The organism is Fibrobacter sp. UWH6, assembly GCF_900142465.1.
In the GTDB taxonomy this organism is placed as follows: domain Bacteria; phylum Fibrobacterota; class Fibrobacteria; order Fibrobacterales; family Fibrobacteraceae; genus Fibrobacter.
Window position 1 is genome coordinate 1 of sequence record NZ_FRAX01000009.1, and the last position, 115,343, is coordinate 115,343.

Below are 115,343 nucleotides of genomic sequence, written 5' to 3' on the forward strand. Positions count from 1 at the left end.
CGCGGAAACGCAGCGGCAATATTTGGAGAGGCTTTCCAACTGCTGGACCGCATCAAGCCTGGCGACGCCGTTGATAATTCAACCGGAAACGAGTATGCTGAAGGTTGGAGCTCATACGGAATCGACAATATCGATGTCAATGGCTACATCCGTCAAAAAAGTACGAATAATCCTGAAATTGTGGAATATGATGAGAATGTTCCTTACGGCGAAAAAATCAAACTTGAAAATTATACTTCAATCCGTCTTCCGCCAAATTTGTCCATCTTTGCGACAATGAATACAAGCGACCAAAATGTGATTGCAACGGATAATGCTTTCCAGCGTAGATTCAAGTCCAGAATGATTCGTAATAAACTTTCCAACGAAGTATTTCCGGGTAGGGCTCAATACGATATTCAAATTGATGGCACTGGAGTTTGTTGGGGAAAATTCCGAGACTGGATTAATGGAAAGATTCTATCACCAGAAAATGGAATTTCAAAAGCCGACGACAAGTGCCTTGGCGGATGGTTTATAAGTACTTCCGTCAAAGAGAAAAATGCAGAAGGCGTTGCTACTAAATTTGAAGACATATCAAGGGAAGATTTCGCCGAAAAAGTTCTCAAGTATTTATGGGACGATGTTTTTAAGCGCAATGCTGCAAACAATATTTTCAACAAGGACGAGTTTAAGTCTCTCTCTGACTTGATTGACGCTTTTGAAGAAAAAGATGGAGAGTCATATAATCTTGAAGGTTTCAAAGCGTTTGATGAAATTTTCCGATTGAATGACAGCGATAAAAAAGCATTAACAAATGGATGATTTCATTCTTCACAAATCTGTTAAACGCCAGAAATCCTTCAAGGATTTTTGCGTTTATCTTGATTCGACGGTTTCTTCTTCTGACGAAGACGAAACATTTGTCGGCGTGAAGATAAAAAAAGCGAACGAACTGAATTCTTTTGAACCTAGAATTTATTTTCCTCGTGGATATCATCCCGATCATAATGATTCCGATGGCGTAAAACTGGATGCAGAACTCAAATCGGATTTTCTGCGATTAATCTCTATTATCAATGATGTTTCGTTGCAGAATCGTTTCCCCGATAACGAAAAAAGCGATTTGAAAACTGGTTTTCCGATTAACGCATTCTTTTCCGTTGTACAATATTATTTGGACTATGGTTATTTCGTAGAGTCAGAAACAATTTATAAAAAAGGCTGGTCTGGAAAAATAAGCTGGTCGCGAACGATAAAGCGAATCAAACCCCAGGTGGTAAAAGACAAAGATGACAACCACAGCGTCGTTTATCTCAAGTTGGTCACCCGTAGAACCAATTACAGGCAAGACAACCTGATTACGCTCATTCATAAATTCTGCGTTTATGAGGCTGCAAGAATGCTTGGTCCTCTTCTGGGCGTTACCGAAGATGAGTTTGATTTACCGGAACTGGATTTTGATTATGAACTTTTTGTCGAAGTTCTAAAAGATAAAGTTGCCTCAACATTCAACGACAAGTTCCTGGAACTGTTCCATTCGTTATTGTCAGTTGTAGATTTCTTGGGTAACAGGGAAACTTCCGTCAATGATGATTCTGATATCTGCTTTGGTTTCAAAAAATTTGACCATGCTTGGGAGGGGATGATTGATTGCATTTTCGGAAACGTTGTTGACAAGACGGAGTATAATCCACATCTAAAATTCATCGCGGTGAATTCCAAGGATGCGGAAGAGCAAACCGTTAACAGTGATGACGATGTAAAAGATAGTCTACGCTCCACTTTGCGTCCCGATACAATCATGAAACTTGGCGATTCCGTCTTCATTCTTGATTCCAAGTATTATAAGTTTGGAGTAAAGAATGAAACCCGTTACTTGCCTGGTGCAGAATCTGTCTGCAAGCAGATGGCATACGCAGAATATGTTGAAAACCACATGAACGAGAAGGCAGACAAAATCTTCAATGCATTTATCATTCCGTATCATGCAAAATCAGATGAGTTGCCATATGGCATAGAAAATAAAGGTTTTATCTATGGTGACTGGAAAGTGGTCTCCAAAAAAGGCGATGCCGAAAAGAAGGATGTTCGCGAGAAACGCCCTTACCTCTATATCGCTTGCGTTTGCCTTGACATGAAGTCCGTAATGCGAAACTACCATCGCAGCGAAATGGCTCAATTCAAGTTGGCGGAAGTTGTGAGATCCGGGGCAGAAGGCACCTTGGAATACGCAACAAACGAAATTAACGCATGATGGAAAGGCTCGCCGCGATAGTGAATGAAAAATACTCTGCGTTTTTAGTGTGATTTCGGAATAGAATACTTTGCGTTTTTTGCGGGGTTTTCCGCTGAATTTAACTAATGCGCTAAAAAAAAGACTCTAAACATCGTTATTTTACTGTATTAAATACAAAATTTTAATAAAATGTATTTAACTTATTGACGGAATAAACTTTTTGACGTATATTTAGGTTGGAGAAGGTGTTCTTCTCTCCAAGAAAAAAGGACCGGCCTGCAACTGGAATTGCAGGTCGGCCCCGTAAAGGACTTTGTAGCCCCTTTGAGTTTTGTAAAGCTACATAAATCCTTTGCTCTTGGCAATTTCATTTAACCGCCCGCAAGGGCAAAGGAGTCTGCAATGGCAGATTATGGACCTCTATTACCTGTAATCGGTTCTGGTGCACCGAGAGACACCATTTACACCCATGATTTCCGGCCTTCCCCTGGAGTTGGTGGGTTGGTTCCGTCCATTTCGTGGACTCGTAATTTGATGGAACAGGAAAAGCCGTCTTTTCAACAATACCTTCGCGCAATCAAGGATATCGACGCCGAGATCGTGCTACCTGGTTGGAAGAACTACATGGCGCGAGACAGAGCTTTGGAACAAATGCGTTTGTTGAGGTATTACGGCGGGTATCAAGGGATGAAGTGGGACCTGACCACCGGTTCTCCCAACAACCATTTGGATTCTTTAATACGAACGAAATACCCGCGCTATCCTAGGTATTTTTCTAAAGATGGTTTGTTTAGCAAACTTGAACTTCCAAAAGTCAATGCGCCCTTTGACGTCTCCCATTTTCATGCGACATTGAGCAAGTATCTTGACTGGCCTCAAAATCACCAATATATACGTCCTGATCTAGCTGGCTGGGCTGGTGACATGTTTACTTTTGCGCGAGATTTGAAGGACTTGCGTAGTAAGGGGTGGTTTAGCAATGACAGTTTATACAAACTGGCGGACCTTAGCATTGGTGAAAAGCTTGATGGTTTTAAGGCGAATTTAAGTCGCCAAGTAAATTTGTTTAACTTGCCTAGAAATATACTCTAATGGGGTGGTAGTGTCAAGGGTTTTTCGCAAAAATAGTTTGTTCCAACATCAGATTCTAGGCTAGGTTCTCGGCCGATTGTTCAATTTCCACTCAATCCACTTGACCTCATCTCTCGTCAGGTCCTCAAACGAGGTTCCCTTTGGCAGGTACTGGCGAATCAGACCGTTCATATTTTCGTTTGCACCTCGTTCCCACGAGTGGTAAGGGTGGGCAAAGTAATAACCGACATCCAACTTTTGGGCTATCCGAACATGATCGGCGAACTCCTTTCCGTTGTCGGAAGTGACCGTGTGTAGCAGCCTCTTGTAGGGCGAAAAGGCCGCTATCAGAGTATCTGCCAGGGCGGTTGCATCCTTTGTCGGTAGAGGCTCCAGGATGCAAAGCATGGACATTCTGTCGTTGGCGGTGAGCAGGTTCCCCTTATGAAGAGCTCCGTTGATCAAGTCTATTTCAAAATCGCCGAAGCGACTTTTCTCGTCGACTATCGCCGGACGCAGGTCTATGGGCACCTGTCCCGTAATGGAGCCTCTTCCATCCTTTGCAGGACCCCGCTCTCGATATTTCTTGTCCCCATGCCTAAGGTGTGGCTTGAATTCGTCTCTGCCTTTGATATGGCGGTATATCGTTGGAACGCTTGGAGTTTTCTTACCCTCCAACCCCCTGCGTCCAACAACTTGCTCCGGTGACAAGTCCTCCTTTATCAGGGCTTCAGTTTCCGCCCAAACTTCATCGCTATACTCATAGTGAATGTGCGCTTTGTGCTGGAGCTTTACGGCCCTCTTGTCAGCCTTGTCCGGATCGTACTTTTTACGACCTCCGTTTCTGGAAATCTCCTTGCTGAGTCCACCTTCGGAAATTCCGATTAGTTTTGCTATGACTTTTTGTTGATGTCCGGCAGCCAACAGTGCGCTAATTTGGTATCTTATGTCTCGGTTAAGTCTCATCGCTTGTCCTTTTCTTGGTCGAAAACGCAAGTTAGAAACCTAACCATCCCTAGAATTCTCTTTCTAGGGATTTTTTTGTTTTCAGCCTAGATCGGATTTACTTGACGATGAGAATCCGCGACTGAAAAAAATATGCTAACTGATAAATTCGCTATATCAAGTCTATCAACTCGTAAAAAACATATAAAGTATTACGTTTCTGATGATTGCTGAACACAAGGTTGAATTCAACGAGTTTATCTAACGCTCGATTGATGGCTGTGTTGGAAAGCCCAGTTTCTTTTGCAATCGACTTACTAGTATGTATAGGCATCTTGAAAAAGCACTCAAAAACCTGCTTTGCAATTTTCGAGGAGCACTTTTCGTCTATCACTTGAATACTGCGTGTGTACAACTTTTCAATCTTGACTATGTTCTCGCTATACTTGATACTTTGCTTATTGACAATGTCCAGAAAGAACTTCACCCATTCGTTCCAGGCGCCATTGCTACGAATATCGTTTAGCAACTTGTAGTATCTATACTTTTCTTTTTCAATAGCTTCGCTCAAGAACAGGTACAGTCTATCAATTTCGTGGGTGAAAAACAGATACAAGACTATAATCATTCTGCCAATACGTCCGTTGCCATCTTCAAAAGGATGAATCGTCTCGAATTGAGCGTGGATTAGCGCAGCATTTACGAGATTCCGCTGCGTTGGAGAAGAATTGTTCATGTAACTGATGAGATTGTCCATCAGTTTCTTGACATTTGACGGTGCTGGTGGCGTGAACGAAACATCCTTTGTAGCTTCGTCCTTGATATAATTTTGCTTTACTCGATACCTACCAGTGTTTTCCGAGGTTTTGTGCACGTTGCCACTAAGTAAAATCCGGTGCATTTCCAAAAGCATTTCTTCACTGAATCGTCCATCACGAATCAAATAAGAGAGGCCGCTATTCAAGGCATTAGTGTAATTGTCTAAATCCTTGTTACTTGTGCTCGTTTCATTTGTCGCCTTGTTTTCTAGGGATTCTTCAAGACTCGTGCAAGTTCCTTCCATGCTAGTTGAATGAAAATTTTCCTTCCAGAGCATGGATCGAGTACAAGATTCTTCGGCGATAGACCTTTTCAAAGCAGTTAGGTAAATGCCCATATGGGACGTGGCGTCAATAAGTTCGTCAAAATATTCACGCTTATCTAGCTTTTGTAGTGCAGATTCAATAAACTCAGCTTTAAAAGGTTCTTTCATAGTAAATACAAAAATACATAAAAATGTATTTTAAGAAAAGTGTACAAGTGTTCAGAAATTCACATAAAAAAAAGCGACCCTTTTCAGGATCGCTTTCACACTAACGGAAGACACATTTTTTCAGCTAATTACTACTCAGTTTCACCGTAAAGGCTTACCTTGTTATCTTCCTTGGTGGTGGTGTAACCCGCATCCACAGGGAGCTTTACGCCGGTGATGGCGCTGGCTTCGTCGCTTGCAAGGAAATAAGCGGCAGCAGCGATTTCGGAAGGTTCGATCCAGCGATTCAAAAGGCTCTTGTCTTCGGCAGCCTTGCGAAGCTTAGGATCGGAGTAGTCGTACTTGATGGCCATTTCTGTCTTGGTATAGCCAGGTGCCACCGAGTTCACGCGAATACCGTACTTGCCCAAATGGAAGGCTGCGGTACGAGTAAGCCCGTCAACAGAGGACTTGGAAATTCCATAACCGAACGGAGACCATTCTGCAAAGGATGCCACAAAGGAGGACACGTTTACGATGGCACCCTTAATCTTCTTTTCTACAAACACGCGGGAAACATGCTGAATCAAGTAGAGGCTTCCCCAGAGGTTCACATCTTCGGCCTGCTTGATCAGTTCCGGGTCAAAGTTCAGGATATTCTTGCGGTGGCCCGTGATGCCGGCGTCATTGAACAGGGCGTTAATGCGGCCATACTTCTTTACCACTTCGGCAATGACTTCCTGACCCTGCTTGTAGTTGGTCACGTCAAGCTCGTAGGCGGTAACGTCGTGACCTTCGGCAACAAGCTTTGCCACTTCTTCGTCAAGTTCCTTCTTCTTGATATCGGTGGCGGCAACGGCCCAGCCTTCCTTCAAGAACTTCTTGACACCTGCAAGACCAATACCCTGTGCAGCACCAGTAATAATGACAACTTTCTTTGTACTCATTTTTAAAATTCCTTTTTGATTTATTGTTAAACTCTTAATTTAAAAACCGTTTTTGTTAACGTGTTTTAATTCCCTATCATTTTTGTAGGGATAAAAATAGAAAACCCCTACCTACTGGCAAGGGATAGTTTTTATACTATTTATCTAGGGGTGGCTATAGATTTATTTTATAGTAATTCACTCTGACGAAATTATTCGTGCTTGTAGCCGCCATCGACTACAATGCGGGTGCCGGTCATGTAGGAGCTGCGATCCGATGCCAGGAATAGCACCGCATTGGCGATGTCACGAGGGCGGGCTACGCGGGCCATGGGAATGCGGGCATCGTAAATGTCCCCCACCTTCTTTCCAGGGAACCGCTCTTCTACATAGGTCGTCATCATGCTTGTATTTACAGGCCCCGGGCAAATCGTGTTGACGCGAATTCCCTTGGACGCCTCTTCAAGGGCCGCGCACTTGGAAATCGCAAGAACAGCATACTTGGAAGAAGCATACAACGAGTTGCCGGCATCAGCACCAAAACTATCGATGGAGCCAGTATCAATGATGGAACCGCCACCGGTCTTTTCCATGGAGCGGATAACATATTTTAATCCAAGGAAAACTCCCAGGACATTCACATCCCAGATTTTTTTCAGGTCGGCGATTTCCGTATCCTTAACATAGCCGGTCTTGAGAACACCAGCGTTGTTGAAGAACACATCAATCTTTCCGAAGGCTTTTTCTGCTTCGGAAACGTAGTTGGCCACCTGATCTTCCTGAGTTACGTCGGCGGCAACCAAGTGAATACGTTTGCTGTCGATGTTGATTTCGTCAGCGGCTTTCTGGAGCGCATCCTTATTCAAATCCACAAGAACAAGGTTCGCACCTTCTTCGGCAAAAGCCTTGGCGGTTTCCTTACCAATTCCGCCGACTGCGCCAGTGATTAAAACTGTTTTGTTCAAAAATTCATTCATACTTTCTCCTTCTGGATATTAGCCGCCAACAATTCTACAGATAATATTCAAAAAATTCTGCGATTTGTATATGCTTTTCTGCAGCAATGAGTTTAAGCAACGAACCCGCTACTCCCGCGGCACCGATATAAAAACCGGTATAGCTTACAACACGGCTGGGGTTCACGCGGTCCCAGGCTCCGTACCAGCTCAGGCCCGTTTTTTCTTCGAAAGATTCACCTAGCAAAACATCTGCAGAACGATGCGCTAACTTCAGGTATTGAGCGTCTCCATAGGTTTTGTAGAGTGTTGCAAAGTATTCCAATGCGCCGGGGCCACCGCAGCAAATGCACTTGCTTCCCCAATAGCCCCAGGACTTGATTTCTGGAACACCCGCCTTAACAAGGCCTGCATACAGGCGCTTCACCCACTGCAAATATTTTTCGTCATGAGTCAGTTCATACAATTTCTTGAAAGGCAAACTCGCTCCGATAGGACCGCCACACATACCTAAATAGAATTTGTCAAGCGGGCCCTTTTCTGGATGATCCTGGTACGGGAACAGCACAGAAGTTTTATCGCCAACGGCAATTCCTTCCAGATATTTAATCACATCGTCGGCTAGCTTCAAGTAACGCTTATCCTTGGTAGCTTCGTAAAGAGCTGCCCACAAGTAAGCCGTACCTGCCGAACCATGAGAGAAGTTTACATGCACGGCTCCCTTCTCGCCTTCTCCAACACTTTCAAGATCATAAAGGTTGTAATAGGTTCCACCGTTTTTTGCAGGGCGACCAAACTTTTCAATGTAGGCACCAGCCTTCTTAGCGGTTTCCAGATAAATTTTCTTGCGGGTATCCTTGTAGACTTGCAGCAAATAGACGATACCGCCAGCGTCACCTACGATGTCGCGGAAGTCGCTCCAGTGCAATCCATTTTCGTCTTCAATGGCAGCCTCTACAAATGTATTGGCGGTGCGGATTGCAAATTCGTAGTAGCGATTTTCATTGGTTTCGCGATAAAGTGCGTAAACAAACTGACCTTCGCTAATGGGGCCAACCTTGTAACTAAAAGACCAACCGTTTACAGGGCCAGCAGCATTGCATTCCGGAACAGAATTTTTCTTTGTTGTGGCTATACGCTTCTGAACCTTACGATAAAATTCAAGTCCACGGGGATTGGCAAGAATATATTCCGCTGCGGCCTTGGCTTCGTCAAGCCATTGCTCATCGCTAGTCACCTGGTACAAGCGCAAAAAGAAAAAGCCGATGCCGGCGGAACCCGCATAAAAACTGGTCTTGCCAACGAAAGGGTTGTCCTTATAGCCATTCTGACCATCTGGAAAAATTTTCCAGGTCTTGCCCACTTTTTCTTTCACTTCCAAGGATTGAATCCAACGGGCAGCACCGATGGCCGCATTCAGATAATCATCAAGAGTATTTTTCTTCAGCAGACTTGTGGTTTTAAGTTTCATTAAAGAGCCTCCAAAGCTTTTTTTATGCGGTTCAAGGCTTCTTCTAAAATGCGGCGGGGGCAAGCCAGGTTCACACGCTGGAAGCATTCTCCGGTTTTGCCAAAGAGGGTTCCGCTGTTGAGCCACAGGCGTGCCTTATTGCGAATCAAATCATCTACCTGCGTGGTGGAAAGCCCAGTGCCCTTGAAATCCAGCCATGCCAAGTAAGTTGCTTCCATAGGAACAAGCTTTACGCCGGGCAGATTTTCCTTGACAAACTTGTCCACAAAATCAATGTTTCCCTTCAGGTATTTTTTCAACGCTTCAAGCCATTCTTCGCCGTGTTCGTATGCGGCCTGGGCGGCAACCAGCCCAGGAATCGTGACTTGGCTGTAACCGATGCCATCGATTTCCTTGCGGATGGCCTTGCGGACTTCGGGATTCTTGATAAAGGCGTGGGCGATTTGGAGGCCAGCCAGATTGAATGTCTTTGTGGGAGACGTTACCGTAATGGAATTGTCCGCGAACTTTTCACCCAGGGAAGCGAACACGGTGTGGGTTCCTTCGAAAACGAAATCGTTATGGATTTCATCGGCGACAACGAACACATTATGCTTCAGGCAGATTTCACCAACGCGCAAAAGTTCTTCACGAGTCCATACGCGGCAAACCGGATTGTGGGGGCTGCAAAGCAAAAACAACTTCACATTATTTTCCACAATCTTTCTTTCAAAATCTTCGAAGTCAATGTGATAGCGTCCATCTTCGCCGTAAACGAGATCGTTGCTGACAAGCTTGCGATCGTTCTGCAGAATCACATCCGGGAAATGCATATAGACCGGCTGCTGAATCAGCACGGCATCGCCCACTTTCGTAAAGGCCTTGATTGCCAAGGCCAGCACAATCATGACGCCTGGAGTCTTGATTACCCATCTGGGATCAAATTCAAAATTGTGGCGACGACGGTAAAAATTCTGAAGCGCCCTGAAGTATTCGGCCTTGGGTTCGGTGTAGCCAAAAATGCCATGTTCCACAGAGCGGATCAGAGCATCCTGAACAAAGGAGGACGTTCTGAAATCCATATCCGCAATCCACAGCGGCAACAAACCGTTAGAATCTTCGCCCGGTCTCAATGCGCCGCGTTCCACTGCAAAATCATACTTCAGGCAGTTGGTACCGCGACGATCCACAATCTCGTCAAAATTTAAATTTCTCTCTTTCGTCATTTTTGAAATCCTCTTTTTTTCCGTACACATTTGTCATTGCGAGGAGCGCTAGCGACGTGGCAATCTAAGCTAGATTCTGCTCCTTCGAACCTAATTCAACTAAGGAACTAAAGTTCCTAGTTTCATATATCGCTTCGCTCAGAATGACACTGACAAGCACTTCATTACATATAAGTCACTCAAAGCGAAGCGCCCTCATACCTCAAAGGCCGCAGGCCGCCCTCACACCTCTTAAACATACGCTCCGTCGTTACCCGAGTGCAGTTCTATAATGGCATTCTCAAAATCCTTAATCAAATCCTGCACATTTTCAATGCCCACAGACAAGCGCAAAACGCTAGGCGTAATTCCATTCTTCTCCAAAATATCCTTGGGCACATCCGCGTGAGTCTGAGTAATCGGGTAAGTAATCAGCGATTCCACACCGCCAAGGCTTTCTGCAAACTGAATCAGTTTCACATTTTCCAAAATATACAAAGCCAATTCCCTGGATTCCACTTCAAAAGTTATCATGCTACCAAAACCAGTAGCTTCATCCTTCAAAATATCGTGACCTGGATAATCTTCAAAACCCGGATAATAAACCTTCTTCACATGCTTATTGTTGCGGAGCCACTGTGCAATTTCGCAGGCATTTTCTGCCTGGCGCTCCATGCGAATAGGCAAAGTCTTGATACCGCGAAGCAAAAGCCAGCTATCGAAAGGAGCAAGGCCCGATCCAACAGTCTTGATCAAGAAACGAAACTTGTCCGCAATATCCTGGCGGTTCGTAGCAAGGAAGCCCGCCAAGGTATCATTATGACCGCACAAAAACTTGGTTCCGCTTTCCACAACGATATCCGCTCCCAACTTCAGCGGCTGAGAAAAATAGGGAGAAAGGAAGGTGTTATCCACAATGCACAAAATGCCGTGAGTCTTGGCGATACCTGCAATGCGACGCACCGACACAATGTTCATCATGGGATTGGTGGGAGTTTCAAAATAAAGGGCCTTGGTATTGGGCTTAATAAAATTTTCAATATTGTCCTGAGCAAAATTTACACGGGTAATTTCTAGACCGTTTTTCTTGCTGACATTATCAAACAGACGAATGCTTCCGCCATATAGATCGGAGTCAATAATAATGTTGTCGCCCGGTTCAAAAATTTCAAAGAGGGCGGTAATGGCCGCCATGCCCGAAGAATAAGCAAGAGCATCTATACCACCTTCCAGCGAAGCTACAATCTTTTCAAGCTGTTCCCTGGTGGGATTTTGCAAGCGGCTATAATCAAAACCGGTAGACTTGCCAACGCCCCTGTGAGCGAAAGTTGCCGTCTGGTAAATGGGAAAACTGATGGATCCCGTAGAATCCTTGTCAAAACGTTTCAAATCACCGTGTATACATCGTGTTTCAATTCCTAAGCTCATGTTCGCGCACTCCTTTTTCGAATGGCCATTAACCTTTTATTTCCTAGCGTTTTAGTAGGATTATTCACGAGACCAAATATAGAAGGCAGTTTTCAATTTGTCCAATACTTAATTTTTAGCGGTTTATATAAGATTTTTTTATACCGCAATACAAGAACGCATACCATAAAAAACAACCGTCCCCCAAAGGGAACGGCCGCCTTTAACCAAATAGAAATTCTTGTCGGCTTTAACCCCAAACTTCTTCGGTAATCTCCTTCACCAAGGCAATCTTTGCCCACTGTTCTTCCACCGTCAACTTGTTGCCCACTTCGCAAGAGGCAAAACCGCACTGGGGGCTAAGAGACAGACGATCCAGCGGAATGTACTTTGCGGCTTCCTTGATGCGGGCGATAACAGCAGCCTTGTCTTCCAGCTGGGGGGTCTTGGAAGTAATCAAGCCAAGGACAACCTTCTTGTCGGCACTCACCTTTGCCAAAGGCTCAAAACCACCAGAGCGTTCGTCATCATATTCCAGGTAGAGGGTGTCCACATTTTCGTTGGCGAAAACGTAATCCGCAACGGAATCGTAGGGGCCGCTAGTAAAATAGGTGGAGTGATAGTTTCCGCGACAGATGTGGGTATTGATAATCAAGTCTTCCGGCGCACCTTCCACAGACAAATTATTCACCAAAAGCAACTGCTTTTTCACATCTTCAAGATCCAGGCCAAGAGCCTTGTAACGCTGGGCGGCAGCATCGCCAACAATGGCGCCCCAGGTACAGTCATCCAGCTGAATCACGCGACAGCCGGCATCATAGAACTGACGGATCACGGCACGGTAAGCGTAAGCGATGTCCTGAATCAGCTCTTCGTTGGTGAGGTAAAACTTGCGGGTAGTCTCGATGTTCTGCGGAACAATCAGCTGCTGGAACAGCTGGGCCGGAGCCGGGAAAGTCTGCTTTGCCACATGTCCTTCAGATTCCAGGGACTTTACAAACCTAAAGTTCTCCACAAAGGGATGCGGTTTCGCCTTGATTTTCCCAACCAAAAAAGTGGCATCCAAATCGGCCACTTCACCGGCAAACTGAACGCCGCCGCCCACACGTTCGTGAGCCACGCCTTCAAATCCCCAGAAGAAATCCAAATGCCAGAACCTACGGTTGTATTCGCCATCGGTAATGTAATGGAGGCCAGCCTTCTTCTGCTTTTCGACCAGCTTCACAATTTCGGGGTTGACAATTTCGTTAAACTGCGTAAGGGTAATCTTACCTTCGTTAAAATCTGCACGAGCCTGCTTTACGGCTGCCGGGCGGAGAAAACTACCAACCACATCAAAATGGGTAATAAGAGCATTGTTCTGAGTCATTTGTCTTTCCTTTTCATGTTTTCGCGGAATCGTACCCGCGCCGCCTTCAAAGGCGGAAGTTATTTATGAACGGCGACAAATATAAAACAGGCAATATTACTTTGTCCAATACTTAATTTTTAGCACTTATTATAGATTTTTCCTATAATAAGACATATCAAATCGAAAATTTTATGATATATTTCTCCAAATTGGAATATATTTTTCTTACATTAATCGGTAAAAGTCGGACATTTTATTCTACATAAGTAACGTGAAACAGTTTCAATTTGAGTTTTCAGGTGTCGGCAAGCTCAAAAGAGAGCTCGATAAAATCAATCAGTGGCGAAAGTCCAAGGTGACCTCCGCTGTCGTTTTTAGTATCTACGCAGAAAACATTGACCAGGAGCAAATCGATCTCGCCTGCGAAATCATCGAGAGCGAAATGCCGGACGCACAGTACCTCGGGTGTTCCACAAACGGAACCATCACCGAAGGCAGACTTTCGGACTCCCCCTTCGTAGTTGTCTGTACCATTTGCGAATACCCTTCTACCCAGGTACACCTACTGCAATATCCTCTATCGGAAGACAATGCACTGGATGCTATCGAGAACCTGAAAAAAGAATTGGAAAAACGTCCTTGGGTTAAAGCCATCGAATTACTAGCGACTATTCGCGGCATGTCCATGACTCCGTTCTGCGAGGCTTGCACCGAAATCAACCCAGACATTCAGATTTTTGGCGGTGGCGCATTCAACATAGACTTGAACAACGACAACGCCTGCGTATTCTCCAAGGCCAGGGGCTATTCAGAAAAAGGCGTCGTCTTCCTGCTTTGCGGAGGCGATGACTTAAACATTCACACCACACATATTACCGGCTGGAAACCCCTGGGTAGGGAATTCCTCGTGACCAAGGCAAACGGAAGCATCTTGCAGGAACTGGACGGCAAGCCGGCCTACGACGCCTACTACAAGTATCTGAACATTCCCAACAACGAGCATTTCTTCTACAACACCCTAGAATTTCCCTTCTTCTACAAACATCATGGAATCAACATCCTGAGAGCCCCCATCGCAAGTAACGCCGACGGGTCCCTCACCATGACTTCCAACATTGAAGAAAACGTCTACGCGAGAATTGCCTATGGCGATCCATGGACCATTCTTAACAGTATTGAAGAAGGTGGCCGCAAAATTGCGGAATTCCAACCTGAGATCCTAAAGGTTTTCTCTTGCGCCGCTCGCAGAACATTCTGGGGCAACGACGAAATCAGTAAAGAAACAGGTCCGTTCCAGAGCATCGCACCCACTTCGGGTTTCTACACTTCCGGCGAATTCCTTCGTACCGACAAGGATCTGATCCAGCATAACGTCACCCTAGTCATCGCCGCCATGCGCGAAGGACCCATCGATGACAAGGCCCATTTCGAAATGGATTCCGAAAATTTCTCGGGCAAGGTTTCAATGATCAGCCGACTGGCAAAATTCATCGAAGCCGCTACAGCGGAACTGGCCGAAGCCAACCAGAAACTGGCAAAGATGGCTATCGAAGACAGCTTAACCAATCTCTGCAACCGTGCCGAAACCCAACGCAGAATCAGGGAAGCTCTGGAAGATTACAACAACACTGGCAAAAAGGTCAGTCTCATTATGATGGACATCGACAACTTCAAGATGGTCAACGACACCTACGGCCATAAGGAAGGAGACAACGTCATCCTCGGCCTTACAAAGGTCATCAAGGAAACCGTCGAAAAGAGCAACCCCGACGCTTCTTGCGGTCGCTGGGGCGGCGAAGAATTCATGGTAGTTCTTCCCGGCATCGATTGCCATAAAGCGGCAGAAATCGCAAACGAAATCAGGACATCCTTTGCAGCAATCTTGTTCCCCAAGGCACGACGAAAAACAATCAGTGTCGGCGTCGTAGAAGCACTGCGAGGCGAGAACGCCGACATGGTCTGTGTACGAGTCGATAGCGCTCTATACGAAGCAAAGAACAATGGCAAGAATCAGGTTTTTATCGGGTAATGGAGACACAAAATGAATACGCAAAAATTAGACGCTCTTTTTGAAGCTTACTCCATCGCCGCAGACGGCGCATACGTTTATGTATGCGACATCAAGAACGATTACTCCAAATGGTCCAAGGCCGCAGTTGACTACTTCGGCCTTCCCGGAGAATACATGGAAAGCGCAGGTCACATCTGGCTTGGCCACATCAGCCCCGACGACCGTGAAGATTTCGAAACCAGCATTGCAGACGTCTTTGAGGGTAGAGAAAAAAGTCACAACATCCAGTACCGAGCAATGGCCAAAGACGGCAAATACGTTCTTTGCACCTGCAGCGGAGTATCCATTCCTGACGATGACGGAACCCCGGCGTACTTCTGCGGAATCATCAAGAATCACGATTGCCTGAACTACACGGATTCCATCACAAATCTCCGCAGCCTTTACGGTTTCCTGGAAGATATCAAAGGCTGCCTATGGAAAAAGCAGAAAATCAGCACCATCATAATCGGACTTGAGGATTTCTCCAGAGCAAACGACATCTACAACTACGCCTTCGGAAACAGAATCCTCCGCAAGTTCGGTTCTATCTTGCAGCAGGCATTCCGCGGTATGGGCACTACCTACCGTATGGACGGAACAAAGTTTGCCGTTATTTCCGAGAATTCCTCCATCGAGGAACTGAATACAGTCTACCGCGACGTGCAGGAATTGGTGGCACAGAACTTCTACGTGGCATCGGACCGTATCGCCCTTTCACTTTGCGCAGGGGCAGTTACTATTGCAGACTTTTCCGTTACCGCAGACACAGTCTATTCCTGCCTAAAATACGCCTTTGCGGAATCCAAGAACTCCCGCCATGGAGACCTGTATCTTTTCGAAGAAGCCCTGAACAACGATCAGAAGGACACTCTGAAAAGAATCAACTTCATTCGCAACTGCATCATCGACAACTGCAGCGGTTTCTACCTCTGTTACCAGCCCGTAGTTGACACAAAAACCGAAATATTGAAGGGAGCCGAAGCCCTGATCCGCTGGCGTAGCGACGTCTATGGCGTGGTTCCGCCGCTATCCTTCATTCCCGTTTTGGAACAGGACAGCCTCTTCCCAGAACTGGGCAAATGGATCCTGAGACAGGCCCTTATAGACTGCAAGAAAATTCTGATGGGCAATCCAGGTTTTATCATCAACGTGAACCTCTCTTACGCCCAGCTGGAAAAGGGTGATTTCGCCCAGGATGTCATAGACATTCTTGAAGAAACTCAGTTCCCTGCAGAAAACCTCTGCCTTGAAATTACAGAACGCTGCCGCCTGCTGAACATCAATCAGTTAAAGAAGATATTCAGCGCTCTCCGCAAAAAGGGCGTGCGCATCGCTTTGGACGATTTCGGCACAGGTTTCTCCTCGCTGGGAATTCTACGCGACCTTCCGGTGAACACCGTGAAAATCGACCGCGGCTACGTCATGAATATCGAAAATGACGCTAAGGATAGAAACACGGTAAAGTTCATCAGCGACCTTGCAAAATCCTTCTCTGCAGAAGTCTGCGCCGAGGGTATCGAAACCGAAGGTATGCGCAACGAACTTCGTGAACTCAACGTCACAAGCCTCCAGGGATACTACTATTCTAAGCCCATTGAAATCGGTGAATTCCTGAAAAAGTTTTGCAAGTAAGCACTTGTAAAAAACGAAGCAAAAAAAACGCTAGGAAGCCAGGGCTTTCTAGCGTTTTTTGAACTTGCGGGCAGCAAGAAGCCCTGCCTCAAAAAGTAGATAAGTAGGCACACCTAGAATCAGTTGGCTGACAATGTCCGGCGGCGTGAGTAGGGCGGCAAGGACCAGAATGCCCACCACCACATAGGGGCGCGCGTGGCATACAGTTTCGTAATAGACAATGTCAGCACGGATCAGGGCGTACGTTACCAAAGGAAACTGGAACATACATCCAAAGGCAAGGGAGAGCCAAAGAGCAAGCGTCACAATATTGGAAACGCCAAAGATAGGCTGCAAAGTTTTACTTTGGAAACTCATGCCGAACTTTACAAGCAGCGGAAAACAAATCCCCAGGCAGAAAACCACACCGGCAATAAACAGCCCGCAAGTCATCCACACAATAGAGCGCACGAACCGCCGTTCATTTTCATAAAGGCCCGACAGAACAAATTTCCAGAGGTTCCAGGCGATGCAGGGCGAACAGACAATATTCACAAATAACAAAAAAAGCACCGGGACGCTGATGTGGCATCCCGACGACTTTCACTTCTTTTTCAACTTTCGTTCGGTAGATCGGAGACGTTAAATTTGACAATTACGGAAGCTTATCATATTCCGCGTCAACGACAGGTTCCAACCATTCGTTACTCGCGCCTTCTTTCACATGAGTGTGGTAAGTCAAATGTTGGAACCAGGAATCCTTGGCAGCACCATGCCAGTGCTTCTTGCCTTCGGGAATAGCAACAACTGTACCCGGAGTCATTTCCAGAGGTTCCTTACCTTCTTCAACGTACCAACCACGGCCAGAGACAGCGATCAGAACCTGGACCTGGTTATGATGCACATGCCAGTTGTTGCGGCAACGGGGTTCAAAAGTCACGTTGATGGGGCCACCATTTTCCGCATCCATAGGAGCCAAATAGCTTTTGCCGATAAAGTACTTTGCAAAACCGTCGTTAGGAACACCGCGGGGCCACGGGGAATCACCGCCATACATTCCAGGAATCAGCTTGGCATCCTGCAATGTCATGGTAATGCTTTCCACCTGCTGTTCCGTAAGGCCCGCTTTAACAGCTCCAGCCTTGTGACTTGCCAACTGCGGATGAACACCGTCCATTCCGCTGAGAGCCGCCACAGTAACCAATTCTCGTTCCTGCATGGTCAAATTGTTGCGAGCAAAAATATCGCCGAACAAATGAGCCTTCAGGTAATAATCTGTTGCGGGGGCAAAGGCGTAATTGAATTTCCCGAAAAGTTTTGTCTGCACTTCAGTTCCCGCTTTCAATGCATTGAAATTCTTGGGAAGCGGAGAGGCATCCTTACCTTCAACAGTTTTCTTGCCCTGTTCCTTACGCTGATCCAGAACTTTCTGCAAAGTTCCCAAAGCGTTTAGAGAACGGGGGAATCCGGTATAGGCGTAAAGCTGAGAAAGAGCTTCCTTGACCTGATTTACAGAGAGGCCATCATCAAGACCCTTGTCAATCGCCTTGCTAAGCTTTGCCAAGTCACCCTTGGCTTCCAAGCAAGCGATAATGGCCATGTCCTGCTGCTGAATGGTAAGAACGTTTTTCATGATTTGACCATAAGAAACACTTGCGAATGCAAGTGTTGCTAGAGAAGTGACGAACAATTTTTTCAGGATATTCATAGTTTACTTCAGGTTTTCCGTATAGAACTTTTCCAACTTATCCCAGGGAATAAAATTCTTGTTTTCGCCACCATCGTAAAGGTCCGTATGGTTAGCATCCTTGATGACAAGCAGTTCCTTGTTGGAGGGCACCGGGTTAGCCTTGATTCCTGCAGCGGGATTTCCTTCCACCATGTACTTGTAGGCATCCTTGCCGAAATAGAGGGAATGGGCCTTTTCGCCATGCATTACGAGAACAGCGCTGCGGATTTCATTGGTGTAACGGAGGAAGCGTGCGTTTGCATAAGCCTGAGTGCCAATAGCATTCCAGCCGTCATTGGAATTGCCGGAACGTTTGTGGTATCCGCGAGGAGTCTTGTAGTAGCCAAAATAATCCTTCACGAACTGGGGTGCATCAGCAGGGAGCGGGTCCACAACGCCACCGGCGCGAAGATGCTTGCCTTCAGCATAATCCTTGGCGCGCTGGGCGGCGATAGCCTGGCGAGCCCTGTAACGAGCCTCTTCGTTATCTTCGGAATCGAAGTAACCGTTTCCGCCCACACGAGTCATGTCGTACATGGTAACTGCTGTAGTTGCCTTGATACGGGTGTCTGCTGCGGCAGCATTCAAGCCGATTCCACCCCATCCGCAAATACCGATAATGCCGATGCGGTTGGCGTCCACATTTTCCTGAGCTTCCAGGAAATCAACAGCAGCAAGGAAGTCTTCTGTATTGATGTCTGGAGATGCGGTACGGCGAGGCATGCCGCCACTTTCGCCTGTAAAGCTGGGGTCAAAGGCAATAGTCAAGAAACCTCGTTCAGCCATAGTCTGTGCATAAAGACCGCTGGACTGTTCCTTGATGGCACCGAAAGGACCAGAAACAGCGATGGCAGGGAACTTGCCGTTTGCTGCCAACTTGGCATCCTTAGGAATGTACATGTCGGCAGCCAAGGTAATGCCGAAGTTATTGACGAAGGCGACCTTCTTGTGATCCACCTTTTCGCTCTTGGGGAATACCTTATCCCATTCCTGGGTCAGTTCCAGTTTTTCAACTTGTTGCATAGTAGTCTCGTTTGCAGAATAGTTAATGGTATTTTTCATTTCCATGAAGTTCATTCATGTCAAGAGTCAGAGGCAATTTCGAAAGGAACGCCTTACCCGTTTCTGAATTCTCGATTATGGCGACAAAGGAAACTTCGCCAACCGAGACTTTAATATTGCTGTTAGCAATCTCATTCATCTCCATCTTTTCAGTTGTCGGAGCAGATGCCGAACTGCAACCCATTAGAAAAAATAGAGCCAGAATCCCGATGAACCTTTTCATGGTTAAACTTCCTTGATTTTCCTTGCAGGTACCCCTGCCACCACTGTTCTTGGGACCACATTTTTTGTGACCACCGCCCCGGCAGCAACTATGGCTCCAGCGCCAATCCTTACGCCCGGCAAAATAATGGCACCGGCACCAATCCATACATTTTCTTCAATATGAATCGGTTTGAAAACCATATCCCCACGATGTTCAGGATCGGAATTGTGGTTTATGGTGCAAAGGGTAACATTGTGACCGATCAAGGCTCCGTCACCAATGTAGATGCCGCCTTGGTCCTGGAACTTGCAGCCAGAATTAATGAACACATTCTCGCCGATAAAGGTATTCTTGCCACAATCCGTATTGAAAGGCGGGAACATGCCGAAATTCTTGGGCAAATCAATTTCCCAAAGTTCAGAAAGCAGTTGATGGAGTTTTTCAGGTTCGTTGTAAGCACCATTGATTTTCGCAGTAATGCGCATGGCCTGCTGTGAAAACAGGTGCATTGTCTGGTGAACATCGGAGCCAGCAACCACAGGCTTGCCAGACTCCATATAATTTCGGAACTCTTCTACGGTCATGGTCTAAATTTAGCCATGAATTTCACAAATAACCAATACTTTGTTTTCATACCGAACTATAACTTTTAGTTATATTTGGAGTATGGAACTACGTCATCTTCGCTATTTTCTCGCTGTCGCCCATGAACAGAACTTTACAGCGGCAGCAAATCTTATGTGCGTTTCGCAACCTGCACTTTCCAAGCAGATTAAAGATCTTGAGAAAGAAATCGGCAAGCCACTTTTTATCCGCGGTTCAAAAATAGTCCAGCTTACAGATGCGGGGCTGTTCCTGAAACAGCGCGCCGAAGATATTCTGGAATTATCCAACAGAACCCTCACAGAATTGAAAGCGGACGAAGCTGAAATTACCGGAGAAATCAATGTGGTCTGTGGCGAAATAGAAGGCGTATCCTTCGTTGCACAGGCAATCAAGAAAATGAATCGTCGCTACCCGAAGGTAAAATTTAACATGACTACTGGCGACGAAGAAACTGTACGCTACCAGTTGGACAAAGGCATCGCTGATTTCGGCATGTTTGTGGACTTGACAGTTCTTCCGAATTATGAATGTATTTCCGTGCCCATTGCATCTCCTTGGGGTGTTATGACCTGGAAAGGGAATCGCCTTGCAAAAAAGAAGTTCGCCACCCCGAAAGATCTACTGAACATGCCTCTGATTCTTTCGCGACAGATGCGGAACAATAACACACTCGCCACCTGGCTGGGCTACAGCACTGATAAACTGAACGTAGTAGGCACCAACGACATGCTTTACAACGCATCGAAATTGACCGAAGCCGAAGTCGCCAGCGTCATCACTATTGACGGAATCATAAACACAAGAGGCACGAAACTTTGCTTTGTTCCCTTCAAGCCCCTGTTCCCCATCAAGGTCGCCGTCGCCTGGAAAAAGAACCGCATCGCCACCAAGGCCTGCGAAAAGTTCCTGGAAATCCTGCGAGAAATGGAACAGAAACCTATAAGTCGTGGATTTTTCACAAAATCCCCTTGACCTAGAGCTAACTCTAGGTGCTATATTGTAGGGTACATAAGGAGACTTTATGGGTTATTCTATTGGTGAAGTGACAAAGAAAACAGGGCTTTCGGTCCATACGTTACGTTATTATGAAAAGGAAGGCCTGCTGCCTTTCGTAACGAAAAACAGTTCCGGCATTCGAGTATATTCAGACTCAGATTTGCAATGGCTTTCCATGATTGAATGTCTCAAGAAGTCTGGCCTGCAGATCAAGGAAATCCGCCAGTACATCGAATGGTATCGCAAGGGGGATTCCACCCTCAAGCAGCGCCTGGATCTTTTCGTGAAGCGCCGCATCGCATTGGAAGCGGAGATGGAGCGTTTGAATACGGTCATGAACAAGATCCGTTTTAAGGAAATCCTATACACTGAGGCAGTGAAGTTGGGAAGTCTTGACGCCGCCGAACAGCAAAAGAAAATACAACAACTGAAGAAAAAGCTGTTTGATTCGCCGGGTGATTTCGACAAGGTCATGCAGGAAACGGCATAGAGGTTTTTATGAAAAAATTCATCATCGCTTTAATTCTAGGAGTATTTGGAATGGCAACAGCAAATGCAAAGACCGCAGTAGTTTACTTCAGCGCTACCGGCACCACCAAGAAAGTGGCAGAGACAACCGCCAAGGCCGTAGGTGGCGACTTATTCGAAGTGGTACCTGAACAGGCTTACACTTCTGCAGACTTAAATTGGAATGACAAGAAGTCCCGTTCCACAAAGGAAAGCAACGATCCCAAGAGCCGCCCGGCCATCAAGAACAAGATTGACTTGGCTGGTTACGACACCGTTATTTTGGCATACCCCATTTGGTGGGGCCTGGCACCCAAAATCATGTACACGTTCGTTGAAAGCCAGAGCTTCGAAAAGAAGAATGTCATTGGCATTTGCACCAGTGGCGGCAGCGGTTTCGGCCAGAGTGGCAAGGACTTGAGTGCTCACGCGAAGGGCGCCATTTACAAAGGCGGCAAGGAATTCAACCACGGCTCCGAAGCAGAAATCAAGAAGTTCGTGGAAGGACTGCTGAAGTAAGGTTCGTCGCCGAAGGGGTCGCAGAATGTTCGTCGCGACGGAATAAAATGCGCGCAGTAAAAATTCTCATAGACGTTGTGATGTACGGCAGTTTCCTGTACCTTATGAGTTACGGGGCTGTCCATGATTTGCCGCAACACGGCCGAGTGGGAATTTCCCTATTCGTCTTATTTGTGATCCATCATGTTCTGAACCGCTGGTTTTATAAGACTATTTTGAAAGGCCAATGGAACGCACGCCGCATTTTTCTGAACGTCACCGACTGGATTTTATTCGCCTTGATGATCACCATGGCCATCAGCTCCATTTTTATGAGCGGCCTAGCATTTGAATGGTCATCCATCAAAACTACGCAAACCTCGCGACAACTTCATTTGGCAAGTTGCAGCTGGGGCTTTATGGTGATGCTCGTTCACCTGGGAATTCATTTAGAAGGCGTTCTGAAAAAGTTGGAGAACCGTTGCAACACATGGCAACGAGTTTTATTTTTTGTCGCCTACATCGCAGCCATTGCAGCAGGTATTTACTGCTTTAAAGAAGCCCAACTTTACGTTTATATGTTCGTTACCGGCGGCTGGAAACTTGCAGCTAGCAGCACAACGGCCGCCGTACTTCAACTACTCGGAATCTCCGCTGGTGTATGCGCGCTGATGCGTGTAGTGAAAAGTACTTTTGTAAAATCTCCTTAGGCCCCTTGCCCGTTTTGTAGCATCTACCTACATTACTGTCCGACGCGTTTCTCTATCGAATGGAGAAGTGCGTCTTTTTTTATTCTAAGTTTTCAGAATTGAGAAGACGCCTCTAGCAAGAATAATTAGAAACAAGAGGTGCCGTATGACGAATGTTCAAAAAGGTTGTGTCAATATATGGATAGATGAGGTAGTCCCTTGTCTTAAGGATTCTGAAACGGGCGAGATAAAAGAAACATTTGTATTCAGGGTCGAAAGCAAGGCTTGCATTAAGACATTTACCGAGAAGAATGGGTGGGGAATCGATTGGGAGACAATCCCCAAAGACGTCAAAATCTACGCTCTAGTTTTAAAGGATGATAATCAGATTCAAGGTCTTGTCGGAATCAAGAAAGACGATGTTATGAAGGCAGCTTACCTGCATTGGGCTTGTACCGCTCCATGGAACAACAAGCATGTTCTTGGTACGCAGAAGTATAGCGGCGTCGGAGGTCATTTATTTGCAATAGCGGTGGACGGATGAAAAGCTACGTAATACCGCGACAAATGAAGGTGAAAAACCGAATCTATTTGTTTTGGATATTATGCTTCCCGGTGAAGATGGTCTGAGCATCCTAAAGAGATTGCGTGCACAGTCTTTCACCAGTCAGGTTCCTGTAATGATGCTGACTGCGAAGGGTACGGAGCTGGATAAGGTGAAGGGGCTGGATTTGGGGGCTGACGATTACTTGACAATCGCCATATTGTTTCTGTAGAGGGCCATACTCGCGATTTGACGTTTAAGGAATACGAACTTTTAAAGTTGCTAATGCAACGCCCAGGCATTGTTTTTAGCCGCCAAGAAATTATGGAACGTGTGTGGGGTGTTGATTTCACACTGGAAACCCGCACGGTGGATATGCATGTAAAAACCTTGCGCCAGAAACTTGGTGAAAAAAATGATATCATCAAGACCATTCGAAACGTGGGCTATAAGGCGGAGGTTTAAAATGCAAGTACGAATCCGAATGAGTTTGATTTATGTGGGCGTACTCGCTACCATTTTTGCTGTTTATTTTTCTGTCCAAGTCTTTGAAGAGACCATGGAAGAACAGCTTCAAAATTCTTTACGCCAAAATGCCCATTTGATTGAAGCCGCGTATAACCAGACTCCTACGAAGGAATTGAAAAAGTTCACGACGGATTCATTACGCATCACGTTGATTTCCAAAGAAGGGAATGTTCTATTTGAAAGTGATCGGGAATCCAGTAAGATGGAAAATCATCTGCGTCGACCCGAGGTGATTTCCGCGTTTGAAACTGGCTCCGGAAAGGGAATGCGTCATTCGGTGACTTTGGATGCGAACATCTATTATTATGCCTTGAAACTTTCTGATGGAAATATATTGCGCCTTGGTATGCGTCAGGCTAATATCCAGCGGGCGATTTCCAGGACCACTCCTTATTTACTTGGACTGATTGGCGTTATCATTGTTGTTTCTATACTCATCACGGTGGGACTCAGCAGAGCCTTCGTGCGGCCTATTAAGAAACTTTCTGAAAAATTGGATGATGCGGAAATTCTTGATGATGATTGCTTGTATAAAGAAATCGCTCCTTTTGTAAAGACCATTCGGAATAAAAATCGCGAGCTAGCCATTACCATTGAAAAGCTTCACGATGAGGAGCAGAAAACAGCCCGTCTAAAAGATGAGTTTACTGCCAATGCTGCTCATGAATTAAAAACTCCGCTTACGACAATTTCGGGCTATGCGGAAATGCTGGAAACCGGAATCGCCAAGCCGGAAGATACTGTTCGTTTTGCGGGTAAAATTCATAGCGAAGCAAAACGCATGCTTTCCATCACCAACGACATCATGACCCTTTCCAAATTGGATAAGCCTGGTGAACGTACAATCAATCTCAATGAATCTGTGGATTTGTGGAGTGTGGCCGATAACTGCATTAGTGTCCTTGCGCTTAATGCCAATAAAAAGAATATCATGCTTTCGTTGCAAGGCGACGCAGATTCAGAAATTAAAGGCAATGGAAACTTGATTTTTGAATTGATCTACAATCTGGTGGATAATGCCATCCGTTACACCAATGAAAACGGCAAGGTGGATGTGATCGTTTCCAAGAATTCCGTTTCTGTTATGGACAATGGTATAGGCATTCCTGAAGAATGCAAGAACCGTGTTTTTGAACGTTTCTTCCGTGTGGACAAAAGCCACTCCCGCGAAACTGGCGGAACGGGCCTCGGCCTTGCCATCGTAAAGCATGTGGCCGAAGTTCATCACGCAAAAATAGAGATGAAATCTATTGTTGGCGTGGGAACGGAAATCAAGGTTGAATTTTAGAACTACGAGAAAATTCCGTGCATAAACTGATGACAGGTGTCGTAAACGTCCCTGTCATTTAGTTTTATAAGGCCGCTGAAATAGGCCTGGATGCTGGCGTTGATGATGCCGAGGAATGTGTAGGCGTAACGCTGATGGCGACCCTTCATGTTGCCGTGATCTTTGCTTGCGGCAAGGAAAAGTTCTGAGAGCGCAGTCCACTGTTTTTCACAGAGGGGGAGGACTTCGTCGTGGATGTCACCTTCGGTAGGGGTGTTGCTCATGCACAAGAACCAGGCGTAAAATTCCGGGTCCTTCTTGGCGAATTCAAAATAGACGCGGGCAACGGATTCCAAGGTCTTGACCACATCGTGATTGTAATCGGCGGCGGTCTCGAAATCCTTCCAGAAAATTTCCAGATGGGTACTGAGGAGGGCGTTCAGAAGGCCCCGCTTGTTTCCGAAGTAATGGTACAGCGTGGGCTTGCCTACACCTGCGGCGTCGGCGATTTTTTGCACGCCGGTAGCATCGTAGCCTTCCTTGCGGAAAAGGATCAGAGCCTGCTGTAATAAAACTTCTTTTGTGGTCATGATTCAAATATACTTTTTATGTACCGCTAGGTACAAGGATGCGGCCCCACTTGGGCGGAATTATGACGGTAATTTTGCCGTTGCTGATTTTGATGAAATCGTTGGAAAGAAGGTCTCGCAGATTTTTCAAGGAATTCATTTTAGGTGTGCGCGTAAAATGTCTGCGCAAGTCAATTTCAAATTGAACGGGTGCGTCCTGGAGATTTATAAGAACAAGGGCATCACCATTTTGGTGTGTTCGCCAGAAGGCCAATTGTTGGGAGTGAACGAATTCCTGTTGATAGCCGCCATCGCGCAAGGCGTCGCAATCCAAGCGGATGCCTGCCAGGTGACGGATTTCGGAAAGTAGATTTTCTTTGTCCGTAGAGTTTGCAGGTAGAACGGCCGCAGACTTTGGGTAATTATCGAAACGAATGCGGCCCTGCTCGATGTGCATAGAGGGACGCAAATTCCAGTCGTCGCAACCGCCCTTAATTGCTTCCAAACCAAATTCCTCGCCGTAATAAATAGTGGGCACTCCCGGCATGGTATAGAACAGCAGATGCTGAACGAAATTGTCCTGCTTATTTTTCAGCTGGCTGTAAATGCGGTTGGTGTCATGATTCTCGTTAAAAAGCTGGAGTCTCGCGCCCTTGCAGGTTCCGCTCTTGTCATCAAAAAATTGATTCAAGTTGTAGGCCAGTTCAAACATGTTCCCGTCATTCAGGGAACTCCAGCAGGATTTATAGGTCTGATAGTTGGTCACGGAGTTTAGGCCCGCTTCAAGCCAACGCCTGGGATCTCCGAAAACCACTTCTCCCATCATCCAGAAATCCGCACGCTTTTGGTGGCAGGCGGTTGCAAGATGTCGCAGAAAATCTAAATCCATATCCTCCGCGGCGTCAATACGGATTCCGTCAATGCCAAATTCATCCATCCAGTATTCTGCACAATGAATCAGTTCTCGCTCCACTTCGGGATTCCGCAGGTTGAACGCTGGCAGTTCCTGAAAGCCGGCCCAGCAATCCACTGTAAAGGAGTCTCCGCAAAGGTTGGGCGTATTGAATCGCGGATTGCGATACCAGCCCGCATAAGGGGAATTCTGCCCCTTTTCCCGAAGGTCCCTGTAGGCGAAATGATGTCTGGAGGAATGGTTCCACACGGCATCGAAAAACACATGGAATCCGGCATTATGAAAGTCGCGGACCATCTGCTTCAAGTCCTCGTTATTTCCTAGGCGGGGGTCCAGCTGGTACATGTCTGTCACGTCGTAACCGTGGGTCTCGCTTTTAAAAACGGGACCCAGCAAGATGGAATCAGCCCGCAAGCTTTGCAAGTGAGGAATAAGGCTAGTGAGCACGCGGATGTTTCGGTAGGGCACGTGATTCGTGCTTGCGTTGGAAATGACGCCATCGGCGACATTACGTAATGCTCCCAGCGGGAAAACGTGATAAATGTGATTCGGCCTCATGGGAACCTCCCTAAAAATTACATATACCGTTCGGTATATTACAAATATAGTATACCGATTGGTATATTTGCAAGAGGAGAGTGAAAATTTCCGAAAAAGAGACTTCGAAATAGGAAAATGCAGTGGGCGTATAAAAAAAGGAACGCTTTCGCGCCCCTTCTTATCTCTCTCATTTTTTGTTCTACTTATCAGCAATCTCAGAGCTGATGGACATTAGCGGGTTCAGCGGATCCGTGTCAATCAAGTCAAGGTGCTTCACCATGTGGAGGGTGCCTTGCTTGTACTTCTGGAAATGTTCCGAAGCGATGTGCTTTTTGTAGGCATCCTGGCTAGCGTAGATTTCAAGAATGTAGAGAGCGTTCTTGTCGCGCTTGAGACCCATGGGGTACATGCAGATAACGCCCGGTTCCGTACGCATGCTGGTGGCTCCGACTTCAAGAGCCATGGCCATGTACTGGTCGTGATATTCCGGGTGAATCTCAATGTAGGACAGGCGAACGATGCGGTCGCTTTCAAAGGGCTGTTTTTTCACTTGACTAGTCTTTGCCATAGCCATTCCTGAAGCTAAAAGAAGTACGAAGAAAAATAGAAGTTTTTTCATATTCTCAAAATTCCTTTTTCAACCAGTCGGCGATTTTGGTTTCGCGGCTAGAGAAATCAGCAGCCTTTATAGAAAGGCTTGCGGTGAAGTTATTGCCAGGAAGCAAGCGCCTGGCGTCGGCTTCTACGCCGCTGATTCCGCTGGAATGGCTGCTAACAATGAGTCCCACTTTTTTATTTGCAAGTTCCTTGCTGTTCTTGAAAAGATAGGTCTGCATGGGGGCGGCCATTTGGCTCCACCAGAGAGGCGCAACGATGATCACTTCGCTATAATTTGCGAAGCTTACTTCGGTGCTGACGGTAATGGCGGGGTAGCTGCTTTCTGCATCTGGATTCTTGTTGATAGCCTCAATGAGAGCATCGCCAATGGCGTAATTGTTGGCTGCGAAATCTGCCTTTTCCACAGGAGAAATTTCCACCACGTCGGCAGAAATCATTCCTGTCAAGGTTTCTACGATAGCCTTGCTGTTCCCGGTGAAGGAGTAATAAGCGACAAGCATTTTTTCAGAGGCTGCAGAGTCAACGGCAGGTACGTCTGCTTCTGTAGAATCTGCGATGTTCCCGCTAGAAGAACTTGTGGCATTCTCGACTTCGCTGGAACTGCTTTCCGCAGTTTCTGTTGCAGAAGATTCCACGAAGCTCTCACTTGAACCCGCAACATCATCCTTTGCATTAGAGCTTGAGTCGTCGCCGCAGGCGTTCAGAAAGAACACCACCGTCGCACTCAACAAGAACAGCAATTTTTTCATGCCACCCTCAATTACGGAAGCTTGTTGTACACTTCGTCAACTACAGGTTCCAACCATTCGTTGCTGGCGTTTTCGCCAACGTGGGTGTGGTAAGTCAAGTGCTGGAACCAGGAATCCTTGGCAGCACCGTGCCAATGTTTTTTGCCTTCGGGAATGGCCACCACAGTACCCGGCGTCATTTCAAGAGGTTCCTTGCCTTCTTCCACATACCAGCCGCGGCCAGAAACGGCGATCAAGACCTGCACCTGGTTGTGATGCACGTGCCAGTTGTTGCGGCAGCCCGGTTCAAAAGTCACGTTGGTAGGGCCGCCATTTTCGGCGCTCATGGGAGCCAGATAGCTCTTGCCGATAAAGTACTTTGCGTAATTTACGTTAGGCACGCCGCGGGGCCACGGGGAATCTCCGCCGTACATGCCAGGAATCAACTTGGCGTCCTGCAAAGTCATGGTAATGCTTTCCACCTGCTGATCCGTAAGGCCAGCCTTCTTTGCGCCAGCCTTATGTGCTGCCAGCTGGGGGTGAACGCCGTCCATGCCGCTGAGGGCTGCAACAGTCACCAGTTCGCGTTCCGAAATGGTCAAGTTGTCGCGGGCGAAAATGTCGCCGAACAAATGTGCCTTCAGGTAGTAATCCGTTGCAGGAGCGAAAGTATTGTTCACCTTGCCGAACAACTTCGTCTGAACTTCGGTACCGGCCTTCAGGGAGTTGTAATTCTTGGGCAGGGGAGAAGCGTCCTTGCCTTCGGCGGTTTTCTTGCCGGCGGCCTTGCGTTCATCCAGAACCTTCTGCAAAGTTCCGAGGGCGTTCAGGGAGCGCGGGAAACCGGTGTAGGCATAAAGCTGGGAAAGGGCTTCCTTCACCTGGCTTACGGTGAGGCCGTCGTCCAGACCCTTGTCGATGGCCTTGCTGAGTTTTGCCAAGTCGCCCTTGGCTTCCAGGCAGGCGATAATGGCCATGTCCTGTTGCTGAACGGTAAGAACGTTTTTCATAATCTGTGCGTTTGTGGTGGTGGCGAATGCGGCAGAAATTGCGACCGCCGCGCCCATGGATTTTACGAAAGTTTTAAAGAATGCAGTTTTCATAGTTATGAATTTACCAAAAGACTAGTTTTAATTCACTACCCAAAACAAATGGATTTCTACCAAAAACGCAGATTTTATATATGAAAATCTGTAAAATTCTACCATTTTGTAACTTTTTATGCGGTAATTATAGTGCGTTCTTGTACAGAGCCTGTTTGAAACGTGAATAAAAAAGCGACGGTTATTCATTTCACGCTTTCTAAAAGTTGTTCCCTTGAGATTGCACTCAGTACAGAAAATGCGGTTAGCTTGCTGCCTAAATCGCGGATGCTTGCGCCTACATGGTAAATTGTATTATCGACAATGATGAACCTATCGTGGACATCACGCATGTTGCGAAGTTCAACGGTCGGGAACTGCCGATTCAGCCTGGCCGCTTCATCGTTCATGGTTCTATTAATGCGAGCCGAATACACGAAAACTTTAACACCTTCGGCCTTCTTTGCAACTAAAGAAAGAGTAACATCATCGGCATACGGATCGATAATGACGATTTCTTCTTTTGCGGAACGCACCAACTGCGCCGCAAATTCATACCCGCTCCACCAGGATTTTGCATTTAAGATTCCCTCACTCGGCGGCAAGTTCGCCTTGACAAAGAAATCGACCTGTTTTTCAAGGGACGAAAGCCTGGAATCATGATTTTCCAGCTTGTTTTCATGTGAAATCAACCGCTGATTTACGGAGCCGCCTTTAAGCAAATATTCCTTGAGAACCTGGTTTGCCCAGCGACGGAATTCTATACCTTTTAAGGTATTAACTCTAAAACCTACGGAAATAATCATGTCAAGATTGTATAAAGCAACTTTTCTGAGGACATTTCTATTGCCCTCCTTCTGAACTAGTTCCAAAATGGAACTAGTTGACTTTTCCTCTAGTTCATGACTCTCAAAAATATTCTTGATATGTTTCGTAATCGCTTGACGCTGAACATCAAATAATTCTGCCATCTGAGCCTGCGTAAGCCAAACGGTTTCATTCTCTACGCGAACTTCAATGTGAAATTCGCCGCCCTCCGGCTGATATACAATGATTTCGTTCTTTTCGCCATTATTGGCAGAAACTGCTTTATCCATTTTTCCTCCAGTCGCTACAGGCTTGAAAAAGCGACAGTTTAATCAGTGTTCTTTTGTTCACTACTAAATTTATACAAAAGTTTGGGCGGTGTCAAGGCGGGGCGCGAAAAAATTTCACTTTGCAAACTATAGGCGACAGGGGACTATGTTTTGGGCGTTGCCCTGGCAGGCCGGCCCTCTTGCGCTATCGACTCGCGATGCGAGTCGTTCGTTCAGCCTCGCGCGACCTGCGACTGCACAAGGCAACCGCCGCGCGAGTCCGACCCCATGCGGGCGGCGGGGCCTAACGCATTCATTTCACGCTTTCTAAAAGTTGTTCCTTTGCGATTGCACTCAGCACGGAAAATGCGGTTAGCTTGTTGCCCACATCGCAGGAGGCAAAGCCACATTGAGGGCTCAGCTTCAGACGTTCCAAAGGAATGTACTTGGTCGCTTCCTTAATGCGGGCGATAACCGTCGCCTTGTCTTCCAGCTTGGGGGACTTGGAAGTAATCAAGCCAAGAACCACAACCTTGTCGGCGCTTACCTTTGACAAGGGCTCAAAACCACCGGAGCGTTCGTCATCGTATTCCAGATAAAGCGTGTTCACATTTTCACGGGCGAAAACGTAATCCGCCACGGAATCGTAGGGGCCGCTGGTGAAATAGGTGGAGTGATAGTTGCCACGACAAATGTGGGTATTGATCTGCAAGTCCGCAGGTTTGCCTTCGATGGCCAGGTTGTTCACATGAAGCAGCTGATTTTTCACCACGTCAAGGCTCAAGCCCAGGGACTTATAGCGCTGTGCGGCGGCATCGCCAACGATTGCACCCCAGGTACAGTCATCGAACTGGATAGTTCTGCAGCCAGCGTCATAAAGCTGACGGATTACGCCGCGGTAGGCGTAGGCAATATCTTCAATCAGTTCATCGTTTGTGGCGTAGAACTTGCGGGTCGTTTCGATGTTCTGGGGAACGATAAGCTGCTGGAAAAGTTGAGCAGGAGCAGGAATGGTCTGCTTGGCTTCATGACCGTCACTTTCAAGAGACTTCACAAATTTGCGGGGCGCAGAAAACTGCCCACCACATCAAAATGGTGCGTATTTGACATCGTATTTTTCCTTTTCATGTTGTCGCAGGGCTAAAGGAGAGCACTAGGCGCAAACCTTCGCCGCCACGCTGTCATCAAAGACAGTATTCAACTAAGAGTTATTTCTTAGATGCCGCCAAATATAGATGGAATCTATCGCTTTGTCCAATACTTAATTTTTAGAGTTTGCGATAGTTTTTTGCTATACGCCTTTATGAAAGAATCGATTCCACTTGATTTCAAAGGATCTTTTCTTTTGCAGGTGTATGACGAAGGTGACGCCAAAGACCATCAGCAAAATCGCCAAGAAGCATACCATAAAGTTGTAGAAGAATATGTGTATGTAATGGTCAAACAAACCGTCGCTCGGAGTCTTGAAACAAAGAATCAGGGACTGCACGGAGCGATAGGCGTACATACCGGGAATCATGGGAAGTAGCGCCGGGAACGCCAAGGATTCGCAGGGGCACTTCCAGACTTTTCGCAAAAGGACTGCAAACGTCCCGATGGAAAAACCCGCCACGAGACTCGCCCATATAATGTGAAAGCCGCAAAGGTTCATCAACACAAATCGGGTGACGTGGCCAATGGCCGCCACAAGGCCGCAACCTGCGAAAATCCGTTTAGGCACATTGCTGATGCTTCCAAATCCGACGGCTGCAATGGAAGCGAAAAATCCGTCTTGAAGTAATGTCAGTAACATATTAGAAGAAATGAAGGTTGGTGAGAACAAGGCCTACGCAAAAACCTAGCGATAGGCAGATAGTTAGAATGGCGCCCTTAAAAAACTGGCTGATGCAACCCAGGAACATTCCATTCAGCAAATTGCTAAGCGAATTAATATACGGGATTCCCGGAACCAGGTAAAGGATGCTTGTAGCGAGAGCCACATTAGGTGTTTCTCCAATCTGAAAAACATAGCCGCTGGTGCCAATGACCGTAGAAATGGTAGCCGCCAAAATCGTACCCATTCTAAAATCCAGTTTGAACCGCGAGCACAAAGTTCTTCGCAAGTAAAATCCGCAGGCAGTCGCTGTAGCCACAATGGCCATGGAAATAAAGTCCCCGTTGAACAGCCTGCAGAACGAAGCGTTGGCAAGGCTCGCCAGCACAAGAACAAAATTTGGATGCAGCCTTTTTACCACAAGAATCTTCTGGAACTTTTCATAGAAAATTTCGGGAGAATAATTTTCTGTCACCGTTTCCTTGGCAAGATGATTCAGCAAAATAATCCTGTCAAAGTCAAGGGGATTCTCCTTGATCTTCTGGTTGATGGTATAAGTTTTCTGTCGTTTATCATCTACAGCGCAAAGGAGAATATGCTGCGGCAAGCCAGTCACTTCGGCATGAATTCCAAAGTGGGTCGAAAGGTACGCCACGCTGGACAAAACCTGCATACTGGTCGCACCGCAAGCAGCCAGCGTCGCCGCAAACTCCGCAATCATTTTGCAAACAATGAATTCCTGATTCTCCTGTTGTTCAAGAATTTCAGAAAGCGGCGAGGCGCTCGTCCCCATCCCTTTCTTCGTGATAAATGCTTCATAAATAATCAGGAAAAGTACGATTGCAAAACATGCGCCTATAAGAACGGTTGCATTTCCAGAGGAAACGCTAGTGATGTCAATATCAATTCCCATGGAAATGCCCTCAACAAAAACTAGTCTTCGATGCAGCGGACAGACGCAGCAATATCCTTGTTGAAGTGTTCCACGGTAATGATGCCGTTATCACTGATGTTCAGCATATAGGCGCGAACCGCATCGTACTCGTCATCAATCCAAATGCGAGCCGACTTGTCGCGATCCACATAGTTGTCTTCATGGTAACGGAAGCCTGCATTAACCACATTCAGCTTTGCAAATTCACCGGACGCAATCAGAGATTCATACTCAGCTTTTGTAGGAACATGCCAGCCAAGAGGACAAGCCTTCTTTGCGGCAGCCCAAGTATAAAGGCGACCATAGTCAAAACACATCTTGAAATCATCGCCATAGCAGTAGCTGAAATCCGTGTAGAAATTGGCATTCTGTGCAAACCACTTTTTCCCATTCGCATTCACGACTTTATAGACATTCTCGCTACATTTCAAGGATGTTTGATCATCGCTGAATTTGCATTTATGGAAGTCTTCGCAGGCGGTAAGGACGAAGGTTGCGGTAATTGCCAAGAAGGGAAGAATTTTCATCATTGTGAACTCCTATGTTTTTTTGTTCGGGCCACAATGTAGAATCCCAAAGTTTTTTTGACTAATACTTTATATTTCTGAAAATTATATGTTTTTTTAATACAATCAATTTTTATGATTGATAAATCACGAAAGATGAATATTTGCACTAAGCACTACAATTTCACACCGGGAAAGCACACTCATAGATAAAATGTATTGGTACATACCCCCTAGGGGTATGTATATTTACAGTATGAAAAAAGAAAAATGTTGCTGTTCCTGCAAGAAAAAGGAACGAGAAAATTCCGAAATCAAGAGCCTCATGACCCGTCTGAACCGCATTGAGGGGCAGGTCAAGGGCATTCGAAACATGATTGAAAATGACGCCTACTGCACCGACGTTCTGGTACAGGTGTCCGCCGTCAACGCTGCGTTAAACGCATTTAGCAAGACTTTGCTAGCAAACCATATCAAGACCTGCGTTGCAAATGATATCCGAGCTGGCAAGGACGAGGTCATCGACGACCTGTTGAACACGCTTCAGAAAATGATGAAATAGGTCGGGCAAGCAATGCAAAAATTCAATGTTACAGGAATGAGTTGCGCCGCCTGCGTGGCCCGTGTCGAAAAGGCAGTGAACAGCGTAGAGGGCGTAGAAAATTGCGCCGTCAGTCTATTGACGAATTCCATGAACGTGGAAGGTACCGCCGACTCCGCAGCCATTATCCGCGCCGTAGAAAAAGCAGGTTACAAGGCAAACGTGCAAAAAAGCGCAGGCGAGCCATCGAGCGAGAACGCCACAGGGATTGCGAACGATACAGGGAACGCAGCCGGAACCGCCGACGCCCTGGAAAGTGTAGCCACCGCAGAAATCAACATTTTGAAACGTCGCCTGATTGCCTCCCTTATTTTCTTACTGCCGTTGCTTTACTTCAGCATGGGCCACATGATGTTTGGCTGGCCCCTGCCCGATTGGTTCATGTCTCCCGACAAGAATCACGTAGCCATGGGTTTGGTGCAACTGATTTTAGCAGGCATCATCCTTGTCATAAACCAGAAATTTTTCATCAATGGTTTCAGGGGATTGCTTCACCGCGCACCCAACATGGACTCCCTGGTGGCACTCGGTGCAGGAGCCTCATACCTTTATAGCATCGCCGTTATTTTCGCCATGAGCCGCGCCCAAGTCGTCGGCGGGGTTTCCGCTGCAGAAACCTGGATGGACAACTACTACTTTGAAGGTGCCGCAACCATCGTCACCCTCATTACCGTAGGCAAGTTACTGGAAGCAATCTCCAAGGGCAAGACAACCAACGCCTTGAAGAGCCTAATGAAACTGGCCCCGCAGCAGGCAACGATTGAAGAAGACGGCGTAGAAAAAATCGTCCCCATCGAAAAAGTTCAGGTGGGATCCATTTTCATTGTGAAGCCCGGCGAAAATATTCCTGTAGACGGCATGGTCTTGGAAGGTTCTTCTGCCGTTAACGAATCCGCATTAACCGGCGAAAGCCTGCCTATCGACAAGAACATCGGCGACACCGTTACTTCGGCCACATTGAATCAGTCTGGTTATTTGAAGTGCCGCGCCACCCGCGTCGGGAAGGACACGACCCTTTCCCAAATTATTCAGCTGGTCAGCGATGCCGCTGCAACAAAGGCTCCCATTTCAAAAATTGCAGATCGCGTTGCAGGCATTTTTGTTCCGACGGTCATTGGAATCGCCATTGTCACTTTCGCCGTATGGTTTTTCGTCGGCGCAGAAATCGGGTTTTCTCTAGCCCGTGCCATTACGGTGCTTGTCATTAGCTGCCCCTGCGCCTTGGGCCTTGCCACCCCAGTGGCCATTATGGTAGGCAACGGTGTGGGCGCCAAGCATGGCATTCTTTTCAAGACTTCCGCCGCACTTGAAAATACAGGCAGGACTCAAATTGTTGCGTTGGATAAAACCGGTACCATTACTAAAGGCGAACCCAAGGTAACCGACATCATCGTCGCCGACAATGTTTCCAGAAGCGATTTAATGAACATCGCCAAGTGCATTGAAAGCAAGAGCGAACATCCGTTGGCAAAGGCGATTTTGAATTACGAAGGCGGCGAATTGAGCAGCGCAGCCTCCGACACGACTTCCAGCGCAAATCTTGTGATTGAAAATTTTGAGGCGTTGCCTGGAAACGGTTTGCTGGGAACGATAAACGGCCAGCAAGTTTTTGCAGGAAGCTTGAAGTTCATCGCAAGCGCAGTGAATGTATCCAGTGCCATGACTACCGCAGCCCACAAGCTGGCAGAATCTGGTAAGACTCCCCTGCTATTCGCCAAGGGCAATTCTCTGCTGGGGATAATCGCCGTCGCAGACACCTTGAAGGATGGCAGCAAGCAGGCCATTGCGGAACTGAAAAGCATGGGCGTTCATGTGGTGATGCTCACCGGCGATAACGAACGTACAGCAAACGCCATCGCAAAAGAAGCAGGCGTAGATGAAGTTGTCGCAGGGGTTCTTCCCGACGGAAAGGAAGCCATCATCCAGAAACTGCAAGAACATGGCCACGTCACCATGGTTGGTGACGGCATCAACGATGCCCCGGCCCTGACCCGGGCAGACGTAGGTATGGCCATCGGGGCAGGGGCCGACGTGGCCATTGACGCCGCCGACGTAGTTCTCGTCAAGAGCAATCTTCTGGACGTTCCCGCAGCCATCCGCCTGAGCCGTGCCTCCATCAGGAACATTCACGAAAATCTCTTCTGGGCATTCATCTACAACGTCATCGGAATCCCTCTGGCGGCAGGCTGCTACTACAAGCTTTTCGGATGGAGCCTGAACGCAACATTTGCCGCCCTCGCCATGAGCCTTTCCAGTTTCTGCGTGGTCACCAACGCATTGCGTTTGAATTTCGCAAACATCGGCAGTTCCCATAGGGACAAAAAGCTGAAGAAATCCATTTCAGGAAAAATTATCAAAGTCAACGACGAACCTTCTGCAGAACTAGAAACCGCAGACACCCCCGAAACCAACGTGCTCCCCGAAGCATCAAAACCAGAGGACACTCCCATGACCAAAACATTCACCGTCGAAGGCATGATGTGCAGCCATTGCGAAGCCGCCGTAAAAAAGGCGCTGGAAGCAATCCCCGGCGTAGACACCGCCAAGGCCAATCACAAGACAAACTCCGTAGAAGTCACCTTTTCCGAAAAGGTTCCTGTCGAAACTATTAAGAAAGTTATAACCACCGCGGGCTACGAATTCAAGAATTAACGCAAAAAATTTATTGATTCTACTTTGTGATAATTCCCGAAGCTACAATTCCCTGACCGGCGTACAGCACCAGAATCTGTCCGGGAGCAGAAGCGAACTGCGGCTCGTCAAAATGAACGCTAATTGTTCCGGCGTTCACATCCAGCGATGTAATTCGAGCCAAAGAACCCTTGTGGCCCAAGCGGATATGAGCGGTCAAAGGTTGCTGCAACAACGGAGAATCTTCGTCCACCATCAGGTTCAATTCTTCGGCATTTACGTCCACGCAGTTCATAACACTACGGGGACCAAGAATCACCTGGTTCTTTTTCACATCGATACTTACAACAAAGTAAGGTTCAGGAAGACCACCAATATTCAAGCCCTTGCGCTGACCGATGGTATAATGAATGATACCCTTGTGTTGGCCAAGAACCTTACCGTTCATGTCCACAAAGTCACCAGGCTTGTTGTCGGATTCATCAAAGAGAACTGTGTAGTCACCGCATTCCAAAAAATCCTGGCTTTCTTTCTTGGTGGCAAAATCCACCCAGCCGATTTCTGCAGCCAAAGCCTTCACGTCGGTCTTCTTCATTCCACCCAGAGGGAAGATCACGGTAGACAGCTGTTCTGCTGTCAAGCGGGAAAGGAAGTAGGTCTGATCCTTGGAATCGTCCAAGGCAGCATAAAGGAAAGGTTCCTTGGGATTCTTGAATTCTATGCGGGCATAGTGACCGGTAGCGAAATAATCGAATTCCACACCCATGCGGCGGGTAGCTGAATGCAAGGCGCCAAATTTAATATTCTGATTGCAGCGGACGCAAGGATTGGGGGTACGACCAGCACGGTACTCCGCACGGAAATAATCCAAAACCTGACGTTTGTATTCTTCAGTCACAGAAACAGTATAATGCGGTATGCCAAGGCGTTCTGCCACAGTCTTCGCCTGGGCGATATTTTCATCTTCACCAGGACCAAAGCAACCTTCACGACCTTCCACATGGGGCATGTTCTTGATAGAGCCATCCCACGTGGCCATGGTTACGCCAATGACTTCGTAGCCCTGTTTTTTCAGAAGATAAGCAGAAAGAGCAGAGTCAACACCACCGGAAAGGCCTACGGCCACACGTTTCTTAGAGGATTCCATATTCACACCTAAAATACAGATTCTTAATTACAAACATTCAATAAAAACGCCAGAAAGTTTGTTGAGCTTTCTGACGTCTTCTCACTCTGAAATTTTTATAAAGTGCATTGGGCAAGGTTCACTGGGCAGCAAATGAGACCACGCAGCCCCGCAACACTTTTTTAATTTTCGAAAATTTTTCGCGATCTAATTCGGCGAACTTATTCAGCGAACAGTGCGGTAGAAAGGTAGCGGTCGCCGGTATCCGGGAGCAGGGCCACGATGGTCTTGCCCTTGTTTTCCGGACGCTTTGCCAGTTCCTTGGCAGCCCAGAGAGCGGCACCAGAAGAAATGCCCACCAGCACGCCTTCCTTGTGGCCGATTTCGCGACCAGCTTCGAATGCGGCTTCGTTTTCTACTGCGATGATTTCGTCGTAGACCTTGGTGTTCAAGGTGTCAGGAACGAAACCTGCGCCAATGCCCTGGATCTTGTGAGCGCCAGCAACACCCTTGGAAAGTACCGGAGAGGAAGCGGGTTCCACAGCAACAACCTTCACGTTGGGGTTCTGGGACTTCAGATATTCGCCAACGCCCGTGACGGTACCACCGGTACCCACACCGGCAACAAAGATATCCACCTTACCGTCGGTGTCTTCCCAGATTTCCGGGCCGGTAGTGGCGCGGTGAGTAGCCGGGTTTGCGGGATTCACGAACTGGCCAGGAATAAAACTGTTGGGAATTTCTGCAGCCAGTTCGTTGGCACGGGCGATAGCACCCTTCATGCCCTTGGCCCCTTCGGTAAGAACAAGTTCTGCACCGTAGGCCTTGATAATCTGGCGGCGTTCAACGCTCATGGTTTCGGGCATCACGATGATGATGCGGTAGCCGCGGGCTGCAGCAACGGAAGCAAGGCCAATGCCAGTGTTACCGGAGGTCGGTTCGATAATCACTGCACCGGGTTTCAGCTTGCCGGACTTTTCGGCGTCATCCAGAATACCCTTGGCGATACGGTCCTTCACGGAACCTGCGGGGTTAAAATATTCAAGCTTTGCCAGAACCTTCGCACCGAGATTGTTAGCGGCTTCGATGTGAGTAAGTTCCAGAAGAGGAGTGTGACCAATCAGCTGATCTGCAGAAGTATAAATTTTTGACATGTTTTTTCTCCAAAAAAAGTTTTGAGGGCGGCGCTTCGCGCCTTTCAGGTTTGAGGTCGTTCGCTTCGCTCACTTTGAGGTATGCCAATTACATTCTAATTGCTAACAATGCCTCTAGGTGCGTAAGCACCGACCTGACACCTCAAAGCGAAGCGACCTCACACCCGTTATTAAACTGCGGCCAATGCCTGTTCCAAGTCGGCGATGATGTCATCGATGTGTTCGGTACCGATGGAGAGGCGGATGGTGGACGGAGTGATATTCTGTTCCTTGAATTCTTCTTCGTTCAGTTCGGAATGAGTGGTGGTGTACGGATGAATCACCAGGCTCTTCACGTCGGCAACGTTTGCCAAGAGGCTAAAGATCTTCAGGCTATCAATGAACTTCCAGGCTTCGGCCTGACCGCCCTTGATTTCGAAAGTAAAGATGGAGGCGCCACCCTTGGGGAAATACTTCTTGAAGTTTTCGTGGTCCGGATGAGACGGCAGGCTCGGGTGGCTAACGGAAGCAACCTTGGGGTGCTTGGAAAGGAATTCCACAACCTTCTTGGTGTTTTCAACGTGGCGTTCGATACGCAGGGACAAAGTTTCAGTACCCTGGATGAGAGCCCATGCAGCAAACGGGGAAATTGCAGCGCCCTGGTCGCGGAGGAGGATTGCGCGGATGTAGGTCACGAATGCGGCACCCGGAACTGCATCGGCAAAGCTTACACCGTGGTAGCTAACGTTGGGGTTAGCGATGGTGGGGAACTTGCCGGACTTCCAGTTGGTCTTGCCAGATTCAATGATGATACCGCCGAGAGTTGTACCATGACCGCCGATGAACTTGGTAGCGGAATGAACAACTACGTCTGCGCCGTGTTCAATGGGGCGGAACAGGAACGGAGTACCGAAGGTGTTGTCAACGATAACAGCGAGGCCGTGCTTGTGGCCAAGTTCGATAAGAGCGTCGATATCGGAAACGTCAGAGTTGGGGTTGCCGAGAGTTTCCAGGTAAAGGATCTTAGTGTTTTCCTTGATGGCGGCTTCAACTTCAGCGAGGTTGTGAGTGTCAACGAAAGAAGTGCTTACGCCGAAAGGTGCCAAGGTGTGCTTCAGCAAGTTGTAGGAGCCACCGTAAATGGTCTTCTGGGCAACCACGTGATCGCCAGCCTGAGCGAGAGCTTCAATGGCATAAGTAATGGCAGCGGCGCCAGATGCAACGGCGAGGGCAGCGGAACCACCTTCCAGGGCAGCGATACGCTGTTCAAAAACGCCCTGGGTGGAGTTTGTCAAGCGACCGTAAATGTTACCGGCATCGCGAAGGCCGAAACGGTCAGCGGCATGCTGGGAGTTGTGGAAAACGTAAGAGGTGGTTGCGTAAATAGGAACTGCGCGAGAATCGGTTGCGGGGTCTGCGGATTCCTGGCCAACGTGAAGCTGAAGAGTTTCAAAATGAAGATTCTGAGACATGTTTTAATTCCTTATGAGGTGTGAGGTTTTGAGGTCGCTTCGCTTTGAGGTATGAGGTTTTGCGAAGTCACCTCTTTTTGCGTTTCTCTCTTGCGTCATCCTCGACCTGATCGAGGATCTAGCATTTTGTGTTTTTGTGAGCATTTCGCTCGGGCTTTGGTTTAATGCGTTAGCCTCGCATTCGGAATCCGGCTCGACATCGCCGGTCATTTCTCAGGTAAGTTTTAAAATCCATTTTTTATTTCTCCGTACAAAATTTTTCGGCCTATTTCCTACCATTTTTGTAGGTCTTTCAAACCAACGGCTATAATGTAAAACCTTTTCCCTACAATTCCAATAGGTTTAGTAGGAAAATTACCAACTTTTTTCATAAAATTCGCTTTTCTATAGAAAATTCCTATAACAAAGCTGCAATTTTTATAATAACAACAGATAACGGGGGCTCAAATAACATTTTTTCAGCACAAAACTTATATTTCAACCTGTATTTTAGGAGGACAACACCATGTTCAAGAAAATTTCTGCGCTTTCCGCAGTAGGATTCGCCTTTTTCGCCATGAGCGGCTGCTCCGACGATAACAGCACCGCTCCCGAAAACCCATCCGGCAATACCGTAGTCTCCTGTACCGCCAAGAAGACCTCTAGCAACACCGTGGAAATGGTCCTAAACATTCCAGGAATTTCTTCAGGCACCATCACCACAACCATCGACGGCGACAAAGCCATCCAGGAAATTTACAGCATCTACAGTTCAAGCGTCCCCGAATCCGTCTTCCAAAAAGAATGTGAAGAAAACAAGCGGGAAGCCGAGGAAGAACACGACAACGCCACGGTCACCTGCAAAGACAGAACCCTTAAAATTACAAGCGAAGAAGACGCTGAAGGCATCACCATAGACAGGCTCCTCGAAAGCAGCAAAAAAGAATGCGCCAACTTCGAAAACATGTACAAAGACAAGGTCTTTGACTTCGATGAAGATGACGACGATGACGACGACAATAGCCCGATTTTCACCGATCCTTCCACTCCCAGCGATAACGACGGCAATCCCATCGCAAGCAACGGTCCCGTCGGCTGCATGGTCTTAAACGATGTGGAAAACGAATTCCATGTCAGAGCAGAGGCCCGCGATTCCATAACCATCGAGACGACCGACCGCTTCTCAAACGATTCCATTTACTCAACGAATATTTTCACCTTTGGGCCAAAAGTTTCCCAAAGCGAAATAGACTACTATTGCGAAGACTACAGGACGGTAGAAATCTATGATTCTAACGCCAGAGTCTCTTGCGACGGCAACACCATTACCTTTTCCTACATCGAAACCGATCCCTACTCCAACTTTAAGCAATCAAAGGATGATGCAATCGCCGAATGCAACCTGATTCAGCAAAAGGGATCCTTCAATACAGAAGACACCGGCGACACTCCGCTCCTTGGGGACGACAATTCCGACAACAGCAAAGGCAAGGCCACTTGCAAAATCAGCAAGAATTCCGACACCGAATTTGAAATGACTGTCTCCGACGCAGACACCGCCACTATGTCCATTTCCGTGGCATACATCGATGGCATCCTGGAAGAAAGCACCACCACGGTATTCAATGAAAACCTGCCCCAGAGTTTCATCGATCAGGAATGTGCTGAAGCCAAGGAAGACGCCCTTAATGACGAAGTCGGATCCATCGTCACCTGCGAAGGAAATACCGTTTCCGGAAGTTTCAAGATGGAATACCCAATGAATCCGATCTACGTTATAAAAAGCGAACTTGTTGCGATGTGCAACGACATCCAGGAAACCGGAATCATCCCCGACGACAAATTATAACGACTCATGTTCTACACCCATTTTATCCGCATCTCCCTCGCTACAGCAAGCCTTGTGGCTTGTACGACCGATAACTCCGCTAGCCAGCCGACTTACGATTCCAGCAACGACTACATACCGGACTTATCCCAAAACTCATGTAAGATCGAAACAATCGGTGATTCCAAAATTTCTATAACCGAAGTCTATCAGGGATCAGTGTACAGTTCCATCGTTTACGACGTCACTCCCTCTGCAGTACTCATAACGCAGGACATTTACATTACACCGCTCGCCACCAACAGCCAGTTCCAGGATTACTGCGACGAGTTTGCGGAATCCGGAGATTACGACACATTCACCTGCTCCGGCCGACACCTTTCATACGAGTACAAATACGAAGTAACGTCATCCGTAAACTTGATCCGGACCAATCTTGAAAAAAACTGCGAAACGTTCTACAAGGATAATCCCGTTATCGAACCAAACGAGCCTGTAGAATTCCCCACCAACAAAAATTCCTGCTTCATCACAAGAAACACCGATACCGATTTCAAGATGGAAGCAAACATCATTGGCATACAAAAAAACACGACTACCATAAAGTATGACGGTGAAACAATTCAGTTAATCCAAACCATACAATTCGATCCGGCCACACCAGCCGACACAATCAGTTCCGTTTGCGAAGAAAATATGGAAATCGGCAGTACAGACGATTACGACGTCACCTGCGGCGAAGACTTTGTACGTATTTACTACAGTGCAACAGTATCAACCACCACCAAAGACGAAATTGTCAATTCATACCTGAACGACTGCAAGGAATTTGACCGATTAGGGTATGCCGCATCCGCCATGCTCTATAGCTCCACCAAACAAAATTTGAGGTAGCAACATGCTAAAAAAAATTATTCCCATTTCAGCCATGGCTCTGTTGGTCATCACAGGTTGTTCATCAGATAGCAGTTCAAGTTCTAACGGTTCCGGTGAAAAAATTGGCTGCTCCGTCAAACAGACCTCCGAAAATTCCATGGTCATGACGTTCTTCGTATCGAACGCCTTTACAGCGAACATCACGACCACATTGAACGGAGACAAGGCAAACATAGAATACGTCACCGAATATTCCAGCTGGGTTCCCATGGAGGAAATCGCCAACATATGCAACGAAAACCAGCAGGAAGCCAACGAAAACCCCGGTGAATCTACAGTCATCTGTTCAGGACGTAACATCACAATTAAAGCTGTAGAAGACGCCGGTAGAAACTCCTTAGAAGATTTGATTCTTGACGCCAAGGGGGAATGCGAATCTTTCTACAAGGAGTATAGCGAGGCCTCCACCCCAGAAGATGACGAAGAAGACGGCGACAAAAACGAAGATAAAAATGAGTCCGGGAGCAGCGAACAAAACAGTTCCGGCAATTCCTCGACGAATCCAGCCGACAACGACAAAGGTCCCCTATTCCCTTCTTCACAAAACAACAAGCCCAGTTGCAACGTAGCCTCGATGGCCGATTCCTCCTTCGGCATCGACATATATGGCCCCATGGGATTCTCCTCCCAGCATATGGAATTTGCCGGTGATACCGCAATCATAACCATACTTATAAACTATGACTATTCCGTATCACAGGAACACATCGGCACAACCTGTACCGAACTGAGCGCAGACCCCAACGCAATTGAATACGAATCAAACTGCAATGGTAACCTCATTGTCGCACAAGGCAGCTATCCCCGTAACGAGTTCAGTTCCCGAGAGGAACTGATCGCCGAAATGCGAGAAATCTGCAATGAAATAGACCGTACAGAAACAGTCCCCGAATACTTTTTCTAACAAGGCATCTTGATTAAAATAGAACAGCCTGCTCCTCAAAAGAGCAGGCTTATTTATTAGTCTTATTTGTTTGCGGCTTTGCTTTTTGGTTACAGCCCACAACTCCAGACCTTGTCATCGGGAACCTTTCCATCGGTTCCTTCGACGCCCCTGACAAACTGGTCCAGCTTTACACTTTCAAGATAGCCGCGGATCATGGAATCCAGCTCCTTCCACACAGGAAGCGTCACGCAGAAATCCGCACGGTCGCAAGAATTTATCTCGTCATCCAGGCAGGCCACAGGCGCCACCGAGGTTTCGGTCTTGGAAAGGATATCCCAGACGCTACATTCCGCAGGATTACATTTCAGCTTATACCCGCCACCCTTTCCGCGGGCGCCTTCCAGAAGTTTTCCACGGACCAAGGTTCCCAAAATTCCTTCCAGGTACTTCTCGGAAATTTGCTGTCGGGAAGAAAGTTCCTGCAGTTTCACATAATTTTCGCGGCCATTCCTGGCCAAGTCAATCATGACTCGAAGAGCGTAGCGACCTTTTGTAGAAATCCTCATAAATAACCTCATCCCAAATAATAAAAAAAGGAAACGCCCCACAGAGCATTTCCCTTGAAAACTATAGGATTTGTAGGGTATTAATCCTGTCCCAGATATTCCACGGCAAAGATCAGCGTAGAACCGCCAGGAATGGGACCTGCTCCGCGGCTGCCATAGCCCAGTCCAGGAGGCACGATCAAGATGCGCTTTTCGCCGGGAAGCATGCCCTGCACGCCCAGTTCCCAACCGCGAATCACGCGACCGCCACCCAAGGGGAAGCTAAACACCTGGCCACGATCACGGGAGCTATCGAACTTGTAACCGTTGGTAAGCCAGCCGGTATAATGGACGTGGGCATTCTGACCCTTCTGGGCAGGTTCAGCCCCTTCTTCGCCCTGCTTGATTACCGCATAACGCAGGCCTTCGGGACCATTTTCGAAAGTGAGCGTCGTGGTATCCGGGAAGAAGTCCATGGATTCAGCCAAGGATTCATCAATTTCAGAAGAGACCAGTTCCACCTTAAAGATCAGCGTGGAGTTGGAAGGAATCATGGAGTAAGCTGTTGCGCCATAGCCCATGTTCGGGGAAACCCTGAACCAGCGGACGCCACCTTCACGCATACCATCCAGACCAATTTCCCAACCCTTGATCATCTTGCCTGCGCCAAGTACAACCTGCAGGGGCTTGCCGAGATCCTTGGAACTGCCGAACTTACGACCAGAAAGGAGCCAGCCAGTATAATGGGTCTTCAGGACGGAACCGATTGCGGTAGGCTTACCGGAGCCCACCTTTTCGTCATAAATCTTCAAGCCCTTGCCTGCTTCACGCCACTTGAGACCTTCTACATTCTTGGGGAACACATCCGGTTCCATGGGCTTTTCGGCACCCACCAGTTCCACCTCGAAATACAGGTCGGAATAGGCGGGAATGCCTTCCAGGGAATTTTCGCCGTAGGCCATCTGATAAGGGACATACATCTTGCGGATTTCGCCAACCTTCATGCCCACAAGGCCCTTTTCCCAGCCCTGAATGACCATGCCCATGCCAAGGGTAAATTCCAGCGGTTCGCCCTGTTCGTAGGAGTTGGCAAAAGGCTGCTGACCTTCGGACTCGGTAGATTCCGCAGCGGCGCTTTCGGCAGCAGAACTATCGGCAGAAGCCTTATCCAACAGCTTAGTCGTGTCAACTTGTGTCACACCAGCCACCTGGGCAGAACCCAGGTCATTGGCCAGGCGAAGGGAATCGGCCAAGCGCAGGGAATCCAAAACCCTATTCTTCTCGGCCAGAATCTTAGCACTGTCCAAATAGAGATAACCCTTATAGTGAACCTTGATCAGCTGACCTGCACGGATTGTATCGCCAGCACCTTCCTTGACGGTTTCCACCTTGAAAGGGATAGCAAGGGCATTACAAACGGCCAAAACAAGAACAGCTGTAAAAATCTTCAATTTCGACATATAATCTCCTATTCCACAAAATAGAAAATGCTAGTTTTTGAGAGTAAGGCAAAAAGTCCAAAACGGAATTAAATATGCTGTCAATCATTATTGTAATCGCAATTATCGTGCTTTCTATCATCCTGGCCGCCATCGGAGCCTATGTGGTTATCCACAGTTCCGACGAAAAGGACGAGGTCAAGCCTGTAATTGACGTTTCCGGCCAATACGCCGTGGTGGTCCGCCCCGCTAGGGAGTCCCTCACTGCAGTCAAGCCCTCTGAAGCCTCCCTCCGCTCCTGGCTCGAGACACAGAACATGAGTCCCGAACAGCGCGAGGCCCTGATCGCCCAGTGGAACGCCACCATGGAAGAAACCATCCGCACCGTGGACGAAGGCGACAAGAATGGCACCGCCACCTACCGCATCGAGCTTGGCCCCAAGGGCAAACAATATTGCAAGTTCGTGAACGAAGAGAATTTTATTACCCGCGAGCAGATCCGCAACCACGCGGAAATCCTGCCGCCCTACGTTTTGGGCTGCGACTGCAGACTCCTGCCGAAGCAGCCCTGGGAAAACCCCAGCAAGTCCGGTTGGAAGGCAGTTGTCCCGTCACACGGAAGCAACTACGACATCCCGGATTGGAGGCAACTTGCGTAAATCCCTACTTTCTGCAATTCTTTTAGCACCGGCGCTGGCTCTTGCCGCAGGTTCTGCAATTATCACCTTGGAAATGCCCGTTGGCGCCCGCCAGCTGGGTATGGGCGAAGCAGGTGCGGCCCTGGCAGATGACGCCGCCGCCATGTATTACAACCCCGCAGGTCTGGCTTTCGGCCCCCTGGCCGACGAATGGCGCATGAGCTACCCGGCCGATTCCAAGAATGCCCCCTATTTTACAAGCATGGCTTCCCGCTCCAAGAATGGCTTCTTCAGCAAGAGCGAACTGTGGGCAGGTACTGCCAACGGTATCCTGAAGTTTGACGGCGAACAGTGGGTCGACTATCATTCCATTACCCTGCAGGGCAATGCCAAGGTCCGCGACGCCGTCAAGGTGTACGCCGGTTCCGAACGCGGCCTGGAAGAAAATGTCAGAAAGGTCAAGGAATTCAACGAGATCAAGACTGCCGACGATGAAAAGCACATCGTAGAAGTCAAGATGCCCTGGAACCTGATTGTTAAGGACACCATTACCGCAGTCCTTTACGAAAGCCGTACCGAAAAGCTGTGGGTAGGTACACCCAAGTCCCTTTACCGTTTTGACGGCAAGGCCTGGAAGAGCTACGACAGCGAACTGGGAAACCACCGCGTTACTGCCTTGGTAAGCCAGGGAGCCTCTATCTGGATCGGTACCGACGACGGTCTCTTCGTATACCGTAACGGTCAATTCGAGCAGAAGGGCAAGGTCCTGCCCAGCCAGAAGATTACCGCCCTCGTATGGTCTGAACTCCGCAAGGAACTTTATGTTGCCGCAGAAGGCGCAGGCGTTGCCCGCCTCATTCCCAAGAAGAGCGTCAACGACAAGGACCGCTGGAGCCTGTTCAACGAAGAAGATGGAGTCATGGACAAGAGTCCCACCGCCCTGGCCGTCGACAGTTCGGGCCACGTGTGGGCAGCCCATAAGGGAGGCCTCTCCCATTTCAACCTCCGCAAGTGGGAACAGATCCAGTTCGCCGACAATACCGTCAACGACATCTCCGTCGACCAGAAGGGCGGCATCTGGATTGCCACCGACAAGGGCGTCTGGCGCCACCTGCCGGATTACGCTACCGCCAGCGGCCGCAAGGCAGAACTTGAACGCACCGAAGCCGACGAGGCCGAAGGCAAGCGCGATGACGAATGGGTCCACTACCACTCCGGAAACGGTCTTTCTGTAAACAAGGTCTGGGCAGTTCTTCCCCAGGGTAATGACGTCTGGTTCAGTACCGCAAACGGTATGGAACAATTCAAGGACGCCGACTACCAGCTCACAGCCTTCTACGAAAAGCTTTTGCCGATTCTCAACATTCCCGACCTCTACCACCTTTACGGCGGCATGACCATCCCCCTGAACGACTGGGGTACCATGGGCTTCTTCGTAAACTTCGTTAGCTTCGGTTCTACAGTTGCGTCTGGCGATGTGGACGCTGACGACCTGGTGGCCTACAACAGTTCTGAAATCGTTGGCGGCTTCAGCTACGGTACCCGCTTCCCCGGCGACTGGGGCCTAGGCCTCAGCATCAAGTTCTTCTATTCTGACCTCAGTTCCGGCGCAGGATCCGGATCCGAAGAAGCAACTACCTTCGGTTACGCATTCGACGTGGGCGTCCTCAAGAAGAACCTGATTGTAGACGGTTTGAATTTTGCATTGGTCCTGGCCAACATCGGCCCCAGCGTCTATTACGTCGACAAGACCATCGAAGACCCCATCCCGCTGACCTGGCGCCTGGGCCTCTCCTATGAAATCCTCTCCCTGGCCGACTATAAGTGGGTCGTGGTCGCCGACTACAACCGCGAAGTGGTTTATGACGACAGCAAGGGAAATCCCGAACCGTTCTACGTATCCTGCTGGAAATCCCTGATCAATCCTGAACGCGGTGGCAGCGGCCTGGAAGGAGCCAAGAACTCCTTGATGCAGGGCGTCTTCAACGTAGGTACCGAATTTATTTACGCCAACACCATCGCTTTGCGACTGGGTTACCTCCACGACCAGACCGGTAAGCGCGACGAAGTGGACATGGGCTTCGGCTTCATGCTCTCCGACATGCTGCAATTCGACTTCGCAACCATCAAGGACGTAGGCGAAAGCGACGGCGTCCGCGATGGCCAGATGCGATTCGGCATGGTATTCAAGTTCTAAAAGACGCAAGGGGGCAACCGCCCCCTTTTTCATTCCCCCGAAATAAACCCGAATAAACCAGCGGTCCCTGCTGCGAAACAAACCCCAGAAGCGTAGCGCCTGGGGCTAGAAGTGAACACAGCACATTTCAGCGGGGGGTCCAGGGGGGGGCAGTAGCCCCCCCCCCCATGCATCATCGTACCCTTTCGAATATTACGAGGGCTCGTTCCTGCGTGCTGTTGGGGATTGTATAGAAGTGCTTTTCCAGCAACTTGTATCCATAGTCTTCGGGATGCAAGGTCTTCAGTTCGTCAGCGGCAGCAGGCCCCTTCATAAAGAACACGCGCCCACCCACCTTCAGGGAGTTCTGTAGACGGGGGAAAGTCTTTTCCATCAGTTCAAAGGCGCGGCTGATAACACCATCCACAGGAATAGTCATGCTGCGGCTAGTCACCTTGTGACCGAACACATCGATATTCTTCAGCCCCATCTTCTCGATGACCATGTTCAAGAAGTTGATGCGGTTCGGGCGCGGTTCGCAAAGAGTCAAGTTGATATTGGGATTCACGATCTTCAGGGGAATACCCGGGAAGCCGGCTCCACTACCCACGTCAATCATACGGGCAGGCCACTTTTCAACAAAGGCGTTGATCAAAGTGCAGTCGGCATAATGACGTTCAACCATGGTTTCAAAAGCATTAAGGCGAGTCAAGTCCTGGTCTTCGTTGTTGGCTCGGAGAAGCTGATGATATTCCCAAATCTGCTTCAAGGTTTCTTCCTGCAGTTCCACACCATAATAATGCAAAAGCTTGTCGAGGCCAGCCAGAGACGGCGTAACACGCTTTCCGTTAAACAGCGGAAACTCGGTGCGGGGAGCTTTCATGTGAGGCACAAAGGCACTGCCCAAGGCATCGGCGCCACGAGCAGGCATACGAGAAGGAGCTTTACCCCAGGAACCCTTTGCGGGCTTTTTAGACCAGTTAGAATTTGCCATGAACCCAAAATTAGAAATCCCCAAAAGAAAAAAGAACCCCCAAAAGTGATGTTTCGGCAATTCGTGCGTGTATATAGGTATGAACAATTTTTTCTTGGTATATATTCGCAAAATAACAACCGCATTCTGTTTATTCTCGGGCTTCGCCCTCGCCCTTGATGAGGCCGCGGTTTTCAAGTGGTGGGACGACGGGCTAATTTCCGCAGAGGAAGCAACCGAAATGCTGAACCTGCTGGAAGAAGGCAATCAGGAAGAAGCCTGCCTGCTGGCCGAAACCTATTCACTGGAAGACTGCCAGCCCCAACAAGAACCCACCGTTCCTCAGAACTCCGCAAAATCCCAGCGCCCGCCCCTAACGCCCCACGGTTACATCCTCTGGAAAGGCAGAACCGATTCACTGGGGCATCTGGAAAGTTCCCGACTTTCGCTTCAAGTGGATTTTTACCGCTACCGCCTGCGCCTGGGAACGCAGGAACTTCTGAGCTACCGAAACGAAGGCAGCGAGGCCCACTTCGGGCAAATTTCAACGCGGGAAATCCACAGCTATATTCCGCTGGACACCTTATGGGGCACAACGTTTACATACCCTCTAGGAAACCTTACGCTGGGCGGAACGTTAGACACGGCCCTAAACCTGGAAGCCCGCCTAGGCTACCGGAAACAGGCCGATATTTTCTGCTGGACCCATCCCGAAAGCAACTCCTGCGGAATCCAGGCAAGAACCTCCTGGGGCACCGTCGCAGGCTGGTGGCAACACGGCCAACCCCTCCCCCTGATCAAGATGCAGTTACAGCGGAACGAAAAAATTTCAACAAGCCGAAGTTCCGCCAAAAACAAAAATGCAGAAATCATCAGCTGGAAAATTTCAGCCTACATTCACGGAGACAGCGTCCCGGATCAGTCCCACCTCAGTTCCAGCATTCTAAACAGCATGTTCTGGTATTCCCAGAATATCGCCTACACCGACGCAAGCCCATGGCGCAACCGAATCTCCACAAACATCCGCGTCACCACCCCACTGCCAAATGACAGCGCCCTGCAGCAAACCACCGCCCGCATAAAAGTACAGCTGGACTACGGCCCCCAACAACTCCGCGGAACCGCAAGCGCCACCTGCCTAGACGCCGCCGAAAACTGCCGCAAGGACGACCTGAAATTGCAAGGGGTTTCGCTGCTTTCCCACAGCGATTCCCAAACAAAAAACGGACTCTCCCTGCAAGGCAGCGTCAAGACGACCTATACCCGAAACGAAGGGCTGAACACTCCCCGACTAGAGACGGGCCTCTCCTACGGCACCAACAGTCTCAATAAAGCTAGCGTTTCCCTTGTGCTTCCCCAATCCAATCCTCAAAAAAACATCCAGATCCGCACCCAGTCCGATGTGGGAACAGACCAAATCCAAATATCCATCGCCGCCACCTTCAAAAAAAAGGCAAGAGCTCCCTTCCACCCCGCCCACGCCTATCTGCAACTAAAAGGGCTTTTTTAGCCAGGAATCGCCTAAAGGTAACGTTCTGTATACAAGCTGTATACTCGAGTATACAAGAAAATTTCACTTTTTTTCTCTGCACACCCAAGATTATCTATCTTTGGGATACCCAAACACTCCCTGAGCCCGCTAGGTTACCTCCTTTACCTCGCGGGCTCTTTCTTTTTGTGGGTATTCGGGACTCCAGCGCAAATTGTTAAATTTTACGTTATGATGATTGCAGCAATTATTGGAGCCGTCGCCTTCGCTCCTTCTATCGGGTTGAATATCGCCCTGGCTCTGGGGGCCCCCCTAGGTGCATACGCCATGAGCGGACGCCACCGCGTCGTTCCCAAGGAAGTACGCAAGGCATTCGTTGTTCCCATCATCATGCAGTTCGTGGCGCTGTGGTTTCTGCTTACCGCCGGTGCCGTGTTGCCCGATGCCGCAAACCAGTTGCTGCCCGCCATCATCACCAAGATTTTCGCGTTCTTTTTCGCCTTGTACCTGACGTTCTATGCCGCCACGGTTTTGTTCAGTGCCAGCCACAAGGAAAAGACCGTCATGGGATTTTTCGCCGTCGTCAGCGCATTCTGTTTTTGGGCCACCGCATTCGGAACCCTGAACTATGACTGATTTCGCAGAAAACGTCGGCAAGGCCAGCCCGAAACCGCCCAAGCACAACTTCCAACGAGATCTGGAGTACATCCTCCGCGGATTGGAAAAGCGTAAAGAAGTTCCCACTTTGCTGTTGCACGCCTGCTGCGCTCCCTGCAGCAGCCATTCCATCGAGTACTTGTCCCAGTATTTCCGCATCACGGTTTTCTATTACAATCCCAACATCGCCCCCGACGAGGAATACCGTCACCGCGTCGCAGAAATCAAGCGCTTCGTTGCAGAATTCCCCACCAAGCATCCGGTAACGCTGATCGAGGGCGAGTACGTCCCGAAGAAATTCTACGACGCAGTCCGCGGGCTGGAAAAGGAACCCGAAGGCGGCAAGCGCTGTCGCAAATGTTTCGAATTGCGTCTTTCGGAATCCGCAAGAATCGCAAAGGAACTGGACTGCGAATACGTCACCACCACGCTGACCATCAGCCCCATGAAAGACGCACAACTGCTGAACGAAATTATGCAGGAACAGTGCCAGAAATACGGCGTAAGGCGACTGCCCACGGACCTGAAAAAGAAGGGCGGATTCAAGCGTTCCACCGAACTTTCGGAGCAGTACCATCTTTACCGTCAGAACTTCTGCGGCTGCGTCTATTCCCAGCGGGAAGCTCAAGAACGTGAAGCACGCGCCGCCGCTAAAGCGATTGCAACAAAAGCTACCGAAACCGAGGCTATAGAAAACAGCACCGGCATCTAAGCAGCAACCGCCATCGCAAACGAAGACTGCGCCGCCGCAAAAACTGCAGAAAGCAACGCAGAACTCTAAAGCGATTTCAGTAACGCCACAAGACTGAAAATATCCCAGGGGTTTTCGTCCACAAATTCGCAGGGGACATGGATTGCCGGCAAGATGTAGCTTAAGGTTGTCTTCGGCGCCCCAAAGCAACGCCTATCCCTCATGAGGATTTCCCGAGGGGCAGGCACCAGACCCGCAGAGGTCTCGCGATAGTCTATGGCGTTGTGAACCTTGTTCCCGCAGGAAATACAAGTCCCGCTAATGGAATGTGTGCCCGAAAGCATTGACCCACAGCACCAGTAATTATAAACGTCTCCACTGCAATGGGGGCAGCCATGATGGGCAACACCAAAGCAGTACTTGTAGTAGTTCAGAAGTTCACCGAGGCAAATGTACCTGCCCCCAAACCAGCAGTAGCTAAAGCCCACGTTGCTAAACTGCAGGGAGGCAAACTCCCGATACTTCATCACAAAATCCTTATGCTTCAGAATCAGCGGCAGGTTCTGCAAAAAACATTCCGCCCCATGATCACGGCCTAGGGCAGCAGACATTTTCTTGCGCAATTCATGCTGGGCAAGAGCTTCGGCCAGTTCTTTTTCGCCAATATCCAGCGTCTCGTAAATGAAGGAACGCAAACGCCTGGGGACAATTCCATTTTCCGCCATATGGCAAAATTTTGCCAGCAGGCTGGATTCCGTTTCCTTGAGTTTTACATTCCGGCTTTCGCAGCGACGCCTGTACATTTCCAGAAGATCGCCGGGAACATAGCCCTTTGCAGCCATTCTTTCACGAATAATTCGTGCCAATTCAATGGCGGAATCCACATGGAAACCGTCACAGAACTTCTTTACAATTTGAGAATGAGAATTGGGTCCGTTCTTCGGACTAAAATCAAAAGACAAAGCCATAAGGCCTCCTCGTTTAGCTGTTTATATATCCGCCCGCAAGTAAGGTTAAATCGGCGGTTCATTAGTTATATCGAATAATCTACAAAAAATGTCAAATAAAAATTAAAGCCAGTAACTGACGCCACCAAAACCAGACCAATAACGTTTATCAAAGTTTTCTCCATGAACGCCAACCGAGCCCAGTCTTACTCTCCAATGATCATTTAAGCGGTAGCTACCCGAAGCATATAGGGTGTAGACTCTAGGCGAAAAAGGCACGTCTTCAAGTTCCATATCCCCTTCATAGGTGCTTGCAGAAATTTCAAGGCCAAAGTCTCCCAGATAAGCGCCAGCATAGCCACCATATATAACGGAGGTTCCGTTGTTGGAATGATGGCTATATTCCTTAACCTCGTTAAAGACTAGCATAGAGGTGACAGTCATATCCCCTTCACAGTCGTAGTCGCGATGGTTCATCCACACACCGCCAGAAAACCCGATTTCAAAATGGCTTGTATTCAACCCGAGAGACGCAAACGTATATAAGCCATTGTTGATGCCAACTCCCGTATTGACCATGAATATGTTTTTCTTGAGCGCCAATTCCGCAGCAGCATTAACGAATCCGTATTCAAGACTGTATGCAAAATCAACACTACGGCCATTGTGGTAAACATCATCCACCTCCATTTTCTTTGAAGGTCCCGCATTCAAGCCACCAGAAAGACGGACTTGATAGTCAGACGTCATGTGTTCACCTGCACCACGCATTTCAGGAGCAGGATTTACTTCCATCCGTATCTTGGAAATTCTAGGATCGCCATCCGTGACGCAGCCATTCAATAAGAAAGCGGAAGCAATAAGAATCAAACTAATTATGCGAAATTTCATACAACCTCACTAGCCTTACGAGATTAAAATAACAACGTCTAGCGGGATACCATTTGTTCAAGGCACTGAGAAAAGGATTTCTCTTCATCTATGATGTACACCATAGAAACAAGGCCATAATCGTCAAGATAATCCATATTTTCCACACTGCACTGTTCTTGAGAAATCTGTTCAATTTGAGCCTTTCTCCCGGAGCAAACCATATCGCCAGACTTTACGGTCACAGAAACATCCTGCCACAGCATATGGGCATGATTCAAGGTAATTTCATAAGTCTTTCCATTGATCGTAACAGTTTCGCTGGTATTTGTGTGGTTTACAATGGTAACGCCGTTTTCCAGTTCATCTTCCGGTTCATAGAATTCTTCTTCAAAAGTCAATGATCCCGAACCACTTGCAAGAAGGCTGTGGAGGCGTGCGAAGAATTCCGAATTCATGTAGTCGTAATCCGGATTCATATCGTAGGCGAAGGTTATTTTTTCCTTTTCAAACTTGACATAAACATTCACATACGAATCACCCACCAATTTCCAAACGCCATCGAGCAGTCCAGAAGTACCGCCAATCAATACATCTGTAGAACCAAGGATATCATGGATAAAGAGCGTATCTCCACTAAAATTGTACTGTGCCGTGTCCTGACGGTTGCTATACCAACCATCAACCCACTTCACTCCCTCACCTTCTTTGAGACAACGACCTTCCAAGCCAAAATCCCAAACTAGAGTTCCAGCATTTGTTCCAGAGGGTTCTGCACTATAGTAAACCGGCATAAAATCATGGGCTGCGCTAAATTCCTTCGCAAACTTTGAGGAGGAACTTTCTGTCGTAGCGGATTCACCAGCGGCGATCAGCTGATTCACGCATTCCCCAAATTCCTTTTCATTTCCCCAAGAGTAACGAGTCATGACATCAGGAGTTGCATCCGAATAATGCAAGCCATCCGCATTTTCCGCCTTGCATACTGCAGGAGTTACATTCAAGGTGCTAAAATATTCCAGGTGACATTTTGCAGCGCCATTAGAAAGAGTCAGCGATAAATAATCATCAAAGGAATGAACAGAATCTATTTTCAGTTCATAGGTCACACCCTTATAAGTAAAGGTTTCGCTTCGATTATCCTGCTTAAGAATCGCCACTCCGTAGCGACCAGGATCAACGGCGTGTTCATCGTAAATGAGATCCGCATAAATATCCATGCTGGAATCTTCAAGACCTTCAAAGAACATCCACATAAAGAGGGATTGCATATAGTTGAAGTTCTCTTTTTCCAGCACACGGATTTCAATGGAACCTTCGCCAAAATTCCAGTACACGGTATAGGCAGAACGACTTAATTGCAGCCAGATTCCCTGAAGCTTTCCAAGCTCGCCGCCAACGAATTTAAGAACCGTAACATTGCCATAATAATCTGGTTCTTCATTCAAGGCGGTAAGAGTCAAAGTGTCGCCTGCAAAGCTATAGCGGAACAGGCCCCCAGCAAATTGAGTTACACGGTTCAGGTCGTCGACCCACTGGTAAGTTTCGCCCTGCTTGACACAGCCCGATTCCTGAACAAGACTGATGGAAATAACGCCTGTCGCAGAAGATTCGGAATGTTCCGTTATTTCATAGGAACCCAAAGCATACTGGCGGGCCATGGCAAACTCCTTCTGCAGATTTACGCCCGAGTCATCTGTAGTTCCTGCCACAGGTGGATCCGAGGTAAAACCGGAACAGCCGCAAAAAATGAGGACCGCCGCAAACACAACTCCAAGAATTCTATTAGGCAAATTACTTCTCATCCTTCTCCTCCAATTTTCGGGTCAGGGGAAACATCTGTAAATTGATTCGATAAACCCGATCATAGTCCTTGACTTCCGACACGATGGATTCAATTTTCTTGCGGAACTTCGCCATTTCCGTTGCCACACGCTCATAGGCGACGCGGTCAAGACCCATGGTAATTCCCGACAGGTTCCGTTCCGACCCGTCGAATTCATCCAGGGCATCGGCGGCCAGGTGGGCGAACTGTTTTTGCATGGAACGAACCGCCACATTGATGGCCGCCTTGTGATCCGCATTGTCAGCAGGATTGATACCTACGTCCGTCTGAACGTACGACACCTCCCCCGCACTTTCAATCTTTTTCAGCAGTCCCATCTGGACCATTTGATCCAAAGAATAACGTACATCGGCAGCAGGCACAGAGGGGCATAGCATGCGGGCCATTTCAAGGGGCCTTGCCCCCGGCATAATGGGAGCAAGTTCACGCAACGTAGGGTTAATCCAGCTGGAAAAATAAGCGTATGCCTCACCGCCTAAAACACGGACCTTGTTAGCATCTGCCAGGCGGCACATTTCACCATAGGCCGCTTGTTTTTCTTCGTTTGTCTGGGCGTCGCAAAATTCCACCATGCGGCAGAAATATTCCGCCTGGTATCCGGTTAGCCCCATGGCCTTGGCAACACATTCCGCACCAGCCTTACGCAAGCGGGTCTTGCCATCACACACCAGTTTCAAATATCCCGACGAAGCAAAACCGGAGAGCTTGGAAAATTCACGCCACGTAAAAGCGGAAGTTCTCTTACGCTCTTCGTAGAACTCCCGCATATAGCTGCGATAATCAAGATATTCAACAATAGGTTTCATCTAGAACCAATAACCTATTCCCAACTGTATTTTCAACAACTTATAGTAGGAGCCAATTGCCGTTGAGGCCTCTTTGTAATAACTCTCCACATTTCCATCAACGTCAACACTACCCCATCCATATCCATATTTGTATCTGACTTTATCAGCGTCCACAAGATCCGTCAGCTGATAGCTAGCTCTCAAATCCACGAACAAACCAAAATCAAAAACGTGTCCCACGGCAGCTGCCAGGCTCACTCCATAATTGCGGCCATGATCCAGCGCTTGTTCCTTGAATTCAGTGGTATAATAGTCATATGTTTTCGCAACCATAAAATCAAGGACAACACCACCTTCCACAAATAAAATTCCAGGAATTCGCCATTGTGCAAAAATAGGGATTTCAATGAAGTACTGCTGCAGCATTTCATAGCCGTCATAACCACAATCTGCATGACACATCTCACCCAAAACTTCACCAGTTTCCGAATCAAGAGGAGCAACCATTTCACCGCAGTCAACACTGGTATAGACAGAGTAATTGCGGTAATCCAAGCCAATACCGGAATGCAAATAAAAATGATCCGTCAAACCGTATGCAAAATCGAAAGACAATGTTCCATAAACACCTCCATTGGACGGATAAATATCCGGAACAGCATCCGTCTTTGTCCACATCAGGCCCATTCCGAAGCGTGCTCCAAGATCCAGTTTTTCAGAGAGCGTTGCAGCCATGGCGTTCAGAGACAGCATTATCACCAATACGGCTACCAGTTTTCGCATAAAAAGACCTCCTAAGTCCCCTATAACTTTTGTTTTTTGCAAACAAGTTCCTCCCTGCCCGCATCAAAAATATAGGTAGTTCAAGTATCCGCAACAACACCATCAAGAAACAAATTTTGTTAATTTCATAGAATTTTAAGCATTTTTACAAAATTTTATCATTTTCAGAAAAATCTATGAAACAATTTGTTTCTTAGAGAAACAAAAAGACGCCGCAATCGCGACGTCCTAAACTGAAACAGCTGATGCTGACCTGCGCCAACACGACTGTTCAACAAACACAAGCATGACAGCAGGAAACTACTTTTCGTAACCCACAGCGTGGTTCAGCATGGGAATCTGCTTTTCGTTTAGGCCCAGAAGTTTCTGGAGGCCCGTCTTGTCCATGGAGGCGCGGACGCGGGTGTCAATCTTTGCGCCAGCGCAATAGATGCTAATGTTTTCAGAAACGATGCCTGCATCCATGGCGCCGGTCATCTTCTGGCTTTCGGCATCACCGCGATCGAACTTGGAAACATCAGTCACCAGCAAGATGATGACCGGAGTCTTCATACGTTCGGTGAAGAGGGCGCGGTTGTCACCTTCCACCACAAGGTTCATAGCATGGGCCTTCGGGTCATACTTGTAAGCAGCCTGGGTGGTGAAAACATAAAGATCCACATCCTGCTTGTTCAGCGCAGAAGGTGCTGTGCGGTGCCCCGTTTCAGGACGGTTAATGCCGTTGGCTGCCCACAGGATATTTCCGATTTCCTTATAGGAAACAACCTTCTCGGTGAAGCCCTGTGCAGACTTGCGATTCTGCAAGGCGTCCATGACATCAGTCTTCAATGCCTTGGGCGGAGCGTCAAACTTGATGGTCTTTGCAAGTTCCGGCTTTGCGGTGGCGAAGGCGAAAGTGCAGCAAGTCAATGCGAGGGCGAGAAATGTTTTCAATTTCATGTTTACTCCTATTTAATCATCCACAAGGTAGTAAAAATTTTAGCTCCAATAGACGACACCATATTTGCCAAGGACCAAAGCAAAACTTTGCTGCATTTCTCAAACTCCAACAACTTGTTGGAGTTTTGCAAGATACCATATCCAGATTTTTATATATTGAAGAACATGAGTGAAAGCACCCAGATTATCTATATGCAGACAAGGCTCGTTCGACTTATGTCCGAAGAAACGGGAGTGTCCATTGCTGCAGTAGCAACCCAGTTCAAGGAACAGGGAGTTTTTCACTATATCAAGCGAATGTGGGACTTGTTCAATATTGAAGGCGACCAGGCGGTTCTTGAAGACATAAGGCAATACCTCAAGTCAAAGGGCGTGTAAAATGCTTGATTTGAATCAGCGAACCATTCTGTACCACGGAAGTTTTTGCGAAGTATCTTCACCTGACTTGTCTAAGTGCGCCAAGTATAAGGATTTCGGTCAAGGTTTCTACCTTACAACAGACAAGGAACAAGCTAAATCCTTTGCAAAGATTTCTACAAGAAAAGCGCAGGAATCTGGAGTAATTCCAACCCAGCAGAATTTTGGAGTTGTGTCTTCCTTTGAATACATACCGGCCAATCTCCGAACCCAAATCTTTTCAACGGCCGATGCCGACTGGCTACATTGCATTGTCGCTCATCGAAAAAAGGGGCTTTTCAATTCCCTTGTTCAGGATTTTGAAAAATACGATATCGTTGGTGGCAAGATTGCAAACGACGCAACAAACATCACAATAACCACCTACATGACAGGAACCTTCGGAGATGTCGGCTCTCAACAGGCAGATGAAATATGCATACGCCTGTTACTCCCCGAACGATTAAAGGACCAGTACTGCTTTAGAACAACAATCGCATTACAGCAACTTGCATTTATCAAAAGCGAGCGTATATGGCAGTAACAAAAGAACAAATTCAGGCCGCAATGGAACTTTTGACAACTATGGTTGTCGAGTCCATTTCCAAGGAAGACCATCTTGATGCAGCCGACGTTTTACCCGATTTTTTGAATTCCAAAACCGGGAAAATGCTCTTTGATGAAAGTCTCAAGCTATGGTGCGAAGGCCCCTCGCACATCGAGGAACTGTATAGAGCCGAGCTACAGAAAGCTCACGACTAAAGGCCGTTGGATAGACGGTTCATGAAGAAAATGACACGGGCATCACCCCAAACTATAATCCTTCTATTAGCAGTCTTTGTTATTGGGTGTGCGTCAACATCCCCTAATTCTAAGAATGGCCCAAATCATCAGTACGAAAAATCAACAGACACTGTCCATGTTTCCAAAATCAATGCCGTTGAAAAATACCCTTTCCCACAAGACTTTGATAGCGATGCCTATAAATACAGAACGGGTATTCCCCACAAACAAATCGTTAATTTTATTGAAAACGACGAAAACGATTCTCTACGGCAGAACGAAACAGAAAGGTACGTTACAAATCTTACATCCTTAATAGATTCCGTTGCAAAAAATGATTTTGAAAAAGTCAAAATGATTTATGACGCATTGGCGCTGCTACTTGATTTCAAGCGCCTTTAATGTCAATACATCGAAATCAAACCATCAACTAACCAAGAAAATCAGTCGCGACGAATTTAAAAATAGACCTCTCCTAGATCCCATTTTTTTCGACTTATTTGAATCTCCCAACAAACTGCAGGCGACCAACAATATTGATAGTTCATATCAGCTAGACCTTATTCAAAAACGGGATGCAAAATTTATATTGAATGTTTACGATTTACAGACCAACCAACCTGTACAAAACAGAGCTCTATTGATACACAATCGTGAAAAATTACAAATAGAATTCCAGGCACCTTACGCAGGAATCTTTCAAGCTTTTTTAATGCATAACGTTAAAGATAACGCTTATAGCAGCATAGCATCTTTTTCGATTAGCGCAAATAAGGCTAGTAATATCCAGCACCCAACTTATTTTCACTCATCAGCAAAGGACATCAAGATAGAGTCACCACTAGTTCAGTTACATGCAGATTCAACATACGAATTTAAAATAAAAGTTTCAAATAAAAAATATGCTCTTCTTTTTTGCAACGGAAAGAAAAATCGTCTCAAAAATCAGGGCAACGGATTCTTTTCAAAAAAAATAAAGATTCCCAGCAATGCAACTGAAGTACTTATAGAAGTCTCTGACACGGAACATGGGCGATATGAAGCAATTGCCAAATATCCTGTAACAAACAATGCAAATTTTTAGCATGCATTCCCATTTTCAGGATCCTATTTAAGCAATTTACGGACACTTTCCAGTCGGTTCAATGCATCAATCAAGGTTTCGTCCTTCTTGGCGAAATGGAATCGCACCAGATGGTTCACAGGTTCCCTAAAGAAGCTACTGCCAGGCACTGCGGCGACACCAACTTTCTTTGCCAAATCCATGCAGAAAAGTTCATCGGGACGAACGGAACCCGAGCCCGTCATGCCGATTCCCAGGCCCGCGGCGGAACCGCTTGCTACGAGGCTCGCCAGCTTGCGATCGTAACCGAATTCTGAAATATCCACCATCACGAAGTAGGTGCCCTGAGGTTCTGTAAACTTGAATCCCAGATTGCGGAGGCCGTCAGTAAACAGTTCCTTCATGTGAGTGTAATGGGCCTGCAGTCCGGTATAATATTCGTCGCCAAAATTCATGGCGGTGACGCCCACTTCTTGCAACGGCGAAGAAGCCCCCACCACAGTAAAGTCGTGAACCTTCTTGATGCGTTCCATGATGGGCTCGGGCGCAAGAATGTAACCCAGGCGCCAACCTGTAATGGAATAAGTCTTGGAAAGGCTGGAACATTCGATGGTACGCTCACGCATGCCAGGCAACGTAGCCATGTGGGTATGAACGTGAGGCGCAAAAATAATGTGCTCGTACACCTCATCCGTAATCACATACAAATCATACTTGATGGCAAGATCCGCAATAATCTGCAGTTCCGCACGAGTAAAAACCTTACCGCTAGGATTCGAAGGATTGCAAAGCACCAGAGCCTTTACGCCCGGCTGCTTCATGGCATCTTCAAGGACGTTGGCGTCGAAGGTAAAATCGTCAGGATTCAGCGGCACATAAATAGGAGTAGCGCCGCTCAAAATCGTATCCGCCGTATAGTTCTCGTAGAACGGAGAGAAGATCACCACCTTGTCGCCGGGATTGCAAACCGACATCATGGTGATCATCATGGCTTCGGTACTGCCGCAAGTAATGACGCATTCCTTTTCGGGGTCAAAGCGCATGCCGCTGAAATGTTCCTGCTTATTGCAAACCGCCTCACGGAAATTCTTGGCACCGATGGTCAGCGCATACTGATGAGGACCGGACTTGGCCACTTCCGCCATGCGGTTCTGCAATTCCACCGGCGGGTCAAAATCCGGAAAACCCTGAGACAAATTGACGGCACCGCAAGAATAGGCAATGCGGGTCATGTAACGGATAACAGATTCCGTAAAATGGCTAGTGCGATCGCTTAAAGGTTTCATAAAAAACGTTCTTTTTTACAAATTCATTTTTCAAGTTTGCGGAAACGATCTGCTTTAAATATGGGTTTAAGCAATTCAGATCCGCATACTATAAAAAAATAGAAATATGGAAGTCACAAAAGGAACTGCAAACTTACAGGTAGTAATTCGCCTCGCCCACAGCCAAGTCGCTTCCCTTGATTTGCAAGGTATCGGGCACACCAGTGCGATACTCGATAATCAACTTGACCATATCATCACTCCGCAAAATTCCCTGAGGGACCGTCCAGAAGTTTTCCGCCTCGATGGCGTACTTCAAAGCTACAGGTTCCGCATCCGTCACCGCAGAAATTTGCGTCACGGCATCCTTCGGGTTACGAACCTGCACAATGCTCCAGTAAGGGCCAGCCCCTTCCTTCACCCAGACGCTGGTGGAATCGCCCCACACGCCTTCAACGCCTTCGCAGGATACGAATTCCCATTCGCCGTAATAGCGGCCCACCGTAATGCCCATGATGTCGCTAGCAGGTGCGCCACCCAAATCCACACCGCAACTTTCGTCGGGGCAGCGGTCCGTAATGCGCACCGTAACGCGCTTCCAGCCATCAGGAGTTTTCGCCTTTACGCGAACGCAGCCACCGCAGGCAAGGCCCCCATTCCAGGGTCCTTTATCGTCACCGCTAGAAACGTTCACATGGATGGCGGCATAATACTGGATGTTGGTCTGGCCGTAATTGCAGGCGCCACCCAGACTGGTTTCTTTCTCAGTTATGCTTCCGTAAGTCGTAATGGAGCCGGTACCGCCGCGTTCATTCAGCACCGGGTCCTGAGCCGTATAGTTGTCGCACTTTTCGCAGGCACCGTCAGCGTCGTCAAAATACCATTCGTCAGAAGCGTTAGACGCAACCGTCTGGGACGCAGAACTTTCGGGAGAAGAATCTGTAGAATGCTCTGCGGAACTGCTCTGCAAGATTCCGCCCGCGCTAGAAGTTACGCCGGAATTTGACGACACCGCGGAGCTTATCGGAGCTTCGGCACCAGACGACCCCGCCTGCGCCATACCGCCACTGGATTCCTGCGAACCGTCGGACGAACTTACTCCAGACGATTCGGATACGGCAGCGGAACTATCAACTGGTCCCGCATCCGACGGACTTGAAGAATCATCACCACAGGAAAACATCAAGGCTCCCGCAAACAACAAACTTAAAACGTTTTTTCTTTCCCAATAACTCATATACATGAATATAAAAAGCCCCGCGCATTTTTTTCCGCGCAGAGCTTAATTTTTTTCGTTTACCTGCTGGTCTTTGCGACGCTCGCCTTACCTGTCATTGCGCTCTGCGTGCGCAGGACTTACGGCTCGGTCCTACCGGCAACAAGCTTTTCGTCGCGACGCTCGGCTTGCACGCTTTTCCTTGACGAGTGCGCAGAAGTCAGCCACTTCGTATGTTGGTCTTATGGGCGTTCCCCACACTATCGTGTGGGTCGGGCTATATTCTGGGGGCAATCGGCTGCGCTTACGCTTGCAGCTCACCTCCCAGAACCAAGCCTCGCTTCGCGAGTCTTGTCCCCAAGGGATCACAATCCCTAACGCAAATTTTAATAGGATACAAAAAAATACCATAAATTACTCAAAGTAAGTACAACGTGCGCAAAATCATTGTGTGACAAAATCTACTCCATTGGGATTTTTGCTAACCCAAACAGACTCCTGAATTCAAAATGATCTTCAAAAACTCTTTGCCGAATATTTGTAAACAAATTTTTTCTTTAAATCTTGCGTTTTTCATACAAATTCGCATTATATTTTAAACATCTTTTTCTACAACATAATAGGAGGATTAATGAAAAAAGATGGCCTTGATGGCGTTTGCTCTTTGTGCAACGACACTTTTTGCTGACGAATCGTTTGGAGGCATTGGTCTTGTTGTACAAGACTGAAACATTGGATTAGGAATTGAAGCTATCATCCCAAACACACCTGCGGCAAAATCTGAATTAAAGGTAGGCGATTTAATCATCGCTGTAGATGGTAAAGGGTTTGAAAATCTGTCGTTCGAACAATCCGTTTCCTTATTCCGTGATGTAAAGAACAAACCGATTGTTCTCACATATATCAGTGATGGCGACACACTTCAAGCAACACTTCGCCGTGCAATAATTACGACAAAACAAGTATCTTCAATTGACGCAAGTGTCGGAGAAATCAACGGAAAGAAATATGTTTCCACATTTGAACTTGGTGATGACAATTACACAGCTGTTTTTCTTGACAGCTCATCACCATCTTTTAAAAATGACAACTCTAATCACAATGACAGGCAGAGTGGTCTTCGTCTGTTGCAAATTCAAGACAACATCATCAGCTATGAGAACAGGGCTAGTGGGAAAACATTTTCCACTGATTTGAATGGCAAATCTCGTAATAAATGAGTATAGGAGAAGATTTTTCAATGAAGAAGATATACTTTTTAGCTCTTGGCGCATTGATTTCGTACACTCACGCACAGTTGATTGTGAGTGAAAAAATTTATCAGCAGATGGACGCACGAGAAAATCCGCGAGTCCTTATGAAAAGTCAGAAGGCTGTTTCGCAAGACTCCTACATTTATACGATTGCAGGATCACGCGACTTTAAATCGGGGAAAAATTTTCAAGTCAAGAAACTTGATGATTTTCATCGTTTCACTGTAAACAAGAAAAACAAGAAGAAACTCCACCTTGCGTCTGAAGACGAAATGCGCATACGCGCCATGGATGACATCAAGGCAATCTTACCCAAGGATGTCGCCGACTCCTGCGCCATAACGTCTGTAGGCTATGATTATTTAATGACTGATTCTTCGGAATCTAGAATCGTCGGCAGTACCGTTATGGTTCATCGAAAACTTGATGGAATGTCTGTCAGGAGCAACTCATATATCTTGGTTAATTACGATTCAACAGGAAATATGTCGTATATGGATGTTCGATGGGAAAAGTACAACAAAATTTCTGCCAAAAGTACCGTTGAAAAGTCCCAAAGATCTAAAATTCACAGGCAGGAGTTCAACGGTATGGTTGAATCCGTATCTAGAAATTTAAAAGAAAAAAATCTTCGGGGAAGTTTGGACAATTCTGTTCAAACTTTAGCCAGTTTTGAAAACGAAAACGGGGAAGTAATGCTTCTTCCGAGTGTCACCTTTATTGGACAATACTCTACCATAGATAGCGATGAAAGCATTCCGATGACATTCGACATTCCATCAGATGCATCACTAGTTCCAAACAACAAAGCGGTTGTTAGCAGATAGGAGATTGATTATATGAAAAAAATAATCTTCTTTTTTATGTTTATTTGCATCCTTGCAAACGCAAAAGATTCTAATGCTCCTTCAAGTTTTTCAATCATCACCTTTGCAATTAACCATTACGGTTTAAATAGTAGAGGTGAGCCATGGCGAACAAATTTAGATACACCTATTGAAAACGCTAATACACTAGTTAATTCCTTTAAAGATAACATCACAAAGAATTATCCTAGCACGTCATTTAAAACTCCAAAGCAATATACTGATGCCGGAGTGACAAAAGCAACATTTATAAAAGAAACTGATAACTACAATTTTGTGTATTATGATGGACATGGTGGTGTAGATAGAATAACAATGTGTCCGAATAACGAAAGAGTCTGGAATAATGACAAAGCATTCGGAGGCAATACATATTGGGTTATGTTTTCCGCATGCCAAGTCTTCAAAAAAGATGAGATGAATCCTTTTCCTTGGTTTAATGGAGTTCATTCTATTCTTGGTTATAGTTCATCTGTTACCGATTACGGGACAGAAAAGTATAAAGTAAAATGCGGACTGTTAAATTTATTCAGTTGCTCTCGAACAAGAAAATCCTCTTATGTACAAAGAGACTTTGCAACCAATTGGATTAAAGCCAAACAAACTATATGGGAATCCTACAAAAACGCTGTATATAAATGGTTGGTTCAAGGACGTGATTATGGCGTGGAACCTATAATGGTACATCTTTTTGGTACTGTTGACGGAAAACATTTCGATGGGTCCAAGGAGACGTTTGAAAATTCCATCCAAAAACCATTATATAGAAACTCAAACTTAAAATTGTATAAAACAATATGTACTTTTGGCACACCAGAATATTAACCCAAAGGAGCGTAAAATGAAAAAAATATCAATCTGCCTTATACCTTTTCTTCTCCTATTTTCAGCATGCTCTAGTAATCCTGACGAATCAACCACAAGAGATTCTCAAATAACTCTCGATGAAAATTTAATACTTTTGGATTCTATATCTCAATGCCTATCTGACACTAACGAAATATCAGAACATTCCAAAATAGACACAGTTTACCTAACGCAGCGAAATAATACGCTATCGCTTGTTTTTCCTTCAGAAATTTATTGTTCCCGAGAAAACATCAAATCAATAGGAGTTTCAATCCAAGATGATACGATTAGTGTCGAATTAATTCAAAAGGAATCCAAAACTAATGCTAAACTTGATTGTCCCGTTTGGGTTTACAGTACATTAAACGGAGACCTTAAAGGAAAATACCTACAAGCCCGAACGAATGTATATGCACTAATCAAACAATAATTTGGCTTTCAGCAAAAACAGCTGACTCACAAGATGGTCGGCTGTTTTTGTTAGATTCTAGACTAGAGAATAAGAGCAAAAGCTCAAAAAAAAATGTCTATCAATAATATAGATTATTCAAAGAGGAAGGGAGATGCCGCATCAGGTGCGGCATGACATTTGGGTGGGTGGGGTAAGCCAGGGGTTGCGGGCAGGCGCTTGAAGCCCGCTAGAAAGGGTGGAGAGCAACGGAGTGCGAATCAGGGGAAGGCTTTCCCCTTTAAAAAAACATCCGCCTAATAAGACGGATGTTTGAAATTTTCAGAGATTGCTTCGGGCTGCTCGCCCCTCGCAATGACAAATGACTGACTAGCGAACGACTTTTCGGTCTTTAGCGGTCATTTCCAAGAACTGAGCGACAGTCATCTGACCCTTGGGGACTCCTTCGGAGTCCTTCCCGCTCGCCTCGGTCCTACCGGCAAACAAGCTTTTCGTCGCGACGCTCGGCTTACCAGTCATTGCGCTCTGCTAGCGCAGGACTTGCGGCTCACTCAAGAACAAGCAAGCTTGTTCTTGGTTTCGCCTTACCAGTCCTTGGCAGGTCTTGCCTGGCCGCGGAGGGGTTTCCAAGGTTTACGTTCACCATTCTGTTCGTCAAAATCCTTCAAAAGCTGGCTGGCTTCTTCAGGGCTCATCTGACCTGCAGGAACCTCCTGCGGTTCCTCGGGCTGCTGGGGCTGTTCGCCCTGGCTATCGCTGGACTGTTCCTCAGGCTGCTGCGGTTGTTCGCCGGAGCCGCCTTCGCTATCAGAACTCTGACCCTGACTATCGCTAGACTGGTCACCATTATTCTGATCTTGATTCTGGTCCTGCTGATCCTTGTCCTGATCCTGGTTTTGATCTTGGTTCTGGTCCTTATTCTGGTCTTGATTTTGATCCTGATTGTTCTGATCATTCTGATCGTTCTTAGGATCGTTTTTCTTATTCTCGTTCTTCTGCTCGTCCTTGGCTTCCTGAATGCGATCCAGGAGCATCTGCAGCTTCTGATCATTGGGATAATACTGCAAACCTTCATTACAGGTAATTTCCGCAGAAGGCAAGCGATTCTCAATGTACTGGAAAGCGGCATCGCTATAATAAGCACTTGCAGACTTGGGAGCGGCAAATGCAGCAGCGGCACACAACAAGACGCAAACCGTCATGCGTACCGGGTTCTTCACTACGTTCAGAATGACGTCCTGGAACATTAGATCACCTCCAAGTCGTTATCGGTGTTGCTGGCATCGATTTTTGCCTTGGGCTTGCGACCAGCCTTGATTTCAATGACATCGTCAACACGCTGCACATAGGCATTCAGCTGACCAGCCGTTTCATCTTCGGCGATAATGTTTTCCAGAATCTGCTTGGCTTCTTCGTACTTGCCATCCTTACTCAGCTGGAGGGCTCGTGCCAGGGCTTCCTTGGCCTTTTCACTTAAAGGAGGCTGCTTCTGGTCATTGTCCTGGTTCTGATCCTGATTCTGTTTCTGCTTATCCAGTTCCTCTTTCAGTTTGCGCTGGACAATTTCAACATTCTTCTTGGCATTTTCAAAATTGTTGTCCAGGTCGATCGCCTTTTTAAGGTATGCCACGGACTCACGCCAAGCGGCAATACGTTCGCTGGGCTCAGCGGCCTTTTCACCAACGCGGAAATGGGTATTGGCCAAATTGTAGGCCGCCTTCGCCGCCATCTTCTTATCGGGCATGCGTACCGCACTTTCCAATTCCTTCTTGGCCTCTTCATAATTTCCAAGGCGGTACTGGCAAGTTCCGATGTTGTAGAACAGCAAAGGATTTGCCGGCTCCGATTCACGGGCCTTCATGTACTTTTCTAGGGCTGCGGCATAATCGCCTGCGGCAAACAACTTATTGCCATCATTAATGGGGCGCGCAAAGCCCATCACCGACAGCAAGACAATCAACAAAATAGACAATCGCATATCAAATTTCCTAATCGACCAGTAATATACAAAAAAACGAGGTCCCAGTACTTTTTGACTACGGACCTCATTTTATCCCTAAAACTACTTCTCTGTATAAACCACAGGGTTTACCCAGTCAGCATGGTCAAAATTCTTGGCGCCCATTTCGTCAGTCACCAGAGATATTCTACGGCCGCCGCGAATATCCAGATCCGCCGATTTTACCTGACGGCCTTCCATACGGCCACTTCTCCAGATTTCACGGTTGTCCAGTAAGACGATAAAGTCTACGACACCATTGCCCGACTCATCATCCACGCCGCAAGTCACCGTAAATCGGGTCGCATTCTTCGGCAGTTCATAAACGTGCCTTGAAGGAGCATGGGTTCCAATGCCTGCTACGTAAAGTTCGCCATTGACCCGCAGCGGATTTCCATCAATGGATTTTCCAATATGGGTGTTTCCATAACCCTGTTCCTGATGGATCAAGTTCAAATCATACACAAAGACTTCACCATCCTTCAGGCTGTAAGCGGAACGGGCCATCTGGGCAAAAGTACTTCCCATATCCACGCCATAAACCAACAGCAACAGCACATAGGGAACAAGTCCCGGCAAGGGGATTTTTTTGAACAGCCCACAGAGACGTTCAAACTTTTCAGGAGCAATGTTCTGAGCCAGGAAATAGACCATGGCAAAAATGCCGGCAATGGAAATCCAGAACCAAAGCGCATCGCCACGGGTAGACATCAGCATCGAAATATTCAAGTAAGCGACAGCCGACAAAATTACGGCACCATTGATGTTCGGCTTTCTCTGGCAGGACACCGCCGCAACGCACATGACAGCCGCGGCAAGGCAGTAACGTTCATGCATGCAAGGCAACAACATAAAGAAGGCCAGTGCATTCAGGGCAGCTACCATCATGATGGCGCCCATGTCAAGCCTCCTGAAGAACGTCACCAGTAGTACCGCGAACGAAACGATTACAAACAAAATCTTTCCCATGAGGCCCGGATTCATAAAAGCCGGAGCCCATTCGAATATGGGCCTGGTATCGGGAGTCATGTTGCCCACGAGGGCCATCCACAAGTTACCCGCATTCATGGCCGCATAAGGGTACTGCCCCACGGAACTCAGATAAGCCTGAGAGAATTCCTTGGCAAAGTTCCCCGCCAGAATAAACGGCAAGAAGACCAGCACAAAAACAGCACCGGCAGCAAACAAGCCCTTCCACATAATCTTGCGGTAGCGGAGAGCCAGGGCTCCGAAAACCGGGAGGAACATAATCATCTGGAACTTGGTCAAAAGACCAAGCATGAACAGAGCCATACCAATCGCAAAAGTATTGGGCCTTGCCGCATACCACAGCGCCCACACGCAAATCGTTACCGGCAAGATATCCACCTGTCCCCACACAGGTCCATCCAGGTAGAACGCAGGATTTATCGCCACCAAAAGCATGACCACAGTCTTTATCTGCGGCGGCCAATCACGACTCCGCAGGCGGAGCCACACGAAATGGGCCAGGGATACATGGGCCAAAATCACAGGTAGCAGGCAGAACTGTTTCAGTTCATAATCCAATTGCAACGAAAGCCCCGTGGCCTTGTAGAAGGCTGCCACCACGCGAAGCCACAAGATATAAAACGGCGGATAGTCGCCCGAAAAATTACCGACGCCCATTTCAAGGTTGCTGATCCAGCTGCGCCAATAGCCCAGGTCAGAACTGAATCCCAGCGCATGGAGCATCACGAAATTCAGGAAAACAATAAGCAAGCCCCAACTGGCAAAAGACTTTCGATCCAAAAAAGAATCAAAGGTAATTCTTCTAAAAGAGTTGATTCTATTCTTTACTTTATTCAATACAAGCTTCATTAAAACTTCCCCAAGAAAATTTTCAAAAGACTAATCAAACCCACATGATCCTTAGAGGCGATCATCTCACGAATGCTGTGCATGCTGAGCATGGGCTCACCGATATCTACAGTGGGAATTCCAAGTGAAGCCGAAATGGTAGGACCAACAGTACTTCCACAGGGCATGTCATTACGGGTGATGAACGTCTGATAAGGAACGTCTGCCTTTTTACAAAGAAGTTTGAATTGTGCCGAAGAAAGAACGTCACTGGCATAACGCTTCTGGGCATTCGTCTTTAGCACCACACCGCCGCCCAAGACAGGCGCATGGTTTGATTCATGCTTCTGCGGGAAGTTAGGATGTTCTGCATGAGCCATGTCAATGGACAAGGCTAAGGAATCAGCCAACACTTCAGACAGGCTACGGCCAACACCACCATTTTGGGCATAACGGTTCCAGAGGGTTTCAAGAGTTGACTGGAGGAAGTTTCCGCCAGCACCATCACGAGAAACAGAGCCCACTTCCTCGTTGTTCATGAATGCAGCCACCAGGAAGTCATTTTCGGGAACATCCGAATTCAGCATTGCTTCGGCAATGGCGTGGCAACTGCTCAAGTTATCCAGGCGTCCGGAATAGACCCATTCATCATTAAAGCCACCCACACTTGCAGGCTGGGCATCAAAAAACTGGACGTCAAAATCAAGCAGGTGTTCATCACCACCCAGTTCCGCCTGAAGGACATCAGCAAATTTCCGGGAGGCATCTGCGGCGCTAGAACTGGAACTCCATAACGCATCCAGATCCGTCTGGGGGTTCACCTTCAGACCATCCTGATTCACGCCACGGTTCAAGTGGATTGCCAACTGAGGGATACGGAACAACTTGCTTCCGCGAATCAGTCGAGAACCGACTTGGCCATCCTTTTCAAAAGCCAGCAGACCGGCATATCCCAGATCACGATCCAGCCAGCTTGTATAAAGCAGGCCGCCATAAGTTTCAACATGAAGTTTGTTCACTCCCGCACAGTTCTTGTCGGGATTGGGAGATATCCTGAGCGCAGGAAAATCCGTATGGGCCAGGGCGATACGAAACCTGGTGTTAGAATTCACCTTCCTAGGCAAACGGACCGCAATAAGGGCCCCATTTCGTTCAAAAACGGAGTCCTTACCAAAACCAGCCTTTTCAAAAGCCTTCTTTAACTCCGATACCGTGTGAAAAGGTGTTACTGCACTATCTAGAAACTCAAAAAAATCCATGATCTCCTCAAATATCGCTTTTAAAAAATAGAAACATAACGGAAAGACCCATCCAAGTGGTAAATAATTATTTATATATTTCCCAATATGGCTTTTAAACCGCTAAAGCGCATCAACTGGATGGAAATTTCCGGCCTCCTGGTCGGAATCTTCTTTACCGTTGCCATCATGATTTTTGGCATTGTGCTTTACGCAAAGCTTTTCTCATCTGGTATGATCGGCGTGGAAGAATACAAGCTCCACAGTAGGTTCGAAAAGGCGTTCGGCTTACGCCCCGGAACCCGTGTCCAGATTAGCGGTGTAGACGTGGGCCAGATTTCCGACATGGAAATTGAGGGCGAAGGCGTCAAGATGGAATTCATCATCCGCAAGCAATACCAGAACTGGATTACCGACAGCGCCAAGGTGTTCGCCATCCGTGACCAGAACCTGATTTCGGCCCGTGTTGTTAACATCGACGTGAACCGCGGCAAGGGACGAGTACTGGAGGATGGAGAATTCTTACCTCCGGGCCAGGCGCAGGATATCGAAACCGTTCTTGAAACGGCAAACGAACTTCTGGGACGCGTAAATGTACTTGTCAACGCTGCCGACACCCTACTCTCCATGGCAATGGATACGGGAACTACCGTCGGCGCATTGTTCGGCTCCCGAGGACTTTACGACAACCTGAACCGCCAGCTAGGTCGTCTAGACGATATGACCTACATCGGCAAGAAGGTCTTATTCCAGGCAGCAGGCTTGTTTGACACGATTCAGACAGAAATGCCTCTCCTGTTAGGAAAGGTCAATATCATCGCCGACGACGTATCCGCTATGATGGGTGAACTGAAGCCCATTCCCCAGCGAATCGACGGCTTGATGGGTAGTATCGATGGTATGATGGGCAAGGTCGACAAGACTTTCGAACGTGTAGATGGAGTCCTTACCGAAGTTGGCGTACTGACAAGCGGAATCGGCGACTTTATGGAAGCCACCGAACAGACTTTGCAGAATGCCGACGACCTTATGGCAGGAATCTCCAACATGTGGATAGTCCGCAGATCCATGCCCTCCAAGGATAGCGTGCCCTTCTTGGTGGAGACCCTATGGTAAAGAAACTGCCTAAGTTCCGCCTTGCCCGCACAGCAGCCGTCGCCATGGGAATCGCCCTGGCCGCCACTTCTTTCGCAGAAGCCTCCGAATCGGGAATTCTTGCTGCAAGAGCCCAGCGTTCCTTCAGCAACGGAAAGTTCGCCAAGGGTTACGGCCAGCTGGAAAGAGCTCTTCTCGCCAGCCGCAAAGAATCCGACCTATTTTCTGAAGGTCGAGTCCTGATTAACATGGCACGAATCCGCACCATCAGCCTTGACCTAAACCTGGCAGATTCTCTGCTTACCGTTGTCAGGCCCGAAGCCCTGGACGTCAGCACCTTGGTGCAGCTGGTCACCACAAAGGCCGCCATCGCAAACGCCCGAGGCGACTACCAGAAGGCAAACAAGAACTGCGAATCCATCGTTGCAGACTCTCTAAAGAATGCGCAAGAAACTGCACAGGCCGCTTATTATAGCGAATGCGCCATTGCCCAGGCTGGGGCACGTCAGATGGATGCCGCCAATGAATCCCTCAAGATGGTCGGAAAGCGAACCGACAAGAAGGGCGGGTTCTATGCCTTTACCGCAGCCCGCATCGCAGACATCTCTGGCAACGCCGAAGCAGACTCCCTCTACCGCATCGCCGAAGCCAAGGCAATCCAGGCAAACCTCCCCTTTACCACGGCAACGATTCTGTACTTGCGTTCCCAGCTGAAGTCTACGCCTAAAAAAGAAGCCGAAGACCTGAAGTTGCGTTGCAAGAATGCGTTCGAACTGATCGGCCTCCCCAACAACGCAAAACGTTGTTCTAAATAAAATTTTTCAGAATTTATATAAGCAAGAAAGCCTTCCTTACGGAAGGCTTCTATTTTTTAAAGTCAGCTGTTTTTAGTTCGACGTAGAATCCGGAAAAGCAACGGCAACGGAATCGCTAGGCGGCTCAACACTGTCAGTCTTGACTTCCGGTTCCTCAACCTTCTTCATAGCCAGCAATTCCCTGTACACAAGGCCAGGATGCATCTTACCCTCCACCATGGCATTCATGAGGAACTTCACCCTCTGATAGGTTTCATTCTTCTCGGGATCGCCAACCATACCTTTATATCCAAGAAGTCGAAGAACCTTGGAATAAAAACCTTCCCTGAACTTCTTGAAGCGAGGTTGCATCATGTCATTCAGCACTGATTCCAGGGCCATTTCGGTCTGCATGGTATCCAGCTCAAAACTGCGGTAGATGGTACGGATATGGGGCGGAATAGTGGTATCGGGGCTATCGAAATAACGGCGCATCACGTTTGCGGCCTCGGTCTTGTTCGGATGGGGACCGCGAGCAAGACGCATGGCATAGTAGAGCGAATAGCGCCAGTTTTCAGGATAGACTTTACTGGCCCTGCGAAGCACCACAAAGTCAGAAGTATCCTGAGCATCGACAGGAGTGATACCGCCAACAAAATAGTAGGGGGTATTAAAAAGGCTATCCAACTCCGTGCAAAGATTTGCCACATGACCCAGATAGGCATACTCCTTACCCGTCAGGAAGCTTTCACCCAGTTCGGTAAGACCCTTGATCCAGAAAAGCCCCGCCACAGATGCATCGTGACCGGCAGCCACATAGCGAACAGAAGAGGCCTTGGGCAAGAAGGATTCGTCGAAATTGGTACTGGGAAGAGGCTTTGCCATACGGAAAGCCACCGCCACGAGGGCTACTGCAACAACGATTACCGCAATAAACCTAACAGACCGCATTCGACTACCTCAACCTTGTTCCTAGATCTGGCAAGCTTCAGCCAGACGTTCCAGGGCGTCAACGCATTCGTTAGCGAAGTTTTCGGGCTTTTCGCTACGCTGGTAAGCGAAATTCAGACCACTGGAGCTGTTCAGCACATGGAACTTGCGCTTGCCGCCACCGTTCTTGATTGCGGTAAGTACAGTCTTTGCATCGCCACCCTGACCACCGGGCACACCAGGAATGGAAACGCCAGGAATCAGGAAGGGAATTTCGTGCTGGTGGGCAACACAGTAGGCGGTAATCTTTTCAAGTTCTTCGGGATGAGTTGCACCGACCACAGCACCGAAGAAGCCCTTGTCGCCGTCCCATTCAAAGATCTTGTCGGCAACAGAGTAGAAGGCTTCGTTCACGTCGCGGGGATCGTCACTACCGATAACAGGCATATCCTGGAAATCGTGAGCGCCCTTGTTGCTGGTACGGAGCAGCACATAAGCACCGTTCTCGGAATTTTCGCGAACAAAGGGATTCACGGAATCGGAACCCATCCACGGGGAAACGGTCACCACGTCAGCCTTGTACACGTCAAAGGCGGCGGTAGCGTAGGCAGCGCTGGACTTACCGATATCACCGCGCTTGGCATCGAGAATCACGGGAATGCCAGCACTCTTGTAATCAGCAATGAGCTGCTGCAAGGTGAGCATGGCCTGCACGCTGACGCATTCGTAGTAAGCGCTATTGGGCTTGACTACAGCGGGCTGCACATTGCGCTTCAGGCAGCACTCCAGAATTTCGGAATAGAAACGCTTGATCTTGTCTTCGGCAGAACCTGCAGAAACACAAGGGTCAATCAGCTTCATCACCGGATCCATGCCCATGCAAACCGGGTTGCCGCACTTGGCGACGCGCTGTTCTAGACGTTCATGAAAGTTCATTATAAACCTCAGCTATTTCCGTTTTACTTCAGTTCGTCCAGGATCTGGGCGGCTTCGTAAGAAAGGATGCCGTGAGCCACAGCAACATTCAGGGATTCCAGATCGCTACTCATGGGGATCTTGACGGTTTCGTCAGCCAGTTCAATGAAGTAGGGATTGGTGCCAGCACCTTCGTTACCCACCAGGAAAGCCATCTTGCGGAGCTTATGCTGGGGAATTTCGCGGAGGGACTGCTTACCGTGAAGATCAGTAGCAATAATGGTGTAACCCTTGCTGCGGAGGAAGTTGATCTGGTCGATCAGGTCAACATCAAATTCGAAAGGCACGCGGAGGAAAGTACCCGAGGAACCACGAACAACCTTGGGGTTGAAGGGGCTAACGGTACCGCGACCGAGAATCATACCATCGGAACCGAAACCGAGGCTGGTACGGAAGAGAGTACCCAAGTTACCCGGATCCTGCACGGCGTCCACGAGAGTGAGGATGCTACGGCTGGATTCATAGGCGGGCTTCTTGCTGGCAATGCGGGCCACGGCAATCACACCCTGGGGGGTAACGGTAGAAGACAGACGCTTCATCTGGTCTTCAGTCAAGATGTTAATCTTGATTTCAGCTTCATTAATGGTTTCGATCAAGCCTTCGTCAGCGAAACCTTCGACAGCATAAACGCCAACCACCAATTCACGATGATGGGAAACCAGTTCCTGCACAACGTGAACACCTTCACCAATGAAACGGCCTTCGCGTTCGCGGCCCTTTTCGGTGGTGAGAGCCAGGAGCTTCTTGAACCAAGGCGGGTTGAAGTTTACATCTTCGCTAACTTCAGCCTGGGCTACGCGTGCTTCCAGTGCGGCTTCGTCCAGAACTTCTTCCACAGCTTCTACAGGCTGTTCTTCAGGACGCTGACGGTAAATGGGGCGGCTAAATTCACGACGTTCGCCACCATCGCGGTTAAAGGGCTTGCGGTCGCCACGGAAGGGGCGGTCACCGAAAGAACGGGGGCGACGGTCACGATTGAAGGGGCGGTCTTCACCTTCTGCGCCTTCATGGTTGAATTCACGACGGTCATCGTCGCGACGGGGGCGGTCACCAAAGGGACGGTCACCGAAACGGCGTTCGCCGCGGTCACCAAAAGGTTTGCGGTCACCGAACTTGCGATCACCAAAACGGCGTTCGCCACGGTCACCAAACTTTCTGTCGCCAAAAGACTTGCGGTCGCCACGGCCTTCACGGGAGTCACGGCTATCGCCGTCACGACGGGGGTTACGACGGTCAGCAGCTTCGCTGACGCCGAACTTGCGGTTCAATGTGGCCTTTACGGTGCGGTTTTCGTTATTTTCTTCGCTCATAGTTTTTCCATTATTTGTTTGGCGACGGATTCCCCGTCAATATTCAAAAGTTTGTAGAGGGCCGAAATTTCGCCCTGTTCAACGAATTTGTCCGGAAGTCCGAAGCGGAGCAAACGTTTGTCCGTAATTCCGAGATCCATAAGCAGTTCGCCGATAGCAGAACCAAAACCACCAACTAAGGTATTGTCTTCGAGAGTTACAATAGTCTTGTGGCTTTCGAAGAGTGCGCGGTAGCATTCTTCGTCCAAGGGTTTGATGATGCGAGCATCCACGAGAGTCGGGTTGTAACCGTTCTCACGCAAGACACTTGCAGTCTTCTTCAGTTCGTTAGTCATGAAGCCTGCACCCAGGAGCAAGATATCCTTACCCTGTTCAAGAACCTTGGGCAGTTTCGCATCAAAGTTCTCAGTTGCAGGTTCCAAAGTTTCTGCCAAGGCAGTACCGCGAGGATAGCGGATCGCCACAGGCCCTTCCATGTCGATAGAAGCCTGGATCATATCCCGAAGTTCATTCTCGTTAGACGGAGCCAGGATGGTAATTCCCGGAACCGTACGCAAGAACGACAAGTCAAAAACGCCATGATGGGTAGGACCATCGGCCCCCACCAAACCGGCGCGGTCAAGCACCATCACCACATGCAAATTCTGCAGGGCGATGTCATGCATGATCTGGTCGTAGGCGCGCTGCATAAAGGAGGAGTAGATTGCCACTACAGGCACCACACCATCACAGGCAAGACCAGACGCAAAAGTCAGAGCGTGTTCTTCGGCAATACCCACATCGATAACGCGATCAGGAAGTTCCTTGGCAACGATATCCATGCCGCAGCCCGTGGGCATTGCAGCCGTAATACCGATGACACGGTTATCCTTCTTCGCAATTTCAAGAAGGGTCTTACCAAAGATGCTGGTAAGAGACGGATTGGGCTTACCCGGAGCCAGGGGCAGACCACTTTCAGGATCGAAGGGACCGCAACCATGGAACTTGGTGGGGTTAGCTACAGCCGCAGACATACCACGGCCTTTTTCCGTCAGCACATGAACGAGGCAAGGCCCGGGCTGGGACTTGACTCGCTCCAGAATCATAATCAATTCATCGATGTCATGACCATCGATAGGACCAAAGTAGCGGACGCCCAGATCTTCAAAGAACTGACCGGGCTTCACAGCCGTCTTGGCAGCACTTTCCACCTGCAGGAACAGATCGCGGAAACGGGAACCCAGAATACCGGGAAGACGCTTCATCAGGCGGTCCAGGTCCGTACGCATCTTGTTGTAAACCGGATCGGAAATCACACGGTTCAGATACTTGCTAAAGCCGCCGACATTGGGCGCAATGCTCATCTTGTTATCGTTCAAGATGATGGTCATGTTCTGCTTAGAAATGCCAGCATTGTTCAGAGCTTCATAAGCCATACCGCCGGTCATGGAGCCATCACCAATAACAGCCACCACGTTGTTCTTGCGCTTGAAGTGGTTACGGGCAACAGCAAAACCCAGAGCAGCAGAAATGGAAGTGGTTGCATGACCTGCACCATAGCAGTCATACTCACTTTCGTTACGCTTCAGGAAGCCCGAAATACCGCCCTGCTGACGCAAGGTACCGAAGCGATCGATACGGCCAGTCAGAAGCTTGTGAACATAAGCCTGATGACCCACATCCCAGACAATCTTGTCTTCGGGAGCGTTGTACACATAGTGCAGCGCAAGAGTCAGTTCCACTACACCAAGGCTCGAAGCCAAATGGCCGCCATGCTTAGAAACCTGACCAATGATGGTCTCGCGAATCTGGGAGGCCAACTGTTCAAGTTCCTTCACAGAACAATGCTTAATGTCCTGAGGCGACTTAATGCTCTTAAGGTCCATTATTTAACTCGGGTAATGATGAAAGCTGCGACAGAGCGAAGGATCGTGGTATCGTACTTAAGACCGTCCAATGCCTTGATAGACTCGTCATAAAGTTCGCGAGCCCTTTCCCTGGACTTTTCCAGACCAACCAGAGCCGGGTAGGTTGCCTTGCCCTTCTCGATGTCGGATCCGGCGTCCTTGCCCAGTTCTTCGGTGGTAGAAACGATGTCCAGGATATCATCGACAATCTGGAAAGCCAGACCGATAGAACGGCCATAGTCGCGAATAATCTTGATTTCGTCTTCGGTTGCGTTTGCCAGACGGGCACCCACTTCCAGAGAAGCTTCCAGGAGAGCGGCAGTCTTGTGGTAATGGATATAGTCCACAGTTGCCAGATCAACAGCCTTACCTTCGGATTCGATGTCGATCATTTCGCCACCGATCATACCATAGGTACCCAGCAGGTGAGCCAGGATTTCGATAGCCTTGGCATTGCCGGTCTTGCCCATCATTTCAAAAGCATGGATGCAGAGGGCATCGCCAGCCATCACGGCGGTAGCTTCGCCAAACTGCTTATGGCTAGTGGGCTTGCCGCGACGGAAGTCGTCGTTATCGACGCAGGGCAGATCGTCGTGAATCAGGGAGAACGTATGGAGCATTTCCAAGGCGCTCATGGCGTAATCCACAGAGTTTCCCTTACCGCCGAACATGTCAAACGCAGCCTTGACCAAGGCCGGGCGCAAACGCTTGCCACCTGCAAACATGGAATAGCGCATAGCCTCATGAAGGCGACAGGGCTGATCCGTCACAGGGGGGAGTAATTCATCAAACTTCTTTTCCGCTTCCTTGGAGACGCGGGAAAGGTAATCCAGGGCAATAGCCGCTTCTTTTTCAAGAGATTCCATATTTACCAAATTTACATAAAAAAAGGCCCCCACAAAAGGGGCCATTCCTTTAAATGAAGCGTTTGAAGCTAGAAAAGCACACCATAAAGTTTAACGTCATCCACATAGACTTCATTCTTCGGACTCAGGTAGCAGTTGTCCTTGCAACCCGGGAAGAAATGAATCTGACGGACGCCGTTCTTTACGCGCTCCCAAGTACTCTTGCAATCCTTCTTTTCGTCATTATCGATGCAAAGTTCTGAAGGCTTGATTACAATACGCTTCCAGCTTGAATCCAGGGAAATCCTGGATGAGGCAGCCTTGGTACCCTTATCATAGTTCTCCCAATTTTCGAGAGTCACCCTGATGTTGCCATCGCCCTTGGCATAGAATGCGATGGAATCAAGATCCGAAAGATTCAGCGTTTCCTTAAACTGAGTTCCCAGCAGAACCCATGCGTAAGGATCAAAGGCAACCGAGTACTTTCCATGGAATACGGTAGATCCGCGAGAAGAATCCGCTTCTAGGTAATCGGCAATCTTATGGGAAGAATCAGCCTTGCCGTTCTTGTAGAAAGAGGACCCCTTCCACAGAGTATCGACACTCATGTACCAACGCGTATCGTCTTCTTCAAAGTCGTAAAGAAGTACCGACGGCTTTTCAGACTTGGAAACCTTAGAAGTCTTTACAGTCCAGTCAACAAAGGGTTTGGTTCCGTCATTATGAACAAAGTAAACTTTTAAGGAATCGTTAGCAGGAAGCGCAGGCAGCACATAGGCGCCAGACGCATCCGTCTTCACCAGTTCATCAAGGCCATAAACTCCAACCCAGGCAAAATCTTCGTCGGCAGTCAAGGTCACATTGCTGGAGTAGCTTACCGAAGTAGTCAACGTAATAGAATCAACATCCTTCAGCTCTTCTGCAGAATAAACTCTGGAATAGGACTGGCTTCCCGAAGTGACAGTCAGACGGTAATCGCCAGACTTAGGCCATTCCATATCAAAACGTCCATTCTCGTCGGCATACTTATCTGCAACAACCATGAAGCTCCTGACAGAACGAATTTCGCCAACGCTATCAAGGGATCTCAGGGCAACCGTGGCATAAGCCGCCGGAGAGCCGTTCTGAAGCAGCACGGAAACCTTGGGCAGAGAATCGGCAACCACCTCCGAAGAATCCGTTACGGAACTGTCAATTTCTACGGGAGTCTTATAGTTGTACTGCACCTGTTCGTAGGGCTGCAGGAACACGGACTCACGTCCCAGGTCTTCCTCATAGCCGTCATCCATGAAATACAACTGCAAGGTGTCGTTAGCAGGAATTGCCGGAATAAAGAATACACCATTGGAATCAGAACGCACCAGCACATCAGTGCCGACAACGCCAACCCATACCGCCTTGCTGCCTTCAGGAATATCGGCAACACCCGTCAGGGTTGCAATAGCAGAAAGGTCTACAACCCCTTCCAGAGAATCCAGAGCCTGATAGCTCTCATGAGAAACAATCTTTGTATAGGCAGAACCGTCATAGGACACGGTCATACGGTATTCGCCAGAGTCGGGCACGGTCAATGCAAAGCGGCCAACACTATCGGTAACCGTCGTCGCCACGGCGACCACCATAACTTCTTCCTTAGCCTCGGGTACGGTATAGTCAACCTGATGCAAGGACACGCTGGCATTAGAAACAGGAACGCCACCAACACGGGCAACGATACCATTGGTAGTAATACTACCCGGTCCACCAGCGAGATTATTTCCGGAATCGGAAGGATTATCGGAGCAGGCAAAGAACGACGCTACCAATGGTAGCGACAAAGGCAAAACAAACTTTTTCAGCAACTGGCTGTTCATTTTTCCTTCTCCTGCAACGGTTTTGTAAAGGCAAGAGGGAACAACTGGATATTCAGCTGGAAAACCGTGTTGTCGCCTTCGCCTTCCTGAGATAAACGTAGTAAATCCGTTCGAAATTCATTAATCTTTTCGCGAATCAACTGGATATCATCCATGTTGAACGTCATGGTGACAGTGCTGATATCTCGCAGGTGCGGTGCATGACGTTCCAGCGACTCCCCTGCCAGGGCGATAGTGTCTTTCTGGAACTGTCGAACAGCGGCAGAGCGCCAGTTTCCGCCGGTACTCACGAAGGTATCGTTTACCTTCCAGAAGCCGTCGCGGTCTGTTGAAATCATGTTCAGTTCGTAAAGCAACTGAACGGCCGCTTTCGCCTCGTCCTCGGTAATCTGGGGAGTGCAGCATTCGGCTAGGCCTTGATAGTCATCCTTGAACTTGCAAATACCGATAATGGAACGGATTGCGTTGTAGTACCAGTGGCGGTAGAATTCCAGTTCCTTCTTCTGCAGAAGCTTGAGAGACACACCCTTTAAAGCCTGCATACGTTCGTAATGCTGCAAGGCTTCGTTGTCAGTCTTGGCTCGGCCAAAGAAAACCATTTCTGTCCAGTAGGCAGTTTCCTTTTCATCCAGTTCGAAGAACTGAGCCGCCGGCTCGATAAGCGCGGTAGAAAGGTGAATCTTGCCCTGGGAAACACGAAGCAGATTACCAGGATCGGCACCCATCTTCATAGCCATATAACGCCACGAAATCACAGTCTTGCGCTGCTTAAAGTCATCGAATGCGTCACGTAACCACTCGCGGTAGTCGGTATATTCAAAAATCTGCTTCATACAGAAAAAGATAAATCAGCCCGATGAGAAATTCCACCACCGCAGACTAATCTCCGTTGTGAAACTTTACAACGATATCCAGGTCCTTGCTGCAGGTCGCCTTCCACCGACATTCGGGGGCGGAATTTCTTTCCGCATCGACGCAAACCCCAGTAAAATAAAGGGTTCCAGCCTCTTCCTTTGATTTTCCGTATGCCACTCTGTATGCAAGATCCGCCACCGGCGAAGCCTGAACCAAATCCTCGCCCATCAGTTTAGCCGTGAGCCGAATCACACAATTATCCTTGGTGGGCATGGATTCTTCATCCTCGCCCACTCCGGGAATCCAATGAATCTGCAGGGGCCGGAACTCCGGCTCGGGGCTCTTCTTGGCGCAACCCGTTACGAGGACCGCGGCAAGAGAGCAAGCAACAGCTGCGATATAGAAGGCAGCCTTATTCATATCGTTAACGGGTACGCTTGAAGGTGGCGCTAGTCACCCTGTTGCGGCCGTTCTCCTTAGAAGCGTAAAGGGCCTTGTCAGCACGTTCGAACAGGCGCTTAGGATCTTCGCCAGCCACCATTTCGGCAATACCGAAGGAGCAGGTCACCTGCTGCTGCTTGATCAGCTGAGTATTTTCAATAGCCATACGGAGCTTTTCAGCAAGGAACTGGGCATTCTGGATCGGCGTGTCGCTGCAGAGGATCACGAATTCTTCGCCTCCCCAACGGACCAGTGCATCCGTATTACGGATCTTGCTCTGGATCAGCTTGCAGAGATTCACCAACACTTCGTCACCGACGCTATGACCATACTGGTCATTGATATGCTTGAAGTGGTCGATATCCAGAATCACGAAGGAAACAGGGCTGTCATTCTTGACCAGGTTTTCCTGTTCGCGCATCAGGATGCTGCTGAAACCGGCACGGTTGAGGCAACCGGTCAGCGGGTCTTCCTTACTGGACTTTTCGTATTCAGTCTTTTCGATTTCGAGAGCCTTCAGGTTCTTTTCCAGTTCTTCACGCTTCTTCTTGGCTGCGGCCCGTTCACGGCTATAGTCAAAGAAGCGGATGACCAGGATCATGAAGAAGGTCACGAACCACACACCGACGATGCCGGTCGTAAGGTCTTCCTTGGCGATCTTCTTGCCCTTGAAGCAGAGACCGCGGATTTCAAGAGTACCATAGCCCAGGGGAGCGTTGGTACCGGTCTGAATTTCGATCAGGGGGATGTTAGAAAGGTCTACACGAGCCTTATGAACGTCCACCTCGTTCTGAGCAACCCACCAGCCGGCCACGCGGAATTCCTGGGGAACGAACACTGCCGGATAGGTTTCATTCAGGGGGAAGAATTCTATTTCGTTGAACTTCAGTGAAGTTTCATCACCGTCGCGATAGATAGCGCTATCATAACCGCGCATGTAGAGACGGACGGAACCTTCGCCACGGGGCTTCACCCACACGAAGATACTGTCGTAATGGGAAAGATCCTTACCGCGGACCTTACCGTCTCCAAGGAAAATCTTCACGCCAGCATAAGGATAGGCGTAGCCTTCACGGAGTTCATAGTCCATGATGACAGAGGAATCCGTACGGGTCAGCTTTACTGCAGATCCGCCGCCATCCACAGAGTCAGACTGGGCGATGACGTAAGGGAAATCCGACAATTTGAGGAATTCGATATTATCTAAGCCATTTTCGTACGCAAAAAGGGCGATGGCGGTAAGAGCCAACAACACGAAAATCAGGATATTCATCCTGAACAGCACATAGATTTTCTCAAAGAGCCTAGACATAGGAAACCTATACTTGTAAGATATTGTCCCTCAAATATATAAAAATAGGGGCTAACGGGATAGCCAGCCACCCAGTTTAGCTACAAATGGGCGCAAAGTACGGGCCAAATCGGCCTGGGAATGCACATCCGGATGCCCAAGGAGGCCTGCATTATCCGTACGGACCTCCACAAATTCCAAATCCTTGTGACCGGCAGCCAGTTCGGACTGGTAAATGGCCTTTACAGTGGGAGTCAGGTCATCATTGGGCCAGATTTTTGTGGACACCAGCAGGAACTTCACCCCTTCATGGGCCTTGCGCAGTTTCTGAAGGAGCTCCGCATAAGCCTTGGAGAATTCCTTCTTGTCGCCATAAGGAGGGTTTCCCTGGAAGTCATTGATGCCAATAAAGATTACAACCACCTGGGGGTGGAAGCTGCCAAAATCCCACTTGAGGGATTCTTCGGGCAGCTTGCCAGCCAAATCCGCCGGGGCCTCACCGGGAACGGTAAATTCATAAAGGCGAGGCACCTTCCATTCAGGCACAATATTGTCGTAATTGCGGACCATGCCGCGACCGCTAAAGGCGTTCACCTGAAAATCAGCCTTGAAGCCATCGGCAAGCAGGTAGGCATAGCTCTTGGAGGCGTTAGTCTTTTCGAAAACCAGGGACGGGTCATCGGAACCGCTACCTTCATCACCGAAGCCCACGGTAAAGGAGTCCCCAATAAATTCGATACGTCGGCCACTCTGCTTGGGAACGGAGCCAAAACTTCCGGAACCATCCAGAGAAATTCCGTAGACCTTTACGGAACCGGGATTCGTCTCGCTGATTTTCACCAGGCGATAACGGTGGGATTCACCATCTCCGGCCACCTTGACCGACTGGACCTTACGCGCACCGCTAACAAAGGCGGCAACTTCCCTTGAATCTTCTACGAGGATCCAGCGGGATTCCCCTTCCAGATCGAAATCAATAGACTTCGCCACGGCATTAAACTGAATAACTGCCGCCGGAGCGCTAGTCCTGCTGAACTGATTCTGATGATCCCAGCGGCCATTAAAAATGCAATTCTTCGCCAGTGAGCTTTCAGACAAATTATTCATAGAATTTTCCTTGGCCTGGGGAGAAGCCACAAAAGAAACAAGTGCGAGTCCAAAGACCGCCACTTTAAAAAAAACACCTAATCTCATAAACAAAATTATAGTAATTGTCCCGACGTCCTCAAGCAAGCCTTACTAAATTGTCGTTTATGGGCGTAAACAAGTTTAAATGTTTATTTACACTGTTAGCTGTGTATGGGATGCTGCTAGGCACCTCCATTATGCCCGCATTCGCAAACAGCGAACCAGACACTTCGCAAAGCCCAGGCACCCCCGCCCCAGGTTCCGAAGGAGACACCCTCACCCGCGAAGACGCACGCATGGCCCTTCTCGTGTACAAACTTCTTCAACCCGATGGAAAATTAAAGGGAGCCAACCCGGAACGCGGGAAAAAACTTTTCAATCAAAACTGCAAGTCATGCCACGGCGAAGAAGGGCATCGACTCAACTTCGCCCACGATTACAGAAAGCCCCCGATTTTCATCGGGGACCGAGCTAGAAATGACATGCCAACTTTCTGGTATCAGATGAATTTCGGCGATGATGACCGCAACATGGAACCCTACATAGACGAATTAACACTGGATGAGTTAATCGATATAGCGGGCTATGCGCAGACCCTGCCATAAGAAAACGAATTCTAGGGTTCCTTGCCGTTAAAGACCTTCACTTCCTGAATAAAGGACAGGTCCAGCATTTCCCTTTCTTCCTTTCCATAAATCTGAATTTCAATGACCTGGGGAGACTTGGCCAGTTTCAACGCATGGACAAAGAAAATCTTTTCTTCTTCCTTGGCATTACGCTTGACAGGATCCTTGGCCTTGACGCCAACCAAGGTTCCCACAGTCTTGGCATAACGCAGCACCTTCACCAGATCGAACGTGCTCATCTTCTGATAGTTGCTGCCATACTTCGTAGAGTTCAAGGCCGTCTGCAAAGTATTTTCATCGGCATCATCTTTCAGTTCATAGTCGGGAGCCTTCGCCTCGGGCCATGCCACGACAAAGTCCTTGCGCCATTCTTCGGTAGGTGCAGGAAGACGGTTCACGTCATGCTTTTCGACAAAGGGGCAATAACCGTAGTTTTCCAGAATTTCAAAAGCCTTATGTTCCAGTTCCGGCTTCAAGATAAAACCGTAACCGGGAATGTATTCGGTCGTAGCTTCGGTAAACTGCGGGAAGCGGGAAAGTTCCGCAAGCACTTTCAGATCTTCAATTTTCAGAAGTCGAACGGTATGAACTCTGGCCCCATAATAGGAGGAGTTCCATTCCGAAATTGTAGAGGCAACATTTTCGGGAGGCTTAATCCAGTTCTTGAAATTTTCGATTTCCGCTTCAGGCAGACCACACCTTAAACCCTGAATATAAGTTTCACGGTTCAAGGCAAAGCGGAGGAACACTTCATCATTTTCAACCTTGGAAAGACTTGCCAAAGTGAAAAGCACACGAGGAGAAGTTCCCGTCGATACGATCAGTTCAAAATTGGGCAGGCAGGAAATGTTCTGTTCAGGAATGGAGGCGATAGATGTTTCCACCCAATCCTTGCCAGACTGTTCCATGACAACACCGGCCACCTTACCGTCAACCATCTGGAATTTCACAAATCCCAGCAGCCACAATTCACGCAAGGGGCGAGGCAGGTATTCCCAAGGGAGCTCCTTGTTCTTCTCTACCATGCGGAACGTCGGGTCAAGAACCCACAGCAGATTGCAGGCGTCGGCGACAGGACGAGGCTGTTCCAAAATTTTCAGCAACTGGACGCAGTGATTGCGATCGCCGCGGAAACGTTCCTTTAGCCACCAGGACACTACATCCTGATGCAAGCGGAAACCATTCTTACGAATAAATTCAAGAGCCTTTTCAGACGGAACCAAGCAGGAGTCTTCCTGTTCCAGCCAACCATTCCCTGTCAGGAAATTGAAAATAAAGGACAGCTCGTTTTCGGCAGCACGTTCAGACAGTTGCTTTGTAGACGTAAAGGAATCCACGCAAATCTGGTAACCACGACGATGGATGGTACCATTGGTATTCACCTTCAGTTCCTTGCGCAAGGCGTACGACAACACCAGGCAGATGTGCCAGTCCAGCAAGTTCTGAAAACAGGCGAACTTGGCTCTAGCCGGGAACTCCATTTCAGAAGCCATTCCAAAGCAGCCCCAGAAATTAGAGAAACCGTAGTAGACCATCGTACTACCAGTAGATGTGCGCCACAGCAAATATTCACGGCACATATCCAAAAGGAACTTCTGCAGGTCGCGTACTTTTCCAACCGGAACGGTCAGACGCAATTCATTATAAGTCAAGCCGCGGGAACCGCTATTGTAAACCAAGCTGATGCAGCGACGCTGCCATAGTTCCATCTTGCTAAACAAGTCGGCAGCACGTCTGCGATCATCAAAATAAGACAAGGCTTCGCTCTGGATCAGAGCGTTATTCAAAAGACCCTTATGTCCGAAGGCCTTCGCATGGACACCACGAAGGAGTTGCTTGGACATTCCATCAAAAAACGAATTTAAATCGTACATCAGTCACACCCTATTAGGGCGCCAAATTTAGAAAAAATAATCCGGAGCCAAAGTCTAGGACTTCACAAAAGACTTGATGTCTTCTATGGAGTCGGCAACCTTCTGCTTCATGTTCCAGATCCGCATAAAGCTCTTGCCATAATGTTCCAGCACCACGCGGTTATCAAGAATCAGAACCTTACCAGAATCTTCTTCAGAACGAATCAGACGTCCCAGCCCCTGACGCAATTCCATATAGGCTTCCGGCACATAATAATCCTTAAAGGAATTCTTACCGTCGGATTTCATCTTGGCAGAAATTCCCGCAACAAGAGGATCCATGGGATTCGGGAACGGAAGCTTAGGAATCACCAGAAGTTTCAAGGCGTCACCCGGGAAATCAACACCTTCCCACAAGCTTTGACAGCCCAAAAGGCAAGCGCCCCTTTCCTTGCGGAACATGGCAATCAGTCCATCCAGAGCACCGTCGACATGTTGGCAAAGAAGCAGTTTGCCCTTTTGCGCAAACAGCGGAGCAAGTGCCGCCTGGGCCTTCATCATCGCCGAAACGCTGGTAAAGAGAACCATGGCATTTTCTTCCACCTCCGGCAAGAACTGACATAGGGTATCGTTCAAAGCCTCGTTATATTCCGGTGCAGAAGGTTTCGGCAAATATTTAGCCACCATTACAGACTGGCGAGCCTCCTTTGTAGACGATTCGTTATACACTCTAAGGAAGGGGGCCCTCTTTGGATCCTGGACGTTCAAGCCCATTCTTTCAACAAAGTAAGTCAAGTCACCCTGTACCGCCAAGGTCGCAGAAGTAAAGGTAGCAGACTTGATCCAAGGATAGAACTTTTCTTTCCAGATAGTACCGAAATTCAACGGGTAGGCATGAAGCTTTATGGTATGAGGATTAAAAGGTTCCTCCATAAAGAAGATCCAGTCTTCGCGAGCGCCCTTGGTCAGGAACTCAAAATCAGAAACGAATCTTTCGATCTCCGTCATTCGGCCATTCAGATCATGCACCAATCCAGAAACAGATTCATTGACCCTGGAAGCCATGGCGGAAAGTTTTTCTACCAGTTTCTGAACCTTGGCATACTGGTCCATAAAGCCTGCAGGATCGGCATCATATTCTGCCATCATGCTAGAAGAATACGAGAAGCCATTCTTATTTTTCTGCTTTGTCAGCTTCTTGCCGATCTTCATAAAGAAACGATGCAAGGCCTTTTCCAATTCGCCCAGGCTTTCAACCAAATTAGCGCATACCTCATGGGCTTCAGTACACTCCGCCGGAATTCCAGCCTCGATTTCTGCAACGAGGCCATCCTTTTTAGTGCGGGACGGAACCATAGTCTTAATGACATTACGCAGGCCAAAGAACGACACCGTACGGCACAGCGACTGGTTGCTGATTTCAGGCAGACGGTGAGCTTCATCAAACACAATATGTTCGTAAAGCGGAAGCAGCGCAAAATCCAACGACATGTCTGCCAGGAACAGAGAATGGTTTACCAGCAGCAAATTGGAATTCATGGCACGGCGCTTTGCGGCAAGGGCTGGGCACCTGCCATAATTCGGGCACTTTTCTCCAAGGCAAGACTTTGCAGAACTTGCCATCTTGGACCAAAGCACACGATTACGTCCCTGACTAAACGAAGAGCATTCATTCACGTCACCAGTTGTCGTCGTATAGACCCAAGGTATAATAGCCATGAAGGAATCTCTTTCTTCCGGCAAGAGCATATTTTCGGGGGACGCAAGAATTGCCTCAAACTTTCTTAGGCACAAATAATTTTCGCGCCCTTTCAAAACAGAAGCCTTCAACTTGCCATTGTACAAGCAGGACAGCTGGGGAATATCGCGATTCCACAATTGTTCCTGAAGCGCACGGGTTGCCGTACTAATGACGACTCGTTCATCGGATGCAGCCTTGTTAGCGGCGGCCACTAAATACGCAAGCGATTTTCCAGAACCCGTAGGCGCCTCGATGACGCAAAGCCCACCCTTATGCATATTGCGTTCCACCACAGCGGCCAAATCCTGCTGGTTAGAACGGGGCTGATACCCAGCCATATTCTTGGCAAGAATGCCGCCTTCCTGGAAGAATTCTCCCACGCGGGGAACGTGGTTCTTTACAGGAACCTCTTCCAGGGGGACTTCCGGCAACTTGTAAGAAAATTCATTTTCGGATTCACCAGAAACGGGCCAAATTGCAGACCAGTTGGAATTGACTGCAACCTTGGAAAGGGCGTTATACAGCCAGCGGTCTTCACCCTGAATTTTTTCCAGGGACATCACAAAAAGTCTGCCGCAGGCATCGGCATCAGGCAACGCGCGGTGTGCCCGGCTCCTGGGAATATTCAATTCCTGGACCAGGGTATCCAAGCGATGATTAGGAACATTCTGGTAGGCGATACGAGAAACCGTCAAGGAATCCCACACCATATGGTTTTCAAAGGAAATACCGACCTTTGCAAAAGTCTGGGTCAGAAACTTCGAATCAAATGCGGCATTATGAGCAACAATGGGATAATCTCCGATAAAGGAATAAATCTTGCCTGCCACACCTGCAAATGATTCTGCATTTTCAAGATCGCTCTTGTATATTCCAGTCAGATTTTCAATAAAGGGGCGCAAGGAAGCCGTCGTTGGCTTGACCAGATAATCCACATCTTCAACAGGGACCCCATTTTCAAAACGGACCAACGCGACTTCGATAATTTCATCTTTTTCAAAATCAAGACCCGTTGTCTCAAGATCAATCGCAACAAAAGTCGGAATATTTCCCATATTTATCCTCACCAAAATTCTAATGCAGAGACGGAATTGCAGCCTGCAACTGGTCTAGAATATTTTCACCATTCTTCAGCTTCAATGTATCGTTAATCGCTCTCCAGGGAGACCCATAACGGAAAGGTTCAATGGAACCTCCATCAGGAATATTCTTTCCTTCCTGGGGATAATAGTAGTCCATAAAATAGGACCCTTCGACCAGTCCGTTAAACTTAAAGCGGCCCGCATTATCACAAGGTTCTATAAAATCCTTATCAGACTCGATGGAATGCAGACGGACCAGGGCACCTACCTTTGCACCGGGGACAGCACCCTGCAACGTTGCAAGTTTCAACTTCGCCACCGTTTCAAATTTCTGCAGTTTCTTGTACTTCAGTTCAACAACGGTATCACGAACGCCATTACTGTCGGCAGCCGCCAACGTCGTATCGTTATACCCCATCAAGAAGTTCATCGTAAGGTCCGTTCCCCACGGGTCAGAATTCAATACCACAAAACGCACCGGATCGATTTGCTTGACCTGAACCTCGGTCGTATCCTTGTTAACCGCCACATAGAAGGTTTCTTCTACAGAATCCAGTTTGGGCTTATTAAACAAGACGATCAGGGAATCGTCAGGGAACAGGTTCTTTGACTTCGAGACAGCCTTCACCGTACTTACCGCAGGCGGAAGCGTATCGGACTCCATCTTCTTCCATTCCCATTCCACTTCATTTCTTGCCGTATCCAAAGTTCGATAAAGCGAATCCTTTCCGGCAAGACAAGTAAACTTGTAAAGAATTTCACTTTTGGGTGCCGGATCAAAATAGAACTGCGGCTTATTGGAAGATGCTCCCAAATAAACAAGCTTCGGATACACCTTCTCATTTTCAGGAGAAGTCAGGAAGCAGTTGGCAGAATCTCTAAACAGGGAATCAAAATAGACGTTTCGTGTAAAGTTCGCTTCCAGCACATTTGCAAAGGGCTGAGATACAGATTCCAGTTCCAGATGAGACGAGTCCATATCTGCCACGGCAATCCATAAGGTATCCGTTGTCTCTGCAGTCAGGTGAATATCCTGGGTCCAAACGCCAGCCTGTTCCGTTGCCAGTTCCACCTTCTGGTTACCATTGCCATCCACAAAGGCTACGACACGATACATTCCCGCCTTAAGACCCGTCAAGGTAAAATGCCCCGCACTATCGGCTCGAGTCACATACAGGGGCGGTTCCTTAAGAATCATAGGCAGAGAGTCCAGCGCCTTGGTTACAGAATCGCGGTACTTATCCAGATAATGTTTCGTTTCACGATCTGCACCCATCAGGAACAAACCCACACTGGGAAATTCCTTCTTCTTTGCCATAGCCGCATTCACAAGAACTCGGCCCGAAAGAGTCAGCGAGTCAATATAGGCTCCCGTCGAGAACACAACCTGGAAAGGCTTTGCAAGAGCATTGCCGCGCAAATCCTTGATACCACCCGCAAACGTTACTGTGTACGTCGTTCCAGAATCAAGCTCTGCACGAGACGACAACTCCAGAGTTTTGCCGCTGACGTCAAACCGCACTCTTTTATCAATCGGCGGAGAAATAGAAACAGCGCTCCTGGGAATAGAGGCGTTAATCCATTCGTCAAATTCAAGCTTTACATAAAGTTCGTTAGGATGGTTTGTCGTATACGGAGCTGGATACACCCCCGCCACACGCGGAGGCAACTTATCTTCGGGGCCACCGGACGGAGCCACCTGCGTCGCACAGGCCACAAGCAAGCTCGCAACAATCGCACCTAGAACGTATACGGTCTTAAAAAAATTCATCCTAACAACACTTTCAGACTTAATCAATCAAGTGGATAATCTTGCCCAGTCGGTTCCAGCGGATCTTGAAGGGCAGACGCCACCAGGTAAAGGGATTGGACAAGGCGAAAGACTCATCTTCATTTTCAAAAGAGAAGTAAATGACAAAAGCCTTGGCGCGCATATTACGGAGCGACACATATCCCCAATAACGACTATCTGCGGAATTATCACGGTTGTCACCCATCATGAAATACTGAGGAGTCTGAACCACATAGTAATCCATTTTTTTACCGCCGAGAGTCAAGTTCTTCCTGATTTCAAAAACAGGAGAACGAGCCACATCAGCCTTCAGCGAATCAGCCAGGGAATCAGCAACAACGGAATCCGTAACCGCAGAATCGACAACAGCGGCACTAACAGCCGATGCATTCAAAGCGTTCACATTGTCTTCCAGATCCTTCAACATAGAAGCTTCGAAACCGATGTAGCTAACTTCGCGCATCAGCCCACCCTTGGCATGGGGATCCAGCATAGGCAAATAGCAGATACGGGCCAGTTCCCTGAAATAGGCGAAGCTCATCACCCCAGAAACGGTGTCCCCCTGGGTCACACGCTGCTGAAGGATAGTACGATTGCGGCGGAACAGTTCATTCATGGCCAGCCCGCGGTCATTTTCTACCGGTATGCGGAAGTTCTCGAAATCGTAGTTATTGCTTTCGACACCATCCTTCCACAGAGAAATATCAAGCTTGACGGAGTCATCCGGATTTTCCTGGGCGACAAGGGAACGCAACCACCAGAGCTTATCCAACGGCAGGGAATCCACATACAGAGTATCACCTACAGACGGCACAACAAAAGGTTCTCGTTCGTCACGAGGAGACATGGTTCGAACCGTACTAGTCCATTTACCACGTCCGGGCAAGGTATCCTGCTTAACGCCATTCACATAAAGACGACCGCCATGAACGGCAACCGTATCGCCACTCACAGCCACACAGCGCTTGATGTAATCCTTCGGACCATCGCCATAATGAACTAAGTGAGGCTGTCCCTCTTCAGGTTCATGATCCCAGTAGAAATTGCCAAGCATCAAGGCGTTAAAGAGATGAGTATAGCGGCGAGGATTACCATCGGGATATTCAGGTTCCCCGGGATAACGGAAAATTGCCACATCCCCAGGCACGGGATCGGTAATAGCAGGGAACTTCTGATTTCCAAAAGGTATGGGAGAGCCATAGGTAAACTTCAAACCGAGAAGGAAGTCTCCTGTTTTCAGCGTATCTTCCATAGATCCGCTAGGAATCTGGAAAGCCTGAATCACATATTGGATTACAATCAACGCCAGAGCAATGGGAACAATTATTTCCCTAAACAAGCCCTTCACAAAACCCTTCACAGAAAAAACTTTCTTCTCTTGCAAGTTGTCCTTCATCTTATTTTCCAAATTAAAATCTGACTTATAATTTTACAGGCTGCGAATCTTTTTGAACATGGCCTGGCTTACTACCAGTTCAGTCCTGCTCTTATCTCGAAGCACCATGGTAATGCGGGAGTTCACCTTGCGATACTCTGCGATATGGTCAATCGAAACAATGGTCGAACGGTTAACGCGTATAAAATGCATGGGATCCAGACGTTTCTCAAGTTCCATGGTCGACACATCGACTATATGCATCTCGTTCATCGTATAGGCCATGGTAAAACGGCCTTCCGTCTGAAAACGGACCACTTCATCTACACTCAGAAAGATACAACGATCTCCTTTTCGAACCTGAATTCGCTGCAGGTAGAAATTGCTCAAGTCTACCACGTTACGGAACTTCTTCCAGGTAAAATCAGGAGGCGCCGGAATACTAAAACCATCATCGGGGAATATCTTGCGCAGTTTTTCAACTGTGGCCATCAAACGTTCCGAATCAAAGGGTTTCAGCAAATAATCAACCGTATTTTCTTCAAAGGCCTTTAAGGCAAACTCATCATAGGCGGTCGTAAAGACCACATACGGGACTTCCTCCGGATTCAAGGCATGCAGAACATCAAATGCATCCATATCCGGCATCTGGATATCCAGAAAGACGACATCAGGAAGATGGTCCTGAATAGCCTTGATTGCCTGAGCTCCAGATTCTGCCTCCCCCTGAATATCAAACTCGCTCGCGTAATCCTCCAACATGGAGATGATGCGGGCACGAGCCCAAGGCTCGTCATCAATCACTAAGGTCTTGACCTTCATTTCGGATCCTTGGATTTCTGGACGGGAGCCGTCATGATTCTAAACAGTTCTGCACGACGGCCATTTTCATCTTCATAGACCTGACCTGCAGAATTCATATAAACCAGATTTCCAGATGCAGAGCGTTTAAAATTCCAGTGAACACTATCTGCACTTTCAGAAGCAGAGGGCAAAACAATCCTTATGGAACTATCCACTACAGAAAACACACCCTTCAGGGAATCCACCTGCATGGAATCAGTTACACGGGTCTGCACCGCATTAACAGTGGAGTCTTCATTCAAGGTTATGCGCAATGCCTTCATGGTGCAGTCATCACAAGGCATACTTCCCGAATAGAGGCCCGTCACATCCTTCGGCAATTCAACAGGCGGAAGTTCCGGTAAAGGTTCAGACTTTTCTTCAGAGCAGGAAGAAATCAGCAATGCCATCCCAACAGGAAGCAAAAACCTTACAAATGAAAAAGCCATGGAGTTCGAAATCTTCATGGCTACAATTTAACAAATTAGCCGTTTAGGCATTAACAGAAATTATCTAAAAACCAGTCGAATGCACCAAACGAAGGCCCAAATCCTTACCCCGATAAAGGGGTTCCCTTTTAGCAACAGTATCGGCGGCAAGGGCCTTGACTTTATCGCCCCAGCCACCTCCACGAACGACTTTCAAACTGCCGGATTTCGCCCCGGTATAATTCATCTGCGATTTAGTCGGTTTCACTCCGTACCAGTCGTTAGTCCATTCCGCCACATTGCCAGCCATATCATAAAGGCCATAGGCATTAGGCATAAACTGAGCCACGACAGCGGGGCCACTACTTTGTACATAATAAGCGTATTTAGAAGCTTCTTCCCGATCCCAATAATATGTCGTAGTCGTTCCGGCACGGTAGGCGACTTCCCATTCCATTTCCGTAGGAAGTCTCACGGACTCAACGCTGTAATCAACATACAAGTTCTGCAGATATTGTGCGTTTTCGGCAGCCTCATAGACATAGGCCGTATCAAGCCCCACCTTTTTCGATAGAGCATTGCAGAACAAGATTGCCTCATACCAGTTTACGTTCGCCACCGGAATACTGTCACCAGAGACACCCATTGCCGGCAAGGAATCCATAATGGTTCTATACAAAGACTGGGTCACCTCCGTCTTCCCGATTTCAAAGGAACTCACAGAAAAAGACATGGAGCCTCTTTTTACAGAGGACGCAGGAATCTTTACCCAGCTTACATAATAAGACAAAAGGGAATCCGAGCTCAATGCAGAACTACACGAAGGTTCCGCAGAACCCGAAGACTCTTGAACAGGGCTTTCCGATCGGCTAGAAGAACTTCTGACAACGGCACTAGACTGACGTTCATGCCCACTGGAGGAGGTTTCGTCCAAATCTTCAGGCGCCCCACCAGCAACAGAACTGCAGGACACCATCAAACCCATGGCAAGAAACCCTAGGCATAAGCGGAACCTCATCAGCGGATAACTCCCACACGGTACAGTTTCTGCTTAGTCTTTCCAGACTTGAAATCTACACGCAGGCGAGCGGTGTATACGTCCGAACCTAGCTTTTTCAGGTCAAGGTTTTCAAACTGATTGCGGCCAGCCACAACATCAGACATTTTCTGCTTGAACACGCAGAGGCCCGTTATGTCATACAATTCAATCGTTGCGGAATTGGCTTCTGCACCAACTTCAAAACGGGCCTTGGCCACCCCGCCACGCACCGGATTGGGGAACATGAAGAATTCCGTAATTTCATCCTTAGACTTAGAAGCCTTCACATCCTTCAGCTTGGAGGCATCAAGATAGCCAGTACGTTCGTTACCGCCGGCAGGCAAGGTCCATGCGGCAGCATTACCCGCAGCATCTTCAGCAGCCTTCTGCAAACGGAATGCACTAACGTTACTTCTGTGGAAGGCATAAAGTTCCGGGCCAGCAGACTTGCTACTACCAACAGCGTCCGTTACATAAATACTCATAGGCTGCAATTCACTCAGGGAGTCCACATACTCAAAACTACCTGCAGCAAGGGGGAACTGTCCAGAAACCCGCTTGGCCTTTCCCGTATAGGCATAAATCAATCCGTCATTGTTAGGAACAAGAATTTCCGGAACATCATCACCAGTCACATCAACCAGCAACGGGTCGCTAAAGAATCCATACACAGGACTACCCTTTGAAATCTTCACGGGGAATCCAGAAACGGGCAAGCCAAAACGATCGAGGGCATAAACCAGGTTATCTCCCAGGAATACGATTTCAGGATAACCATCTCCGTTTATGTCACCCAGGGCCATACCAGAAGTTTCATCAGAGAGGCCGCTGGAGCCAGCAGCACCACGCTCATAATTCTTGGTCCAGACAACAGACTTTCCATTCCGTTTTCTAGCAGACACCGTTCCACGGCTGCCGAGGACAATAGCTTCCTCAACACCGTCGCGATCCATGTCTGTACAGGAAACGCGGTAGAATTTTTCAGTTCCGTGAACTTTTGCGGGTTCACTTTCATAGGTAGCAGAATTCACCTTGGAACCGAAGCCCACTTCACCTTCGTCCGTAACATAGGCAATCTTGGAATTGCCATCCTCATCCGTACCACAGAAAGCCATATCTGTAATATTTCCGTCGGCAGTCACCTTGACGTCAAATCCCCTAGAGAACTTTCCGTCGCCAATTTTCACATTTCGAATCTGATGTCTAGTCGCATACCACAGTTCATTTCCAACCACCATGGGGCCAGCCACCACAGAGTCCACATCCAACGCCGTTTCACTTACGTAGGATTCGCTTTCAAACTGCGTACGGACCAGATGCTTTTCGTGAAGCGAATAAACGTATTTGCCATCGCTAGCCATACCCAGCAGGGGACCATAATTGGAACCGATGCGATAAAGCGGAATTTCCTTTTCAGTCCCCTTATTCGTCAGCTGTTTTTTAACAACGACCGTATCCGCATCAAACAAGGTATCACCCAAAGCGCTAAATGCCTGCAGGGATCCATTGTCTGCACCGAACACAACAATTTTCTCCCCGCTCTTTTCAGGATTATCCACAAAGACTGCGCCACGGACGATTCCGTTCAGGCCAACCTCTCTCGGGAACTTGCTGTCTTCAATACTTCCATCATCAATAGAAACGGTCACCGTAATAAGAGTCGAGGCAAAATTAAGGACGCTATCCCCCATCAGGCCGTTAGCCGTCTTTTCCTTTCGGAAATCTTCGGGAACGGAAACAGAAATCTTGATACCCGTATAACCGCCCTGGGTCGTCATGGTATTCGCATAACCGGTGGGATTGATGGTCTTTACCGTATCGAATTTCTGCTTTGAAGATTTGTCCGCTACGCGCAAATGAGGCAGCAAATCCGCACCACTTCCGTAATCATAGGTATCTTCGCCCAGGGCGTTCTTAAAGGTCTTTCCGATACTCAGCACGCCATCGGCTTCAATCAGTGAAAGTCCAAACTGATGGTCACGGAATTCATCGCCGGCCCAATAGTTGGCAACACCATCTTCCAAATTTCTACGAAGGAACCATTCGTTCACCTTCCACACGGCAATACCGCTTGCAGGGATGCCCGCATCAAAGGAGCTTACATCAAGAATGACACCACGGGCCTTCTTCTTGTTCACCTTGCATTCCCCCTTGACACAAGTGCTATCCTGGAACACAAGGTCAAGACTATCTACGGGAACGGTCCTGATTGTCGTATCTGAACTTTCGTCAGGTTCACCCAGCACCACGCTCACCTCGCCATCCTTGTTCCAGGAACGCTGACGATTTTCTACAAGCAGGTATTCAGATGCGCTGAGAGGCACCTTCAGGACTTCAGTACAGACATTTTTACTCTTGGATTTTGAGCAGGCCCCGGAACCGGCTGCAGCCACATCCACAGAAATTTTCTTTCCTGCAGAGGGGCGAACTTCCTGAACGGAACTCCACCCCATATAGGTTCGTTCCCAGGCCGCAGGCAGTGCAGGCAAGAATCCATTTCCTGCATTATAGCCGGCAAAGTCCATCAAGTCAAAATAACCCAGGCGAGAAATTCCCTTCACCACATCATAGGTATCGGGCATACCAAGCTGACGGCCTATCTGATTTACCAGAATCCCGTTTACACCCCAGTTCAAACCATCCTGGGAAGCGGTTTCGCTCATGACCATTATAGAGCGCAAGGTATCGATAGAGGCCCCCTTAAGAGCAAGACCGTCAACTACAGACTTCTTGCTAGAGGAATCAGCCTTTAGAGCAACATTTGCCAAGGTATCAGACAGGAACGGCCAATACTCCCCGCTAACAAAAGCGTCTATAAAATCGGCAGGGGTGTCGGCATTGTTCGAACCCATGGTACCGCCATCCATCAACCGGCTGGCACCGGCATGGATAATCATAAAGGCACGTTTCGTATTCGGATTTTTCGAAAGGGGAATGCTAAAGGGCGAATCGCTGGATTCATGAGCGGCCATTACGGCATCGTACACGAACTGCATATAATCGCAAACACGGGAAGAATCAAATTCAGCAGTCTTTTCGCCATCCCTCTTGCTGGTTCGATTATAGTCGATGATTTGCTTCTTCAGCTTGTAAGCACTGGAAGATTCCGGAAAAATTCTGGACTTGATTACAATATTTCCGCCACTGGCAGCCTTGTAATAGGCATTCGCAAAATCAAAATGCTTCTTCCAATAGGGCACACTATTGCGACGGCCCGGCGGATCCAACTTATACGAATCCTTCTTCTTTTCGTCAGAGTCGAAAGTTCCATTTCCCGTGGTCAACGAATTGTCAGTCTTTTCTTCGGCAAACTGAACTCGAATCGCAAATACCTCCAAGGTATCTGCAGCAAAACTAAAAGACGCCTGGAACAAAACCAAGGCAAACAAAAGGCTAATCTTATAAAAAAAACTCATCTTCACAACCTCAATCTACAAAAATCAAAAACAGCCGCACCGGAATCACAACCTAAAAAATTACTGTTCAACAAGCTTAAAACTCCGGGGAACATTCAATTTCCAGGTTCCACCGCTAAAAGACTTTCCGTGGGTCACCTTCTTGATTTTTATTTCCAGGAATCGCTTTTCCCCACGTTCAAAAACAATGGTCTCGGGTAACACATTTCCCTCAAATTCGCGGAACCCGGAAAACTTCAACGTTTCAGGTTTTCCGTCACGTCCCGTATAGGTTAGCTGAACCACTCGCGAATCCTGCAATTCATAGGTAAAGTGACGTCCCGTCCCATCAACGGCTTCGTGGCCAGGCACCACATCCTCGTAATTATCCGGAAGTAACTTACCCTCAAAAAAAGCTGCAATCTGATGGATATGAACCAGGGGTAAGCTCCGGTCATTGAGCAGCCCAACCATATAGCCAACGCCCTTCACATAAAGTTTTTCTGTGGGGAAGGTCATGAGCCAACCTTCTTCCGTCCAAAGCATCGAGGCAACCCCAATGCCCATGGGGCCCGTCAATTCCATGCGATAACGTTTTCCAGGTACAGAAAACAGGACGGCATCCAGCTCCTGATTTTCACCATTCTGGACAATGGTCAGCTTAAACTTAGCCCGCAGACTATCCTGAGGAGCAATTTCCTTTTCCGCCACAGGTGCGTCTGTGCGAACCTTGCCCCCCGTACAGCCGGCAACAACAAACATGGCCAGTACCAAGGCACAGACAGGCAGCAAAGAGAAAAGAGAGCGAAATCTAAACAGCGGCATAAAGCAACCGCCTTTTACTTTTTCTTGATATTAAGGAAGCGCCTTGCTTCAGGATGCTTCGGAATAAGCTTCAGCAATTTCTTGTAGGCAGCCGTGGCTTCAGCCTTATTGCCAAGGGCTTCCTGAATGGCAGCCATATGTTCCCAATAAACGGCATCCTCATCAAACTTCGGATCCTTGATTTCCTGCATGGTCTTCAGGGCCTCTGCATAAAAGCCCTTGCGATACTGCCCCCATGCCTTGGAATCCAGATAAGCCTCAGTGGGAGTTTCCGACTTTTCCATGGCAAGAGCCTTCAAAACCATCTGGAAACCCTTTTCCACTTCGTCTGCGTTGCGGTTCAGGTCAATCAAGGTATAGCCATAATAATTCAGGACTTCGGGCTGATCTACACTGCGGGCGCGAACGCTATCCAACAGGAATTCAAACATCTTGAAGGATTCTTCATAGCGTCCCATGCGTTCCAGATTCATGGCCATCAGCATGCGCACATCCATGTTCAACGAATCGACGGCGGCAATTCCCTCGTAAAATTCCTGTGCCTTGGCACGCTTCGCATTTGCAAGGGCGATCTTGGCAGAATCATACTTATCGGTCTGCAAAATTTCCTGGGCTTCATTAGCCAGAATACGTCCATAGACGCTACGGAACTGCAACTTGTTCCGTTCCACTTCCGCGTTCATCTTGCGCAAAGTTACAGAATCAGCCACTCCGGCCAGCGGGCTCCACTTATCCCAAACGGCGATGAGGGAATCCAGCATCTTGTAGGCCTTGTCATACATCTTTGCAGAGCCGTACATCATGGCCAACATGGCCTTTTCTGCACCCATCGACACAGAGTCAGCCTTCTCGGCATAAAGCACGGCATCGTTCATGCGCTTTTCCTTGACGGCGATTCCAGCCAGGGCGTGGTAAGCATTAGCCGCATAAACCTTCTGGTCGCCCAACGATTCAGCCGCCTGCAGCAGGTGAACCTTGGCGCTATCGACGTCTCCATGAATATTCTCGTAATGGCCCAGGAAGTTTGTCAGCACAGGAGAACGGACACCATCCTCATAGTATTTCTTCTTGAGCAGGGTATATGCAACAGCACGGTCCGTTTCCGCCAAAGTCGTCATCAGGAGAACGACCATGGATTCGTTGTCTTCGCTAGAGCCAGTCAAAGTATCTACGACAGCTCGGGCTTCCTGCAATCGGCGCTGGAACACAAGTCCCTGAACCATCTTGGTCAAATATTCCTTGTTGCCCGTAGCATCGTGAGCCCGTCCAAAAAGATCGATTACAGAAGAATCCTTATGATGTTCCAGCAACAAGTTCAGCTGACGCTGTAACAAGGACGGCATATAGTTCACCTGGGGCAGCAGCAAGTCATAAACACGGATCAGTTCATCCGCATCCTGAACGGCCTCCAGGAACAAGCTATAATCGTAAAGCAAGGTCATGTCCTGATACTTGCTGGAATCAAGGGCTGCCTTGAAATACTTACGACAGGAATCGGCCACACCCGCCTTCACATAAAGGTGTGCCAGCAAGGACAACTGAGAGGCAAGAATCTTACCCTTCAACTTCTGGCCACGCATGGCCTGAATCAAAGCCAGGGAATCATTGCCCTCGGCCATGAGCATTTCGGCCAACTTGAAGGTCAAGAAGCGGTTGTAAGGGTCAGACTCCGCGGCATGCTGCCAGAACACATTGGCCAGAGTCTTTTCGCCACGCATTTCCATTTCGAGAGCGCGGATAAAAGATTCATGGGCGGCATCGATATTTTCAGGAAGGCGCGGTTCCTCGGCACTTACAGCCACACCGCCTTCAGCAATCTGTTTTGCCACAGCGGCGGCAATCGCCAGGGAATCCGCCTTGCTCAAGGTAACGGCCTCTTCCTTTTTCGCAGGAGCGGAACTGCAGGCGTTCAGCAAGAACACCGCCACCACCATCAGCGACAAAAAGAAAGACTTCACCAAAACAGACCTACTCGACAATTACAAAGTTAATCTTGGTATCCGGCGGCAGATAATCGCCATACTTGGGAGAAGTTTCGATCACTGCACCCGGAACAGGATTTTCCATATCTTCGGGAGCCTTGGCGCGCTTGATACGTCCAACCACAAAACCCAGCTTTTCAAGCTTCGGGTAAACTTCGTCAATGGGAGTACCGGCAAAATTCGGCAACAAGGTCTTACCGGTAGTCACACCGGCAGAAATCACCACCTTCACGGTATCGCCAATACGGACCTTTTCACCTGCGATAGGAATCGTACGAATCACCACACCGCGAGGAATGCTCTGGTGGGCCCCCTTCACAATGGCACCCTGCACAAGACCGGCACGGGCCAGAGAAATAGAAGCCTGCTTCTGGCTCTTGCCACGAAGATCAGGAATCTCGACCTGACGGAGCCCCATGCTGCGGGTCAGCTTCACGGTACGACCAAGCTTTGCCACACGGCCTGCAGCAGGAATCTGCACAAGAACCTTGCCGGAATCAATAGTCGCACTGTAGCGCCCCTCTTCCAGCCATTCAAACTTAAAACCAGCATCTGTCAGCGCAGCCTCGGCAGCCTCCTGACTCATGCCTTCCAGATTGGGAACCTCACCCGTGCTGGCAAACTTACCGGCAAAAGCGGGCATCAATACTTTATCTACAGCCAAGGCGAGAAACACCAAAAGGACAATCCAGATAGCGATAGCCTTAACCACGGGAGCCTTTTTCAGCCACCCGCCAACACGACCCACAAGGGATTTTAATTTATCCATATTAGCCCTTGCTAGCCTTTTCCTGCAGGGCGTTTTCGTCGAAGATGACGATATCCTTGCCGGTCATAGCAATAGCATTCGCCTTCACCAACATAGAGCAAATGCGGCTAACCGTTTCACGGGTAGTACCAGACATGTCGGCCAGCTGCTGCTGGGTGGGGCGGTTGTGAATAACAGTTACCATAGTGCCGGCATCAGTATGAATGCGAACACCACGTTCTTCCATCAAGTTCAGAAGAGTTCCAGCCACGCGTCCGCTTACAGACATCGTAGACAAGGAACCGATCTGCTTGTTTGCCTTACGCAGACGCTTACTAATTTCGCTCAGCAGCGCCATGGCAATTTCGGGAGTCTGACGAATCAGGGTCAAGAAGGATTCACGGTGAATGATCATCATCTGGGCATCCGTCACCGTACGCACAGAGGCAGACCTAGGTTCACCGTCAATCAAGCTCATTTCGCCAAAGAAGTCACCGCGTTCCAGGAACGAAAGAATCGTCTCACGACCATCAACGCCGGTCATGTACACCTGGACGGAACCGGAGGCGATCAGATACAGAGCCTGCATCGAGTCGTCGCCCTCCAGCACCACGGTTTCATCGCGGTTATAGTTCTGGACAACAACCAGATTGGCCAGCATCGAAAGCTGATCCTCGTTCAATTCAGAAAAGAGCTCCACACCCTTCAGCAAACCAACAACGTTATTGTCCATAAGAACTTCTCCTTCCGCTTCAATTAGTCCATGTCAACGATAATGCTCTGATCGCGCTTAGCACCGATAGAAATCATACCGATCTTCACGCCAACCAGTTCTGCCATACGGTTCAGGTACTTCTTAGCATTTTCCGGAAGATCTTCCATCTTGCGGCACTTGGTAGTATCGCACTTCCAGCCCGGCATTTCTTCGTAAACCGGCACGCAACGACCGACCTTGGACAGCTGGTTCGGGAACACTTCGATCTTTTCGCCATCGCATTCGTAGTGAGTGCAGATCTTGATGGTGTCGAAAGTATCCAGGACGTCAAGCTTGGTGATAGCCAGGTGAGTCAGGCCGTTAACGATAGCAGCCTTGCGGACAACCGGAGCGTCGAACCAACCGCAGCGACGGTTACGACCGGTGGTTGCACCATATTCGTTACCGATCTTACGGAGGGTGTCACCCATTTCGTCCAGAAGTTCGGTGGGGAACGGACCGTTACCAACGCGAGTGGTATAAGCCTTGACAACACCAACGACCTGGTCGATAGCGGTGGGGCCGATACCTGCGCCGCAGCTTGCATAACCAGCGACAGTGTTGCTGGAGGTCACGTACGGGTAAGTACCCTGGTCCACGTCCAGGATGGTGCCCTGAGCGCCTTCGAACACCAGCTTCTTGCCTTCCTTCACAGCCTTGAACAGGAGGGCGCTAGTATCGCAGACGAACGGCTTGATCTTCTGACCCAGTTCCAGGTAATCCTTGATCACCACTTCCGGATCAATTTCGGGAACATCGTACATCACCTTGAATTCTTCGTTATGAACCTTGGCCATAGCTTCGACGCGGGGGCGCAGTTCACGTTCGTCCATCAAGTCACCGACGCGAACACCGATACGGTTCACCTTGTCGCTGTAGCAGGGGCCAATGCCGCGGCCGGTAGTACCGATAGCAGCCTTGCCAGCCTTCTTTTCCTTGGCCTTGTCCAGAGCAGAGTGGTACGGCAGCACGACCTGAGCATTGTCAGCAATGAATAGGTGGCCTTCCGGGTTGATGCCCTTAGTATGGAGGTCGGCAATTTCTGCAAGAGTCTGGATCGGATCCAGCACAACGCCGTTACCAATAACGCAAAGCTTGTCGTCATGCATAATGCCAGACGGAATCAGATGGAACACAAACTTCTTGTCACCCACTTCAACAGTGTGACCAGCGTTTGCACCGCCCTGGAAACGCACCACGATATTTGCGTCCAGAGTCAAGAAATCCACAACCTTGGCCTTACCTTCGTCACCCCACTGGGAGCCGATTACAACACGATTTGCCATATATCCTTCGTTTTGTTTATGACCCATTCGGGTCGATTAGTTAAACAGGAAATTAGCTACCCAGAGCGTTTCTCCGGGACCTTTTTCGCCTACAAGATAGTAAAGAGCGTAAAGCGGAAAGGATAAAGGCTAAAGAAATGACGCATAAAAACCTGCTTTACACTTTAAACTTTAACCTTTAAGCTAAAAAGGGCGGAGCCCCGCCCCTCGCTCCAACCGGCAAAGCCGTTTTCCGCTACCCCACCCAGCGGGGACACCCCGCAACACCCCACAGCAGAAAGTACAGACAAGGTAACAGGTGCAAGGTATGAGGTTTGAGGTATGAGGTTTGAGGTATGAGGTTTGAGGTATGAGGTTTGAGGTATGAGGTTTGAGGTATGAGGTTTGAGGTATGAGGTATGAGGTAGTGAGGTAGTGAGGTAGTGAGCGACGAGCCGCATGCCTTTGCGCGGTCATCCTGAGCGGAACGAAGTGGAGTCGAAGGATCCAGTGAGAGGACGAGGCGTAAGGTCACAGGTATCAGGCGCGAGGTAGTGAGCGACGGAGGCGCCTAATGTCACCCTGAAGGCGCTCAGGGTCTCGTGCGTTCATGGGATTCTGAAACAAGTTCAGAATCCCAGTCCACACAGTTCACTTCTTTCGTATCTCATAATTCATATCTAAATTCCTCCTCCGCAAAAAAAGGAACAGTGAAGTCGAACTTCACTGTTCCTTTTTTATTGTTAACAGCTCAAGCCTCAAACCCAATAACTAGGGTACGTCTACGGAATCCAGGATCTTCTGGACTACAGTTTCTGCAGAAATTTCTTCCGCTTCAGCTTCATAGCTCAAGATGATACGATGGCGGAGAACTTCCATAGCCACAGCCTTCACATCTTCCGGAGTCACGTAGGCACGGCCCTGGATAAAGGCATGAGCCTTTGCAGCCTGGGCAAGACCGATGGAGGCACGGGGAGAAGCTCCCACTTCAATGAAGCCCACCAGATCAGCGCGCTTGATGCTGCCCGGATCACGGGTAGCCAACACCAGGTTCACGATATATTCGCGGACACGTTCGTCCACATAAACCTGCTTCACAAGCTCACGAGCCTTCAGGATATCTTCCTTGGTAGCCACAGCATTAGGCTGACGGAGACCAGCACCGGCGACAGCATCCAGGATGCGCATTTCATCGGCCTTGTTGGGGTAAGAAACCTTCACCTTCAAAAGGAAACGGTCCACCTGGGCTTCGGGCAGCGGGTAGGTACCTTCCTGTTCGATGGGGTTCTGGGTAGCCAAAACCAGGAACGGTTCATCCAGCTTGAAAGTTTCGTCGCCAATAGTAATATGGCGTTCCTGCATGGCTTCCAGCAAAGCACTCTGAACCTTACTGGGAGCGCGGTTGATTTCGTCAGCCAGCACCAGGTTGGTAAACAGAGGGCCCTTGCGAGTTTCAAACTTAGCTTCGCGGGCGTTATAGATTGTAGTACCCAGCAAGTCAGCCGGCAGCAAGTCCGGAGTGAACTGGATTCGCTTGAAGTCCAAAGAAACGGCATCAGCAAAAGCCTTCACCGCGGTAGTCTTTGCAAGACCCGGAAGGCCTTCCAGAAGAACGTGACCATCAGCAAGAATACCAGTCAAAATACTTTCCACCATGGCCTTCTGGCCAATGACGGTATCTTCCACTTCACGCAGCAGATTCTGACAGAAAGCGCTCTGCTGACGAATCTTTTCAGAAAGTTCCTGAATATCCATTTTATTATTCCTCAAATTATTTCAAACTGAATTTAGCAAATTTCATAAAAGGGATGAGGTACGAGAGACGAGAGAAAAAAACAGATACGAGATACGAGTTATTATAATCGCGCCGAAGACGCCTAACTTATTAATTCGTAATTCATATCTAATTTCCTGGATTCTTCGACTTCGTGCTTCGCACTCCGCTCAGAATGACACGTAGACGAATCACCACTCATCGCTCACCGCTCATAACTCACAGCTCACCACTCTTCCCTGATTCCCATTAGTTTCATGGCCAGTTTCCAGGTTTCCCTGTTTTCAAAGCCGTCACGTTTGCCGCCACCATAGCGGGCATGGGAGAATTCTTCCAACAGGGATTCCCATCCTTCCAGATCGCCCTGCTTCTGCAGCACTTCCAAGTTAACCTTTTCTGCATCTAGGTAAAAACGTTCAGCCGCATATTCCTTGCAGATTGCCTCCAGATCCAAAAGCCACTGGCGACTATCAGCCGAATTCACACGCTGTTTCAGAACAGTCATCTTCCCCAGCAATTCACTTTCGGCAGCCTTTTTAGCCGTCATGGCAGCACGGTTCGAGGCACGGCGTTTCATCCGTAGCATCCCAGCCAAAAGCACGACAACCGCCACCATAACGCCAATCATCACAGGCAACACACTGGCAGGAGCATCCACACGCAAGGGCACGCTTTCGGTTCGCAAGGTCAAGGGCATCCCCATCTGAGTGGGAATATCGTACTTCAACACGGGAATATTCAGATTCCCCGTATCCTGAGCCAAAATCTTATAGTTAAAAGTAATGGAAGCGATTTCCTTCCCGTCCTTAACGGAGCGGGCCGATTCCTGGCTAACGCCAATCTGCTCCAACCCCTTTGCGGTGGCTGAGTTCGTAGGCAATACCAGCAAGGCGCTTCCGCTAACACTCCAGCTCACCGTCACCGGAAAGTCAATGGTATCCCCCACAACGGCATTCATGGGCAACAAAGTCCCATCCTGGGAATGAACCCCTGCCACAACGGTAATCCCCAACTGTTCCGCAGAGGGCATCTGAATTTCTTCTACCGCAGCACTATCCTGGGCCGCCTCCACATTCAAAGAATCATTTTCCATACCGCAGAATATACAAAAATCAATATGGATGGGGTTTGTCCATACTTTATAAAAAAAGAAGGGTCCGCCTTAACGACGGATCCCTCTTCAATGACTCGCTAGAGCAGCAATTAGTCAGCGATATGAATCTGCTGAACCTTCATGCCAGAAGACTGCTTGACCACAACCAGATAGTTGCCTGCAGTCAGGCCATTCAACTGGATCTGAGTCATACCAGCTTCTGCCTTTACAGCGGGAACAACCACGCGGCCCTGCATATCCATCACAGACACGCGTGCGGCGTTAGTCAGCTGGACATAGGCGATCTTTTCAGAAACGCTGATCTTCATCTGCTGAGCCTGAGCCACTTCGGCAATGCCATCAACCGGACCCGGATCGACAATTTCAACAGCCTGGCCATCAGCGGACTTCAAGGCCAGATTAGAAATAGCCACCTGAGGTTCATCCCAGTTATTCAAGACAAGGGCCAGGTAAACACCACCAGACTGGGTAGCAGTGAATTCGCAGGTCTGAGCAACGGTCTGGCCGCCAACAAGCTTCTTCATGGCACCGCACAGCTGCTCAGTCATAGTTTCATCAGCATACACGGCGTAAGTCAGCCACAAGTTAGAACCTTCGGACTGGGTAGCGTCCCAACTCATGACATAAGCCTTGCCGGCTTCAACGCTTTCTACCTTTCGATAGACTTCGCGCTTGTCGCCCTTAATCAGCTTACCCATGTAAACGCCAGTGTTGGATTCGTCGGAAAGTTCCACAGAGGTAGAGTTCCAACCGTAAGCACCGGAGTTTTCGTAGTAGGTGGTAGTATCCTTACAGGCGTCTTCAGGAATAGTAAAGGTCTGAGGTTCAACCGGAGTTGCCTTGGCAAGGTTCTGCATGTTACCAGACATCAGCAAGCCGGTCAGCAAACGGAGGGAAGAATGGAAGTATCCCTGCTGCTGAGACATAAGAGCACCATAGTTGGTATTCAGAAGGTCCTTATACTTTTCGTCTACGATAAGAACGGAGCTCAAGGTACCAATAGAAGAACCATTGGCCTTGCAACCATTGGACTTACAAGGTTCACCATTCTGGTTAATCGTACCATCAGGCTTCATATTGATATAGAGCTGACCATTGTTCCTGGTGCTTACCCAGGCAGCCAACTTGGTAGAAAGTTCCTTTGCATCGGAGTGACCATACCAGGCATAACTCCAGGCCCAACGCCAAGGAGCGCGGACAGCATCATAGTCGTAACCGGCGAAGTTGTAGCCGTTATTACCGACAATGGGCTGGAAAGTGTTATTGTCTGCCCAACCAGAGGGAATACCCGTGCTAGCGTTCTGATTCTTCTTCAGCAAATTGTAGTTGGTAGTGATAGCGGATGCCCAGAAGCTGCTGTTACCGGTATCCACATCCTTGAACAATTCGTAAGCGGCAGGGCTAACATAGCTGGGGTTCTTGTACGGATCCCACTGGTCACCCAGCTTGTGCATACCATTGCTGGAGAATTCGCTCTTACGCATGTTGGCAACCAAGGTTGCTGCGTCAGACAAGTACTGGGAATTACCGAACTGGTAATAAGCCATGATCAAGGCCACAGCCACATCTTCTTCGGCATCAGTAGCACCACCGGTACCAATAGCGCCACCGAATCCCTGGATGTTCCAGTTCATGATGCCGTTACCGTTCATGTTCTTCTTGTAGTAATTCCAGAGCTTCTTGAATTGGCTTTCGTAGCTGGTCTGATTGTCACTGAAATACACGCACATGAGCATGCCGTAGCCAATACCTTCAGAGACAGTACGAGCCTTGTCATCGAACTTGATACGGGCGAGATCACCCTGTTCTTCGTAGTATTCCTTCAGGTAGGTGACAAACTGGTTCTTAAGCATGGTAGAAGCAGTCTGACCAGCGCAGTTCCAGACATCGGCAATAACACTGGTATGCGGATAGCCATGAGCCTGAGGATAGGGGAACTTTACAGCAGCGGAAGCAACCGTAGCTGCAGCAAGACCAATAAGAGCTAAACGTTTAATCATTACTTATTGCTCCAAGGAATAGTCTTCACCATGGAAGACTGTTTAACATTCACGAAATAGTTGCCGTGAGCGACTTCACCCAAATCCATCACGTTAGAGCCAGCAGATACGTACTTAACGACGTTCTTTACGGTACGTCCAGCCATATCAACAACCTGCACGGTAACAAAGCCAGAATGCTTTGCAGTCATCACAAGCTTATTGCCGTTCATACGAGCGTTCATGCTCACGTTAGCCATGGTCTTAGGAGTGATACCTTCAATCATGGACAGGTTGCCAGCACCGATATTGATCATGATTGTTTCGTCAATAGCTTCATAAGTTTCAGCTTCGGGGGCAACAGCGTGAATGGTAATGGTAGCATCGACGTTACCAGCCACCAGCATTTCACCGTCCTGAGTTGCATAACCTTCCGGAGTAATGGTATAGGTCACAGGAACCTTATGAGCTTCAACAGTAAACACCTGAGTCGTGGAACCCAATGCAACAGTCTGGTTCTTGAAATACTTGGTATTCAGGGAGTTCACATTCTTTGCATAGGTAAAGGTCACGGTAGTATCAAGAGCGCGATAACCGGGAACAGCAGCTGCAGTAGCGCGGATATGGGCAACACCGACACTCTTGAAGGAAGCGATCCAGACCTGCTGATTCTTGTAGGAATAGCAGTTTGCAGAAGTACAGGTCATCTTCTCAACAGAAACCACATCCGGATTGTCAGAGGTGTAAGTAATGGGGCTACCTTCGATAGTAACAGTTTCGTTCATCTTCTGCTGCATCTTGGAATCACCGGAGAAGTTCTGGCAACCGCTACCACTCAGACGGCAGGTCACATTGGGCTGGGTAAAGGTCTGGTTCGGCATAGCGGTAATGTTCACCACAGTCTGAGAACCGTCGTTACCAGTCATAATTGCCACACCGGCACCATGAATCTTGATGGAACCAGCTTCGATAGTAGCAACAGATTCATCGCTAGAAGTATAAGTACAGGAAGCGCTAGCCTTGCCTTCAATGGAAGTTTCCATTTCAGAAGCAGAAGCGTGAGCGAAGGCGCAAGCACCAGTGTGCTTACCGGCAGTAATAGAGTCTGCCCAGGTGCCTGCTCTAGACTTAGAGGTAAGATAGTTCTTGACGATAGTGCCAGAAGTGGTGTAGCTAGCTTCATTCAAGGCAGCCTTGGAATTCAACACGGTGCTACCCTTGAACATGGCAGAAGCTTCAGGCTTATTGCCGACAGTTTCGTGACGCAGAGACCAGTTACAGTTGGAAATACCCTTACCATCCAGGTAGTCCAGCCATTCCTTAGAGCTGCCTTCGCTAATGCTACCGGCACCAGAAGCTTCGGTAGTACCCCATTCGGTAACAAACACGGCATTGTTGCTCAAGCAACCTTCAATGGCATTCTTGAAAGCCCCCAAGGTATGTGTTGCTGCGTAGAAATGGAACACGTAGCCTACGTTGGTCTGGTTAACGCCACCGCAGCTACCCATCTGGGAGTAGAAGGGGGTGCCCACCAGGGCCAGGTTCGGGGAGCCATTTGTACGGATGGCGCTGATAACGGTGTTTGCATAGGAAGCAATTTCACCCATGCCATCATTAACAGGTTCGTTGAACACTTCCCAGATGATATTGGGAACGTTGGCATACTTTGCAGCCATACGGCCAAAGAAATCCGTTGCCAAAGCCTGTTCGCTTCTTGCGCGATGGCTATGCCAGTCAACGATGATGTAGATATCGTTTTCAATGGCGACCTTCACCATGTTGTCCAGCTTAGCTTCCAAGCCAGACGGATTGCTCTTATAGGATGCGGCAACCTTTTCGTCGCTATTGTTACTGCAGTCGCTTTCCTTATAGCAATCAATTGCCATGGCAAAACGGAAAACATCGATGCCAAGCTTTTCGGCAGCCCAGCTGATCACTTCGGAATTGTAATAGGGGGAGCCGGTAGCATCGGACCAGAACAGGCTCATACCGCGGAGGGTCACCTGCTTTCCGCTGGAAATGCTAACAACCTTGCTACCACTGGTACCCAAAGCACCATAGGCAGAAACGGGACCGACACGGAGCGGCTTAACTCCATCGTAGACTCCTGCAGCAAAGGAAACTGCGCAGGACAAAAGTAGTGTCGACAATAACTTTTTCATACTAAAAACTCTCCGGCTAAAATATTTACCATCCCAATAGTAAAGTTAATTTACTATGCCTAGTTTTATAACCCTTGAACTAGCTATTTTTTGTTTACATAGGTAGACAAAAAGCCCGCCAGAGGCGGGCCTGTGATATTCTGCACGTTTTAGACTACGTTTCGTTTACAATAGTTTACCACATTGACAGTCAACTACTTAACAAAACCGCCATTCAGCAACGTTGCAAACAAGTTCATCAAGATTTCCTTGAAGTAAGTACCAGTGTATCCCACCGGATTGTAGCCTGCCATTTCGTTGTTGAATCTAGCGTAGCAAGCATCCAGCCAGGGCTGATTTACACCCATACCCATCAAGCAGTAAGCACCGATAAAGTGGGTACCCTTAATAGAACTGGTAGAAAGTTCGCCAGTAAGATAGTTATAGGAGTAATCAGAAAGGGCGTTAGGATCGCCTGCAGTTGCAGTAGAGATGAAGGTAGACATCTTGGTCAAGATAGTCTGCGCTTCTGCACTCTGATTCCAGTAGTAATCCCAGGCAATACGCCAGGGAATACGCACAGATTCCTTATCGAACAGCATATAGGACTTGGCGGCAGATCCATTCTTCGGGTCAGTAGCTTCTGCGGCTGCGTTAGACCAATCCGGGAACAGAGGGATAGCGCCCTTATCCTGAACATCCATCATGTACTTGTAGTTTGCAGCCAGGATGTCCAACCATTTACCTTCGGGCTGAACGGCATCAAACAGGCGGATTGCAGCCGGGGAAAGGTAGCTCAGGTTATAGACGTCCTTGTTTGCCCAGGTGTCACCCGGACGGATCAACAGATTTTCGGGATTGATACCCTTGAGCTTAACGGCATCCAGCAAGACAAGAGCGTCAGCCAGATAGTATCCACCGCCCCACTTGCTTTCTGCAAGAATCAGAGAGGTAGCCACATCAAGGTCAGCATCCAGAGCGGCAGAGTTAGAAACGGTATTGCTGAAAGACTGCAGTTCCCAGGGCATCAAGCCAGCGGTATTGTAGTCACGGGCCACCACGTTGTAAGCCCACAGAGCGTTGTACAGGTCCTTATCGTTGTGAAGGACAGCGAGCAACATACCATAGCCGATACCTTCAGAAACGGTACAACCCAACTTACGACGGAGAGCCACCGTAAAGTTCACGCCATTCCAAGATTGCATATCGGTAAGTTCGCACTGTTCGCCCGTACCGCCATCCCAAATCACTCGGGCCGGATTCGGATGAGGGGCACCCATCTTGGCAGTCATAATATACTGTCCCTGGGAACCGGTGAACATTTCGTAGTTGAGGGTAGAACCACCGGCAACTTCATCATTAAGATAAATAATCCAGCGCTTTTTCCAAGTTTCGTAGAACGCGTCGGAAACTGCGGGAGATGCTCCTGCAGGCAGTGCGACAGTAGAAACAGCAGCTGCGGCAGAAGATGCGGGCTGTTCTGGAGAGGACTCGCCACCTTCATTGCCTCCAACGGGAGAGCTAGTGGGGTCCATAGAACCCTGAGAGTCAGAAGAAACAATAACAGACGGATCATCCGGATTGACAACAGGATCGGAACCGGCAGAGGAATCATCACCACAAGCATATAAAGCAAAAGCTATAGGCAATGCAAGGAAAGCTTTCGAAATATTCATGAGCACCTCATTTTTTGAGTAGTCCTAATATATAATAAAAAGGGGAATTCCGTCAAGCGAAATTCCCCTTTTCTAGAATCTTGTGAGTTAAATTACTTCACGAGGATCTTCTGGTTCATGACAGCGGACTTGCCAGCAGCGCGAACCATATAGACACCAGCCTGAACCTTGGAGAGGTCCATGGTCTTCACGGAGGAAGCGGTCATAACAACCTGACCCTGGAGGTTAACGATTTCAGCCTTAGCAACGGTCACACCGAAGGAGAGGGTGCGGCCAGCGAGGGTTGCCTTAACTGCGCTTGCAGCCTTAACAGTGTTGATAGCGGCGTCGCCGGAGCATACAGCAGCGCCAGAACCGTTGGACTTGCAAGTGAATGCAGGTTCAGCAGCAGCAGACTTTGCACCAGAGCAGGTACCCTTAGGACCGACTTCGAAAATACGGAGCTGACCCTGAGCGTCAGAAGCCTGACCATCCAGCTTGAACTTAACAGCGGTAGCTGCAGCGAAAGCGTCAGCGCAACCGCCCGGCAGCTTTTTATCTGCCCAAGTGGGCTGCTTGAAGTCTGCGATAGCCTTGTCAGCCTTGGTCGGAGTAGCAGCCTTGGTGAGGGTCACGCTACAAGAAGCGTCGCCTGCATCCGGAGTTGCAACTTCGAGAGTCACAGCGAGGTCAGAAGTATAGGTAGCGCAGAGACCACCAGCAGCGGTGATGTCCATCGGATCCTGGCTAGCACCAACAGTGTTGAAGCCGAAGCCAACGAAGTTGTACGGATATTCAGCGGTCTGACCGGTAGTGGTCGGGTCGACGAGAACGTACTTGATGGTTGCATAACCGAGGTTTTCAATCATCGGCTGAACGAGGGATTCGTACTGGTCAGCTTCGTACGGATAGATAGCGTAGGAACCACCCTTGTCGTTCTTACGGTCATCATAGTCGTACCAGTAACCCATAGTGGTTTCTTCGCAAACCTGGTATTCGTACATGCAATCTCCACCAGTGTTAACCTGCTGGTTGGTGCCATCGAACCAAATTTCGAGGTTAACGGCAGCGGATGCCATTGCAGCCATGGAAACTGCAGAAAGTGCAATAAGTTTCTTATTCATAGTATCTCTCTCTTTTTTTTCCCGACACCGGGAAGGGGTTTGG

At 48.3% G+C, this 115,343-nt stretch carries 102 protein-coding genes and 3 pseudogenes; 34 read left to right on the forward strand and 71 right to left on the reverse strand.

Going from position 1 to position 115,343, the window contains the following annotated elements; translation table 11 throughout:
- From BUB73_RS17260 to BUB73_RS08885, 3 genes and pseudogenes are all read left to right on the forward strand, one after another.
- Nucleotides 1-804 (forward strand): annotated as a pseudogene (locus BUB73_RS17260) (hypothetical protein); the annotation flags it as partial.
- Nucleotides 797-2,236, forward strand: coding sequence for an LlaJI family restriction endonuclease (locus tag BUB73_RS08880; protein ID WP_073285121.1), 1,440 nt, complete (start codon nucleotides 797-799; stop codon nucleotides 2,234-2,236). The pseudogene BUB73_RS17260 and the gene BUB73_RS08880, both read left to right, overlap by 8 nt.
- Nucleotides 2,237-2,620: 384 nt before the next feature.
- Complete coding sequence (locus BUB73_RS08885; protein ID WP_073285124.1) at nucleotides 2,621-3,310, forward strand: hypothetical protein; 690 nt, start codon at nucleotides 2,621-2,623, stop codon at nucleotides 3,308-3,310.
- Nucleotides 3,311-3,370: 60 nt separating this feature from the next.
- Here BUB73_RS08885 and BUB73_RS08890 read toward each other — a convergent pair whose 3' ends face one another.
- The 8 genes from BUB73_RS08890 to BUB73_RS08925 all read right to left on the reverse strand — a co-directional run bounded on the left by BUB73_RS08890 (nucleotide 3,371) and on the right by BUB73_RS08925 (nucleotide 12,778).
- Complete coding sequence (locus BUB73_RS08890) at nucleotides 3,371-4,213, reverse strand: IS30 family transposase (RefSeq protein WP_175552202.1); 843 nt, start codon at nucleotides 4,211-4,213, stop codon at nucleotides 3,371-3,373.
- A 193-nt stretch (nucleotides 4,214-4,406) separates the two neighbouring features.
- On the reverse strand, nucleotides 4,407-5,486 hold the full coding sequence (locus BUB73_RS08895; RefSeq protein WP_073160091.1) for a Fic family protein: 1,080 nt from the start codon (nucleotides 5,484-5,486) through the stop codon (nucleotides 4,407-4,409).
- A gap of 131 nt (nucleotides 5,487-5,617) precedes the next feature.
- On the reverse strand, nucleotides 5,618-6,412 hold the full coding sequence (locus tag BUB73_RS08900) for an SDR family NAD(P)-dependent oxidoreductase (protein ID WP_073285129.1): 795 nt from the start codon (nucleotides 6,410-6,412) through the stop codon (nucleotides 5,618-5,620).
- Nucleotides 6,413-6,603: 191 nt separating this feature from the next.
- Nucleotides 6,604-7,368: an SDR family NAD(P)-dependent oxidoreductase gene (locus BUB73_RS08905; RefSeq protein ID WP_073285132.1), complete on the reverse strand. Its 765-nt coding sequence runs from the start codon at nucleotides 7,366-7,368 to the stop codon at nucleotides 6,604-6,606.
- A 34-nt stretch (nucleotides 7,369-7,402) separates the two neighbouring features.
- Nucleotides 7,403-8,818 carry a lanthionine synthetase LanC family protein gene (locus BUB73_RS08910; protein WP_073285135.1) on the reverse strand — a complete coding sequence of 472 codons (1,416 nt, stop codon included), beginning with the start codon at nucleotides 8,816-8,818 and terminating at the stop codon, nucleotides 7,403-7,405.
- Nucleotides 8,818-10,023, reverse strand: a complete 1,206-nt coding sequence (locus BUB73_RS08915; RefSeq protein WP_073285138.1) for a MalY/PatB family protein — start codon at nucleotides 10,021-10,023, stop codon at nucleotides 8,818-8,820. Before BUB73_RS08915 ends, BUB73_RS08910 begins: the two co-directional genes overlap by 1 nt.
- Nucleotides 10,024-10,254: 231 nt before the next feature.
- Nucleotides 10,255-11,430 carry a trans-sulfuration enzyme family protein gene (locus tag BUB73_RS08920; protein WP_073285140.1) on the reverse strand — a complete coding sequence of 392 codons (1,176 nt, stop codon included), beginning with the start codon at nucleotides 11,428-11,430 and terminating at the stop codon, nucleotides 10,255-10,257.
- Nucleotides 11,431-11,659: 229 nt separating this feature from the next.
- Nucleotides 11,660-12,778: a 5-methyltetrahydropteroyltriglutamate--homocysteine S-methyltransferase gene (locus tag BUB73_RS08925; protein ID WP_073285143.1), complete on the reverse strand. Its 1,119-nt coding sequence runs from the start codon at nucleotides 12,776-12,778 to the stop codon at nucleotides 11,660-11,662.
- Nucleotides 12,779-13,031: 253 nt separating this feature from the next.
- On the opposite strand from BUB73_RS08925, the gene BUB73_RS08930 reads away from it, so the two are divergent.
- Nucleotides 13,032-14,789 (forward strand): sensor domain-containing diguanylate cyclase, encoded by a 1,758-nt coding sequence (locus BUB73_RS08930; protein ID WP_073160081.1) that lies wholly within the window; start codon nucleotides 13,032-13,034, stop codon nucleotides 14,787-14,789.
- 12 nt (nucleotides 14,790-14,801) lie between these two features.
- Nucleotides 14,802-16,445 carry a bifunctional diguanylate cyclase/phosphodiesterase gene (locus tag BUB73_RS08935; RefSeq protein WP_073160080.1) on the forward strand — a complete coding sequence of 548 codons (1,644 nt, stop codon included), beginning with the start codon at nucleotides 14,802-14,804 and terminating at the stop codon, nucleotides 16,443-16,445.
- Between the two features lie 48 nt (nucleotides 16,446-16,493).
- Here the strand turns inward: BUB73_RS08935 and BUB73_RS08940 are convergent, their stop codons facing one another.
- The 5 genes from BUB73_RS08940 to BUB73_RS17880 form a co-directional block, all read right to left on the reverse strand.
- Nucleotides 16,494-16,979: a twin-arginine translocase subunit TatC gene (locus BUB73_RS08940; RefSeq protein WP_254795019.1), complete on the reverse strand. Its 486-nt coding sequence runs from the start codon at nucleotides 16,977-16,979 to the stop codon at nucleotides 16,494-16,496.
- Nucleotides 16,980-17,079: 100 nt separating this feature from the next.
- Entirely contained in the window at nucleotides 17,080-18,132 is a 1,053-nt protein-coding gene (locus BUB73_RS08945; protein ID WP_083539714.1) for a carboxymuconolactone decarboxylase family protein, read from the reverse strand.
- A gap of 3 nt (nucleotides 18,133-18,135) precedes the next feature.
- Complete coding sequence (locus BUB73_RS08950; protein WP_073285275.1) at nucleotides 18,136-19,176, reverse strand: alpha/beta hydrolase; 1,041 nt, start codon at nucleotides 19,174-19,176, stop codon at nucleotides 18,136-18,138.
- A gap of 22 nt (nucleotides 19,177-19,198) precedes the next feature.
- Complete coding sequence (locus BUB73_RS08955) at nucleotides 19,199-19,438, reverse strand: cyclophilin-like fold protein (protein WP_073160077.1); 240 nt, start codon at nucleotides 19,436-19,438, stop codon at nucleotides 19,199-19,201.
- A 2-nt stretch (nucleotides 19,439-19,440) separates the two neighbouring features.
- Nucleotides 19,441-20,004 carry a DapH/DapD/GlmU-related protein gene (locus BUB73_RS17880; RefSeq protein WP_073285148.1) on the reverse strand — a complete coding sequence of 188 codons (564 nt, stop codon included), beginning with the start codon at nucleotides 20,002-20,004 and terminating at the stop codon, nucleotides 19,441-19,443.
- Between the two features lie 82 nt (nucleotides 20,005-20,086).
- Here BUB73_RS17880 and BUB73_RS08965 point away from each other — a divergent pair, with 82 nt between their 5' ends.
- From BUB73_RS08965 to BUB73_RS09000, 7 genes and pseudogenes are all read left to right on the forward strand, one after another.
- The gene (locus BUB73_RS08965) at nucleotides 20,087-20,998 is read left to right on the forward strand and encodes a LysR family transcriptional regulator (RefSeq protein ID WP_073285150.1); all 912 of its coding nucleotides are present in this window, start codon (nucleotides 20,087-20,089) and stop codon (nucleotides 20,996-20,998) included.
- A gap of 49 nt (nucleotides 20,999-21,047) precedes the next feature.
- Nucleotides 21,048-21,512, forward strand: a complete 465-nt coding sequence (locus tag BUB73_RS08970; RefSeq protein ID WP_073160072.1) for a MerR family transcriptional regulator — start codon at nucleotides 21,048-21,050, stop codon at nucleotides 21,510-21,512.
- 50 nt (nucleotides 21,513-21,562) lie between these two features.
- A complete protein-coding gene (locus tag BUB73_RS08975; RefSeq protein WP_199174018.1) occupies nucleotides 21,563-22,048 on the forward strand; it encodes a flavodoxin in 486 nt (161 codons plus the stop codon).
- Nucleotides 22,049-22,095: 47 nt separating this feature from the next.
- The gene (locus BUB73_RS08980) at nucleotides 22,096-22,737 is read left to right on the forward strand and encodes a DUF4405 domain-containing protein (RefSeq protein WP_073237093.1); all 642 of its coding nucleotides are present in this window, start codon (nucleotides 22,096-22,098) and stop codon (nucleotides 22,735-22,737) included.
- A 145-nt stretch (nucleotides 22,738-22,882) separates the two neighbouring features.
- Nucleotides 22,883-23,260 (forward strand): hypothetical protein, encoded by a 378-nt coding sequence (locus tag BUB73_RS08985; protein WP_073237096.1) that lies wholly within the window; start codon nucleotides 22,883-22,885, stop codon nucleotides 23,258-23,260.
- A gap of 25 nt (nucleotides 23,261-23,285) precedes the next feature.
- Nucleotides 23,286-23,725: pseudogene (locus BUB73_RS17980) on the forward strand (response regulator transcription factor); the annotation flags it as partial.
- A gap of 1 nt (nucleotide 23,726) precedes the next feature.
- The gene (locus BUB73_RS09000) at nucleotides 23,727-25,076 is read left to right on the forward strand and encodes a sensor histidine kinase (protein ID WP_073285158.1); all 1,350 of its coding nucleotides are present in this window, start codon (nucleotides 23,727-23,729) and stop codon (nucleotides 25,074-25,076) included.
- 2 nt (nucleotides 25,077-25,078) lie between these two features.
- Here BUB73_RS09000 and BUB73_RS09005 read toward each other — a convergent pair whose 3' ends face one another.
- The 10 genes and pseudogenes from BUB73_RS09005 to BUB73_RS09050 all read right to left on the reverse strand — a co-directional run bounded on the left by BUB73_RS09005 (nucleotide 25,079) and on the right by BUB73_RS09050 (nucleotide 33,858).
- The gene (locus BUB73_RS09005) at nucleotides 25,079-25,645 is read right to left on the reverse strand and encodes a TetR/AcrR family transcriptional regulator (RefSeq protein ID WP_083539715.1); all 567 of its coding nucleotides are present in this window, start codon (nucleotides 25,643-25,645) and stop codon (nucleotides 25,079-25,081) included.
- 16 nt (nucleotides 25,646-25,661) lie between these two features.
- Complete coding sequence (locus BUB73_RS09010; RefSeq protein ID WP_073285164.1) at nucleotides 25,662-27,095, reverse strand: alpha-amylase family glycosyl hydrolase; 1,434 nt, start codon at nucleotides 27,093-27,095, stop codon at nucleotides 25,662-25,664.
- A gap of 181 nt (nucleotides 27,096-27,276) precedes the next feature.
- Nucleotides 27,277-27,645 carry a putative quinol monooxygenase gene (locus BUB73_RS09015; RefSeq protein ID WP_073285167.1) on the reverse strand — a complete coding sequence of 123 codons (369 nt, stop codon included), beginning with the start codon at nucleotides 27,643-27,645 and terminating at the stop codon, nucleotides 27,277-27,279.
- 55 nt (nucleotides 27,646-27,700) lie between these two features.
- Entirely contained in the window at nucleotides 27,701-28,444 is a 744-nt protein-coding gene (locus tag BUB73_RS09020) for a flavodoxin (RefSeq protein ID WP_073285170.1), read from the reverse strand.
- Nucleotides 28,445-28,455: 11 nt separating this feature from the next.
- A complete protein-coding gene (locus BUB73_RS09025; protein WP_083539717.1) occupies nucleotides 28,456-29,526 on the reverse strand; it encodes a carboxymuconolactone decarboxylase family protein in 1,071 nt (356 codons plus the stop codon).
- Nucleotides 29,527-29,711: 185 nt separating this feature from the next.
- Nucleotides 29,712-30,602 carry a RhuM family protein gene (rhuM, locus tag BUB73_RS09030; RefSeq protein ID WP_073285173.1) on the reverse strand — a complete coding sequence of 297 codons (891 nt, stop codon included), beginning with the start codon at nucleotides 30,600-30,602 and terminating at the stop codon, nucleotides 29,712-29,714.
- 292 nt (nucleotides 30,603-30,894) lie between these two features.
- Nucleotides 30,895-31,641, reverse strand: a pseudogene (locus BUB73_RS09035) (5-methyltetrahydropteroyltriglutamate--homocysteine methyltransferase); the annotation flags it as partial.
- Between the two features lie 231 nt (nucleotides 31,642-31,872).
- On the reverse strand, nucleotides 31,873-32,373 hold the full coding sequence (locus BUB73_RS09040) for a threonine/serine exporter family protein (protein WP_073158942.1): 501 nt from the start codon (nucleotides 32,371-32,373) through the stop codon (nucleotides 31,873-31,875).
- A gap of 1 nt (nucleotide 32,374) precedes the next feature.
- Entirely contained in the window at nucleotides 32,375-33,307 is a 933-nt protein-coding gene (locus BUB73_RS09045) for a threonine/serine exporter family protein (protein ID WP_073158944.1), read from the reverse strand.
- 20 nt (nucleotides 33,308-33,327) lie between these two features.
- Nucleotides 33,328-33,858, reverse strand: coding sequence for an FISUMP domain-containing protein (locus tag BUB73_RS09050; RefSeq protein ID WP_083539719.1), 531 nt, complete (start codon nucleotides 33,856-33,858; stop codon nucleotides 33,328-33,330).
- Between the two features lie 232 nt (nucleotides 33,859-34,090).
- Here BUB73_RS09050 and BUB73_RS09055 point away from each other — a divergent pair, with 232 nt between their 5' ends.
- Complete coding sequence (locus tag BUB73_RS09055; RefSeq protein ID WP_073159185.1) at nucleotides 34,091-34,396, forward strand: metal-sensing transcriptional repressor; 306 nt, start codon at nucleotides 34,091-34,093, stop codon at nucleotides 34,394-34,396.
- 12 nt (nucleotides 34,397-34,408) lie between these two features.
- Nucleotides 34,409-37,087: a heavy metal translocating P-type ATPase gene (locus BUB73_RS09060; protein ID WP_073285175.1), complete on the forward strand. Its 2,679-nt coding sequence runs from the start codon at nucleotides 34,409-34,411 to the stop codon at nucleotides 37,085-37,087.
- A gap of 19 nt (nucleotides 37,088-37,106) precedes the next feature.
- Here the strand turns inward: BUB73_RS09060 and mnmA are convergent, their stop codons facing one another.
- The 3 genes from mnmA to BUB73_RS09075 all read right to left on the reverse strand — a co-directional run bounded on the left by mnmA (nucleotide 37,107) and on the right by BUB73_RS09075 (nucleotide 40,797).
- Nucleotides 37,107-38,213 (reverse strand): tRNA 2-thiouridine(34) synthase MnmA, encoded by a 1,107-nt coding sequence (mnmA, locus tag BUB73_RS09065; RefSeq protein WP_073285178.1) that lies wholly within the window; start codon nucleotides 38,211-38,213, stop codon nucleotides 37,107-37,109.
- Between the two features lie 200 nt (nucleotides 38,214-38,413).
- Entirely contained in the window at nucleotides 38,414-39,346 is a 933-nt protein-coding gene (cysK, locus tag BUB73_RS09070) for a cysteine synthase A (RefSeq protein WP_073158950.1), read from the reverse strand.
- A gap of 170 nt (nucleotides 39,347-39,516) precedes the next feature.
- Nucleotides 39,517-40,797 (reverse strand): O-acetylhomoserine aminocarboxypropyltransferase/cysteine synthase family protein, encoded by a 1,281-nt coding sequence (locus BUB73_RS09075; RefSeq protein ID WP_073235891.1) that lies wholly within the window; start codon nucleotides 40,795-40,797, stop codon nucleotides 39,517-39,519.
- Nucleotides 40,798-41,302: 505 nt separating this feature from the next.
- On the opposite strand from BUB73_RS09075, the gene BUB73_RS09080 reads away from it, so the two are divergent.
- The 3 genes from BUB73_RS09080 to BUB73_RS09090 are packed head-to-tail and all read left to right on the forward strand — an operon-like array spanning nucleotide 41,303 to nucleotide 44,444.
- On the forward strand, nucleotides 41,303-42,625 hold the full coding sequence (locus BUB73_RS09080; RefSeq protein WP_073285180.1) for a hypothetical protein: 1,323 nt from the start codon (nucleotides 41,303-41,305) through the stop codon (nucleotides 42,623-42,625).
- Between the two features lie 6 nt (nucleotides 42,626-42,631).
- Nucleotides 42,632-43,498, forward strand: a complete 867-nt coding sequence (locus tag BUB73_RS09085; RefSeq protein WP_073285183.1) for a hypothetical protein — start codon at nucleotides 42,632-42,634, stop codon at nucleotides 43,496-43,498.
- 4 nt (nucleotides 43,499-43,502) lie between these two features.
- A complete protein-coding gene (locus BUB73_RS09090; protein WP_073285185.1) occupies nucleotides 43,503-44,444 on the forward strand; it encodes a hypothetical protein in 942 nt (313 codons plus the stop codon).
- 89 nt (nucleotides 44,445-44,533) lie between these two features.
- Here BUB73_RS09090 and BUB73_RS09095 read toward each other — a convergent pair whose 3' ends face one another.
- A complete protein-coding gene (locus BUB73_RS09095) occupies nucleotides 44,534-44,992 on the reverse strand; it encodes an RrF2 family transcriptional regulator (RefSeq protein ID WP_073158960.1) in 459 nt (152 codons plus the stop codon).
- 80 nt (nucleotides 44,993-45,072) lie between these two features.
- Nucleotides 45,073-46,431, reverse strand: a complete 1,359-nt coding sequence (locus BUB73_RS16630) for an FKBP-type peptidyl-prolyl cis-trans isomerase (RefSeq protein ID WP_083539720.1) — start codon at nucleotides 46,429-46,431, stop codon at nucleotides 45,073-45,075.
- Between the two features lie 74 nt (nucleotides 46,432-46,505).
- Here BUB73_RS16630 and BUB73_RS09110 point away from each other — a divergent pair, with 74 nt between their 5' ends.
- Entirely contained in the window at nucleotides 46,506-47,069 is a 564-nt protein-coding gene (locus tag BUB73_RS09110) for a hypothetical protein (RefSeq protein ID WP_073158962.1), read from the forward strand.
- Nucleotides 47,062-49,245, forward strand: a complete 2,184-nt coding sequence (locus tag BUB73_RS09115) for a PorV/PorQ family protein (RefSeq protein ID WP_073158964.1) — start codon at nucleotides 47,062-47,064, stop codon at nucleotides 49,243-49,245. The genes BUB73_RS09110 and BUB73_RS09115 overlap by 8 nt, the downstream gene beginning before the upstream one ends.
- 172 nt (nucleotides 49,246-49,417) lie before the next feature.
- Here BUB73_RS09115 and rsmG read toward each other — a convergent pair whose 3' ends face one another.
- The gene (rsmG, locus tag BUB73_RS09120; protein ID WP_083538182.1) at nucleotides 49,418-50,218 is read right to left on the reverse strand and encodes a 16S rRNA (guanine(527)-N(7))-methyltransferase RsmG; all 801 of its coding nucleotides are present in this window, start codon (nucleotides 50,216-50,218) and stop codon (nucleotides 49,418-49,420) included.
- Nucleotides 50,219-50,297: 79 nt separating this feature from the next.
- Between rsmG and BUB73_RS09125 the strand changes: the two genes are divergently transcribed.
- From BUB73_RS09125 to BUB73_RS09135, 3 genes are all read left to right on the forward strand, one after another.
- Nucleotides 50,298-51,707, forward strand: coding sequence for a hypothetical protein (locus BUB73_RS09125; RefSeq protein ID WP_073285188.1), 1,410 nt, complete (start codon nucleotides 50,298-50,300; stop codon nucleotides 51,705-51,707).
- A gap of 210 nt (nucleotides 51,708-51,917) precedes the next feature.
- Nucleotides 51,918-52,322, forward strand: a complete 405-nt coding sequence (locus BUB73_RS09130) for a hypothetical protein (protein ID WP_083539721.1) — start codon at nucleotides 51,918-51,920, stop codon at nucleotides 52,320-52,322.
- Nucleotides 52,315-53,055, forward strand: a complete 741-nt coding sequence (locus tag BUB73_RS09135; RefSeq protein ID WP_073285191.1) for an epoxyqueuosine reductase QueH — start codon at nucleotides 52,315-52,317, stop codon at nucleotides 53,053-53,055. Before BUB73_RS09130 ends, BUB73_RS09135 begins: the two co-directional genes overlap by 8 nt.
- Before the next feature lie 65 nt (nucleotides 53,056-53,120).
- On the opposite strand, the gene BUB73_RS09140 is transcribed toward BUB73_RS09135, so the two are convergent.
- The 6 genes from BUB73_RS09140 to BUB73_RS09165 form a co-directional block, all read right to left on the reverse strand.
- Nucleotides 53,121-54,002: a hypothetical protein gene (locus BUB73_RS09140; protein ID WP_073285193.1), complete on the reverse strand. Its 882-nt coding sequence runs from the start codon at nucleotides 54,000-54,002 to the stop codon at nucleotides 53,121-53,123.
- A gap of 102 nt (nucleotides 54,003-54,104) precedes the next feature.
- Complete coding sequence (locus BUB73_RS09145) at nucleotides 54,105-54,872, reverse strand: hypothetical protein (RefSeq protein ID WP_139259168.1); 768 nt, start codon at nucleotides 54,870-54,872, stop codon at nucleotides 54,105-54,107.
- 38 nt (nucleotides 54,873-54,910) lie between these two features.
- Nucleotides 54,911-56,656 (reverse strand): hypothetical protein, encoded by a 1,746-nt coding sequence (locus tag BUB73_RS09150; RefSeq protein WP_139259169.1) that lies wholly within the window; start codon nucleotides 56,654-56,656, stop codon nucleotides 54,911-54,913.
- Nucleotides 56,646-57,503 carry a TIGR02147 family protein gene (locus tag BUB73_RS09155; protein WP_073285201.1) on the reverse strand — a complete coding sequence of 286 codons (858 nt, stop codon included), beginning with the start codon at nucleotides 57,501-57,503 and terminating at the stop codon, nucleotides 56,646-56,648. The genes BUB73_RS09150 and BUB73_RS09155 overlap by 11 nt, the downstream gene beginning before the upstream one ends.
- Entirely contained in the window at nucleotides 57,504-58,268 is a 765-nt protein-coding gene (locus BUB73_RS09160; protein WP_073285204.1) for an outer membrane beta-barrel protein, read from the reverse strand.
- 300 nt (nucleotides 58,269-58,568) lie between these two features.
- Complete coding sequence (locus BUB73_RS09165) at nucleotides 58,569-59,207, reverse strand: nitroreductase family protein (protein ID WP_073285206.1); 639 nt, start codon at nucleotides 59,205-59,207, stop codon at nucleotides 58,569-58,571.
- A 165-nt stretch (nucleotides 59,208-59,372) separates the two neighbouring features.
- Here BUB73_RS09165 and BUB73_RS09170 point away from each other — a divergent pair, with 165 nt between their 5' ends.
- Genes BUB73_RS09170 through BUB73_RS09190 form a run of 5 tightly spaced genes read left to right on the forward strand, consistent with a single transcriptional unit; the run spans nucleotide 59,373 to nucleotide 61,470 of the window.
- A complete protein-coding gene (locus tag BUB73_RS09170) occupies nucleotides 59,373-59,585 on the forward strand; it encodes a DUF3791 domain-containing protein (protein ID WP_073235858.1) in 213 nt (70 codons plus the stop codon).
- A gap of 1 nt (nucleotide 59,586) precedes the next feature.
- Nucleotides 59,587-60,147, forward strand: a complete 561-nt coding sequence (locus BUB73_RS09175; protein ID WP_073285209.1) for a DUF3990 domain-containing protein — start codon at nucleotides 59,587-59,589, stop codon at nucleotides 60,145-60,147.
- On the forward strand, nucleotides 60,138-60,365 hold the full coding sequence (locus tag BUB73_RS09180; RefSeq protein ID WP_073158988.1) for a hypothetical protein: 228 nt from the start codon (nucleotides 60,138-60,140) through the stop codon (nucleotides 60,363-60,365). The genes BUB73_RS09175 and BUB73_RS09180 overlap by 10 nt, the downstream gene beginning before the upstream one ends.
- 21 nt (nucleotides 60,366-60,386) lie before the next feature.
- Nucleotides 60,387-60,788: a hypothetical protein gene (locus tag BUB73_RS09185; protein WP_073285211.1), complete on the forward strand. Its 402-nt coding sequence runs from the start codon at nucleotides 60,387-60,389 to the stop codon at nucleotides 60,786-60,788.
- Entirely contained in the window at nucleotides 60,769-61,470 is a 702-nt protein-coding gene (locus BUB73_RS09190) for a hypothetical protein (protein ID WP_073285214.1), read from the forward strand. The genes BUB73_RS09185 and BUB73_RS09190 overlap by 20 nt, the downstream gene beginning before the upstream one ends.
- Before the next feature lie 23 nt (nucleotides 61,471-61,493).
- On the opposite strand, the gene BUB73_RS09195 is transcribed toward BUB73_RS09190, so the two are convergent.
- Nucleotides 61,494-62,735, reverse strand: a complete 1,242-nt coding sequence (locus tag BUB73_RS09195; RefSeq protein ID WP_073285217.1) for a pyridoxal phosphate-dependent aminotransferase — start codon at nucleotides 62,733-62,735, stop codon at nucleotides 61,494-61,496.
- Nucleotides 62,736-62,868: 133 nt separating this feature from the next.
- A complete protein-coding gene (locus tag BUB73_RS09200; RefSeq protein WP_073285219.1) occupies nucleotides 62,869-63,897 on the reverse strand; it encodes an expansin family protein in 1,029 nt (342 codons plus the stop codon).
- Nucleotides 63,898-64,673: 776 nt separating this feature from the next.
- On the opposite strand from BUB73_RS09200, the gene BUB73_RS17985 reads away from it, so the two are divergent.
- The 4 genes from BUB73_RS17985 to BUB73_RS16915 are packed head-to-tail and all read left to right on the forward strand — an operon-like array spanning nucleotide 64,674 to nucleotide 67,328.
- Nucleotides 64,674-65,150: a PDZ domain-containing protein gene (locus BUB73_RS17985; protein ID WP_371522603.1), complete on the forward strand. Its 477-nt coding sequence runs from the start codon at nucleotides 64,674-64,676 to the stop codon at nucleotides 65,148-65,150.
- Between the two features lie 20 nt (nucleotides 65,151-65,170).
- Nucleotides 65,171-66,010 carry a hypothetical protein gene (locus BUB73_RS09210; protein ID WP_073285221.1) on the forward strand — a complete coding sequence of 280 codons (840 nt, stop codon included), beginning with the start codon at nucleotides 65,171-65,173 and terminating at the stop codon, nucleotides 66,008-66,010.
- Nucleotides 66,011-66,022: 12 nt separating this feature from the next.
- The gene (locus BUB73_RS09215; protein ID WP_073285224.1) at nucleotides 66,023-66,874 is read left to right on the forward strand and encodes a DUF6345 domain-containing protein; all 852 of its coding nucleotides are present in this window, start codon (nucleotides 66,023-66,025) and stop codon (nucleotides 66,872-66,874) included.
- A 16-nt stretch (nucleotides 66,875-66,890) separates the two neighbouring features.
- Entirely contained in the window at nucleotides 66,891-67,328 is a 438-nt protein-coding gene (locus tag BUB73_RS16915) for a hypothetical protein (RefSeq protein WP_139259173.1), read from the forward strand.
- A gap of 348 nt (nucleotides 67,329-67,676) precedes the next feature.
- Here the strand turns inward: BUB73_RS16915 and BUB73_RS17265 are convergent, their stop codons facing one another.
- The 5 genes from BUB73_RS17265 to BUB73_RS09235 all read right to left on the reverse strand — a co-directional run bounded on the left by BUB73_RS17265 (nucleotide 67,677) and on the right by BUB73_RS09235 (nucleotide 72,383).
- A complete protein-coding gene (locus BUB73_RS17265; RefSeq protein ID WP_170932294.1) occupies nucleotides 67,677-67,826 on the reverse strand; it encodes a hypothetical protein in 150 nt (49 codons plus the stop codon).
- 65 nt (nucleotides 67,827-67,891) lie between these two features.
- The gene (locus BUB73_RS17270; protein ID WP_073285226.1) at nucleotides 67,892-68,554 is read right to left on the reverse strand and encodes a hypothetical protein; all 663 of its coding nucleotides are present in this window, start codon (nucleotides 68,552-68,554) and stop codon (nucleotides 67,892-67,894) included.
- On the reverse strand, nucleotides 68,554-69,285 hold the full coding sequence (locus tag BUB73_RS09225; protein WP_073235836.1) for a tetratricopeptide repeat protein: 732 nt from the start codon (nucleotides 69,283-69,285) through the stop codon (nucleotides 68,554-68,556). The genes BUB73_RS17270 and BUB73_RS09225 overlap by 1 nt, the downstream gene beginning before the upstream one ends.
- A gap of 84 nt (nucleotides 69,286-69,369) precedes the next feature.
- Nucleotides 69,370-71,145, reverse strand: a complete 1,776-nt coding sequence (locus BUB73_RS09230) for an NPCBM/NEW2 domain-containing protein (RefSeq protein ID WP_073285229.1) — start codon at nucleotides 71,143-71,145, stop codon at nucleotides 69,370-69,372.
- A complete protein-coding gene (locus tag BUB73_RS09235) occupies nucleotides 71,145-72,383 on the reverse strand; it encodes a M18 family aminopeptidase (protein ID WP_073285232.1) in 1,239 nt (412 codons plus the stop codon). Before BUB73_RS09235 ends, BUB73_RS09230 begins: the two co-directional genes overlap by 1 nt.
- 87 nt (nucleotides 72,384-72,470) lie before the next feature.
- On the opposite strand from BUB73_RS09235, the gene BUB73_RS09240 reads away from it, so the two are divergent.
- Both BUB73_RS09240 and BUB73_RS09245 read left to right on the forward strand, forming a co-directional pair.
- Complete coding sequence (locus tag BUB73_RS09240) at nucleotides 72,471-73,478, forward strand: MlaD family protein (RefSeq protein ID WP_073285234.1); 1,008 nt, start codon at nucleotides 72,471-72,473, stop codon at nucleotides 73,476-73,478.
- A complete protein-coding gene (locus tag BUB73_RS09245) occupies nucleotides 73,472-74,272 on the forward strand; it encodes a hypothetical protein (RefSeq protein ID WP_073285236.1) in 801 nt (266 codons plus the stop codon). Before BUB73_RS09240 ends, BUB73_RS09245 begins: the two co-directional genes overlap by 7 nt.
- A 72-nt stretch (nucleotides 74,273-74,344) precedes the next feature.
- On the opposite strand, the gene BUB73_RS09250 is transcribed toward BUB73_RS09245, so the two are convergent.
- From BUB73_RS09250 to BUB73_RS09295, 10 genes are all read right to left on the reverse strand, one after another.
- Nucleotides 74,345-75,202, reverse strand: a complete 858-nt coding sequence (locus BUB73_RS09250; RefSeq protein ID WP_073159014.1) for a hypothetical protein — start codon at nucleotides 75,200-75,202, stop codon at nucleotides 74,345-74,347.
- 21 nt (nucleotides 75,203-75,223) lie between these two features.
- Nucleotides 75,224-76,117, reverse strand: coding sequence for an orotidine-5'-phosphate decarboxylase (pyrF, locus tag BUB73_RS09255; RefSeq protein ID WP_073159016.1), 894 nt, complete (start codon nucleotides 76,115-76,117; stop codon nucleotides 75,224-75,226).
- A 23-nt stretch (nucleotides 76,118-76,140) separates the two neighbouring features.
- On the reverse strand, nucleotides 76,141-77,466 hold the full coding sequence (locus BUB73_RS09260) for a TrmH family RNA methyltransferase (RefSeq protein WP_073285239.1): 1,326 nt from the start codon (nucleotides 77,464-77,466) through the stop codon (nucleotides 76,141-76,143).
- A complete protein-coding gene (gene dxs / locus BUB73_RS09265) occupies nucleotides 77,463-79,331 on the reverse strand; it encodes a 1-deoxy-D-xylulose-5-phosphate synthase (protein ID WP_073235826.1) in 1,869 nt (622 codons plus the stop codon). The genes BUB73_RS09260 and dxs overlap by 4 nt, the downstream gene beginning before the upstream one ends.
- Nucleotides 79,331-80,218, reverse strand: coding sequence for a polyprenyl synthetase family protein (locus BUB73_RS09270; protein WP_083538187.1), 888 nt, complete (start codon nucleotides 80,216-80,218; stop codon nucleotides 79,331-79,333). The genes dxs and BUB73_RS09270 overlap by 1 nt, the downstream gene beginning before the upstream one ends.
- Before the next feature lie 68 nt (nucleotides 80,219-80,286).
- On the reverse strand, nucleotides 80,287-82,050 hold the full coding sequence (locus tag BUB73_RS09275; protein WP_073285242.1) for a hypothetical protein: 1,764 nt from the start codon (nucleotides 82,048-82,050) through the stop codon (nucleotides 80,287-80,289).
- Entirely contained in the window at nucleotides 82,047-82,883 is an 837-nt protein-coding gene (locus BUB73_RS09280) for a TIGR02147 family protein (protein WP_073159024.1), read from the reverse strand. The genes BUB73_RS09275 and BUB73_RS09280 overlap by 4 nt, the downstream gene beginning before the upstream one ends.
- A 46-nt stretch (nucleotides 82,884-82,929) precedes the next feature.
- Nucleotides 82,930-83,325, reverse strand: a complete 396-nt coding sequence (locus BUB73_RS09285) for a hypothetical protein (protein WP_073159026.1) — start codon at nucleotides 83,323-83,325, stop codon at nucleotides 82,930-82,932.
- A gap of 4 nt (nucleotides 83,326-83,329) precedes the next feature.
- Complete coding sequence (locus BUB73_RS09290; protein ID WP_073159027.1) at nucleotides 83,330-84,658, reverse strand: GGDEF domain-containing protein; 1,329 nt, start codon at nucleotides 84,656-84,658, stop codon at nucleotides 83,330-83,332.
- Nucleotides 84,659-84,709: 51 nt separating this feature from the next.
- Nucleotides 84,710-85,744 carry a GDSL-type esterase/lipase family protein gene (locus BUB73_RS09295; RefSeq protein WP_083539726.1) on the reverse strand — a complete coding sequence of 345 codons (1,035 nt, stop codon included), beginning with the start codon at nucleotides 85,742-85,744 and terminating at the stop codon, nucleotides 84,710-84,712.
- Between the two features lie 218 nt (nucleotides 85,745-85,962).
- Here BUB73_RS09295 and BUB73_RS09300 point away from each other — a divergent pair, with 218 nt between their 5' ends.
- Nucleotides 85,963-86,370 (forward strand): c-type cytochrome, encoded by a 408-nt coding sequence (locus BUB73_RS09300; RefSeq protein ID WP_158535436.1) that lies wholly within the window; start codon nucleotides 85,963-85,965, stop codon nucleotides 86,368-86,370.
- 11 nt (nucleotides 86,371-86,381) lie between these two features.
- Here BUB73_RS09300 and BUB73_RS09305 read toward each other — a convergent pair whose 3' ends face one another.
- The 19 genes from BUB73_RS09305 to BUB73_RS09395 form a co-directional block, all read right to left on the reverse strand.
- Nucleotides 86,382-88,235: a hypothetical protein gene (locus BUB73_RS09305; RefSeq protein WP_249269352.1), complete on the reverse strand. Its 1,854-nt coding sequence runs from the start codon at nucleotides 88,233-88,235 to the stop codon at nucleotides 86,382-86,384.
- An 84-nt stretch (nucleotides 88,236-88,319) separates the two neighbouring features.
- Nucleotides 88,320-91,040, reverse strand: a complete 2,721-nt coding sequence (locus BUB73_RS09310) for a helicase C-terminal domain-containing protein (protein ID WP_073285250.1) — start codon at nucleotides 91,038-91,040, stop codon at nucleotides 88,320-88,322.
- A gap of 19 nt (nucleotides 91,041-91,059) precedes the next feature.
- On the reverse strand, nucleotides 91,060-92,838 hold the full coding sequence (locus BUB73_RS09315) for an Ig-like domain-containing domain (RefSeq protein ID WP_073285253.1): 1,779 nt from the start codon (nucleotides 92,836-92,838) through the stop codon (nucleotides 91,060-91,062).
- Nucleotides 92,839-92,857: 19 nt separating this feature from the next.
- A complete protein-coding gene (lepB, locus tag BUB73_RS09320) occupies nucleotides 92,858-94,255 on the reverse strand; it encodes a signal peptidase I (protein ID WP_073285283.1) in 1,398 nt (465 codons plus the stop codon).
- A gap of 33 nt (nucleotides 94,256-94,288) precedes the next feature.
- On the reverse strand, nucleotides 94,289-95,056 hold the full coding sequence (locus tag BUB73_RS09325) for a LytR/AlgR family response regulator transcription factor (RefSeq protein ID WP_073235813.1): 768 nt from the start codon (nucleotides 95,054-95,056) through the stop codon (nucleotides 94,289-94,291).
- On the reverse strand, nucleotides 95,053-95,544 hold the full coding sequence (locus BUB73_RS09330; protein ID WP_083539722.1) for a copper resistance protein NlpE N-terminal domain-containing protein: 492 nt from the start codon (nucleotides 95,542-95,544) through the stop codon (nucleotides 95,053-95,055). Before BUB73_RS09330 ends, BUB73_RS09325 begins: the two co-directional genes overlap by 4 nt.
- A gap of 46 nt (nucleotides 95,545-95,590) precedes the next feature.
- Nucleotides 95,591-96,523 (reverse strand): formylglycine-generating enzyme family protein, encoded by a 933-nt coding sequence (locus BUB73_RS09335; RefSeq protein ID WP_083539723.1) that lies wholly within the window; start codon nucleotides 96,521-96,523, stop codon nucleotides 95,591-95,593.
- Complete coding sequence (locus BUB73_RS09340) at nucleotides 96,523-99,960, reverse strand: hypothetical protein (RefSeq protein WP_073285258.1); 3,438 nt, start codon at nucleotides 99,958-99,960, stop codon at nucleotides 96,523-96,525. Before BUB73_RS09340 ends, BUB73_RS09335 begins: the two co-directional genes overlap by 1 nt.
- Nucleotides 99,961-100,020: 60 nt before the next feature.
- Nucleotides 100,021-100,764, reverse strand: a complete 744-nt coding sequence (locus BUB73_RS09345; RefSeq protein WP_073235804.1) for a hypothetical protein — start codon at nucleotides 100,762-100,764, stop codon at nucleotides 100,021-100,023.
- A gap of 14 nt (nucleotides 100,765-100,778) precedes the next feature.
- Nucleotides 100,779-102,722, reverse strand: a complete 1,944-nt coding sequence (locus tag BUB73_RS09350) for a tetratricopeptide repeat protein (RefSeq protein WP_249269355.1) — start codon at nucleotides 102,720-102,722, stop codon at nucleotides 100,779-100,781.
- Nucleotides 102,723-102,732: 10 nt separating this feature from the next.
- The gene (locus tag BUB73_RS09355; protein ID WP_073159048.1) at nucleotides 102,733-103,515 is read right to left on the reverse strand and encodes a PASTA domain-containing protein; all 783 of its coding nucleotides are present in this window, start codon (nucleotides 103,513-103,515) and stop codon (nucleotides 102,733-102,735) included.
- Between the two features lies 1 nt (nucleotide 103,516).
- Nucleotides 103,517-104,227 carry a Crp/Fnr family transcriptional regulator gene (locus tag BUB73_RS09360; RefSeq protein WP_073159050.1) on the reverse strand — a complete coding sequence of 237 codons (711 nt, stop codon included), beginning with the start codon at nucleotides 104,225-104,227 and terminating at the stop codon, nucleotides 103,517-103,519.
- A 23-nt stretch (nucleotides 104,228-104,250) separates the two neighbouring features.
- A complete protein-coding gene (locus tag BUB73_RS09365; RefSeq protein WP_073159052.1) occupies nucleotides 104,251-105,534 on the reverse strand; it encodes an adenylosuccinate synthase in 1,284 nt (427 codons plus the stop codon).
- A 750-nt stretch (nucleotides 105,535-106,284) separates the two neighbouring features.
- Nucleotides 106,285-107,268, reverse strand: a complete 984-nt coding sequence (locus tag BUB73_RS09370; protein WP_073235799.1) for an AAA family ATPase — start codon at nucleotides 107,266-107,268, stop codon at nucleotides 106,285-106,287.
- A 245-nt stretch (nucleotides 107,269-107,513) separates the two neighbouring features.
- Nucleotides 107,514-108,380, reverse strand: a complete 867-nt coding sequence (locus tag BUB73_RS09375) for a BatD family protein (RefSeq protein ID WP_073235796.1) — start codon at nucleotides 108,378-108,380, stop codon at nucleotides 107,514-107,516.
- 110 nt (nucleotides 108,381-108,490) lie between these two features.
- On the reverse strand, nucleotides 108,491-110,401 hold the full coding sequence (locus BUB73_RS09380; protein ID WP_073159058.1) for a glycosyl hydrolase family 8: 1,911 nt from the start codon (nucleotides 110,399-110,401) through the stop codon (nucleotides 108,491-108,493).
- A complete protein-coding gene (locus tag BUB73_RS09385; protein WP_073285261.1) occupies nucleotides 110,401-112,542 on the reverse strand; it encodes a cellulase family glycosylhydrolase in 2,142 nt (713 codons plus the stop codon). Before BUB73_RS09385 ends, BUB73_RS09380 begins: the two co-directional genes overlap by 1 nt.
- Before the next feature lie 194 nt (nucleotides 112,543-112,736).
- A complete protein-coding gene (locus BUB73_RS09390; protein ID WP_073159062.1) occupies nucleotides 112,737-114,197 on the reverse strand; it encodes a glycosyl hydrolase family 8 in 1,461 nt (486 codons plus the stop codon).
- 92 nt (nucleotides 114,198-114,289) lie between these two features.
- Nucleotides 114,290-115,300, reverse strand: coding sequence for a T9SS type A sorting domain-containing protein (locus BUB73_RS09395; RefSeq protein ID WP_073159065.1), 1,011 nt, complete (start codon nucleotides 115,298-115,300; stop codon nucleotides 114,290-114,292).
- Between the last annotated feature and the right edge of the window lie 43 nt (nucleotides 115,301-115,343).

What these genes read in the sequence shown, in the direction of transcription:
- BUB73_RS08880 (WP_073285121.1), top strand. Translation starts at nt 797, where the DNA reads ATGGATGATTTCATTCTTCACAAATCTGTTAAACGCCAGAAATCCTTC.
- BUB73_RS08885 (WP_073285124.1), top strand. Translation starts at nt 2,621, where the DNA reads ATGGCAGATTATGGACCTCTATTACCTGTAATCGGTTCTGGTGCACCG.
- BUB73_RS08895 (WP_073160091.1), bottom strand. Translation starts at nt 5,486, where the DNA reads ATGAAAGAACCTTTTAAAGCTGAGTTTATTGAATCTGCACTACAAAAG.
- BUB73_RS08900 (WP_073285129.1), bottom strand. Translation starts at nt 6,412, where the DNA reads ATGAGTACAAAGAAAGTTGTCATTATTACTGGTGCTGCACAGGGTATT.
- BUB73_RS08905 (WP_073285132.1), bottom strand. Translation starts at nt 7,368, where the DNA reads ATGAATGAATTTTTGAACAAAACAGTTTTAATCACTGGCGCAGTCGGC.
- BUB73_RS08910 (WP_073285135.1), bottom strand. Translation starts at nt 8,818, where the DNA reads ATGAAACTTAAAACCACAAGTCTGCTGAAGAAAAATACTCTTGATGAT.
- BUB73_RS08915 (WP_073285138.1), bottom strand. Translation starts at nt 10,023, where the DNA reads ATGACGAAAGAGAGAAATTTAAATTTTGACGAGATTGTGGATCGTCGC.
- BUB73_RS08920 (WP_073285140.1), bottom strand. Translation starts at nt 11,430, where the DNA reads ATGAGCTTAGGAATTGAAACACGATGTATACACGGTGATTTGAAACGT.
- BUB73_RS08925 (WP_073285143.1), bottom strand. Translation starts at nt 12,778, where the DNA reads ATGACTCAGAACAATGCTCTTATTACCCATTTTGATGTGGTTGGTAGT.
- BUB73_RS08935 (WP_073160080.1), top strand. Translation starts at nt 14,802, where the DNA reads ATGAATACGCAAAAATTAGACGCTCTTTTTGAAGCTTACTCCATCGCC.
- BUB73_RS08945 (WP_083539714.1), bottom strand. Translation starts at nt 18,132, where the DNA reads ATGAATATCCTGAAAAAATTGTTCGTCACTTCTCTAGCAACACTTGCA.
- BUB73_RS08950 (WP_073285275.1), bottom strand. Translation starts at nt 19,176, where the DNA reads ATGCAACAAGTTGAAAAACTGGAACTGACCCAGGAATGGGATAAGGTA.
- BUB73_RS08955 (WP_073160077.1), bottom strand. Translation starts at nt 19,438, where the DNA reads ATGAAAAGGTTCATCGGGATTCTGGCTCTATTTTTTCTAATGGGTTGC.
- BUB73_RS17880 (WP_073285148.1), bottom strand. Translation starts at nt 20,004, where the DNA reads ATGACCGTAGAAGAGTTCCGAAATTATATGGAGTCTGGCAAGCCTGTG.
- BUB73_RS08965 (WP_073285150.1), top strand. Translation starts at nt 20,087, where the DNA reads ATGGAACTACGTCATCTTCGCTATTTTCTCGCTGTCGCCCATGAACAG.
- BUB73_RS08970 (WP_073160072.1), top strand. Translation starts at nt 21,048, where the DNA reads ATGGGTTATTCTATTGGTGAAGTGACAAAGAAAACAGGGCTTTCGGTC.
- BUB73_RS08975 (WP_199174018.1), top strand. Translation starts at nt 21,563, where the DNA reads ATGGCAACAGCAAATGCAAAGACCGCAGTAGTTTACTTCAGCGCTACC.
- BUB73_RS08980 (WP_073237093.1), top strand. Translation starts at nt 22,096, where the DNA reads ATGCGCGCAGTAAAAATTCTCATAGACGTTGTGATGTACGGCAGTTTC.
- BUB73_RS08985 (WP_073237096.1), top strand. Translation starts at nt 22,883, where the DNA reads ATGACGAATGTTCAAAAAGGTTGTGTCAATATATGGATAGATGAGGTA.
- BUB73_RS09000 (WP_073285158.1), top strand. Translation starts at nt 23,727, where the DNA reads ATGCAAGTACGAATCCGAATGAGTTTGATTTATGTGGGCGTACTCGCT.
- BUB73_RS09005 (WP_083539715.1), bottom strand. Translation starts at nt 25,645, where the DNA reads ATGACCACAAAAGAAGTTTTATTACAGCAGGCTCTGATCCTTTTCCGC.
- BUB73_RS09010 (WP_073285164.1), bottom strand. Translation starts at nt 27,095, where the DNA reads ATGAGGCCGAATCACATTTATCACGTTTTCCCGCTGGGAGCATTACGT.
- BUB73_RS09015 (WP_073285167.1), bottom strand. Translation starts at nt 27,645, where the DNA reads ATGGCAAAGACTAGTCAAGTGAAAAAACAGCCCTTTGAAAGCGACCGC.
- BUB73_RS09020 (WP_073285170.1), bottom strand. Translation starts at nt 28,444, where the DNA reads ATGAAAAAATTGCTGTTCTTGTTGAGTGCGACGGTGGTGTTCTTTCTG.
- BUB73_RS09025 (WP_083539717.1), bottom strand. Translation starts at nt 29,526, where the DNA reads ATGAAAACTGCATTCTTTAAAACTTTCGTAAAATCCATGGGCGCGGCG.
- rhuM (WP_073285173.1), bottom strand. Translation starts at nt 30,602, where the DNA reads ATGGATAAAGCAGTTTCTGCCAATAATGGCGAAAAGAACGAAATCATT.
- BUB73_RS09040 (WP_073158942.1), bottom strand. Translation starts at nt 32,373, where the DNA reads ATGTTACTGACATTACTTCAAGACGGATTTTTCGCTTCCATTGCAGCC.
- BUB73_RS09045 (WP_073158944.1), bottom strand. Translation starts at nt 33,307, where the DNA reads ATGGGAATTGATATTGACATCACTAGCGTTTCCTCTGGAAATGCAACC.
- BUB73_RS09050 (WP_083539719.1), bottom strand. Translation starts at nt 33,858, where the DNA reads ATGATGAAAATTCTTCCCTTCTTGGCAATTACCGCAACCTTCGTCCTT.
- BUB73_RS09055 (WP_073159185.1), top strand. Translation starts at nt 34,091, where the DNA reads ATGAAAAAAGAAAAATGTTGCTGTTCCTGCAAGAAAAAGGAACGAGAA.
- BUB73_RS09060 (WP_073285175.1), top strand. Translation starts at nt 34,409, where the DNA reads ATGCAAAAATTCAATGTTACAGGAATGAGTTGCGCCGCCTGCGTGGCC.
- mnmA (WP_073285178.1), bottom strand. Translation starts at nt 38,213, where the DNA reads ATGGAATCCTCTAAGAAACGTGTGGCCGTAGGCCTTTCCGGTGGTGTT.
- cysK (WP_073158950.1), bottom strand. Translation starts at nt 39,346, where the DNA reads ATGTCAAAAATTTATACTTCTGCAGATCAGCTGATTGGTCACACTCCT.
- BUB73_RS09075 (WP_073235891.1), bottom strand. Translation starts at nt 40,797, where the DNA reads ATGTCTCAGAATCTTCATTTTGAAACTCTTCAGCTTCACGTTGGCCAG.
- BUB73_RS09080 (WP_073285180.1), top strand. Translation starts at nt 41,303, where the DNA reads ATGTTCAAGAAAATTTCTGCGCTTTCCGCAGTAGGATTCGCCTTTTTC.
- BUB73_RS09085 (WP_073285183.1), top strand. Translation starts at nt 42,632, where the DNA reads ATGTTCTACACCCATTTTATCCGCATCTCCCTCGCTACAGCAAGCCTT.
- BUB73_RS09090 (WP_073285185.1), top strand. Translation starts at nt 43,503, where the DNA reads ATGCTAAAAAAAATTATTCCCATTTCAGCCATGGCTCTGTTGGTCATC.
- BUB73_RS09095 (WP_073158960.1), bottom strand. Translation starts at nt 44,992, where the DNA reads ATGAGGATTTCTACAAAAGGTCGCTACGCTCTTCGAGTCATGATTGAC.
- BUB73_RS16630 (WP_083539720.1), bottom strand. Translation starts at nt 46,431, where the DNA reads ATGTCGAAATTGAAGATTTTTACAGCTGTTCTTGTTTTGGCCGTTTGT.
- BUB73_RS09110 (WP_073158962.1), top strand. Translation starts at nt 46,506, where the DNA reads ATGCTGTCAATCATTATTGTAATCGCAATTATCGTGCTTTCTATCATC.
- rsmG (WP_083538182.1), bottom strand. Translation starts at nt 50,218, where the DNA reads ATGGCAAATTCTAACTGGTCTAAAAAGCCCGCAAAGGGTTCCTGGGGT.
- BUB73_RS09125 (WP_073285188.1), top strand. Translation starts at nt 50,298, where the DNA reads ATGAACAATTTTTTCTTGGTATATATTCGCAAAATAACAACCGCATTC.
- BUB73_RS09130 (WP_083539721.1), top strand. Translation starts at nt 51,918, where the DNA reads ATGATGATTGCAGCAATTATTGGAGCCGTCGCCTTCGCTCCTTCTATC.
- BUB73_RS09135 (WP_073285191.1), top strand. Translation starts at nt 52,315, where the DNA reads ATGACTGATTTCGCAGAAAACGTCGGCAAGGCCAGCCCGAAACCGCCC.
- BUB73_RS09140 (WP_073285193.1), bottom strand. Translation starts at nt 54,002, where the DNA reads ATGGCTTTGTCTTTTGATTTTAGTCCGAAGAACGGACCCAATTCTCAT.
- BUB73_RS09145 (WP_139259168.1), bottom strand. Translation starts at nt 54,872, where the DNA reads ATGAAATTTCGCATAATTAGTTTGATTCTTATTGCTTCCGCTTTCTTA.
- BUB73_RS09150 (WP_139259169.1), bottom strand. Translation starts at nt 56,656, where the DNA reads ATGAGAAGTAATTTGCCTAATAGAATTCTTGGAGTTGTGTTTGCGGCG.
- BUB73_RS09155 (WP_073285201.1), bottom strand. Translation starts at nt 57,503, where the DNA reads ATGAAACCTATTGTTGAATATCTTGATTATCGCAGCTATATGCGGGAG.
- BUB73_RS09160 (WP_073285204.1), bottom strand. Translation starts at nt 58,268, where the DNA reads ATGCGAAAACTGGTAGCCGTATTGGTGATAATGCTGTCTCTGAACGCC.
- BUB73_RS09165 (WP_073285206.1), bottom strand. Translation starts at nt 59,207, where the DNA reads ATGAAATTGAAAACATTTCTCGCCCTCGCATTGACTTGCTGCACTTTC.
- BUB73_RS09170 (WP_073235858.1), top strand. Translation starts at nt 59,373, where the DNA reads ATGAGTGAAAGCACCCAGATTATCTATATGCAGACAAGGCTCGTTCGA.
- BUB73_RS09175 (WP_073285209.1), top strand. Translation starts at nt 59,587, where the DNA reads ATGCTTGATTTGAATCAGCGAACCATTCTGTACCACGGAAGTTTTTGC.
- BUB73_RS09180 (WP_073158988.1), top strand. Translation starts at nt 60,138, where the DNA reads ATGGCAGTAACAAAAGAACAAATTCAGGCCGCAATGGAACTTTTGACA.
- BUB73_RS09185 (WP_073285211.1), top strand. Translation starts at nt 60,387, where the DNA reads ATGAAGAAAATGACACGGGCATCACCCCAAACTATAATCCTTCTATTA.
- BUB73_RS09195 (WP_073285217.1), bottom strand. Translation starts at nt 62,735, where the DNA reads ATGAAACCTTTAAGCGATCGCACTAGCCATTTTACGGAATCTGTTATC.
- BUB73_RS09200 (WP_073285219.1), bottom strand. Translation starts at nt 63,897, where the DNA reads ATGTTTTCCTGTGGTGATGATTCTTCAAGTCCGTCGGATGCGGGACCA.
- BUB73_RS09210 (WP_073285221.1), top strand. Translation starts at nt 65,171, where the DNA reads ATGAAGAAGATATACTTTTTAGCTCTTGGCGCATTGATTTCGTACACT.
- BUB73_RS09215 (WP_073285224.1), top strand. Translation starts at nt 66,023, where the DNA reads ATGAAAAAAATAATCTTCTTTTTTATGTTTATTTGCATCCTTGCAAAC.
- BUB73_RS16915 (WP_139259173.1), top strand. Translation starts at nt 66,891, where the DNA reads ATGAAAAAAATATCAATCTGCCTTATACCTTTTCTTCTCCTATTTTCA.
- BUB73_RS17265 (WP_170932294.1), bottom strand. Translation starts at nt 67,826, where the DNA reads ATGACTGGTAAGCCGAGCGTCGCGACGAAAAGCTTGTTTGCCGGTAGG.
- BUB73_RS17270 (WP_073285226.1), bottom strand. Translation starts at nt 68,554, where the DNA reads ATGTTCCAGGACGTCATTCTGAACGTAGTGAAGAACCCGGTACGCATG.
- BUB73_RS09225 (WP_073235836.1), bottom strand. Translation starts at nt 69,285, where the DNA reads ATGCGATTGTCTATTTTGTTGATTGTCTTGCTGTCGGTGATGGGCTTT.
- BUB73_RS09230 (WP_073285229.1), bottom strand. Translation starts at nt 71,145, where the DNA reads ATGAAGCTTGTATTGAATAAAGTAAAGAATAGAATCAACTCTTTTAGA.
- BUB73_RS09235 (WP_073285232.1), bottom strand. Translation starts at nt 72,383, where the DNA reads ATGGATTTTTTTGAGTTTCTAGATAGTGCAGTAACACCTTTTCACACG.
- BUB73_RS09240 (WP_073285234.1), top strand. Translation starts at nt 72,471, where the DNA reads ATGGCTTTTAAACCGCTAAAGCGCATCAACTGGATGGAAATTTCCGGC.
- BUB73_RS09245 (WP_073285236.1), top strand. Translation starts at nt 73,472, where the DNA reads ATGGTAAAGAAACTGCCTAAGTTCCGCCTTGCCCGCACAGCAGCCGTC.
- BUB73_RS09250 (WP_073159014.1), bottom strand. Translation starts at nt 75,202, where the DNA reads ATGCGGTCTGTTAGGTTTATTGCGGTAATCGTTGTTGCAGTAGCCCTC.
- pyrF (WP_073159016.1), bottom strand. Translation starts at nt 76,117, where the DNA reads ATGAACTTTCATGAACGTCTAGAACAGCGCGTCGCCAAGTGCGGCAAC.
- BUB73_RS09260 (WP_073285239.1), bottom strand. Translation starts at nt 77,466, where the DNA reads ATGAGCGAAGAAAATAACGAAAACCGCACCGTAAAGGCCACATTGAAC.
- dxs (WP_073235826.1), bottom strand. Translation starts at nt 79,331, where the DNA reads ATGGACCTTAAGAGCATTAAGTCGCCTCAGGACATTAAGCATTGTTCT.
- BUB73_RS09270 (WP_083538187.1), bottom strand. Translation starts at nt 80,218, where the DNA reads ATGGAATCTCTTGAAAAAGAAGCGGCTATTGCCCTGGATTACCTTTCC.
- BUB73_RS09275 (WP_073285242.1), bottom strand. Translation starts at nt 82,050, where the DNA reads ATGAACAGCCAGTTGCTGAAAAAGTTTGTTTTGCCTTTGTCGCTACCA.
- BUB73_RS09280 (WP_073159024.1), bottom strand. Translation starts at nt 82,883, where the DNA reads ATGAAGCAGATTTTTGAATATACCGACTACCGCGAGTGGTTACGTGAC.
- BUB73_RS09285 (WP_073159026.1), bottom strand. Translation starts at nt 83,325, where the DNA reads ATGAATAAGGCTGCCTTCTATATCGCAGCTGTTGCTTGCTCTCTTGCC.
- BUB73_RS09290 (WP_073159027.1), bottom strand. Translation starts at nt 84,658, where the DNA reads ATGTCTAGGCTCTTTGAGAAAATCTATGTGCTGTTCAGGATGAATATC.
- BUB73_RS09295 (WP_083539726.1), bottom strand. Translation starts at nt 85,744, where the DNA reads ATGAATAATTTGTCTGAAAGCTCACTGGCGAAGAATTGCATTTTTAAT.
- BUB73_RS09300 (WP_158535436.1), top strand. Translation starts at nt 85,963, where the DNA reads ATGCCCGCATTCGCAAACAGCGAACCAGACACTTCGCAAAGCCCAGGC.
- BUB73_RS09305 (WP_249269352.1), bottom strand. Translation starts at nt 88,235, where the DNA reads ATGTCCAAGCAACTCCTTCGTGGTGTCCATGCGAAGGCCTTCGGACAT.
- BUB73_RS09310 (WP_073285250.1), bottom strand. Translation starts at nt 91,040, where the DNA reads ATGGGAAATATTCCGACTTTTGTTGCGATTGATCTTGAGACAACGGGT.
- BUB73_RS09315 (WP_073285253.1), bottom strand. Translation starts at nt 92,838, where the DNA reads ATGAATTTTTTTAAGACCGTATACGTTCTAGGTGCGATTGTTGCGAGC.
- lepB (WP_073285283.1), bottom strand. Translation starts at nt 94,255, where the DNA reads ATGAAGGACAACTTGCAAGAGAAGAAAGTTTTTTCTGTGAAGGGTTTT.
- BUB73_RS09325 (WP_073235813.1), bottom strand. Translation starts at nt 95,056, where the DNA reads ATGAAGGTCAAGACCTTAGTGATTGATGACGAGCCTTGGGCTCGTGCC.
- BUB73_RS09330 (WP_083539722.1), bottom strand. Translation starts at nt 95,544, where the DNA reads ATGAAGATTTCGAACTCCATGGCTTTTTCATTTGTAAGGTTTTTGCTT.
- BUB73_RS09335 (WP_083539723.1), bottom strand. Translation starts at nt 96,523, where the DNA reads ATGAGGTTCCGCTTATGCCTAGGGTTTCTTGCCATGGGTTTGATGGTG.
- BUB73_RS09340 (WP_073285258.1), bottom strand. Translation starts at nt 99,960, where the DNA reads ATGAGTTTTTTTTATAAGATTAGCCTTTTGTTTGCCTTGGTTTTGTTC.
- BUB73_RS09345 (WP_073235804.1), bottom strand. Translation starts at nt 100,764, where the DNA reads ATGCCGCTGTTTAGATTTCGCTCTCTTTTCTCTTTGCTGCCTGTCTGT.
- BUB73_RS09355 (WP_073159048.1), bottom strand. Translation starts at nt 103,515, where the DNA reads ATGGATAAATTAAAATCCCTTGTGGGTCGTGTTGGCGGGTGGCTGAAA.
- BUB73_RS09360 (WP_073159050.1), bottom strand. Translation starts at nt 104,227, where the DNA reads ATGGACAATAACGTTGTTGGTTTGCTGAAGGGTGTGGAGCTCTTTTCT.
- BUB73_RS09365 (WP_073159052.1), bottom strand. Translation starts at nt 105,534, where the DNA reads ATGGCAAATCGTGTTGTAATCGGCTCCCAGTGGGGTGACGAAGGTAAG.
- BUB73_RS09370 (WP_073235799.1), bottom strand. Translation starts at nt 107,268, where the DNA reads ATGGATATTCAGGAACTTTCTGAAAAGATTCGTCAGCAGAGCGCTTTC.
- BUB73_RS09375 (WP_073235796.1), bottom strand. Translation starts at nt 108,380, where the DNA reads ATGGAAAATGATTCTTTGAATGTGGAGGCGGCCCAGGATAGTGCTGCG.
- BUB73_RS09380 (WP_073159058.1), bottom strand. Translation starts at nt 110,401, where the DNA reads ATGATTAAACGTTTAGCTCTTATTGGTCTTGCTGCAGCTACGGTTGCT.
- BUB73_RS09385 (WP_073285261.1), bottom strand. Translation starts at nt 112,542, where the DNA reads ATGAAAAAGTTATTGTCGACACTACTTTTGTCCTGCGCAGTTTCCTTT.
- BUB73_RS09390 (WP_073159062.1), bottom strand. Translation starts at nt 114,197, where the DNA reads ATGAATATTTCGAAAGCTTTCCTTGCATTGCCTATAGCTTTTGCTTTA.
- BUB73_RS09395 (WP_073159065.1), bottom strand. Translation starts at nt 115,300, where the DNA reads ATGAATAAGAAACTTATTGCACTTTCTGCAGTTTCCATGGCTGCAATG.